General features: G+C 47.8%; 121 protein-coding genes (2 of these 121 only partly in view). 98 read left to right on the plus strand and 23 right to left on the minus strand.

Translation table 11 applies throughout. The features are described from left to right. A protein-coding gene (locus KNO96_RS06870) for a Na/Pi cotransporter family protein (RefSeq protein WP_214703133.1) crosses the window boundary here: on the plus strand, positions 1-273 show its end. Its footprint begins 1,314 nt before the window's first position; the window shows 273 of its 1,587 coding nt (coding positions 1,315-1,587); the start codon falls outside the window, past its left edge; the stop codon is at positions 271-273. Positions 274-312: 39 nt separating this feature from the next. Here KNO96_RS06870 and KNO96_RS06875 read toward each other — a convergent pair whose 3' ends face one another. Then, a complete protein-coding gene (locus tag KNO96_RS06875) occupies positions 313-501 on the minus strand; it encodes a 2-hydroxymuconate tautomerase (protein WP_012727443.1) in 189 nt (62 codons plus the stop codon). A 149-nt stretch (positions 502-650) separates the two neighbouring features. On the opposite strand from KNO96_RS06875, the gene ypfJ reads away from it, so the two are divergent. The 9 genes from ypfJ (at position 651) to KNO96_RS06920 (ending at position 8,995) form a co-directional block, all read left to right on the plus strand. Further along, positions 651-1,505: a KPN_02809 family neutral zinc metallopeptidase gene (gene ypfJ / locus KNO96_RS06880; RefSeq protein WP_214703134.1), complete on the plus strand. Its 855-nt coding sequence runs from the start codon at positions 651-653 to the stop codon at positions 1,503-1,505. Positions 1,506-1,599: 94 nt separating this feature from the next. Continuing rightward, positions 1,600-2,448 (plus strand): MurR/RpiR family transcriptional regulator, encoded by an 849-nt coding sequence (locus KNO96_RS06885; RefSeq protein WP_026825025.1) that lies wholly within the window; start codon positions 1,600-1,602, stop codon positions 2,446-2,448. Beyond that, a complete protein-coding gene (locus KNO96_RS06890; RefSeq protein ID WP_214703135.1) occupies positions 2,445-2,912 on the plus strand; it encodes a GNAT family N-acetyltransferase in 468 nt (155 codons plus the stop codon). The genes KNO96_RS06885 and KNO96_RS06890 overlap by 4 nt, the downstream gene beginning before the upstream one ends. A 101-nt stretch (positions 2,913-3,013) precedes the next feature. Further along, positions 3,014-3,907: an N-acetylmuramic acid 6-phosphate etherase gene (murQ, locus tag KNO96_RS06895; RefSeq protein ID WP_214703136.1), complete on the plus strand. Its 894-nt coding sequence runs from the start codon at positions 3,014-3,016 to the stop codon at positions 3,905-3,907. Between the two features lie 13 nt (positions 3,908-3,920). Then, positions 3,921-5,294 (plus strand): PTS transporter subunit EIIC, encoded by a 1,374-nt coding sequence (locus KNO96_RS06900; protein WP_214703137.1) that lies wholly within the window; start codon positions 3,921-3,923, stop codon positions 5,292-5,294. 62 nt (positions 5,295-5,356) lie between these two features. Then, the gene (locus KNO96_RS06905) at positions 5,357-6,406 is read left to right on the plus strand and encodes a DUF871 domain-containing protein (RefSeq protein WP_214703138.1); all 1,050 of its coding nucleotides are present in this window, start codon (positions 5,357-5,359) and stop codon (positions 6,404-6,406) included. A 55-nt stretch (positions 6,407-6,461) separates the two neighbouring features. Beyond that, on the plus strand, positions 6,462-6,965 hold the full coding sequence (locus KNO96_RS06910; protein WP_214700241.1) for a YwhD family protein: 504 nt from the start codon (positions 6,462-6,464) through the stop codon (positions 6,963-6,965). A gap of 155 nt (positions 6,966-7,120) precedes the next feature. Further along, positions 7,121-8,398 (plus strand): dicarboxylate/amino acid:cation symporter, encoded by a 1,278-nt coding sequence (locus KNO96_RS06915; protein WP_026825031.1) that lies wholly within the window; start codon positions 7,121-7,123, stop codon positions 8,396-8,398. Positions 8,399-8,461: 63 nt separating this feature from the next. Beyond that, entirely contained in the window at positions 8,462-8,995 is a 534-nt protein-coding gene (locus tag KNO96_RS06920; RefSeq protein WP_251125110.1) for a TVP38/TMEM64 family protein, read from the plus strand. On the opposite strand, the gene cls is transcribed toward KNO96_RS06920, so the two are convergent. From cls to KNO96_RS06940, 4 genes are all read right to left on the minus strand, one after another. After that, entirely contained in the window at positions 8,971-10,500 is a 1,530-nt protein-coding gene (gene cls / locus KNO96_RS06925; protein WP_353047593.1) for a cardiolipin synthase, read from the minus strand. The two genes, KNO96_RS06920 and cls, sit on opposite strands and share 25 nt — an antisense overlap. A gap of 46 nt (positions 10,501-10,546) precedes the next feature. Continuing rightward, the gene (locus KNO96_RS06930) at positions 10,547-10,897 is read right to left on the minus strand and encodes a hypothetical protein (protein WP_026825034.1); all 351 of its coding nucleotides are present in this window, start codon (positions 10,895-10,897) and stop codon (positions 10,547-10,549) included. 65 nt (positions 10,898-10,962) lie between these two features. Then, positions 10,963-12,147, minus strand: a complete 1,185-nt coding sequence (locus KNO96_RS06935; protein ID WP_214703140.1) for a chloride channel protein — start codon at positions 12,145-12,147, stop codon at positions 10,963-10,965. 195 nt (positions 12,148-12,342) lie between these two features. Then, positions 12,343-13,281, minus strand: a complete 939-nt coding sequence (locus KNO96_RS06940; RefSeq protein WP_214703141.1) for an EAL domain-containing protein — start codon at positions 13,279-13,281, stop codon at positions 12,343-12,345. Positions 13,282-13,482: 201 nt separating this feature from the next. Between KNO96_RS06940 and speE the strand changes: the two genes are divergently transcribed. The 4 genes from speE (at position 13,483) to KNO96_RS06960 (ending at position 16,734) form a co-directional block, all read left to right on the plus strand. Continuing rightward, positions 13,483-14,322, plus strand: coding sequence for a polyamine aminopropyltransferase (gene speE, locus KNO96_RS06945; protein ID WP_012727429.1), 840 nt, complete (start codon positions 13,483-13,485; stop codon positions 14,320-14,322). Next, positions 14,319-15,200 (plus strand): agmatinase, encoded by an 882-nt coding sequence (speB, locus tag KNO96_RS06950; protein ID WP_026825037.1) that lies wholly within the window; start codon positions 14,319-14,321, stop codon positions 15,198-15,200. Before speE ends, speB begins: the two co-directional genes overlap by 4 nt. Further along, positions 15,201-15,560: a Na-translocating system protein MpsC family protein gene (locus KNO96_RS06955; RefSeq protein WP_214703142.1), complete on the plus strand. Its 360-nt coding sequence runs from the start codon at positions 15,201-15,203 to the stop codon at positions 15,558-15,560. A gap of 217 nt (positions 15,561-15,777) precedes the next feature. Then, entirely contained in the window at positions 15,778-16,734 is a 957-nt protein-coding gene (locus KNO96_RS06960; RefSeq protein WP_214703143.1) for a sodium-dependent bicarbonate transport family permease, read from the plus strand. A gap of 47 nt (positions 16,735-16,781) precedes the next feature. Here the strand turns inward: KNO96_RS06960 and KNO96_RS06965 are convergent, their stop codons facing one another. Next, a complete protein-coding gene (locus KNO96_RS06965) occupies positions 16,782-17,534 on the minus strand; it encodes a homing endonuclease associated repeat-containing protein (RefSeq protein ID WP_214700229.1) in 753 nt (250 codons plus the stop codon). A 399-nt stretch (positions 17,535-17,933) separates the two neighbouring features. Here KNO96_RS06965 and KNO96_RS06970 point away from each other — a divergent pair, with 399 nt between their 5' ends. From KNO96_RS06970 to KNO96_RS06990, 5 genes are read left to right on the plus strand one after another with little or no spacing between them, the layout of a single operon-like run. After that, positions 17,934-19,850, plus strand: coding sequence for a polysaccharide biosynthesis protein (locus tag KNO96_RS06970; protein ID WP_026825041.1), 1,917 nt, complete (start codon positions 17,934-17,936; stop codon positions 19,848-19,850). A gap of 13 nt (positions 19,851-19,863) precedes the next feature. Further along, positions 19,864-20,715, plus strand: coding sequence for an NAD-dependent epimerase/dehydratase family protein (locus tag KNO96_RS06975; protein WP_214700225.1), 852 nt, complete (start codon positions 19,864-19,866; stop codon positions 20,713-20,715). Next, a complete protein-coding gene (locus tag KNO96_RS06980) occupies positions 20,712-21,854 on the plus strand; it encodes an aminotransferase class I/II-fold pyridoxal phosphate-dependent enzyme (RefSeq protein WP_214703144.1) in 1,143 nt (380 codons plus the stop codon). Before KNO96_RS06975 ends, KNO96_RS06980 begins: the two co-directional genes overlap by 4 nt. A gap of 12 nt (positions 21,855-21,866) precedes the next feature. Continuing rightward, complete coding sequence (locus KNO96_RS06985; protein WP_026825044.1) at positions 21,867-22,448, plus strand: hypothetical protein; 582 nt, start codon at positions 21,867-21,869, stop codon at positions 22,446-22,448. Positions 22,449-22,466: 18 nt separating this feature from the next. Continuing rightward, on the plus strand, positions 22,467-23,126 hold the full coding sequence (locus tag KNO96_RS06990) for a hypothetical protein (protein ID WP_214703145.1): 660 nt from the start codon (positions 22,467-22,469) through the stop codon (positions 23,124-23,126). A gap of 9 nt (positions 23,127-23,135) precedes the next feature. Here KNO96_RS06990 and KNO96_RS06995 read toward each other — a convergent pair whose 3' ends face one another. Further along, positions 23,136-23,900: a MerR family transcriptional regulator gene (locus KNO96_RS06995; RefSeq protein WP_026825046.1), complete on the minus strand. Its 765-nt coding sequence runs from the start codon at positions 23,898-23,900 to the stop codon at positions 23,136-23,138. A 47-nt stretch (positions 23,901-23,947) separates the two neighbouring features. After that, the gene (locus KNO96_RS07000; RefSeq protein WP_214703146.1) at positions 23,948-24,412 is read right to left on the minus strand and encodes a GNAT family N-acetyltransferase; all 465 of its coding nucleotides are present in this window, start codon (positions 24,410-24,412) and stop codon (positions 23,948-23,950) included. Between the two features lie 213 nt (positions 24,413-24,625). Between KNO96_RS07000 and KNO96_RS07005 the strand changes: the two genes are divergently transcribed. The 6 genes from KNO96_RS07005 to KNO96_RS07030 all read left to right on the plus strand — a co-directional run bounded on the left by KNO96_RS07005 (position 24,626) and on the right by KNO96_RS07030 (position 31,089). Continuing rightward, positions 24,626-26,335, plus strand: coding sequence for a glycoside hydrolase family 13 protein (locus KNO96_RS07005; RefSeq protein WP_214703147.1), 1,710 nt, complete (start codon positions 24,626-24,628; stop codon positions 26,333-26,335). Between the two features lie 279 nt (positions 26,336-26,614). Continuing rightward, positions 26,615-27,034, plus strand: a complete 420-nt coding sequence (locus KNO96_RS07010) for a YwiB family protein (protein ID WP_214703148.1) — start codon at positions 26,615-26,617, stop codon at positions 27,032-27,034. Beyond that, positions 27,031-27,459, plus strand: a complete 429-nt coding sequence (locus KNO96_RS07015) for a hypothetical protein (protein WP_214685432.1) — start codon at positions 27,031-27,033, stop codon at positions 27,457-27,459. Before KNO96_RS07010 ends, KNO96_RS07015 begins: the two co-directional genes overlap by 4 nt. A 168-nt stretch (positions 27,460-27,627) precedes the next feature. Beyond that, positions 27,628-28,146 (plus strand): GNAT family N-acetyltransferase, encoded by a 519-nt coding sequence (locus tag KNO96_RS07020; protein WP_214703149.1) that lies wholly within the window; start codon positions 27,628-27,630, stop codon positions 28,144-28,146. A 7-nt stretch (positions 28,147-28,153) separates the two neighbouring features. Further along, complete coding sequence (locus tag KNO96_RS07025; RefSeq protein WP_214703150.1) at positions 28,154-28,870, plus strand: hypothetical protein; 717 nt, start codon at positions 28,154-28,156, stop codon at positions 28,868-28,870. Between the two features lie 92 nt (positions 28,871-28,962). Then, a complete protein-coding gene (locus KNO96_RS07030) occupies positions 28,963-31,089 on the plus strand; it encodes a (Fe-S)-binding protein (protein ID WP_214703151.1) in 2,127 nt (708 codons plus the stop codon). 38 nt (positions 31,090-31,127) lie between these two features. Here the strand turns inward: KNO96_RS07030 and KNO96_RS07035 are convergent, their stop codons facing one another. Then, entirely contained in the window at positions 31,128-32,426 is a 1,299-nt protein-coding gene (locus KNO96_RS07035; RefSeq protein WP_214703152.1) for a globin-coupled sensor protein, read from the minus strand. A gap of 169 nt (positions 32,427-32,595) precedes the next feature. Here KNO96_RS07035 and KNO96_RS14415 point away from each other — a divergent pair, with 169 nt between their 5' ends. The 5 genes from KNO96_RS14415 to KNO96_RS07055 all read left to right on the plus strand — a co-directional run bounded on the left by KNO96_RS14415 (position 32,596) and on the right by KNO96_RS07055 (position 37,656). Beyond that, positions 32,596-32,730, plus strand: coding sequence for a hypothetical protein (locus tag KNO96_RS14415; protein WP_285800475.1), 135 nt, complete (start codon positions 32,596-32,598; stop codon positions 32,728-32,730). 130 nt (positions 32,731-32,860) lie between these two features. Then, positions 32,861-33,340 carry a DNA-directed RNA polymerase subunit delta gene (gene rpoE, locus KNO96_RS07040; protein ID WP_026825056.1) on the plus strand — a complete coding sequence of 160 codons (480 nt, stop codon included), beginning with the start codon at positions 32,861-32,863 and terminating at the stop codon, positions 33,338-33,340. 247 nt (positions 33,341-33,587) lie between these two features. Next, positions 33,588-35,183, plus strand: coding sequence for a CTP synthase (locus tag KNO96_RS07045; protein ID WP_214703153.1), 1,596 nt, complete (start codon positions 33,588-33,590; stop codon positions 35,181-35,183). Positions 35,184-35,321: 138 nt separating this feature from the next. After that, positions 35,322-36,164, plus strand: a complete 843-nt coding sequence (locus KNO96_RS07050; protein WP_026825058.1) for a TVP38/TMEM64 family protein — start codon at positions 35,322-35,324, stop codon at positions 36,162-36,164. A 160-nt stretch (positions 36,165-36,324) separates the two neighbouring features. Continuing rightward, positions 36,325-37,656, plus strand: coding sequence for a polysaccharide deacetylase family protein (locus tag KNO96_RS07055; protein WP_214703154.1), 1,332 nt, complete (start codon positions 36,325-36,327; stop codon positions 37,654-37,656). Positions 37,657-37,694: 38 nt separating this feature from the next. Here the strand turns inward: KNO96_RS07055 and KNO96_RS07060 are convergent, their stop codons facing one another. Continuing rightward, positions 37,695-38,810, minus strand: a complete 1,116-nt coding sequence (locus KNO96_RS07060; protein WP_214703155.1) for an NADH-dependent flavin oxidoreductase — start codon at positions 38,808-38,810, stop codon at positions 37,695-37,697. Positions 38,811-39,076: 266 nt separating this feature from the next. On the opposite strand from KNO96_RS07060, the gene KNO96_RS07065 reads away from it, so the two are divergent. The 10 genes from KNO96_RS07065 (at position 39,077) to KNO96_RS07110 (ending at position 48,035) form a co-directional block, all read left to right on the plus strand. Next, a complete protein-coding gene (locus KNO96_RS07065; protein ID WP_214703156.1) occupies positions 39,077-40,735 on the plus strand; it encodes a glycerol-3-phosphate dehydrogenase/oxidase in 1,659 nt (552 codons plus the stop codon). A gap of 129 nt (positions 40,736-40,864) precedes the next feature. After that, positions 40,865-41,224: a YxeA family protein gene (locus tag KNO96_RS07070; RefSeq protein ID WP_214703157.1), complete on the plus strand. Its 360-nt coding sequence runs from the start codon at positions 40,865-40,867 to the stop codon at positions 41,222-41,224. Between the two features lie 91 nt (positions 41,225-41,315). Beyond that, complete coding sequence (locus KNO96_RS07075; protein WP_026825063.1) at positions 41,316-41,675, plus strand: response regulator; 360 nt, start codon at positions 41,316-41,318, stop codon at positions 41,673-41,675. Between the two features lie 161 nt (positions 41,676-41,836). Further along, on the plus strand, positions 41,837-42,691 hold the full coding sequence (gene fba / locus KNO96_RS07080; protein ID WP_026825064.1) for a class II fructose-1,6-bisphosphate aldolase: 855 nt from the start codon (positions 41,837-41,839) through the stop codon (positions 42,689-42,691). Between the two features lie 151 nt (positions 42,692-42,842). After that, positions 42,843-43,493 (plus strand): fructose-6-phosphate aldolase, encoded by a 651-nt coding sequence (gene fsa / locus KNO96_RS07085; protein WP_214703158.1) that lies wholly within the window; start codon positions 42,843-42,845, stop codon positions 43,491-43,493. Positions 43,494-43,520: 27 nt separating this feature from the next. After that, on the plus strand, positions 43,521-44,777 hold the full coding sequence (murA, locus tag KNO96_RS07090; protein ID WP_026825066.1) for a UDP-N-acetylglucosamine 1-carboxyvinyltransferase: 1,257 nt from the start codon (positions 43,521-43,523) through the stop codon (positions 44,775-44,777). Between the two features lie 14 nt (positions 44,778-44,791). After that, entirely contained in the window at positions 44,792-45,763 is a 972-nt protein-coding gene (gene glpX / locus KNO96_RS07095) for a class II fructose-bisphosphatase (protein ID WP_026825067.1), read from the plus strand. Between the two features lie 87 nt (positions 45,764-45,850). Then, the gene (locus KNO96_RS07100; protein WP_214703159.1) at positions 45,851-46,777 is read left to right on the plus strand and encodes an ATP-binding cassette domain-containing protein; all 927 of its coding nucleotides are present in this window, start codon (positions 45,851-45,853) and stop codon (positions 46,775-46,777) included. Continuing rightward, complete coding sequence (locus tag KNO96_RS07105) at positions 46,767-47,537, plus strand: ABC transporter permease (protein WP_214700188.1); 771 nt, start codon at positions 46,767-46,769, stop codon at positions 47,535-47,537. Before KNO96_RS07100 ends, KNO96_RS07105 begins: the two co-directional genes overlap by 11 nt. 12 nt (positions 47,538-47,549) lie before the next feature. Then, complete coding sequence (locus KNO96_RS07110) at positions 47,550-48,035, plus strand: DUF421 domain-containing protein (RefSeq protein WP_214703160.1); 486 nt, start codon at positions 47,550-47,552, stop codon at positions 48,033-48,035. 43 nt (positions 48,036-48,078) lie between these two features. Here the strand turns inward: KNO96_RS07110 and KNO96_RS07115 are convergent, their stop codons facing one another. Then, positions 48,079-48,780 carry a C40 family peptidase gene (locus tag KNO96_RS07115; protein WP_026825071.1) on the minus strand — a complete coding sequence of 234 codons (702 nt, stop codon included), beginning with the start codon at positions 48,778-48,780 and terminating at the stop codon, positions 48,079-48,081. A 395-nt stretch (positions 48,781-49,175) separates the two neighbouring features. On the opposite strand from KNO96_RS07115, the gene rho reads away from it, so the two are divergent. The 10 genes from rho (at position 49,176) to KNO96_RS07165 (ending at position 57,386) form a co-directional block, all read left to right on the plus strand. Beyond that, positions 49,176-50,513: a transcription termination factor Rho gene (rho, locus tag KNO96_RS07120; protein ID WP_026825072.1), complete on the plus strand. Its 1,338-nt coding sequence runs from the start codon at positions 49,176-49,178 to the stop codon at positions 50,511-50,513. A gap of 82 nt (positions 50,514-50,595) precedes the next feature. After that, on the plus strand, positions 50,596-50,838 hold the full coding sequence (locus KNO96_RS07125) for a type B 50S ribosomal protein L31 (RefSeq protein ID WP_214703161.1): 243 nt from the start codon (positions 50,596-50,598) through the stop codon (positions 50,836-50,838). 99 nt (positions 50,839-50,937) lie between these two features. After that, the gene (locus tag KNO96_RS07130) at positions 50,938-52,161 is read left to right on the plus strand and encodes a cation:proton antiporter (RefSeq protein WP_034770839.1); all 1,224 of its coding nucleotides are present in this window, start codon (positions 50,938-50,940) and stop codon (positions 52,159-52,161) included. A 106-nt stretch (positions 52,162-52,267) separates the two neighbouring features. Further along, on the plus strand, positions 52,268-52,879 hold the full coding sequence (locus KNO96_RS07135) for a thymidine kinase (protein WP_026825073.1): 612 nt from the start codon (positions 52,268-52,270) through the stop codon (positions 52,877-52,879). Positions 52,880-52,961: 82 nt separating this feature from the next. After that, positions 52,962-54,032, plus strand: coding sequence for a peptide chain release factor 1 (gene prfA / locus KNO96_RS07140; protein WP_026825074.1), 1,071 nt, complete (start codon positions 52,962-52,964; stop codon positions 54,030-54,032). Continuing rightward, positions 54,032-54,889: a peptide chain release factor N(5)-glutamine methyltransferase gene (gene prmC, locus KNO96_RS07145; protein ID WP_214703505.1), complete on the plus strand. Its 858-nt coding sequence runs from the start codon at positions 54,032-54,034 to the stop codon at positions 54,887-54,889. Before prfA ends, prmC begins: the two co-directional genes overlap by 1 nt. After that, a complete protein-coding gene (locus KNO96_RS07150) occupies positions 54,870-55,880 on the plus strand; it encodes an L-threonylcarbamoyladenylate synthase (RefSeq protein WP_214703162.1) in 1,011 nt (336 codons plus the stop codon). Before prmC ends, KNO96_RS07150 begins: the two co-directional genes overlap by 20 nt. 21 nt (positions 55,881-55,901) lie before the next feature. After that, the gene (locus KNO96_RS07155) at positions 55,902-56,402 is read left to right on the plus strand and encodes a low molecular weight protein arginine phosphatase (RefSeq protein WP_034770840.1); all 501 of its coding nucleotides are present in this window, start codon (positions 55,902-55,904) and stop codon (positions 56,400-56,402) included. 4 nt (positions 56,403-56,406) lie between these two features. After that, a complete protein-coding gene (gene rpiB, locus KNO96_RS07160) occupies positions 56,407-56,847 on the plus strand; it encodes a ribose 5-phosphate isomerase B (protein WP_026825076.1) in 441 nt (146 codons plus the stop codon). Between the two features lie 5 nt (positions 56,848-56,852). Further along, on the plus strand, positions 56,853-57,386 hold the full coding sequence (locus tag KNO96_RS07165) for a TIGR01440 family protein (protein ID WP_214703163.1): 534 nt from the start codon (positions 56,853-56,855) through the stop codon (positions 57,384-57,386). 48 nt (positions 57,387-57,434) lie between these two features. On the opposite strand, the gene KNO96_RS07170 is transcribed toward KNO96_RS07165, so the two are convergent. Continuing rightward, complete coding sequence (locus KNO96_RS07170) at positions 57,435-58,220, minus strand: alpha/beta hydrolase (protein WP_026825078.1); 786 nt, start codon at positions 58,218-58,220, stop codon at positions 57,435-57,437. A 131-nt stretch (positions 58,221-58,351) separates the two neighbouring features. Between KNO96_RS07170 and glyA the strand changes: the two genes are divergently transcribed. The 23 genes from glyA (at position 58,352) to KNO96_RS07285 (ending at position 78,897) form a co-directional block, all read left to right on the plus strand. After that, positions 58,352-59,605, plus strand: coding sequence for a serine hydroxymethyltransferase (gene glyA, locus KNO96_RS07175; protein WP_214703164.1), 1,254 nt, complete (start codon positions 58,352-58,354; stop codon positions 59,603-59,605). Positions 59,606-59,609: 4 nt separating this feature from the next. Next, positions 59,610-60,557 (plus strand): hypothetical protein, encoded by a 948-nt coding sequence (locus KNO96_RS07180; RefSeq protein ID WP_214703165.1) that lies wholly within the window; start codon positions 59,610-59,612, stop codon positions 60,555-60,557. Positions 60,558-60,656: 99 nt separating this feature from the next. Beyond that, entirely contained in the window at positions 60,657-60,905 is a 249-nt protein-coding gene (locus KNO96_RS07185; RefSeq protein WP_214703166.1) for a hypothetical protein, read from the plus strand. Positions 60,906-60,971: 66 nt separating this feature from the next. After that, positions 60,972-61,649, plus strand: a complete 678-nt coding sequence (locus KNO96_RS07190; protein ID WP_026825082.1) for a response regulator transcription factor — start codon at positions 60,972-60,974, stop codon at positions 61,647-61,649. A 3-nt stretch (positions 61,650-61,652) separates the two neighbouring features. After that, positions 61,653-62,888: a sensor histidine kinase gene (locus KNO96_RS07195; RefSeq protein WP_214703167.1), complete on the plus strand. Its 1,236-nt coding sequence runs from the start codon at positions 61,653-61,655 to the stop codon at positions 62,886-62,888. A 110-nt stretch (positions 62,889-62,998) separates the two neighbouring features. Then, the gene (locus tag KNO96_RS07200) at positions 62,999-63,664 is read left to right on the plus strand and encodes a hypothetical protein (protein ID WP_214703168.1); all 666 of its coding nucleotides are present in this window, start codon (positions 62,999-63,001) and stop codon (positions 63,662-63,664) included. A 207-nt stretch (positions 63,665-63,871) separates the two neighbouring features. After that, positions 63,872-65,086, plus strand: coding sequence for a hypothetical protein (locus KNO96_RS07205; RefSeq protein WP_214703169.1), 1,215 nt, complete (start codon positions 63,872-63,874; stop codon positions 65,084-65,086). 97 nt (positions 65,087-65,183) lie between these two features. After that, positions 65,184-65,813: a uracil phosphoribosyltransferase gene (gene upp, locus KNO96_RS07210; RefSeq protein ID WP_026825086.1), complete on the plus strand. Its 630-nt coding sequence runs from the start codon at positions 65,184-65,186 to the stop codon at positions 65,811-65,813. Positions 65,814-66,472: 659 nt separating this feature from the next. After that, positions 66,473-66,700, plus strand: a complete 228-nt coding sequence (locus KNO96_RS07215; protein WP_026825087.1) for a hypothetical protein — start codon at positions 66,473-66,475, stop codon at positions 66,698-66,700. Beyond that, the gene (locus KNO96_RS07220; RefSeq protein ID WP_026825088.1) at positions 66,697-67,104 is read left to right on the plus strand and encodes an ATP synthase subunit I; all 408 of its coding nucleotides are present in this window, start codon (positions 66,697-66,699) and stop codon (positions 67,102-67,104) included. Before KNO96_RS07215 ends, KNO96_RS07220 begins: the two co-directional genes overlap by 4 nt. Continuing rightward, on the plus strand, positions 67,104-67,841 hold the full coding sequence (gene atpB, locus KNO96_RS07225) for a F0F1 ATP synthase subunit A (RefSeq protein ID WP_026825089.1): 738 nt from the start codon (positions 67,104-67,106) through the stop codon (positions 67,839-67,841). Before KNO96_RS07220 ends, atpB begins: the two co-directional genes overlap by 1 nt. Before the next feature lie 65 nt (positions 67,842-67,906). Next, entirely contained in the window at positions 67,907-68,128 is a 222-nt protein-coding gene (atpE, locus tag KNO96_RS07230) for a F0F1 ATP synthase subunit C (RefSeq protein ID WP_012727360.1), read from the plus strand. Positions 68,129-68,199: 71 nt separating this feature from the next. Beyond that, entirely contained in the window at positions 68,200-68,727 is a 528-nt protein-coding gene (gene atpF / locus KNO96_RS07235; protein ID WP_026825090.1) for a F0F1 ATP synthase subunit B, read from the plus strand. Beyond that, entirely contained in the window at positions 68,727-69,260 is a 534-nt protein-coding gene (locus KNO96_RS07240; protein WP_026825091.1) for a F0F1 ATP synthase subunit delta, read from the plus strand. Before atpF ends, KNO96_RS07240 begins: the two co-directional genes overlap by 1 nt. An 18-nt stretch (positions 69,261-69,278) precedes the next feature. Beyond that, on the plus strand, positions 69,279-70,787 hold the full coding sequence (atpA, locus tag KNO96_RS07245) for a F0F1 ATP synthase subunit alpha (protein ID WP_026825092.1): 1,509 nt from the start codon (positions 69,279-69,281) through the stop codon (positions 70,785-70,787). 36 nt (positions 70,788-70,823) lie between these two features. Continuing rightward, on the plus strand, positions 70,824-71,681 hold the full coding sequence (gene atpG / locus KNO96_RS07250) for an ATP synthase F1 subunit gamma (RefSeq protein ID WP_214703170.1): 858 nt from the start codon (positions 70,824-70,826) through the stop codon (positions 71,679-71,681). A 49-nt stretch (positions 71,682-71,730) separates the two neighbouring features. Further along, positions 71,731-73,134, plus strand: coding sequence for a F0F1 ATP synthase subunit beta (atpD, locus tag KNO96_RS07255; RefSeq protein WP_371742778.1), 1,404 nt, complete (start codon positions 71,731-71,733; stop codon positions 73,132-73,134). A gap of 28 nt (positions 73,135-73,162) precedes the next feature. Beyond that, positions 73,163-73,573: a F0F1 ATP synthase subunit epsilon gene (locus KNO96_RS07260; protein WP_026825095.1), complete on the plus strand. Its 411-nt coding sequence runs from the start codon at positions 73,163-73,165 to the stop codon at positions 73,571-73,573. Positions 73,574-73,721: 148 nt separating this feature from the next. Continuing rightward, positions 73,722-74,912: an EAL and HDOD domain-containing protein gene (locus KNO96_RS07265; RefSeq protein ID WP_214703171.1), complete on the plus strand. Its 1,191-nt coding sequence runs from the start codon at positions 73,722-73,724 to the stop codon at positions 74,910-74,912. A 200-nt stretch (positions 74,913-75,112) separates the two neighbouring features. Next, a complete protein-coding gene (locus tag KNO96_RS07270; protein WP_084483563.1) occupies positions 75,113-75,331 on the plus strand; it encodes a DUF1146 family protein in 219 nt (72 codons plus the stop codon). A 239-nt stretch (positions 75,332-75,570) separates the two neighbouring features. After that, entirely contained in the window at positions 75,571-76,872 is a 1,302-nt protein-coding gene (gene murA, locus KNO96_RS07275) for a UDP-N-acetylglucosamine 1-carboxyvinyltransferase (protein ID WP_214703172.1), read from the plus strand. An 81-nt stretch (positions 76,873-76,953) separates the two neighbouring features. Then, positions 76,954-77,940 (plus strand): rod shape-determining protein, encoded by a 987-nt coding sequence (gene mreB / locus KNO96_RS07280; RefSeq protein WP_214703173.1) that lies wholly within the window; start codon positions 76,954-76,956, stop codon positions 77,938-77,940. Between the two features lie 195 nt (positions 77,941-78,135). Continuing rightward, complete coding sequence (locus KNO96_RS07285) at positions 78,136-78,897, plus strand: SDR family oxidoreductase (RefSeq protein WP_214703174.1); 762 nt, start codon at positions 78,136-78,138, stop codon at positions 78,895-78,897. A gap of 38 nt (positions 78,898-78,935) precedes the next feature. Here KNO96_RS07285 and KNO96_RS07290 read toward each other — a convergent pair whose 3' ends face one another. Further along, entirely contained in the window at positions 78,936-79,715 is a 780-nt protein-coding gene (locus KNO96_RS07290) for a response regulator (protein ID WP_214703175.1), read from the minus strand. Further along, a complete protein-coding gene (locus tag KNO96_RS07295) occupies positions 79,696-81,477 on the minus strand; it encodes a sensor histidine kinase (protein WP_214703176.1) in 1,782 nt (593 codons plus the stop codon). Before KNO96_RS07295 ends, KNO96_RS07290 begins: the two co-directional genes overlap by 20 nt. A 186-nt stretch (positions 81,478-81,663) precedes the next feature. Between KNO96_RS07295 and KNO96_RS07300 the strand changes: the two genes are divergently transcribed. The 4 genes from KNO96_RS07300 to KNO96_RS07315 all read left to right on the plus strand — a co-directional run bounded on the left by KNO96_RS07300 (position 81,664) and on the right by KNO96_RS07315 (position 86,453). Continuing rightward, entirely contained in the window at positions 81,664-83,619 is a 1,956-nt protein-coding gene (locus KNO96_RS07300) for a HAMP domain-containing sensor histidine kinase (protein ID WP_214703177.1), read from the plus strand. A gap of 98 nt (positions 83,620-83,717) precedes the next feature. Further along, complete coding sequence (locus KNO96_RS07305) at positions 83,718-84,491, plus strand: flagellar hook-basal body protein (protein ID WP_214703178.1); 774 nt, start codon at positions 83,718-83,720, stop codon at positions 84,489-84,491. Between the two features lie 11 nt (positions 84,492-84,502). Continuing rightward, positions 84,503-85,285: a flagellar hook-basal body protein gene (locus KNO96_RS07310; RefSeq protein ID WP_026825104.1), complete on the plus strand. Its 783-nt coding sequence runs from the start codon at positions 84,503-84,505 to the stop codon at positions 85,283-85,285. Between the two features lie 64 nt (positions 85,286-85,349). Next, positions 85,350-86,453 carry a glycerate kinase family protein gene (locus KNO96_RS07315; RefSeq protein ID WP_214703179.1) on the plus strand — a complete coding sequence of 368 codons (1,104 nt, stop codon included), beginning with the start codon at positions 85,350-85,352 and terminating at the stop codon, positions 86,451-86,453. 17 nt (positions 86,454-86,470) lie between these two features. On the opposite strand, the gene mscL is transcribed toward KNO96_RS07315, so the two are convergent. Further along, entirely contained in the window at positions 86,471-86,851 is a 381-nt protein-coding gene (gene mscL, locus KNO96_RS07320) for a large conductance mechanosensitive channel protein MscL (RefSeq protein ID WP_026825106.1), read from the minus strand. A 194-nt stretch (positions 86,852-87,045) separates the two neighbouring features. Here mscL and KNO96_RS07325 point away from each other — a divergent pair, with 194 nt between their 5' ends. The 10 genes from KNO96_RS07325 to KNO96_RS07370 all read left to right on the plus strand — a co-directional run bounded on the left by KNO96_RS07325 (position 87,046) and on the right by KNO96_RS07370 (position 95,393). After that, on the plus strand, positions 87,046-87,306 hold the full coding sequence (locus KNO96_RS07325) for a DNA-directed RNA polymerase subunit beta (protein ID WP_026825107.1): 261 nt from the start codon (positions 87,046-87,048) through the stop codon (positions 87,304-87,306). A gap of 13 nt (positions 87,307-87,319) precedes the next feature. Continuing rightward, entirely contained in the window at positions 87,320-87,742 is a 423-nt protein-coding gene (gene fabZ / locus KNO96_RS07330; RefSeq protein ID WP_026825108.1) for a 3-hydroxyacyl-ACP dehydratase FabZ, read from the plus strand. 11 nt (positions 87,743-87,753) lie between these two features. Next, complete coding sequence (locus KNO96_RS07335) at positions 87,754-88,209, plus strand: hypothetical protein (protein WP_026825109.1); 456 nt, start codon at positions 87,754-87,756, stop codon at positions 88,207-88,209. Between the two features lie 95 nt (positions 88,210-88,304). Continuing rightward, the gene (locus tag KNO96_RS07340) at positions 88,305-90,041 is read left to right on the plus strand and encodes a methyl-accepting chemotaxis protein (protein ID WP_214703180.1); all 1,737 of its coding nucleotides are present in this window, start codon (positions 88,305-88,307) and stop codon (positions 90,039-90,041) included. Between the two features lie 63 nt (positions 90,042-90,104). Then, on the plus strand, positions 90,105-91,154 hold the full coding sequence (locus KNO96_RS07345) for a C45 family autoproteolytic acyltransferase/hydrolase (protein WP_214703181.1): 1,050 nt from the start codon (positions 90,105-90,107) through the stop codon (positions 91,152-91,154). 57 nt (positions 91,155-91,211) lie between these two features. After that, on the plus strand, positions 91,212-91,490 hold the full coding sequence (locus tag KNO96_RS07350; protein ID WP_012727334.1) for a hypothetical protein: 279 nt from the start codon (positions 91,212-91,214) through the stop codon (positions 91,488-91,490). A 117-nt stretch (positions 91,491-91,607) separates the two neighbouring features. Continuing rightward, on the plus strand, positions 91,608-93,146 hold the full coding sequence (locus KNO96_RS07355; protein ID WP_214703182.1) for a maltose/glucose-specific PTS transporter subunit IIC: 1,539 nt from the start codon (positions 91,608-91,610) through the stop codon (positions 93,144-93,146). Positions 93,147-93,169: 23 nt separating this feature from the next. Further along, positions 93,170-93,973: a MurR/RpiR family transcriptional regulator gene (locus tag KNO96_RS07360; RefSeq protein WP_214703183.1), complete on the plus strand. Its 804-nt coding sequence runs from the start codon at positions 93,170-93,172 to the stop codon at positions 93,971-93,973. Between the two features lie 5 nt (positions 93,974-93,978). Beyond that, positions 93,979-94,674 (plus strand): N-acetylmannosamine-6-phosphate 2-epimerase, encoded by a 696-nt coding sequence (locus KNO96_RS07365; protein WP_214703184.1) that lies wholly within the window; start codon positions 93,979-93,981, stop codon positions 94,672-94,674. A gap of 137 nt (positions 94,675-94,811) precedes the next feature. Next, the gene (locus tag KNO96_RS07370) at positions 94,812-95,393 is read left to right on the plus strand and encodes a GGDEF domain-containing protein (RefSeq protein ID WP_214703185.1); all 582 of its coding nucleotides are present in this window, start codon (positions 94,812-94,814) and stop codon (positions 95,391-95,393) included. A gap of 107 nt (positions 95,394-95,500) precedes the next feature. Here KNO96_RS07370 and KNO96_RS07375 read toward each other — a convergent pair whose 3' ends face one another. After that, positions 95,501-96,130: a class I SAM-dependent methyltransferase gene (locus KNO96_RS07375; protein ID WP_214703186.1), complete on the minus strand. Its 630-nt coding sequence runs from the start codon at positions 96,128-96,130 to the stop codon at positions 95,501-95,503. A 64-nt stretch (positions 96,131-96,194) separates the two neighbouring features. Between KNO96_RS07375 and KNO96_RS07380 the strand changes: the two genes are divergently transcribed. The 7 genes from KNO96_RS07380 (at position 96,195) to KNO96_RS07410 (ending at position 103,261) form a co-directional block, all read left to right on the plus strand. Continuing rightward, positions 96,195-97,676 (plus strand): cryptochrome/photolyase family protein, encoded by a 1,482-nt coding sequence (locus KNO96_RS07380; RefSeq protein WP_214703187.1) that lies wholly within the window; start codon positions 96,195-96,197, stop codon positions 97,674-97,676. Between the two features lie 192 nt (positions 97,677-97,868). Continuing rightward, entirely contained in the window at positions 97,869-98,465 is a 597-nt protein-coding gene (locus KNO96_RS07385; RefSeq protein WP_214703188.1) for a glycerol-3-phosphate responsive antiterminator, read from the plus strand. Next, complete coding sequence (locus tag KNO96_RS07390; protein WP_214703189.1) at positions 98,462-99,553, plus strand: ABC transporter ATP-binding protein; 1,092 nt, start codon at positions 98,462-98,464, stop codon at positions 99,551-99,553. Before KNO96_RS07385 ends, KNO96_RS07390 begins: the two co-directional genes overlap by 4 nt. Then, positions 99,550-100,455, plus strand: a complete 906-nt coding sequence (locus tag KNO96_RS07395; RefSeq protein WP_214703190.1) for a carbohydrate ABC transporter permease — start codon at positions 99,550-99,552, stop codon at positions 100,453-100,455. The genes KNO96_RS07390 and KNO96_RS07395 overlap by 4 nt, the downstream gene beginning before the upstream one ends. Beyond that, the gene (locus KNO96_RS07400) at positions 100,452-101,261 is read left to right on the plus strand and encodes a carbohydrate ABC transporter permease (RefSeq protein WP_214703191.1); all 810 of its coding nucleotides are present in this window, start codon (positions 100,452-100,454) and stop codon (positions 101,259-101,261) included. Before KNO96_RS07395 ends, KNO96_RS07400 begins: the two co-directional genes overlap by 4 nt. Positions 101,262-101,277: 16 nt before the next feature. Further along, positions 101,278-102,585: an ABC transporter substrate-binding protein gene (locus KNO96_RS07405; RefSeq protein WP_214703192.1), complete on the plus strand. Its 1,308-nt coding sequence runs from the start codon at positions 101,278-101,280 to the stop codon at positions 102,583-102,585. Next, a complete protein-coding gene (locus KNO96_RS07410) occupies positions 102,548-103,261 on the plus strand; it encodes a glycerophosphodiester phosphodiesterase (protein ID WP_214703193.1) in 714 nt (237 codons plus the stop codon). Before KNO96_RS07405 ends, KNO96_RS07410 begins: the two co-directional genes overlap by 38 nt. Before the next feature lie 44 nt (positions 103,262-103,305). Here the strand turns inward: KNO96_RS07410 and KNO96_RS07415 are convergent, their stop codons facing one another. Further along, the gene (locus KNO96_RS07415; RefSeq protein ID WP_214703194.1) at positions 103,306-104,391 is read right to left on the minus strand and encodes a GGDEF domain-containing protein; all 1,086 of its coding nucleotides are present in this window, start codon (positions 104,389-104,391) and stop codon (positions 103,306-103,308) included. 90 nt (positions 104,392-104,481) lie between these two features. After that, positions 104,482-104,625 carry a hypothetical protein gene (locus KNO96_RS07420; RefSeq protein ID WP_026825140.1) on the minus strand — a complete coding sequence of 48 codons (144 nt, stop codon included), beginning with the start codon at positions 104,623-104,625 and terminating at the stop codon, positions 104,482-104,484. Positions 104,626-104,864: 239 nt separating this feature from the next. Here KNO96_RS07420 and KNO96_RS07425 point away from each other — a divergent pair, with 239 nt between their 5' ends. Then, positions 104,865-106,307, plus strand: a complete 1,443-nt coding sequence (locus KNO96_RS07425; protein WP_214703195.1) for a carbon starvation CstA family protein — start codon at positions 104,865-104,867, stop codon at positions 106,305-106,307. Positions 106,308-106,331: 24 nt separating this feature from the next. Here the strand turns inward: KNO96_RS07425 and KNO96_RS07430 are convergent, their stop codons facing one another. Continuing rightward, positions 106,332-107,477, minus strand: a complete 1,146-nt coding sequence (locus tag KNO96_RS07430; RefSeq protein ID WP_214703196.1) for a sensor histidine kinase — start codon at positions 107,475-107,477, stop codon at positions 106,332-106,334. A gap of 158 nt (positions 107,478-107,635) precedes the next feature. Next, positions 107,636-109,156, minus strand: coding sequence for a multicopper oxidase family protein (locus KNO96_RS07435; protein WP_214703197.1), 1,521 nt, complete (start codon positions 109,154-109,156; stop codon positions 107,636-107,638). A 133-nt stretch (positions 109,157-109,289) separates the two neighbouring features. Here KNO96_RS07435 and KNO96_RS07440 point away from each other — a divergent pair, with 133 nt between their 5' ends. Both KNO96_RS07440 and KNO96_RS07445 read left to right on the plus strand, forming a co-directional pair. Next, positions 109,290-111,308 carry a heavy metal translocating P-type ATPase gene (locus KNO96_RS07440; RefSeq protein WP_214703198.1) on the plus strand — a complete coding sequence of 673 codons (2,019 nt, stop codon included), beginning with the start codon at positions 109,290-109,292 and terminating at the stop codon, positions 111,306-111,308. 58 nt (positions 111,309-111,366) lie between these two features. Continuing rightward, entirely contained in the window at positions 111,367-112,311 is a 945-nt protein-coding gene (locus tag KNO96_RS07445) for a F510_1955 family glycosylhydrolase (protein ID WP_214703199.1), read from the plus strand. Positions 112,312-112,329: 18 nt separating this feature from the next. Here KNO96_RS07445 and KNO96_RS07450 read toward each other — a convergent pair whose 3' ends face one another. The 3 genes from KNO96_RS07450 to KNO96_RS07460 are packed head-to-tail and all read right to left on the minus strand — an operon-like array spanning position 112,330 to position 114,774. Beyond that, positions 112,330-113,739, minus strand: coding sequence for a sensor histidine kinase (locus KNO96_RS07450; protein WP_214703200.1), 1,410 nt, complete (start codon positions 113,737-113,739; stop codon positions 112,330-112,332). Further along, a complete protein-coding gene (locus tag KNO96_RS07455; RefSeq protein WP_012727305.1) occupies positions 113,736-114,410 on the minus strand; it encodes a response regulator transcription factor in 675 nt (224 codons plus the stop codon). The genes KNO96_RS07450 and KNO96_RS07455 overlap by 4 nt, the downstream gene beginning before the upstream one ends. 25 nt (positions 114,411-114,435) lie before the next feature. Then, on the minus strand, positions 114,436-114,774 hold the full coding sequence (locus KNO96_RS07460; RefSeq protein WP_012727304.1) for a UDP-N-acetylmuramoylalanyl-D-glutamate--2, 6-diaminopimelate ligase: 339 nt from the start codon (positions 114,772-114,774) through the stop codon (positions 114,436-114,438). A 168-nt stretch (positions 114,775-114,942) separates the two neighbouring features. Between KNO96_RS07460 and KNO96_RS07465 the strand changes: the two genes are divergently transcribed. After that, a protein-coding gene (locus tag KNO96_RS07465) for a DUF305 domain-containing protein (RefSeq protein ID WP_214703201.1) crosses the window boundary here: on the plus strand, positions 114,943-115,343 show its 5' portion. The gene runs 76 nt beyond the window's last position; only the first 401 of its 477 coding nucleotides appear in the window; it begins with the start codon at positions 114,943-114,945; its stop codon lies beyond the right edge, outside the window.

Here is a 115,343-nt window from a genome sequence, read left to right on the forward strand (position 1 = left end):
GACCTTGTGAATCAACTGAATCATCATACGCCACCGGATGATTCAAAGCTGTGGAAACAGGCCTCGAAACAACTGGCGGAGTATCGGAAAGCACATCGTTCGGAACTGTTAGAAGAGACGGCAGCGAATCAACTGGAGATGGACCTGACGATACAAAAAGTGCAAGTATTGCTCTGGCTCGACCGTATCGGCTATCACATCTGGCGAGCGACACGTCACTTGATTAAGCCGACCGTACCGAGTGAACGGTTCGACGTGAACAGGGAAGATTAGAATAAAAAACGGACTCCATATTAGGGGTCCGTTCGTCGCTTATTTCTTATCTGCGTGCATCACACCGGCTTGACCGTAATGTGTTGCATCCATCTCTTCGATGAAGACGGTGATGTTTTCTTTTGGCGCGTTCGTCGTCTCGGAGACGGCATCCGTCACCTTTTCGATCAACGCACGTTTCTGTTCCACGGTACGGCCCGGAAGCATTTTTACCGTTACGTAAGGCATGGGTCATTCCTCCTTTGCTGAAGTCTCTTATATTGTAGTGAATCCCGTTCGCTGAGAAAAGAAAAATTCTCATCTACCTCAAAGCAGGCGCTCATTTTTTATATATTTCGGGTATGTAACAAGACAGAGCGAATGTAGGAGGAATGAAGATGAAGTGGAAAGGAAGACAACAGAGCCGTAACGTCGAGGACCGACGGGGACGGAGCATCGGAGGAAAAGGGATTGCCGGGGTCGGGGGTGGTCTCGGATTGATTCTCGTCATCGTCTTTACGTTATTGAACGGAGGCAGTCCGACGGATCTCGTCAACAACATCGGACTTGGGGAACCTCAATCGGAGGGAACGTATACGGGAACGGCTCGTGAAGAGGAGATGGCGGACTTCGTAGCGGTCGTTTTAAAAGATACGGAAGAAGTGTGGACAGACATATTCGCTAAAAATGGGATGACATATGAAGAGCCGACGCTCGTCCTATTTTCGGGACAAGTCGAATCCGCTTGTGGTATTGCCGGGTCGGCCGTTGGTCCGTTCTATTGTCCCGGCGACCAAAAACTATATATCGATTTGAGTTTTTATGATGAACTGAGCCAACGTTTCAATGCACCTGGTGACTTTGCGATGGCATACGTCGTCGCCCATGAGGTCGGGCATCATGTACAGACACTTCTCGGGGCGACAGGAGAAATCATGCCGCTTCGTAACGAGATGAGTGAAACGGAATTCAACCGTTATCTCGTTCGCTTTGAATTGCAGGCGGACTACTACGCAGGCGTATGGGCGCATCATGCGCAAGGTTTAGGGTATCTCGAAGCAGGAGACGTCGAAGAGGCGATGAATGCCGCGCATCAGATTGGGGATGACACGTTACAACGTCAGGCGCGTGGATACGTGACACCGGACTCGTTCACGCATGGTACTTCTGAACAACGGATGCGATGGTTCGAAAGAGGATTTGAGAACGGATCGATTCAAGGTGGGGACACGTTCAATACGAACAACTTATAGGCCGGTTGAACGCTCGACCTTCTTAGCCGATTGGAATATGAGGAAAGAATCCGCTATCATAAAAGAACAACAGTTGCAGGAAGGGGATGACCCGATGGAATCCTTACTTACGAAAATTGATTTAGCAAAAGACGATATGACAGCGGTTGAAAAGAAAATTGCGGACTACATTTTGTCGCATTCAACGCTCATTCCAAATATGACCACGAAAGAGCTTGCCCAAAAGACGGATGTGTCTGAGGCGAGTATCGTTCGCTTCGCTAGAGTGATTGGAATCGATAGTTTTAAAGCATTTAAACTCGCGCTCGTGAAAGACCTGGCCGTCACGGAGACGACATTGACAGATTTCAATGTCCTTCAGCAAAAAGATACCCCGTACGACTCGTTTCAAAAAGTCATTCACGTCAATAAAGCGGCGATTGAAGCATGCGCCGAAGCGATGGATAAACGAGAACTCGAACATGCGGTGGAGTTGTTCGCACGTGCAAACCGTGTCATTTTTTACGGGGTCGGCGGATCTTCGACGGCGGCGATTGATGCGCAATATAAGTTTACGAAATTGGGATATGCAGCCATGACATCTCCGGATTTTCATTATATGCTGTCGCTGATCCCGCATTTAGGAAAGTCTGACGTATTTGTCGCGATTAGTACGTCAGGACGAACGAAAGATGTGCTCGAGCTCGTCCGATTTGCGAAAAAGAAACGTGTTCCTGTCATTGCCATCACCAACCTCGACAAATCGCCACTTTACCGGGAAGCGGACGTTCGACTCTGTACGCCGAACGTCGAGAGTGACTTCCGAATCGCAAGTATCGCCTCACGGATGACGCAATTAACGATTGTCGATACGTTATATATGGGACTCCTTCACCGAAAAGGAGAAGGATTGATCGATCGTTACGCAGAAGCCCGAGATGAGATGGTGAAATTGCGCCGATGATTCGACCATATGCGGTAGAGGATCGACCGGAGTTGGAGAACTTCTTGATGCGGCAGCGCACGTTCGCTCGTATGAATGGACAATCCACTGAAACGTTTCGCGACGAGAACGTGGCGGATTTTGAAGCAGAAGGTACCGTTAGCCTGATTTTTCGCGAAGGAGAGCGAATCATAGCAATCGCAGACCTCTTAAAAAAACACCCGGTAGATGGCTCGCTTTGGCTCGGTTTGTTCGTCGTCGATGAGTCGCTTCACGGGACATGTCTGGCGCAAACGTTGTATGAACAGTTGGAAAATCAATATATGCGTCCATATCAAACAGAGTTTCGGTTAGGAGTGCTTCCTCATAATGAGAGAGCCCGCCGATTTTGGGAACGGAACGGCTATGAATACGAAAAGGATTCGGTCACGAATAAAGACGTGCGCGTTCACGTCCTGAAGAAACAACTCATTCGATTGGAGTGAGTTTTCTTTTGAATCTCATTTGAAATTAAATTTCATAAAAATTAAATTATAAATTGACTTTAAGTTTCAATATAGTACGATGAAATCATAGAGAAGAAAGGATGGTGGCGATGCTAGATAAATTGGCTACAGAAAGACGGAATGAACGAACGATGCAACTGGACGAGATGTCGATTGAGGAACGATTGACGATTATGAATGCAGAGGATCAAAAAGTCCCTCAAGTGATTCAAGAACAACTCCCGGTCATTGCGCAAGTTGTAGAGCAGGTCATCGCTTCCTTTCGTAAAGGCGGTCGCTTGATTTACATCGGAGCGGGTACGAGTGGGCGACTCGGTATTTTAGACGCTGCAGAGTGTGTGCCGACGTTCGGTGTGTCACCGAACCAAGTCATCGGACTGATTGCAGGTGGCGAACGTGCGCTCGTTAAAGCCGTCGAGGGAGCAGAAGACAGTAAAGAATTGGCGGTTCAAGATTTGAAAGCGCTTCAATTGTCAGCGGACGATACGGTCATTGGGATTGCGGCGAGTGGTCGGACACCATACGTGGTCGGGGGTCTCGACTACGCACGTGAAATCGGTGCGATAACGGCTGCGATTTCATGCAATCACGATGCCGTCATCAGCCGACATGCGAATTATCCGATTGAAGTGGAGACGGGACCGGAAGTGTTGACAGGTTCGACGAGATTGAAGGCAGGAACGGCTCAAAAACTTGTCCTCAACATGATATCGACGACGTCGATGATTGGAGTAGGGAAAGTGTATCAAAACTTGATGGTCGACGTGAAGCCGACGAATGAAAAGCTAGAAATGCGTGCCAAGAGGATGATCGCAGAAGCGACAGGGGTCGACCTGGAGACGGCCGCGCGTTATTTTGTGTCATCCAAGGGCCACGTCAAAACAGCAATCGTCATGATTTTAGCCGACGTCTCTTATGAAGAGGCTATCAAACGATTAGAGAGTGCGAACGGATTCGTCCGTGAGGCGCTATAAGGGGGAATTCAAGGTGAAGAAAGAAGAGGTTTTAGCACGGGACATCCTCGCACATGTCGGGGGGAAAGAGAATATTCGTCAACTCGCGCATTGCATGACACGTGTAAGGTTGACGTTGAAAGATGCGACGAAAGCAGATCTTGACGCATTGAAGAAGATTGACGGGGTCATGGGTGTCATCGATGACGAGACGCTGCAAATTGTCGTCGGTCCAGGTACCGTGAATCGGGTCGCGGACTATATGAGCCATGAAACGGGATTAGCGATTGGGGAAGAGTCGGTGGATGAGAACTTAACGTTAGAGGAACGTGCGGCTGTTGAACGCCAGAAGGTGAAAGAGAAGCAAAAGTCACCGTTCAAACGATTCCTTCGTCGCCTCGGAAACATCTTCATTCCGCTCATTCCTGGACTTGTCGCTTCGGGGATTATTAACGGTGCGGCGAACTTCGCTGTCAACGCCGGTGTCGACCGAACAGAGACGTGGATGCAAATTCTGCTCGTGCTCGGGAGTACAGTTTTTGCGTACTTGGCCATCCTTGTCGGGTGGAATACAGCAAAAGAGTTTGGGGGAACGCCGGTACTCGGGGCAATTGCCGGGGGAATTCTATTTAACCCGCTCCTCGCGGATATCGTTATTTATGGGGAACCGCTCGTTGTCGGGCGTGGAGGGCTGTTCGGTGTTATTTTTGCCGGTTGGCTCATGACGTATATCGAGAAGCACATTCGTCGCTTCATGCCGGTATCGATTGATATTATCTTTACACCACTCTTTACTGTCCTAATCGTTGGATTTACTGCCCTTTATGCCATCATGCCAGTCGCAGGATTATTATCAGACGGCATCATGCGAGGCATCAATGCGACGCTTGAAGTCGGGGGGCCGGTAGCGGGAGCAGTACTTGCCGGATTCTTCTTACCACTCGTCATGGTCGGGTTACACCACGGATTGACGCCGATTCATTTAGAACTGTTGAACACGGTCGGGACGACAGCACTCCTTCCGATATTGGCGATGGCCGGTGCGGGTCAAGTCGGTGCAGCACTTGCGATCTTTGTGAAGACACGCAACCCGCGCCTGCGTAATATTATCAAAGGAGCCATCCCGGTCGGGTTCCTCGGAATCGGCGAACCACTTCTTTACGGGGTCACGCTTCCACTCGGACGTCCGTTCTTGACGGCGTGTCTCGGAGCCGCGGTCGGTGGTGCCTTCCAAGCAACGATGAAGACGGCGGCGCTCGGAATCGGTGTATCCGGTCTATCGCTCACACCATTGATTGATAATGGCATGTATTTGACGTACATTGCAGGACTATTGATTTCATATACGGCAGGCTTTTTATTCACGTATTTCTTCGGCTTTAAAGAAGAGATGGCGGACGGGATCTAATAAACAAAGATGGCTCAGAAGCGAGTCATCTTTTTCTCTACTTTTGGTAAGGAGTGATAGGTATGAGAGGAATTTCAATTTACTTGAGCGAGGAACTGTCACCTGAATTAATTGATTGGATGGAACATATGCGAGAGGTAGGGTTTACGAGCATCTTCACGTCGCTTCATATTCCAGAAGACGACCCGACAACCTATACGGAACGACTCCAGCAGTTAGGTGCGTTGGCAAGACGCCTCGATATGGAACTCGTAGCAGATATTGCCCCGTCTTCTCTACAGGCGCTCGGCAAGGACTGGGACGATGCGCATACGCTTTTAGATTGGGGCATCACGGGATTACGAGTCGATTATGGCGTTACGCCGAAACAAGTCGCTGCTTTATCGAAACAGATGATGGTTGCATTGAATGCGAGTACGCTCACAGAAAAAGAACTCGAAGAGATGCTTCGGCACGGATTACAACGAGAACGCGTAGAAGCGTGGCATAATTTTTATCCTCGTCCGGAAACAGGGCTCGAGCGTACATGGTTTGATGAAAAAAACCTTTGGCACCGGTCACAAGGAATCAAGATACAAGCGTTCATCCCTGGAGAAGAGCGGTTGCGTGGTCCCCTTCATGAGACGTTACCGACACTCGAAGCGCATCGTCACAAGTCTCCTTTTTCGTGTTATGTCGATTTGCAAACGACAGTCGATCGTATCTTGATTGGCGACCCGTATGTATCAGATACGACGATGCGACAGTTTCAGGCGTACGATGAGGGAATCATCGTCCTTCGAGCGACTGCACGGGATCGTGATGATTCTCTTCCGACCCGTCACACGAATCGGATGGACTCTGCCCGTGATGTCCTTCGTTCCGTTGAGTCTCGTGCTTACGGTAGACCCGGAAATCAACGGATTCAACCGCAATACACAGAAGAAAGGCTGATTGGCAGTATCACGATCGACAATGAACGTTACGGTCGATATGCAGGAGAATTACAAGTGACGAAGCAGAATTTATCGGCAGATGAACGAGTCAATGTCATCGGAAGAGTCATCTTAGAAGACCGTTCACTGATTCAACAAATCGGTCCAGGCGGACGCTTTCAAATCGACTGGGTGTGACTCATGATTGCCACAATCCTATATCATTGTGTACAGTAGAGAGGGAGGGTGGAACATGAAAGACATTAATTTTAATATTATTTCAGACGATGCAACGGACGGGCATGGTGGTTTTGGTGTCGGTTCGCTTAGTTTAAATAACATGTCCCCGGTGATTATCGATGTCGAGACGGGCACAGCGACAATCGACATGGGCGCAATGCATGCGAAGTCTGCCATTGAGAAACGCATTAAGTTTTTGACGGACCGGGAGGCGGTACCGAACGGGAAACTGTACTGGATTGTGTGGGTCACAGTCGGTCGAAAACCAGAAGGCTTTTACTACGGTGGAATTGCGGCATGTGATATGTTGGTTGACTTAGAAGCGAGACGCGGCTATAAATTATTGCCATATCACGTCAATCAGATGGACAAGTCGTTGAAGGGTCGGATTTTAATCGAGATGATGGACGCTCCGTCCCGAGACGTATTAGCAAATTTCTTACAGGAACATCGCCCCGAGATTTGGGAACAGTCGACTGAACTTCATGCAGAGCTCGAGCGCTTAAGCGCTGAGTAAAAAGATTGGACGAATTTTCGTCTCCAATCTTTTTTGTTTCGACTTTTTGGTATTAAAAGGGAATTTTGTAACTGAAGAGATATTCATTTGTAATTGTATGAAAATTCAGTATTATGATATACTGACTACATTGTGAAAAAAGAAAGGGTGATACGATGAGCGAAACGAAAAAAATCTTAATCGGTCTCGCGCTAGGTGTTGTAGTTGGTCTAGGATTGGCGGGATTGCCGGATAATATTTATGAAACTGTGAATCCATATATTTTATCTCCGGTCGGAACGATTTTCTTGAATTTGATTAAAATGTTAGTCGTACCGATTGTCTTCTTCTCGATTATTTTAGGGGTCATGGGTCTCGGGGATCCAAAAGAGTTAGGCCGAGTCGGGACGAAATCGATTTTATTCTTTTTGACGACGACAGCACTCGCCATCATGTTAGCGATGGGTGTCGCATCTGTCTTACAGCCAGGGGAGCGTGGGGACTTCCAAACAACAGGTCTTGAATTTGAATCAACAGCGACCGAGGAATCGTCAAATATCGTACAGACATTCGTCAATATGATTCCGACAAATCCGATTACGGCACTCGCTGAAGGAAACATGCTTCAAATCATCGTCTTTGCGGCATTGATTGGATTTGCATTAATTGCTCTCGGGGATAAGGCGAAGACGTGGCGTCAATTCATCAAACAAGGTGATCGTATCATGATGTATTTGATTCATCTTGTCATGAAGCTCGCACCATACGGCGCTTTCGCATTGATTGCTTCTGCGATTGGAGGCATCGGTCTCGATGCGGTCGTTGCGATGGCATGGTATATGATTGCCGTCGTCTTGACGCTATTCTTACATGCAACCATTGTATACGGAGCAGCCGTTTACTTCATCGGGAAGATGAGTCCTGTATTCTTCTTCAAAAACTTCTATGAAGCGATGACGTTCGCCTTCTCGACGTCTTCATCAAACGCGACCCTTCCTGTTTCTATGGAAGTGGCACAAAGAAAACTTGGTGTCCCGCGTTCAATTTCTTCATTCGTGCAACCACTCGGGGCAACGGTCAACATGGACGGGACGGCAATCATGCAAGGGGTTGCGACGATTTTCATCGCACAAGTATTTGCTTCTGATTTAACGATGACTCAGTTGTTGACGGTCGTCATCACAGCGGTCCTCGCATCCATTGGGACAGCAGGTGTGCCAGGAGTCGGGCTCGTCATGCTTGCCCTCGTCCTTCAGTCGGTCAACTTACCGGTAGAGGGAATCGCCCTCATTATCGGGGTCGACCGTATTCTCGATATGCTTCGCACATCAGTCAACATCACGGGGGATGCGGCATGTGCGGTCGTCGTTTCGAAATTGGAAGAAAAACATTTACCACCAGTCGACGAAGACTCGTGGGATGAAGCAGGCGCAACGTCTTCTTCATCACTATGATATAGTGAAGGACCATGACGACATGTCATGGTCCTTATTTTGTGCATAGAAAGAGTGATCGTTATGGAATGGGAATTGCTCCCGCTCCCTTTATTTTTGATTATCAGTATTTTACTGAATAGTGTAATCGCGGTCGCCGGTGTCCTACCGAGTGCTTTTCTAACAGCCATCAATGTGAGCGTCCTCGGTCTCGTACCGGGCATACTCGTATCGATTATCGGGGAGGCAATCGGCGCCATCGTGAGCTTCATTCTTTACCGAAAAGCACTGCATCGCTATACGTCCCCGGACAGTGGCCGGTTTCAGCGACTTCGTGAGTCTGGAGGAGCCGAAGCATGGTTTCTCGTTCTCGGGATGCGTTTCATGCCGTTTGTCCCGTCTGGTCTCGTCACGTTATCGGCAGCGTTCAGTCGTATGACACTCACATCGTTCGCGGTCGCGAGTACGATTGGAAAAGTGCCCGCTTTGATCATCGAAGGACTTGCCGTGACAGCTGCCATGCAGTTGACAATCGAATGGCAATTGTTTCTCGTCGGACTCGTTGCCGTTTCATACCTCGTTTGGCGAATGCGTCAAAGTAGTGGCGAAAAGATATAGCAAAACGCCTCGACGAAACGTTTCCTCGTCGTCTTTTTTCGTAACATGGTCCAGTCAATCAAAATCGATTCTTCAAAATCCTTTAAAAAGGTGTCGTGAAGCTCTTGTATGGATGTCGTATCGAATTGGGCAATCGTCATCTCATGGTTTAGAAACATGCTTCGAAAATCAAAGTTGGCCGATCCGACAAGGGCAACCTTGCCATCAATCAGAAGCGTTTTCGCATGGATGAAATGTCGATTATATTTATAAATTTTAATGTTTCGCTTAATCAGCTGTTCGAAATAATATTCGGAAGCATGAAAACTGAACCATTCATCGCCTTTCCCCGGTACGACGATTCTTACATCAATCCCGCTGCGACCGGCGACCTCGAGAATCGCCAACAGTTCAGGTGGTGGAACGAGATAAGGGGTCGTGATCCAGATGGACTCTTTAGCCTCCATGAGCAAGCGCATGAGTCCATCACGAATCGTGACATCTTTCCCGGGTGACGTGACGAGAAGTTGCGTCGCGCCGTTTTGTCCTTTCGGTTCATTCACAAAATACCGAGATAGATGTTCTTCGTCTGCGAACAAGTCCCATGTCTCATCCATCGTACCTTGACCCGCATATAACCAATTCTCAACGAAGAGCTGTTGGAGTTCACGGACGAGTGGTCCCTCAAGGTGTAAATGGGTATCTCGCCAAAAGCCTAGCTTCTCATTTTTACCGAGATATTCGTCTCCTACGTTTAATCCACCGGTCAAAGCGATTTGACCGTCCACGACAATCAGTTTTTGGTGATTTCGGAAGTTCGCGTTGAAGACGAGATAGGGGTGCAAGACCGGGTCGAACGCCTGGACGTGAACGCGTGATTCACGTAACGGTTGAATGAAGTCTTCTCCGATTTCTTGACTACCGAGTCCGTCATACAAAAAACGAACGGTCACGTCTTCATTTGATTTTTGGATGAGTGCATCTCGGACTTTCAAAGAAATCTCATCCGTTCGAAATAGATAGTACTGAATATGAATATGATCTGTTGCATTGTTGAGGACTTCTAACAAAGCCTCAAATTTCGATTCACCATTGACGAGAAGCTTCGTCGAGGTATGTCCGTTCGCACCGGTCGCGCCTAACTTCTCGAGTGTTCGTGTCAACGGATAGGCGGACACGATCTCAGGTGAGGTCTCAATTTTTTCGCTCTCGATTGCTTGTCTTAGCATCCGAATTTCAGATGACGTCCGTTTAAAGCGTCGATGACGACGTGGAGTGCGTCCGAACATGACCCACGCCAACACACCGATGAACGGGATGAAGAACACGGTAAGTAACCAGGCGAGCTTTCCTTGGGGCTGTACTTGGTCGAATAGAATCTGCCAACCGACGACAAGCGGTGCGACGATGGCGATGCCGATTAAAACAGGTATAAGGATATCCAGCCAAAAAAAGAGACTGACTAGCAAAATGACACTGATGACCATAATCATCAATTGAATGACACGACGTTTCAAACGAAACACCACCTTTCCAGAAACGATGAAAACGAGGGGATGCATCCCCTCGTTTTTAGTACACGCTGTTCAGAACAGCGTTGATTTCATCCGCGTAACGGACAAAGAAGTACACATTCACTGCGAGAGAGAACAAGACGAGGAAGAGACCGAACTGTGCTTTTGTCCGATTCCGATTCCAGTAATAGAAGACGGACAATAACACGGCTAGTCCGACGAATAGAGCGATGACTTCAACGATTCCCCAGACGATATCTTTGGATAAAAACATGTCGACGATTGTCATGACGACATAAACGAAGACGACAATCCCCATAATCACGACTAAAATAGCTAGAATAATGCTAATCCAATCTGAGCTAACTGCGTCAATTAGGTTTTCAATGGCCATTTCGTATTCGCTCACAACCGTTCCTCCTTTCGAGAGACTGCATAACTATTCATCTATTTCCCTTTTTCCTATTTCTAAAATCAAGCTTTCACTGGAGAGTGGATAAATGACGGCAGTGGAATTTTGGAAACGATTGCTACGACCGCAAATATATAAAACCAACTATTCGGTGGAAAAAAGAGTACGAGTAGTACGATAATCGCCAACGGTTGTCGCATCGCTGTCGCAAGTAAGGCACTCGTCGTGAGGACGACTGAAAATGTCATATCAACCTCAAATAAGAGGCTGAAAAAATAGCCAAGAGTGAACGAAGAAAAAAGAAGTGGGTATATATGACCGCCACGCCAACCGGTAGCTAGGCAGAATGCCGTAAAGAGCAGTTTTAACACACTGTAAAGGAGAAGTGTGTATAGCGGGATGAGTTGCCACTCATCTACGTACTCAAGGATTGTTTCTTCACCAGAGAAGAGTAAGTCTGGATAGAGGAGAGCCATTCCCCCGATCCCGATGCCGCCAAGCGTAGTGAGCAATAAAATAGGAATGTTTGAAAAAAGTCGCATTAATGTATGTTCACTGACTAAGTAGAGCCATCCGAGAATCATACCGCCAAGGACAATCAATAAAATTGACCAATCGATTTGGACGCTTTCAATCGCTGGGAATTTAATGATAAACGGTGGGCGTTCGTCGAGTTGATTGAGTAGATAGAACGTTCCGATTCCGGCGAGTGTAGCAAGAAGGTTCAGCATCGGTTGTTTCTTTCGCTCAGTTTCCTCAGCCGCAATCGCGCCGAAGAGTGGCGCGTTGAAGACAATCCCGAGAACGACCGCATGACCGACTTCTTGTAATTCACCTAATTCTTGGCGCACGTAGCGGATGCGCTCTGAGAACCATGTCGTGAGCCCCCCGACGATGCCGACGAGTGCCGCTTCAGGTCCTAAACTTGCCCCTCCGATGAGGACGAGTAAAGCGGTCAATGTCGTGAACCCGATCAAGCGGTAGTCAATACGGCCGGTCCCTTTCCGTTCTTCTAGTACTTCTGGCATGAGGCGCGGCATCCGACCATAACGGTGTTGCAAAAGACCGATCAACACCCCGGCGAGGACCGGGACGAGGAATAGATACAACCGAACATCAAATTGTTCAGGGACCGTATGCCATACAAAATGAATCCCTTTATAGACGACGGATAAGAAGAGCCAACTCACTAAGCCGATGATAATTCCGAGTACAATCGCATAGCCACTGACAATCCATGATTTCATCTACATACTCACCTCTTTCGCCCGCATCAATCTTCTATAATTATGCTATCTCCTGAACACCTCTGACCGAAACCTAAAAAATAATGAAATAAAGAGGAAGGAATGGGCGGCAGACATTTACTCATCATAGAAAAACGAAAAAGAGTGCAGGGTTTCGACAAGGTCGATGCCTACACTCCTCGTTAAGAAGTTTACTTATGCAATTTCAAAGGTGTGCTTATTCGCAGGTGCCGGTTTTCCAAAGAAATACCCTTGTGCCAAATCGAATCCGAGCTCACGACAGACATCTTCCTCCTCTAGACGCTCTATGCCCTCGGCAAGAAGCGTGATTCCCATCGATTTGGTCAAAGTTCGTACTTTTTTGAGGAAGGACCGCTTCTCGGCATCTTCATCACAAAATGAAATATAAGAGCGGTCGATTTTGACATAGTCTGGTTCGAGTCGTTTCAACATATCGATGGTAGAGAAACCTGCACCGACATCATCTAATGCGACTTTCATCCCCCGTTGTTTATACGTTGAAAAAACGTGTTGAAGATGATCGACGTCATGTACTTTCTCCGTCTCTACGACTTCGAATATAAAGCGGTCTGGGCTGAGTCCATATCGATCGATGATATCGAACGTATGTTGTAAACAATAGTCCGGATTATAAATCGTCGATGGTAAAAAGTTGATAAACGTCTTTTGATGTGGAGCCACGGCTTCGAACGTCGCTTTAATCGCCTCGGCGCGAGCACGTTGATCGAGCTTCGAATGCAACCCAAACCGGTTGGCCGTTCGGAACAGATCACCGGGTGAAATAGAAGCACCACTACGGAGAAGTGCCTCATACCCGAACGTTTCCTTAGAATCGAGGAAGATAATCGGTTGAAGGTGACTCTCAAACGTTCCGTGCTGAATTTGATCAATGATATGACGATGCGCGAGTTGATCGCGTAACACCTCGACCTCGAGTGGAGGCGTTTGACTGTTCGATTGATTGTCGACACAGTATACGGTACCCTCAACGTGCATCAGAAGTGCATCTAATTCTTCAAATGATGTATAAGAATATTCTTTCGTTTTTGTGATGAGTTTTCCTTGAGAAATCAAAGGAACCGTTGTGTTACAGGAAGCACAGGGTGACCACATAGTATTCCACCTTTCCATTCAAAATTAGTTCATTCAGTATATCGGCTACGTCTCACAAAAAACTCACATTCAAGATACATTTCGCAAAAAAATCGTGCAAAATGGGTACAGGTTTTGTATACTTCCTATCGTATGAATAAGAAGCGCCTCAAAACGCCACTCGCATACGAACAACTTTTTGAACAGAAAGGGGTTCTATCGATGGACCAAAAATTAAAATTATGGTTTACGGAGCACCAAACAGAAGATTACGGAATCACGTTCCGTGTAAACCACGTTTATGAGAGCGAACAAACGGAGTTTCAACGACTAGAAATGGTCGAAACGGACGAGTTCGGAACGATGTTGTTACTTGACGGGATGGTCATGACGACGGATAAGGACGAATTCGTCTATCACGAGATGGTCGCACACGTCCCACTCTTTACACACCCGAATCCGAAACATGTACTGGTTGTCGGTGGGGGAGACGGCGGTGTTATTCGTGAAATTATGAAACACCCATCAGTGGAAAAAGCTGTTCTCGTTGATATCGACGGGAAAGTCATTGAATATTCGAAGAAATACTTACCAAATATCGCAGGTGAACTGGATAATCCTCGCGTGGAAGTCATCGTCGGTGACGGGTTCATGCATATCGCTAAGTCTGAAAACGAGTACGACGTCATCATGGTCGACTCGACAGAACCGGTCGGACCTGCAGCGAACCTCTTCACAAAAGGGTTCTATGCAGGGATTTCGAAGGCGCTCAAAGAGGATGGCATCTTTGTCGCACAAACGGATAACCCATGGTTCACACCAGAACTCATCCAAACGGTTCAACGTGATGTGAAGGAAATCTTCCCGATCACGAAATTGTACACGGCAAATGTTCCAACGTACCCGAGCGGCATGTGGACGTTCACAATCGGTTCGAAGAAGTACGACCCTGAACAAGTATCGGCCGAGCGTTTCCATGACATCGAAACAAAATACTATACACCGAAGCTTCATAATGCAGCATTCGTCCTTCCAAAATTCGTGGAGGATTTGACAAAATGATCAAACGTTTCGATGAAGCATACTCAGGTAAAGTGTTTATCGCCAGTCTCCCAGAGGTGACAGAGGCGAAGACCGTTCTTTACGGGATGCCGATGGACTGGACGGTTAGTTTCCGTCCGGGCTCGCGTTTCGGTCCGAACCGGATTCGTGAAGTGTCGATCGGCCTTGAAGAATACAGCCCATATTTAGACGGTGACTTGGCTGATGCTGCGGTGTACGACGCAGGAGACATCCCACTTCCGTTCGGGAACGCACCAAAGTCGCTCGACCTCATCGAAGCATTCGTCAAAGATGTCGTCAAGGCGGGCAAGTTCCCACTCGGAATGGGTGGCGAACACCTCGTCACATGGCCGATTATCAAAGCGATGCACGACGTATATGGTGACGACTTTGTCATCATCCACTTGGATGCGCATACGGACCTTCGGGATGAGTATGAAGGCGAGCCACTCTCGCACTCGACTCCACTTAAAAAGGCGGCAAACTTGATTGGACCATCGAACTGTTACTCGTTCGGGATTCGTTCAGGGATGAAAGAAGAGTTCGAATGGGCACGTGAAGTTGGCTACAATATGCACCAGTTTGAGGTGGTCGAGCCACTCAAGCGCGTCTTGCCGACACTCGCTGGGAAAAAAGTATATGTCACCATCGATATCGATGTCTTAGATCCATCGGCAGCACCAGGTACGGGCACACAAGAAATCGGTGGCATCTCGACGAAAGAATTGTTAGAAGCGGTACACGCCATCGCAAATGCGGACCTCGACATCATCGGAGCGGACCTTGTCGAAGTATCACCGGCATATGATCAGTCGGATATGACGGCCATCGCGGCGGCTAAGATTCTTCGCGAGATGATGATTGGATTCGTGAAGTAAATGCGGAAAAAAGGTCAGCTGGAAATGGAACTGAGCGCCCGCATCACCCAATGGGAGAAAGAATACCTGGGTCGCGGATCATTGACGTGTAAGGCAGACCTGCTTCGAGACCTCGCCATCGTCACACTCCAAGGGGTGTTGACGCCGGCCGAGTATGATTTGGCCACCAAGTCGTCAGGTCGCGAACAATTAAAGAAATACCGCAACAATCTTGTCGAAGCGGGACGCACTCAACTCGAGTCCATCGTCGAGCAAGTACTTGGTCGCTCGATCGTCTCTCTCCATACGGACATCAGTACGAAAACGGGAGAGCGTCTGATTGTGTTTCGTTTGGACGCGTCTTGGGATCAAACCGATTGACAACGGGAACATGACTTTTTAAAATGAGAGTCAGAGACGTATATAGGAGCGACTGGACGAGTCATCATGAAGCGTGCTGTTCGAAATCTTGTTACGGAGCTACTGACCAATTTAATAACCGACAGTTGTCGGCCTGACGGAGCGATTGTTCGAGCCGTCGGCATACAGCGCACGCCTATTTAGGTGTGCGCTTTTTTGTCGCCAAGGAGGAAGACGTATGGAATTGTTTTTATTTTTATTGACGAGCGCCCCGGTGCTTCTGTTTGTGACGGGGGTCATCGCCGCAGTTGGAAAATCAAATCTCAAGATTCCCGATTCGCTGAGCACGACGCTAAACATTTACTTACTACTCGCCATTGGGCTAAAGGGTGGCATGGGACTCGCCTCGGTATCTTTTGAGGAGATTGCGTTACCGCTGACCGTGACGCTTTTGATTGGAATTTCACTGCCGATTCTCGCGTTTTTCGTCGGAGGAATGCTCAACTTTTCATTCCATGAACGAATTGCGATGGCTGCGACGTTCGGTTCCGTTTCACTCGTGACATATGTGGCTGCATCGACGCAACTTGAGCGACTCGGGATTGGATATGAGCCGTTCATGACGACACTGGTCGTTGTCCTCGAAATCCCAGGTTTGATTGTGGCGTTACTGCTATATAATCAGACACAAGTTTTGGGCATCACGGCGACATCCAGCAAAACAAACTCATTGTCTGTGCTACGGGATAGCTTATTCTCAAAGAGTATTCTGTTGATGCTTGCAGGTCTTGTCGTAGGACTCGTGACACCAGACGCAACTCCGCTCAAGCCATTCTTTGTAGACTTGTTTCCAGGGGTGTTGCTCCTCTTTTTATTAGGGTTAGGCGTCAAAGTCGGACATCAGTTAAAGACGGTGTCGACGTACGGATTGAAGTTCGTCATCATGGGAACACTCTTCCCGTTGATTGGAGCACTTGTCGGCTTTGTCGCAGCAGGAGTCGCTGGTCTGTCCGATGGAGGGACGATTCTTCTGATGACACTTGCGGCGAGTGGGTCATACATTGCTGCTCCAGCGATGCTACAAGCCTCGGTCCCAGAAGCGAAACCATCCTTCTATTTGACCTTGTCTCTCGCAATCACCTTCCCGTTCAACTTATTAATCGGAATACCAATGTATATCGCAATCGTCACATGAAAAAGCGCCGACTTATTAGTCGGCGCTTTTTCATGTCTCATCTTAGATTATTGCGTAATCTTTTGTGTCTCCATGCATTTGAGAGCGGCAGTCCAGCTTCCGAATAGGACATTAATCGTAGACGTACTCGGCACGTTCCGTCCTTCAGCCCATTTTCGGTAATGGAGGATACTGAAGTGGGATAATTCTTTTTTCGCAAGACGCAACGCTTCAATGACATCCTCTTCATCCCATTTTCTTTTTGGTGGAGCGATGTCCAACACAAAAAGTGCATAGCTCCAAGAACCGTACTTCCGGGCAATTGTGGCGACTGTCGGATAGCCACGTTCTTGTGCCCACACTGCATAGTGTTGTGACGTTAAGCGTTCGAGCTCTTCAGACGCTTCAATCAAGGCTTGAATGATTCGTTCTTCACTATTTTTAGCGGCCGTCGTTTGAAGTTTGGCCTCTCGAAGTGCATTCGACCATGAACCAAAACGACTACTGATAAGTGTGAGGGAAGGAGAACGCGTCACTTTTGACCATTCTCGGTACGTTTGACTCGTGAATAGAGTGAGTTCTTCTGCAGCTTTGTTTAATGCGAGTAGAATATCTTCGTCTGAATAATAATGGAACGAGAGCTTAATTTGTGCGGCAACGAGGGCTTCACGCCACGATCCGAATTGGTGAATGACAGTAGAAAGGGAAGGAACATTTTTGTCATGTGACCAAACACTGTATTGTTTGGAATCGAGTTCTGAGTATTCTTGGGCAGCGAGTTGCAAAGCTTGTACGATTTGAGGTCGTGTCCATTTTTTCATCTTGGTGTCTCTCCTTTTGTAGGGACGCTAGCAGGCGTCTTAGAAGGTCTCTTGGTGTGAATGAACATGTATGTTGTCAGAACGGTCGTACAGAAGTGAATAGCGATGCGTTGCAGGTACCTCCTTTTCAATCAAAACACAGTTGTCAACAACACCCAATTTTATTTGGTTTATTCTTTCCATTCCCGTTAGGTGGGAAATTATTCATTATGTGAATGAAATAGTGAGAATAACTTTGTAAACTTATTTGTTACAGCGATTTCATTAATAACAAAAAGCTCGAATTATCCTTAAATTTGTTACAACGACTCGGGTAGTTTACTATCATCAACGTATTCTTCGCACAGTCCATGACCCAACAAGATCAAACAACTTAGACATTTGGAGGTGCAGTAAACGATGGCTACACTCGTTAGCGTATATCGGAGAAATCGTAGAAACTTACTATTTTTCTGTGTCGACATTGCAATCGTTTCAATCGTGTTATACATGACGTTTGATATTTTGTTCTCGAGAGTGATGCCTTATACGGCAACGAATTACGATTTGATGCTGATGGTATTCATCAAGATGATCAGTTTTATGTTCGTCGGAATGCTTTTGAAAATTCACCGAATCGATTGGCGTTACGCATCCATTCATGAAATGAAACAAGTGACGATTGCGTTGATTAGCAGTGACTTGATTTTATTCGCTTACAATCAAATTCAATTTGGGCGCGGACTTGGAGTAATGATTGCCGTTCAAGGCTTGCTTGCGTTTAACTTCATTCTGTTTACTCGTGTACTAGCACGAAACCATGTTCTGCATACGTTTAAACTACATGCTTCTCCCCAAGGTCGAAAAACACTCATCATCGGAGCCGGGAATTCAGGTCAACTCATCGTGCGTGAATTGAAGGAGTATCGAACAACAGTACTTCACGTAGTGGGCATACTCGATGACGATTCGATGCTTGAGTCGTTATACGTTCATGGTGTTCCGATTCTTGGAACGACGGATGAATTAGAACGAATCATCGAAGATCAAGGAATTGAAGTTGTGATTCTCTCGATTCCTAGCTTGTCGTACACAAGACGAATCGAGTTGTTAAAACGAATTGAGAAGACAGGCGTTGAATCCCACGCTTTACCGATGATATCGGAACTTGCGACTGGAAATGTTTCAATCAACGAAATCCGCGAAGTGAAGATTGAAGACTTGTTGGGACGTGAGCCCGTCCAACTCGATATTTCTGGTATCTCGAAACATGTAGAAGGCGCAACCGTTCTAGTGACTGGAGCTGGGGGGTCAATCGGCTCAGAACTTTGCCGTCAATTGATCAAGTTCAAACCAGCCGAGATGATTCTTCTCGGACATGGTGAAAACAGTATTTATTTAATCGAAAAAGAACTGAGCGGTCTTGGACTTGAGACGAAGCTTCATCCGGTCATCGGTGACGTGCAGGACATAGAGCGTCTCGAGTATGTTTTTCAGACGTATCGTCCTGAAATTGTGTACCATGCAGCGGCTCATAAACACGTCCCATTAATGCAAGACAATCCGTTAGAAGCCGTCAAAAACAACGTGTATGGAACGAAAAATATGGTTGATGTTGCCTCCAAATATCGAGTTGATCGATTCGTGATGGTTTCAACTGACAAGGCGGTGAATCCGACGAACGTCATGGGGTCGACAAAGCGGATCGCAGAAATGATTGTTCAAGAAAAATCACGATCGAGCGAGACGATCTTCGCGGTCGTTCGGTTTGGTAACGTACTCGGTAGTCGTGGGTCCGTCGTCCCACTTTTTAAAGAGCAAATTGTACGAGGCGGTCCTGTCACCGTAACCGACCCAGAGATGACACGTTACTTTATGACGATTCCTGAGGCGAGTCGACTCGTTATTCAAGCGAGTGTGTTGTCACGAGGCGGTGAAATTTTCGTGCTTGATATGGGCAATCCGGTAAAAATCATCGACTTGGCCAAGAAAATGATTGAACTCAGTGGATTTACCACCGATCAAATTCCGATTGAAGTGACGGGCATCCGTCCAGGCGAAAAATTATACGAAGAGTTACTGGCTACCAATGAACTGGACCCAGAGGCAAATATTTTCCCTAAAATCTTTGTCGGTTGCACGCGTCCATTCACATCAGCGACTCCTATTTTGCGGTTAGTCGAACACTTTAGAGACAATAGTGCAGCACTGACTGATGCCTTACTTTTTGTTGCTAACAGCGATGATATTGATGGAGATTTGCAACGAATCTTTGCAAGTGGATTCGAATTCATCCCAGCCCAGCAAGTGCGGATCCGCGTCGCCGATGGAAATTAAAGGGGGGAGTGCAATGAGTAATCGTGTCATGGTGGTCGGTGTGTCAACGTTTAAAGGATTTCATATTGCTCGACGTCTATTAAAAGAAGGTTACGAAGTAATCGGGATCGATGACGAAGGACAAGCGAAACATCAACTCTCAAAGCAACGACTCTACGTATTGTCTCACCCGATGTTTCATCTCATTCGAACAGATACCTCACACAGGCCGAATATGCGTCAAGTCATGACGATGTATGAGCCAAATCATGTCATCTTATGTGGAGGACCTTCAAGTGTTTATACAGGGAGGGAGATGGAGCGCTTTGAACAGGTGAAGCAATTGATCAGAAGTCAAAAAAATAGGGTGTCCGCCCCATCGTTCATCACTTTCGACCTTCCAATCGAAGATACACGACATTCCTCGTCGGCACTGCACCTCGTGACAGAAGATGTTTACGGCCCTTGGGACGATTCGACTACGTTGTTCTCAAAAGCAGTGCTCGCTATTGATCAAGGTCATCGTATGGTTGGTTACTATGCAACGGATATCGTGAAAGCTTCTTATATCGATGATGTGGTTGAAACAGTCGTTCGAGTTCTACGGCTCATTCAATCAGATTTGACACTCGTTGGGCAGTTTCGAATTAACGCTTCCGACTACGTCCATGTTCAAACGTTATTAACTGAAGTCGGATATTTGATGCATCATCCGGTAAACCTGACGCTTCCGGTTCGTGATCAAGTGTTTCATGAAGTAGATTTGCCTACGCTAGAAGCTATGACTGGTTTTAACCCTCAGACATCCTTATATGAAGGGTTGAAGGAATTGATTGAATGGTACGACACCTATCAAACGATGATGAAGGAGGACATGAGCACATGAATATTCTATTATCAAAGCCGCACATGTCCGGTCGAGAAATGATCTATGTAGAGGAGGCGTTCTCGAGTAATTGGATTGCCCCACTCGGTCCGAACGTCAACGCATTTGAAGACGAACTTGGAAAGTACACCGATCATGCGCATATGTTGGCAACTAGCTCCGGTACGGCGGCGCTCCATCTTGCCTTGATGACGCTCGGGATAGAGAAGAACGATCTCGTCTTTTGTCAGACACTCACTTTTGTCGCTTCGGTCAATCCAATCCTTTACGTCGGAGCAACACCGGTCTTCATTGACTCAGAAGATGAGACGTGGAACATGTCTCCGGAGGCTTTGCGGAAAGCACTCGTTCAAGCTGCTACGAAAGGGCGATTACCTAAAGCAGTCATCGTTGTTCATCTATATGGGGTGGTCGCGAAAATCGGTGAGATTCGTCAAATTTGCAAGGAATTTGAGGTCCCGTTGATTGAAGATGCCGCAGAGTCACTCGGTTCGACGTGGCAAGGTCTAATGACCGGTACGATTGGAGACATCGGTTTTTATTCATTCAATGGTAATAAAATCATCACAACATCAGGCGGAGGGATGCTACTGCTCGGCTCTGACAGTCAACGTCAACATGCGTTAAAACTCGCAACACAAGCAAGGGAGAATGAGTTGCACTATGAGCATGAGGAAGTAGGTTATAACTACCGTTTAAGTAATGTCTCGGCAGGTATCGGTCGTGGACAGTTAGAGGTCATCGAACAGCGGGTACGTGCGCGACGCAATGTCTTTAAACGATATGAACGCATGTTTTCAGAAATGGATGTCACGTACCAACAAGAGGTTCCGTATTCGCGTGCGAATCGTTGGCTGACTGCGATGCAACTTGGTCGAGACGTCGTCAGCCGTGATCAATTGATTCAACACTTAACAGGGGCTGGTATTGAATCACGACCTGTGTGGAAACCAATGCATTTACAGCCGCTCTACCGAGATGCTGAATATGTCACAGTCGATGGAGAAGATGTCAGCCGTCGATTATTTGAAAACGGGATTTGTTTACCGTCGAGCTCCAATATGACGATTGGAGAACAGCAAAAAGTGATTCAAACCGTGCTTGATACACGTTCTTTCATAAAAGAAAAAAGCGTGTAAGGAGGAACATATATGACGAAGGAAGCAGAGATCATTCAAGCGCTTCAAACTGCTGCATCTCTGACTCCCTCCCTCACGGTGACACAATATCAACGATGGAGCCAAAATCGAGACGCCCCCACGTTTCTAGACATTTTGAAAGTATACGGGACGTGGACAAGTGCCTTGAAAGCGTCAGGGTTGTTAGAACCAAGGCGTTATGAATCTCATGATTTTATACAAGCGCTTCGGCTCGCATCGATACAAGGAGGAAAGTTAACGAGCAGTCAATATCAACAATGGGCAGCTGGTCGGAACGTCCCTTCATTAGGTGATATTATTACCCACTTTGGGTCATGGAGTCTTGCTGTAAAAGCGGTCGAACATTTAGAAGAAGAACATTTCACGGTACAACCCGCGAAAGAGAAAGCGGAGATGGTGCAAGCGTTGTATGAGGCCTATCGGGTGTTAACCCCGTTCAATGCGATTACTTATCAAAAATGGGCGAAACAATTTCATAAACCGAGTGTGGCAAAAGTGTCAAGGCGTTTTGGCTCATGGAAGCGGGCTCTATATGAACTTGGGATTCAAGAAGTGACGGATCGAAAGCGATAAGTGTGGAGGGATGTGGAGATGACTAGACCCATTGTGCTCATGATTAGTGATCATCATACGTCAATTTTTGTATATCATGCTATCCGTAATTTGGGAGTAACACATGTCATTCAAGAAGATGAGCCAACCGAACATCGACCGCAGTCTCTCAAGGAATGGCTTATCCATCAATACATTCGGTGGGCGACACCGTTTATGCGTTGGACGAGTCAAAAGCGTATTCAAGAAGTGAGAAAACGGTATCCGCTAAATGATCTATCGATTCCACCCCACCATATCATTCATGTGTCATCATTGAACGATGATAAGACGATGATGTGGCTTGAAAAACTTGCCCCAGAGTTAATTGTTGTCCATGAAACAGGGCCGATTGAGCCGAGTCGATTGAATCAATTGCCGTGTCCGATTCTCACGATACGTCCATCAATGGCGGAAGGACAGCTACAAGCGTATTGGGCGATTCAACATCAGCCTTCGTTCTGTGAGACGACGCTTGAACAATGGACCACACAAGGATGGCGGGTTCTCGAGCGAGTGGTCATCTATAAAGGTGGGACCGACAATTTTGCCACATATCCTTACCTACAATTGACAACGGTCTTACCGATGTTACGTCGACACATCGAAACGATGGATAGTATGAAAACAGACCACCGACAAATCAAAGTCCAAGCCTGAGGCTTGGACTTAACTGTTGACGATACAATAATATTGGATGGCTTCGTTGTAATAGGCAGCAAGACCTGGCTCGAAGCGGTCATAAAATTCGGTGAATCGTTCATCCGCCACATACATCTGTCCGAGTCCACTGAACATGTCGAGCGAACAATCGTAAAAGTGTGTGTCGATGAACAAATGATTGTCTCTGACAATCGATTGAACCCGTTCATCCTCGATTGCGACTTGTGAGCGGAACAGGTCGACGAGTGGCGCAATCAAATCGAGGTGCATCTGATTCATGCGCTCCCAGTCCGTTTTCGAGCGCTTCGCCGCCCGTTCTTGTGTGGTTTTGTAAGCTGAACTGTCCCCCCACCGCTCCTTTACCTCATCTTGATGCTTTGCCTCATGTGCTTGAATCTCTTCATAAGACAATCCGTTGAACAATGATTTGTCTTCCATCGGGATCCCTCCTTTTAGTGAGGTGAGGGTCGCTTCAGCGGTCTCCGCCAACTTCGCAAAATAAGCCGCTTTCTGTCGTAACGCCTCGATATGCTCACTCAACACCTCGACTCGGTCGAACGTCGTCGAATCAAGCAATTGTCTGATTTGATCGAGGGGGACATCGAGTGTTCGGTAGAATAAGATAAGTTGCAACCGTTCTGCGTCGCTCGACATGTAACGCCGGTAACCGTTATCATCGCGAGCGGGAACGAGAAGACCAATCGCGTCATAGTGTCGAAGCGTTCGTGTCGTCGTCCCTGCGAGTGCCGCGAGTTGTTGGATGGTGTACATCCCTTCACCTCCTTAGCTTCAGCGTAAACGTTGACGTCACGTCAAGGTCAAGCCCGTTTTTCAAATAACGAAAATCCGTTCCGTTCCCCGATGTAACGGAAACCGAACTGAGGATAGTACCCATTCAAGAAGGTGTTGTCGGCAACACAGTCTAACCGAATCGTTGATGGTGAATGGGAGAGCGCATATTCCATTAATTTCTCTCCAATCCGCTCACCCTTTAAACTTGAGTCCGTGACGAGTCGATGCAAGTAAACGGCATCGTCCGGTTTTTCCCATAGGTTATGGTCCCAATCGGTCGGTGGGATGAGACTGACCGAACCGACCACTTGCGCGTCACGTTCATATACAAACACGGACCCTTTCGTTAAATCGTGTCGTACATAATCCGAGCGGCTCGGCTCTAAATACTTGACCCATTGTGACTTCCCGGCGACTTGAAACTCTTTCGCTTTCTTCAGAATTAAGTGATCGATTGCTGAAAAATCCCGAAGTGTAGCAGGTCGAAACATGATAAAACACCTCGCTTTCATTTCTTTACAAAATCGTGTAGGGTACACGTTAAGTATGCTGATGAAACATCTTTGTATCATTGAATGTTTTTTGGTAAGATAAATTTATTGCAACGTGCAAACGATTGCGCTAATGATATAAAGTTCACAGCACGGATAAGATGATTATATATGAAGAGCAGTGAGTTTTGGGATAAGGAGTATCTAGATCACATGCAACTTTTACAACGAGAACAACAAACACAAACAAAGACGCTTAAACGCAACTGGTGGAAAGAAGCCGTCGCCTATCAGATTTATCCGCGCAGTTTTTACGACGCGAACGGAGACGGAATCGGAGACATCCAAGGAATCATTGATAAGCTCGACTATTTGAAAGACCTCGGCATTGACGTCATCTGGATTTGTCCGATGTATAAGTCACCAAACGATGACAACGGCTATGACATTAGTGACTACCAAGACATCATGGACGAATTCGGCACGATGGAAGACTTTGACCGCTTGTTGGACGAAGTGCATCAGCGCGATATGAAACTGTTGCTCGACCTCGTCGTCAATCATACGTCCGATGAGCACCCGTGGTTCGTTGAATCGAAGAGCTCAAAAGACAATCCGAAGCGAGATTGGTACATTTGGCGCGATGGGAAGCTGGATGGATCGAAGCCGAACAACTGGGAATCGATTTTCGGCGGGTCGGCTTGGGAATTCGATGAGACGACGGAGCAATACTACTTGCATGTCTTCTCGAAGAAACAGCCGGACCTCAACTGGGAAAACGCTGAGATGCGTACAGCCGTGTACGATATGATCAACTGGTGGCTCGAAAAAGGAATCGACGGGTTCCGTGTCGATGCGATCAGCCACATTCGCAAGAATCCGACGTTCGCCGACTTACCGAACCCGAACGACCTCGATTTCGTGCCGTCGTTTGAGATGCATATGAACGTGGACGGGATTCACGACTATTTAGAAGAACTACGTGACGAGACGTTCAATAAACATGACATCATGACAGTCGGTGAAGCGAACGGTGTATCCCCTGACGATGCGCACCTTTGGGTCGGTGAAAAAGAAGGGAAGATGAACATGGTCTTCCAATTCGAACACATGGACCTATGGAGTGAAAATGCCGATTCGAAACTCGATGTCGTCCACTTGAAGAACGTGTTGACGAAATGGCAAAAAGGGCTTGAAGCCGACGGATGGAACGCGCTTTACGTCGAAAACCATGACCAAACACGTACCGTCTCAAAATGGGGAGATGATGAGCGTTACTGGAAAGAGAGTGCGAAATCGATTGCGATGATGTACTTCCTCATGCAAGGGACGCCGTTTATCTATCAAGGTCAAGAAATCGGGATGACGAACGTCAAATTTGATTCGATTGACCAATATGATGACATCGCGACACGCAATCGCTACTATATCGGCGTCGAACAAGGGAAGAGTCATGACGAAATGATGCGCATCACGTGGAACTCGTCACGCGACAACACGCGTACACCGATGCAGTGGAGTGATGCTCCGAATGCCGGGTTCACGTTCGCGGAGAAGCCATGGTTCGGGATCAATCCGAACTATACAGCCATCAACGTCGAATCGCAGCTTGAAGACGAGGACTCGATCTTCAACTTCTATAAAGAGATGATTCAACTTCGCAAAGGTGATGAGACGTTTGTATACGGTTCGTATGACGTCGTCTTACCGGATCATTCGGAAGTGTATGCTTATACGCGTACGCTCGGGGAGACGCAATACCTCGTCGTCACGAACTTGACGGCGAAAGAGACGATGTTTGACATGGATCAAACACTTCGTGCGAAAGATGTCGTCTTGAGCAATATGCCGATTGAAGGCGATGTTGAATCAACACTCCTTCATTTGAAACCATTCGAAGGCCGTGTGTATAAAGTACGCTAACCTTTTCACTTTTCATAGGGAGACCGCGGGCACATCATTGCCTGCGGTCTTTTTCTGGAGTTGTCTTTCAAGCGTATCGAGACACATATCAATCTTGACAATGAAGCATCCGTCCGTTTCACAGAGCGTGTCGGAATGTCGTACGAGTGCACAAGAGAAGGATTCATCTATGAAAACGATGAGTGGATGAATCACTTTGTCTACGTGAAGACGAAGCAATGTCAATAGAACGATATGTGGAAGATGTGGTACGATGAGTTGACGGAAAGGGGGATGAGCATGGCGATTGAACCACTTCGCGTGCGTGTCCAGCAAACAACACGGATGAGTGATATTCCAGAAGCGATTGAGTTAACGATGGATGGATTATACTATCCATTGAAGACTGGATTTATTCTCATGTTTGACCAGCAACAAGAGGACGGACCAGTCCCGACGACAATCAAGTACACACCAGAACGGTTGGCGCTCATCTGCAAAGGACCGATCGAGATGAACCATTCCTTCATCGAAGGTCGCTTCACGCAAAGCTTATATAAGAATGCCTATATGTCGATGACGATGGCCACGACGACATCGCGACTCGATGTGTCTGAAGAGTCATGTACGTTCGTATATGAATTATCCATGAATGAAGAAAACGTGGGTATATACGAAGTACATGTCACATGGACGTTTGAAGGAGGAGAGAGCGTATGAACTTCACAGAACGCGTAAATAAGATTGAAGAGATGTTGAACGAAGACTGGTTCGAGATGCTCGAAACGAATGAAGAAGAGTATGAAGAGTGGCGCGGTCGCCTTGAAGACCATGCTGAGCAAGTCATCATGCATTATGACCAAGAAAACGGAGTCGATGTCGATTCAATCGATAAATTGCTTCAACTGAACGATGAGTTCCCGCTCCTATACGGGGAAGACACCGTTCGCCTGTACATCGCACTTATTGAGGCGCGGTCAGAAGACAAAGCGGTCTACGATCGGTACGTCGATTATTTGGCAGCCATCAGTGATGCATCGCATGAACAGTTTTTACATTTCCATACGCTCGTCGAAGCAGGTCGGTTGGAAGAAGCGAGACAACTCGCGCCACATATGCCACAACGGCTCGGACTCGAAGAGTGAGTCTACGAAAAGTGTCATCTGAACAAGATGGCGCTTTTTTTCATGCCTAAAAGGGGGACAATATCCAATCAGAACGTCCATTTTATTTCGAGTGAGCATTCTCTAAGATAAAGGAACAAGGAAATCAAATAGAGAACGTGAATGGAAATGGATAAAGGGGGAATTGTGATGTTAAGACTAATCAAAACATCTGTCGAACAAAAAGAACAGATTCTCGCATTTTTACAGGAATGGTATGAGCGCGATGAACGAATCGTCCCGACCTCAGTCGACCGTGAGACGATGGACTTCGAGGCATACGTCAACACGTTACGCCAGAAAGAGTTGCGTGAACATATTGAGGAAGGCTGGGTCCCGAGTACGACGTATTGGCTCACGGATGGGGAAGAACTTCTCGGCGCGGCGAACATTCGTCACGAGTTGAACGAGTCGCTTTTGAAGATTGGTGGCCATGTCGGGTACGGGGTGAAACCGAGCGCGCGTGGGCGTGGACTCGCCACACGTCAACTGCAACTTGCGCTTGAAAAAGTGAAAGAGCTCGGCATCGAGCGTGCACTCATCACGTGCAACCGAACGAATATTGCTTCACGTCAAGTCATTTTAAACAATGGTGGCGTTGCGGATACACCATACACGGAAGAAGATGGGACGATTGTCGAGCGGTTTTGGATTGACTTGAAAGGGTGAAGACGAGATGGCGAACTGGATCATCATCTATTTGACGTTGATTAATTTCTTCGGCATCTATTTGTTCCGGGAAGAGACCGTTCCTTCTAAGAAATGGTTCTCATTCTCGAGTGGGGTCGCCATCACGTACTTCTTCATGTATCTCTTGCCGTCGCTGAACAAACGCCAAGACACGCTTCGCGTCGATTGGTTGAATCTAGCTTTACCATCAGAGATTTATATCGTCAGTCTAATCGGCTTCACACTGTTCTATGGCACCATGCGGTTCGTTCGGACCCCTCACTTTCAAGATGAGGCGGTCGATCGGGCCGTTTCGTATTGGCTACAGGTGACACTACTCACGACATATATGACCTTCTCAGCGTATGTCGTGACGGCCGACTCTGTGACGTTCGTTGCGAGAAGCTTCTATGCGACGGCTCTCGGGGTCCACTTCTTGGCGCTCGGTCATGACTTGAACCGCCATTACGGGGAACGCTATATGCGACAAGGACGCTACTTGTTGAGCGGTGGGATTTTACTCGGAGGTTTCGTTTCACGATGGATTGACTTGGCCGCGCACGTCGAAGCGCTCTGTTTTGCGTTTGTGGCCGGGGCGATGATTCTCAACATCGTGAAATTTGAACTCCCTTCCGACCGGAATTTACACTTTCGCACGTTCGTTTTGGCCGTGTTCAGTTATGGCGGCTTACTCCTTATTTTGAAACATCTTCTAAACTTCTGATGAGAACTTCGCAAAAATGAATGACTGTTCATTCATCATTTGATATACTGAATTCAAGATTGAATCCGTTTTCATAAGGGGGAGTTTTGGGGATGTCTACATTTTTAATCGTCAACTGGATTCTATTCTTGCTCGTCTTCGGCTATGGTGTGTATTTATTTGCTACGCTGGTTCACCAGCGCTATACGTTCATCAAGCTCGGGAAGAAGGCAGAATGGAACCAAACGAACAAAGAACGACTCGAACAGGTCATGATCAACGTGTTCGGTCAAAAGAAATTGTTAAAAGATAAGAAGAGTGGCGCAATTCACGTCATGATGTTTTATGGCTTCATCCTCGTCCAATTTGGGGCGGTTGATTTTATTTGGAAAGGACTAGCGGTCGGAACACGTTTCCCACACATCCCGCTCGGTCCGCTCTATCCAATCTTTACGTTCATGCAAGAAATCGTCATGCTCATGATTCTCGTCGCGGTCGTTTGGGGGTTCTACCGTCGTTACGTCGAGAAGCTTGTACGCTTGAAACGGAATTTTTTAGCGGGTCTCGCCCTCATCTTCATTGGCGGGCTGATGGTTTCCGTCTTGTTCGGGAACGGGTTTTACCTCGTCTATAAAGAAGAGCTTCCGATGTGGGGCGAACCGGTCGCGACACTGATCGGTTCAGCGTTTGCTTGGGTACCAGGATCAGTCGCATTCGCGTTGTTCGTCGTCTTTTGGTGGATGCACCTGTTGTTCTTACTCAGCTTCATGGTCTACATCCCGCAAGGCAAACACGCTCACTTGATTGCCGGGACGCTCAACGTCTGGCTCGGTCGTACCCATAAAGTCGGACGCTTAGCGCCCGTTGATTTTTCGGCGATGGAAGAAGCAGAAGAGTCAGATGAAGAGATTGTGTTCGGGGTTAATAAAATCGAAGACTTTAACCAAAAACAACTCGTCGACTTGTACGCTTGCGTCGAGTGTGGACGCTGTACGAATGTGTGTCCGGCAACAGGAACTGGGAAGATGTTGTCGCCGATGGACTTGATTGTCAAACTTCGCGACCATATGAATATGAAAGGTGCAGCGGTCACGAGAAAATCACCTTGGGCACCGGCACTCATGTTCCAAAACACGCAAGGTGCTGAAATCGCAGCAGCGGCGCAAGACGGACATATGCTCGTCGCAGACGAATTGATTGGGAACGTCATCACGGAAGAAGAAATCTGGGCGTGTACGACATGCCGGAACTGTGAAGACCAATGTCCGGTCATGAACGAGCACGTCGATAAAATCATCGACCTTCGTCGCTACCTCGTCATGATGGAAGGAAAGATGGATCCGGAGGCACAGCGCACGGTCGCAAACATCGAGCGTCAAGGAAACCCATGGGGAATGAACCGAAAAGAACGCGAGAACTGGCGCAAGGATACAGAGCTCGTCATCCCGACGGCGAAAGAGAAGAAAAAAGCAGGTGAAGAATTCGAATACCTCTTCTGGGTCGGCGCGATGGGTTCTTACGATAGCCGTAGCCAAAAAGTCGCGCAAAGCTTTGCGAGCGTCTTGAACAAGGCCGGCGTCTCATTCGCGATTCTCGGAAATGAAGAGAAAAACTCAGGGGATACACCACGTCGAATCGGGAATGAGTTACTCTTCCAAGAACTCGCTGAAGCGAACATTAAACTGTTTGAGAAGTATGGGGTGACGAAAATCGTCACGGTCGACCCACACGCCTACAACACATTCAAAAATGAGTATCCAGACTTCGGTTTGACTGATGTGAAAGTGTATCACCATACCGAGTTGCTCGCCGAGTTGCTCGATACGGGTCGCATCCAACCGGATCTTCAAGTGAATGAGCGTGTCGTCTATCACGATTCTTGCTATCTCGGTCGTTACAACGGCATTTATGACGCACCGCGATTCGTCCTCGAACGCATACCGGGTGTCGAACTCGTCGAAGCGACGCGTAACCGTGAAAACGGTATGTGCTGTGGAGCGGGTGGTGGTCTCATGTGGCAAGAAGAAAAAGTCGGGACACGTGTCAACGTGGCTCGCACGGAACAGTTGCTTGAGACGAAACCGACCGTCATCGGTTCGGCGTGTCCGTACTGCTTGACGATGTTGTCAGATGGAACGAAAGCGAAGGAAGTCGATGAGACGGTCAGCACGTTCGACGTCGTCGAATTGCTCGATCGTTCGCTGAAAGCCATCGAGATCCCAGAACCGATTGTCCAATAATACAGGAAGGCACGGTCCGCGGACCGTGCCTTATTTGTTTACTGTATTTCGGAAGTAGATAAAAGAGAGGAGGTCAAGTGGGATAACCCTTGTGTCGTCTCGTTGATGGACGAAATGGTTTCGACCATCTGTCCGAGGTCTTGTTTGTTTCGTTCGAAAGAAAGGACGTATTGTCCCATCTCTTCTTGGACGGTCGAAAACCCAACTTTGACGGCGTTTAGTTGACGCATCGCTTCATCGTTCGTCCGATGCATGTGACCCATTTGATCGAGGAGAGCCGCGATGTTCGTCTCATTCTCATGAATGAGCGCATTGATTTGACTGCTCAGCTGTTTCGCATTCTCCGCGAGTGTGCGTACTTCGGTGGCGACGACGGCGAACCCTTTGCCGTGTTCACCTGCACGGGCCGCTTCAATCGAAGCGTTCAAGGCGAGTAAGTTGGTTTGATTGGCAATTTGTTCGATGCTTCGCGTCATGCTGACGATATCTTGAGAACCGTCCTTTAAAGCTGTTATTCGATCGAGTGAGGTATCGACATAGGTAGCCGACTGTTTGAATTCAGCTTCCATCTGTTCGATTTGTTCTCCATTTGTATGAGTCAACGTCATCAAGTGGCGACTCATCTTTTCTGTTTGTTCCGTCTCTGCCAAGACTTGATGAGCGCGATTGCTTGTATCGGACATAGCTTGCCCTGTATGCTCCATTGTCGTCGCCACTTCTGTACTGACGCGTGACACGTCACTTAATAGAGCGGCACGGGATTGGTTCGCAGACTCAAGCTCATCGAGACGGGCGTTCACATATTGTTCGGTAACGATTTGAGCGTCCAAGTTCATCGCGTGTGACAGAGCCAAAAGGGATTCGGTCAGAATGGCCGGATCGTGTTGATACGTTTCGACCACTTTCGGGATGAGCAAGGTGTTAAACGCCGAGTATGTTGCCAAGAACCAGACGACGGGGACTGAAAAATGGTGATGGGTTTGTCCCATTCGCTTCCGCATTGCTAAAAATTTATCATCGATGTTCCCGGTTAACAGACTACGGAAATAAGCAGCAAATACATTTTTTAAACGTTCTCGTGTCGACGAGCCATTCGCAATTTGAACCATCTCTGGTTGAAGCATTAAGTGGTCGAGTACATTTTCGAGTACCTCGTCTAGGACGGACTCGACTAGTGGAGCCATGTCTTGTAGCCGTTTCACTTGAGATGATGTATATCCCATATAGTGTGCGCGCCCGTTTAAGCTCGAGTCGGCTGGTTTAGCGATTGTGTGAATCTCAGGAAATCCTTCGGAAGCGACGAAATCTTTTGAAGTTGTCTTACGAAAAAATGCCATATTTTTATTCTCCTTCTATTTCATATCTAAAGTGGCGTTCTCTTCTATATCGGCAGAAATATGAAGAAGCTAAGAAGTCAATGTGTTGCAAAACAGGTTCATCGACAAATAGAACTGGAAAAGGAAAAATGAGGAGTAGAATATTCCAGTTTCAGTGATGGGTGGACTTATGAAAAACATAGTGATCCTGTTGACGATTGTAAGTGCCCTAAGTAGTCAAATTCTTCCACAGATTTTGTTCTTATCCATCATGGCGGTCGAAGAAGGTGTCGGACGTCTCATTCCATTTTTAATATCGGATTGATTAGTCTGTACTGGTTCCGAATCAAAGCCAAGACATCACACGAATCATAATTTACTCTAGCTTTTTCATATCGCTTTTGTTTATAATGAGGAGTGATGTTTAACTAGTGACGGAAAAGGAGTGTCCTTTAATGAATAAATCGTTGATTGATTTCGTTTATGAACTTCTCCAAGAAACTGGCGAGCAGCCTGTTTCTTTTGATGAGATTCGCGAAAAAATCAAGCAAAATTATACGTTTGCGAGTGAAGAGGAAGAACTCGAGAAAATCGCACAACTTTACACCGATTTGAACATCGACGGGTTGTTCGTCAACTTAGGTGCAAACCGCTGGGCGCTTCGCGTATGGTATCCATTCGACAAGTCGGATGAAGATCTCGTCATCGAAGCACGTCAACGTGGTGAACTTGACGAATTCGAAGAAGAGTTCGAAGAGGCAGACGAAGGTATCGTCGACATCGAAGATGACTTGGATGTATTCGCAAAAGTTGAAGATTACGATTCAACTGAATTTGACGATGCGGGCGAACAAGAAAAAGTTGATGGCCTAGATGACTTCAAGGATGATGATTTGGACGACGACCTCGATCTCGAAGACGAGGATGATTTATAAGAGACCGCAAAAAGCCGGGCATTGGGCCCGGCTAGGCGTGTCTCTTTTTCTTTTTTAATGATTTTGAACAACATGAAAAAAAGAAAAAATAATATCTTGACGACTGTATCGTCTCTGGCGTAAATTAGTCATGGGCTAGTTTAGCACGTAACGATGCAGCAAAAGTGTCCTCCATTCACGGGGGCACTTTTGCTTTTTTTGTTTTTTCGTTTCCCGACGGTTGGTATTTAAGAGAGGAGAAAGAAACATGACAAAGTACATTTTCGTAACAGGCGGGGTAGTTTCTTCGCTCGGTAAAGGGATCACGGCAGCTTCACTCGCACGTCTACTCAAAAATCGTGGACTCAACGTGACGATTCAAAAGTTTGACCCATATATCAACATCGACCCAGGTACGATGAGCCCGTATCAACACGGAGAAGTATTCGTCACAGATGATGGCGCGGAGACTGACCTTGACCTCGGACACTATGAGCGTTTCATCGACATCAACTTGTCGCAAAACGCGAACGTCACATCAGGGCGCATTTATTCGACTGTCTTGAAGAAAGAGCGTCGTGGAGACTATAACGGCGGAACGGTTCAAGTCATTCCGCATATCACGAACGAAATCAAAGACCGTGTCTTCCGTGCGGGACGCGAAACGAACGCCGATGTCGTCATCACAGAAATCGGTGGAACAGTGGGGGATATCGAATCCCTTCCGTTCATCGAAGCGATTCGCCAAGTGAAAAATGATATCGGAAAAGAGAACGTCATGTACGTCCACTGTACACTCGTTCCTTACCTCCGCGCGGCAGGCGAAATGAAAACAAAACCGACACAACATAGCGTCAAAGAACTTCGCAGCTACGGGATTCAGCCAGACATCATCGTCCTCCGCACGGAGCATGATATTCCGGAAGACATGCGTGAGAAAATTGCGCTCTTCTGTGATACGCGTAAAGAAGCAGTCATCGAGGCGCAAGACGCATCGACGCTTTATGAAGTACCACTCAACCTTCAAAAACAAGGGATGGACCAACTCGTCAACGATTACTTCGGCTTCAACACACCGGCTGCGGATATGACGGCATGGAAAGAACTCGTTCACACGGTCACGCATCTTGAGAAGAAAGTGAAAATCGCACTCGTCGGAAAATATGTCGAATTGCGTGATGCCTATATCTCGGTCGCAGAATCGCTCAAGCATGCGGGTTATGCGTTCAATGCAGATATCGACATTGACTGGGTCAACGCAGAGGACGTGACGGCTGAAAACGTCTCGGACATCCTTGGTGATGCAGACGGTATCCTCGTCCCAGGTGGATTTGGTGAGCGTGGAATCGAAGGGAAAATCGAAGCGACACGTTTCGCACGTGAAAACAACGTTCCATTCTTCGGGATTTGTCTCGGGATGCAACTTGCGACGGTCGAGTTTGCCCGTAACGTCTTGAAGTTGGACGGTGCACATACGGCTGAAATCGACCCATCGACACCGTATCCGATTATCGACCTTCTTCCAGAGCAAAAAGACATCGAAGACCTTGGAGGTACACTCCGTCTCGGACTGTACCCATGTAAACTTGAAACAGGGACGAAAGCACACGCGGCATACGACCAAGAACTCGTATACGAACGTCACCGTCACCGTTATGAGTTCAATAACGAATACCGTGAAGCATTCGAAGCGGAAGGATTCAAGTTCTCAGGTACGAGCCCAGACGGTCGTCTCGTGGAAATCATTGAGATTCCAGAACACAAGTGGTTCGTGGCATCACAGTTCCACCCAGAGCTCATCTCACGTCCGGAACGCCCACAACGTCTATTCCATGATTTCATCCAAGCATCACTTGGAGAATAAGTGAATGAAAGCCACGATTCGAAATGAATCGTGGTCTTTTCTACATCAAAAGCATGAGGTGCAAGACGTCCTTGGCAGGATACATCACCTTCACTTTCTGGGTACACTAGAAGTAGAACGGGGAGAGGGTGATGGCTCATGAAAGAACGACATTCGATTTATCTTGGATATGGATTTGGACTTGTCGCGCTCAGTCTGTTGCCATTCGTCGTCTTACCTTCCCTCTTATTGCCGTACCAACTAGGGTGGACGGGCGTTGTCTTGCTCGCGCTCTCGGTCGGGCTACTTCGAGCGATACGCGACGGCTCGAACGTTATCTTGAAGCAGATGTGGAAAATCACATTTTCTCTTTTTTTAATCTTCGTGTTCGTCTATTACGTATCATTTGGACTCGTCTTATACGATACGTATGGACTGGATCGTCTATTAGAACAGTACGAGCGTCAGGCGGTTTGGGTGTTCGCGGCATTCAGCTTTCTACAGCCAATCGCCTTACCGGTCCCAGAAGCGGTCAGTGTGCCGATTGGGAGTGTCGCCCTCGGTCCATTTCGTGCCGCTCTGGTTGGGAGTATTGCGACCACGCTTGGTATCTTCGTCATGTATGGATTGGCACGATTCGGCCGAGAGCGAATCATCCGCTGGGTCGATGAGGAGAAGTTGAAGACGTACGATCGATATGTCGAGAAGTATGGCCTTGGCATCTTGCTCGTCTTGTTCATTATTCCGATTTTACCGGACGAGGTCATTTGTCTCGCCGCCGGGTTTAGCCGCGTGCCGTTCCCGCGTTTCGCGGGCATCGCGTTCGGCGCGAAACTCGTCACATCGTTCGGGCTTGCCTACTCTGTCTCCATCGGACAATTGTTTATGACTGATTCGAGTCCAATCGCCATCGCTTCCGTCATGGCGAGTTTGATCGTCTTAATCCTCGCGTTCATTTGGCGCAAACGAAAAAAAGGGGATTCGAACGGGACACACGAATAAGGTGAGGACTTTCATATGGATGAAAACAGGTACGAAGTCTATTTAAAGACTTCGTACCTGTTTTGTATGATTTTGTATATATTTGTCACCATATTGACGATTTCATTCGTAATGAGTTTGCTACAATCGAATCGATGAAATTAAATAGGAGAGAGCAAGAATGAAACGACACATGTTAGTTATTTTGATGTTATTGATTGGAATGGGTACATGGTATTACATCACCGGATCCGCCCCGACGATTAAAAAAGTTCCGACACCATCCTTTACTGGACAATACCCCGGGTTACATTTAACGGTAGAAAGTGAACAAGCAAAAGCATATACGACAGCAATCTCTCTTCCAAGAACAGATTATGAAGTGCTAAACGATGAGCTTGATGCGTTCATTTTAGAAAAGAAAGAAGCGTTTCAACACAACTTAACCCCTAATCACGGTCAAAAGGGTCACTTAAATATCCAGACCGATACATATCAAACGAATCAGACTGAATACACGCTAGTCGCCCATACTTATGCATTCACCGGTGGAGCGAATGGTCAAACTAACGTCGACGTATTTCGGTTGAACCTTTCGGACGGTACATTCATTGAATGGGATGATGTCTTACGTGATGATCAACATGCTTTAGAATGGTTTCAGAGTAGCGTCATCACACAATTGCAAAATCAAGAATACGTATTTGAAGATCAGTTACGTGAAGCGATTAAACACCCTAAATCGACGAAGTGGATACTGACATCCTCTGGTCTAGTTGTCATGTTTGATGAGTATGAAGTGGCAGCGGGAGCGGCGGGTGTGGTAGAAGTTCATATCCCGATGAAGGAAGTTGAGCCGTTTTTGTTATCCAAATTAAATGCGTCCGCTGCACAAGAAGAGGATTCTCCAATCATGAGTCCCTCAAATAAGCCGCTTGAACCCAATGGGAAATATGTTGCTCTGACGTTCGATGATGGACCACATCCGGTAGTCACACCTAACATTCTTGAGGCACTTGAGAAATACCAAGCGCGTGCTACGTTCTTTATGTTAGGGAGTCAGATGGAATTCTATCCTGATGTGGCGAAGCAAGTAGCGTTGTCAGGACATGAGCTAGCAAACCATACTGAACATCACCCGGATTTGACACAATTGTCTGAGAAGGGAATTGAAGTTGAACTCAAACAGGTTGATGAACGAATTGAGAGGCTGACAGGAGGACGTTCAGCATTAGTTCGTCCACCATACGGAGCAAAAAATGAAATGATTGAGCAAATTCTTAAGACAAGGGAGCAGACCCTTGCGTTGTGGACAGTCGATTCTCTTGATTGGAGTCATCGTAATGCCGATCAAATGTATCGCTTGATTATGGATAATGTCCATCCAAATGCTGTTGTACTGATGCACGATATTCATGAGTCTACAGCCGAGGGATTGCCGAAAGTTCTCGATGCGCTGAAACGTGAAGGATACACATTTGTGACGATGAGTGAGCTCTTGACTTTGGAATAGTAATTGAACCCACCGTGATAAACGGCGGGTTCATTTCTTTACTTCACTTTTTGATCTTTAATCGGGAACCACCCGGCACGAGTCGTGATCGCATTCCAAAGTGGAGCCGGGACAGCAAGTTCGGCTTGTTTATCCAAGTCGAGTTCTGTCTCGATGTCATCTTCACGGTCCGTCTTCACTTTTTCGAGCCATTCAGGGTCGATGATAAGTTCACGACCGAGCGCGGCGAAATCGACAACGTCGAGTGCATCTTCGACTTGAGCAGGACGTTGGAGTTGTCCGACTCCGATGAGTGGGATGGCACCATTGATGCGTTTGGCGATGCGGTCAATCGAACGTTCCATGACGTTTTCGTCACGCATAGAGGCTGTATTGAAGTTCCAAAGAGAAGCGTGAATATAATCCACACCTTCTTCTAAAATCATATCGAGCAACACATCCGTGTCGTCAAGTGTGATTCCTGGTTCTTCGATTTCTTCTGGTGAGAAGCGATAACCGACTAAGAAGTTCTCTGCATCTGCAGCCGCCTCTTTGACACGACGAATGACTTCGCGTGGGAACGTCAAACGTCCATGAACATCACCACCGAAGCGATCTTCACGGCGATTCGAATGCGGTGAGAAGAATTGTTGAATCAAGTATGTGTTCGCCCCATGAATCTCGACTCCGTCAAACCCAGCTTCGATGGCACGACGTGTCGCTTCGCCGAACGCCTCGATAATAGCTTCGACTTCTGATGTTTCGAGAGCGCGCGGTGTGACAGCGCCTTCTCGAACAGGTGCGACGGCACTTGCACTCACAGGTTGTTCGTTCGGGACGAGTTCAGGTGGTGACATACGCCCGGCGTGGAAAATTTGAAGGATGGCTTTTGCGCCTTCTGCTTTTAAACTTTCTGCCAATTGGCGGAGACCTGGGATGAATTTGTCGTCATTGGCCCCGAATGCGTTCGGGAACCCTTTCCCGTCTTCTGTTACGTAAGCACAAGCCGTGATGGCAAGCCCGACGCTTTGCGCCCGCTTCCGATAGTAAGCGAGCTCGTGCTCGGAAACTTCCCCGGTTGGTTCTGACGAATAATGTGTCATCGGAGCCAACACGAGGCGGTTCGGTAGTTCGACGCCATTTTTAAACTGAAAAGGTTGTAACATACGTTTCATCTGAAATCCTCCTTCAACATGGTACCTTGAAGTCTAAGCTTCTCAACTAAAAAATGCGAGTCGGATGCTTGTGAATCAACACATTACAGATTGATTAAGCGCAAGAGATGATTGAACTGAAAAGAATAGGGTATAATACAGGAGAAAAGTTGATATTCGGTTCGAGACAATAGAGAGACCATAACAGAAGGGGGAAGCCTTGTTTTTGTTGTGGTCTCTTTTTCTAGTCATCTCAATGAGCCGTATTTACTATAGGAGGGAATAAGATGGAAATCAAAAATTTCTCAGCGAAAGAACGATCAAAACGATATGAGCAACTGACAAATGAGCGTCATGATGTTCTTGTTGTCGGAGGCGGCATCACAGGTGCTGGGATTGCGCTTGATGCATCGTCACGTGGGATGAAGACGGCTGTGCTCGAAATGCAAGACTTTGCGGCGGGGACGTCAAGTCGTTCGACGAAACTTGTTCATGGGGGACTCCGCTATTTGAAACAATTTGAAGTGGCGCTTGTCGCAGAAGTCGGGAAAGAACGGGCCATCGTATATGAGAACGGCCCACACGTCACGACACCGGAGCAAATGCTCTTACCGATGCACAAGGGAGGCACGTTCGGTCCGTTCTCGACAGCAATTGGACTTATGGTGTATGACTTCCTCGCAGGAGTGAAGCGTGCAGAGCGTCGCATGATGCTTAAGCCAGATGAGGTCATCAAAAAAGCACCACTCGTGAAAAAAGATGATTTGGTCGGAGGCGGCTATTACGTAGAGTATCGGACGGATGATGCTCGAATGACAATTGAAGTGGCAAAAGAAGCGGCGAATCACGGTGCGCTTCTTATGAACTATGCAAAAGTAACTGGATTGATCTATGAGAACGGTAAAGTGGCCGGTGTACACGTCGAGGACCAGATTGACGGGTCGACGTATGACGTATATGCGAAGAAAGTCATCAATGCGACGGGCCCGTGGGTCGATGAATTACGAGAAGAGGATAACTCGAAGAAAGGGAAACAACTTCGCCTCACAAAAGGGATTCACTTGGTCATCGATCAATCGAAATTCCCGCTCAAACAAGCGATTTATTTCGATACACCAGACGGGCGGATGGTCTTCGCGATTCCGCGCGGAAATAAAGCATACGTCGGAACAACAGATACGTTCTTCGATAAAAACAAAGCGCATCCACGCATGACGACGGAAGACCGTGATTATATTTTAGAAGCCATTCACTATATGTTCCCTGACGTCAATGTCACGGCGGATGATGTAGAGTCGAGCTGGGCAGGTATTCGTCCGTTGATTTATGAGGAAGGAAAAGACCCTTCTGAAATTTCACGTAAAGATGAAATTTGGCAGTCAGACAGTGGCTTAATCACGATTGCCGGCGGTAAATTGACAGGGTATCGGAAGATGTCAGAAACGGTCGTCGACCTCGTCGCTAAATTATTGAAAGAAGAGGACGGTGTCGTCTATTTGGCGAGTCGGACGAAGCATATGCCAATGTCAGGTGGTCATGTCGGCGGGTCGAAAGGCTTCAACGATTTCCTCGAGAAGAAAACAAAGGAACTTCAAAATCATGGCTTAGACGCGACTCACGCGGAAGAACTCGTTCGTCTATACGGTTCGAATATTGACCGCGTTATTGAACGGATGGACTCCAATGCGTATGATCTTCCGGAAATTGTCTACGCGCAGTTAGTCTACGGGGTTGAAGAAGAGTCGGTCGTTCGGGCCATCGATTTCTTGATTCGCCGGACTGGGGCGATGTTCTTTGATATCGACTTTGTCCGTCAGTATAAAGACGGTGTGCTTCGATGCATGGCTGACGTCTTCAAATGGTCAGACGAACGCTTGAAAGAGGAACGTGAAGAGGTCGAGAAGGAGATTGAAATCGCAGTCGTTCCGGTGACAGTCGAATCCTAAAGTTTAACGTAGCGCCCGAGAGGTTCATTCTAAACAGGATGAACCTCTTTTTGTGGAATGGTTTCATGACTTCGGAATAACGGTATACCTACATAAGTAGTGATTCTTATATCGAAGGAGAATTTTTTTATGAAGCGAAATCTCATCGCCGTATTGTTGATCGGCGTTTTATTAGTGATTGGTTGGCGCTATGTCGACCCGAATCGTCTACTGGCGGACGTTTATTATGTCAAAGTACCTAATGCTGAAGTGGCGACAAAAGTCTCTGATGGTTATCGCTATGACCTGATTGGATACGATGTGGATGGGAAAAAGCGACCGTTAGCCATTACAAGCTCTTCACTACTCGCGGAAGGTGACTATCTGAAAGTGTTTGTGAAAGAAGAAGATGCGGAAGTGACCGATTATGAGCGGGTCAATCAGTTAGATGTGCCTGAGCAATTGAAAGAAGAACAGGAAGTGGACAGTTCCGAACCAGCGTTCCCTTGATTTCAAAAGATAGGCATCGCGAAAAAAAGATGAGTTTGGTATGGTTAAATTGTTTGATTATGGAAAACGATGAATGAAAGAAGGGACATGCATGTCACGGATGTTGATTGCGGATGACCAGGATGGTATTCGTACGATGCTCGCACAAGTGTTCACAAACATGGGTGTAGATGTGGACTCGGCACAAGACGGCATCAGCGCATGGGAATTTTTAGAGCGGGAACGATACGACCTAGTCTTGCTTGATATGAACATGCCTCGAATGCTTGGGCATGAAGTGTTGCGACGAATGCGCGAAGAGAAGTTGGAAACGCCTGTAATGATTATGACGGCGTTTGGAGAAGAAGCGGTGATTGAAGAAGTACGTCGACTTGGAATAATCGCGCAGTTCGAAAAACCGTTTGATATATACGGGATGATTGAAAAAGTGAAGGAAGTCTTGAAAATCTGACATTTCGTCACGAAGATGACATATGTAAACGCTTGCGCTGAGTCATTTCTATGCCCGAATAGCATAGGCACATGTTTTACGGTGTGTTATAATGGGAACGAATTGCACGGGGGTACTTTCCCTAAACGTGTATAATAGCGAACAGACAGGAGGATGTCATTATGCCATTAGTATCAATGACAGAAATGCTTAACAAAGCATTCGAAGGCAAGTATGCAGTCGGCCAATTCAACATTAACAACCTCGAGTGGACGCAAGCGATTCTTCGCGCTGCGGAAGACGAGAAATCACCAGTAATCCTCGGTGTATCAGAAGGTGCAGCGAAATACATGGGTGGCTTCACTACAGTTGTCAAAATGGTTGAAGGTCTCATGCACGACTACAGCATCACTGTTCCAGTTGCAATCCACCTTGACCACGGTTCTTCATTCGATAAGTGTAAAGCAGCGATCGACGCTGGCTTCACATCAGTCATGATCGACGGTTCACACCATCCGATCGACGAAAACGTCGAAATGACGAAGCAAGTTGTCGAGTACGCGCACGCTAAAGGTGCTTCTGTTGAGGCAGAAGTCGGTACAGTTGGCGGCGAAGAAGATGGCGTAGTCGGTGGTGTACAATACGCTGATCTTGATGAGTGCGTACGTGTCGTCAAAGAAGCGAAAGTGGATGCACTTGCTGCAGCACTCGGTTCTGTACACGGAGAATACGCAGGCGAGCCAAACCTCGGCTTCAAAGAGATGGAAGAAATCGCAGAAGCGACTCAAACTCCACTCGTTCTTCACGGTGGATCAGGAATTCCTGAGCACCAAATCAAAAAAGCAATCGAGCTCGGACACAGCAAGATTAACGTTAACACAGAGTGCCAACAAGAGTGGACTCGTGCCGTACGTGAGAAAGTTGCTGCTGATGCAAAAGTATATGACCCACGTAAAATCATCGGACCTGGTATTGAAGCGATCTACAACGTCGTTACTGGTAAGATGCGTGAGTTTGGTTCAAGCAACCAAGCATAATCCTGTTTGATCAAGTCGGTTCTCTATGAGGACCGACTTTTTATATTCTCTCTGTCGTCTCGTTCCGAATCTAACAAAGGGTGTAGTAATTCGCCAAGTCTTTCCTCATAATAGAGATTGTAAGCGATCACAACTTGAGGAGGACACACATATGCGTTTTTTTATTGACACAGCGAATGTGGAAGACATTAAAAAGGCCCATCAGATGGGCGTCATCGGAGGCGTGACGACGAATCCATCGCTCGTTGCCAAAGAAGGTGTCGATTTCCATACAAGACTTCGTGAAATCTGTGAGATCGTCGGGGATCTCTCGGTCAGCGCTGAAGTTATTGCACTCGATGCATCGGGTATGGTGGAAGAAGGAAAGGAACTTGCCGCTATTGCGCCGAATATTACAGTAAAAGTACCGATGACTTCAGCGGGAATGGAAGCAGTGAAACAGTTCAAAGAGCTCGGGATCAAAACGAACGTCACGCTCATCTTTAATGCGAATCAGGCGTTACTCGCAGCGCGTGCCGGAGCTTCGTATGTTTCTCCATTCATCGGACGATTAGATGATATCGGACAGGATGGACTCGATTTAGTCGAGACGATTGCGAACATCTTTGCGATTCATGGCATCGAGACAGAGATTATCGCGGCATCTGTACGTCACCCGATTCACGTGACGAAAGCCGCACTCCTTGGGGCTGACATTGCGACAGTACCATACAAAATCATCGAACAGATGATGAATCATCCGCTCACAGACAAAGGTATTGAGCAGTTCTTAGCGGATTGGAACAACGCTCAAGCCAAATAAGTCCGTCGTAGAAAGGTTTTGATCAGCGTGGAAATTCTCCATATCGTTGGGCAGCAAAAACTAGAAGGAACCGTCGAGATTAGCGGAGCGAAACAGAGCGCTCTTCCTTGCCTTGTGGCTGCACTTCTCACGGAAGAGTCGGTGACGATTGAAAACGTCCCGATGATTGAAGATGTAGAAGTGATGGTCAATCTGTTGACAGAGCTAGGAGTTCGAGTGGAGCGCGATGGCGAGCAGGTGACCATTCATTCGAATGAAGCGGTTGCGATGCCCCTTCTCGGTTCCGAGACGAGGAAAGTTCGTGCCGCTGTCTATTTACTTGGTGTCTTCGCCGCTCGTTTCGGAAAAGGAGCAGTTGGGCTACCTGGAGGATACGCGATTGGTCCACGACCGATTGATTTGCATGTGAAAGCACTAGAACGGCTCGGAATACACGTTGAGAATGAATCTGGTTTGTATCATGTCCGAGTCGAGGAACTCGTCGGGAATCGAATTTATTTGGATTTACGGTCATTTGGGGCAACTGTAAGCGCGATGCTTGCTGCGGTCTTAGCGAAAGGGACAACGGTCATTGAAAATGCAGCCTGTGACCCTGAAGTCGTTGATTTAGCGACGATGTTGACATCGATGGGGGCACATGTGAGCGGAGCAGGGACAGATGAGATTCGCATCAAAGGGGTTGAACGGCTACACGGATGTACACATACATTGATTCCAGATCGCCTCGAGGCAGGAACATTCATGATGTTCGGTGCCGTATCTGGTAGTGTGACCGTACAATCAATCATTCCAACACATCTTGAGGGTGTCATACAAAAACTATTGGATTTTGGTGCAAATGTGGAAGTCGGTGAGGAGTCAATCACCGTTACCGCCAATGAATTTGTGCCGACGGATATTCGTGTGTTTCATTATGCGGGGTATCCGAGTGATTTGCAGCCAATCATGTCAGCGGCTTTGTTGAAAGCGGACGGCACGAGCATTGTCACAGATAAATTGTATGCCCAGCGCTTCCGACATATTGCGGAGATGCGTCGAATGAATGCACAAATCACACTTGAAGACGCGTCGGCTGTGATTCGTGGGGGAAACCAACTTGCGAACGCAGAGATGGAGTGTACAGACGCAAGGAGTGCTGCGGCACTTGTCTTATCGGCACTTCAAGCATCAGGAGAATCCACATTACTGCATGCAGAACGATTAAATGATTCATATGTCGACTTCGTCGGCAAATTAAAACAACTCGGTGCGCTCGTTTGGCTAGAAGAACACACTGAGGCATAAAGGGGAGATTTCGGGTGGAAAGAAGTTTATCGATGGAACTGGTTCGGGTGACAGAAGCAGCGGCACTTGCTTCAGCCCGTTGGATGGGACGAGGTTTGAAGGTCGAGGCAGATGATGCAGCGACAACAGCCATGCGAGATGTCTTTGATACGATTCCGATGAAGGGGATTGTCGTCATCGGGGAAGGTGAAATGGACGAAGCGCCGATGCTCTATATCGGAGAAAAGGTCGGGAATGGTTATGGTTCGCGTCTTGATGTCGCAGTCGATCCTTTAGAAGGCACGAACATCGTCTCCACAGGGACGTGGGGGGCGCTCGCAGTCCTCGCGGTTGCGGATGCGGGAGATCTACTTCATGCACCGGACATGTATATGGATAAAATCGCGGTTGGACCGGAAGCTGCAGGTCTCGTCAGCCTCGACAACTCGATTGAAGAAAATATTGAGATTGTGGCAAAAGCGAAGAAGAAAAACGTGGAAGATGTCGTCGTGACGATTTTGCATCGGGATCGACACGAAGAAATCATCCAACGCGTTCGGACGACTGGGGCGCGAATTAAACTGATTCCAGACGGGGATGTCGCCGCAGCCATCAATACGGCTTTCGCGAAAACAGGTGTCGACTTGTTACTTGGTTCAGGTGGGGCACCGGAAGGCGTCATTGCAGCGGTCGCGATGAAATGTTTAGGAGGAGACTTCCAAGGACGTTTGCTTCCAGAAGACGAAGCTCAAAAACAGCGTTGTCATGACATGGGCATCGAAGACACGGATCGAATCCTACTCCTAAATGATTTAGTGAAAGGTGAAGATTGTATCTTTGCGGCGACTGGTGTCACGGACGGTGAATTGTTGCGTGGGGTACAATTCACATCACAAGGTGGACAGACACATTCAGTTGTTATGCGTGCGAAGTCTGGTACGGTGCGTTTTGTTGAAGGGAACCACTCTCTCAAGAAAAAACCAAAAATGGTCATGAAGCCAGAATAACGCGAAGTCGTGGACGTGCAAACGTCCGCGGCTTTTTTTGTGATGAAACATCTAAAAACGGGAATGGATAGTGAGGAGGTGGGTGTGGTGATTGAAGTAGAAGGGCTCGTGAAAACATATAAAGATGTTCCCGCAGTAGATCATGTTTCATTTTCTGTAAACGAAGGAGAAATCTTTGCGTTCTTAGGGCCGAACGGTGCCGGAAAGTCGACGATGGTGCAGATGTTGACGACGCTTGTTCGTCCAACGTCAGGATCTGCTCGGGTCAATGGATTTGATATCGTCAAACAAGAAAAAGATGTTCGACTTTCCATAGGAGTCGCTTTACAGGAGACAGGCATTGACAAAGTGTTGACCGGGCGTGAACTGCTCGTCTTACAAGGTCGTTTATTCAATATGTCGAATGAAGAGGCACGACGTCGTGCAGATGAGTTGTTAAAAGTCGTGTCTTTGACGGATGCCGCAGATCGACGAAGTGGTACGTATTCCGGAGGGATGCGGCGACGTCTCGATTTGGCACTCACGCTCGTTCATCGACCGACGGTGTTGTTTTTAGATGAACCGACGACAGGTCTCGACCCGGCAAGTCGAATCGAGATATGGAACGAAGTAAGACGATTGAACCAAGAGTTTGGAACGACAATATTTTTAACGACTCAGTACTTAGAGGAAGCCGATGAATTGGCTGACCGAATCGCCATCATCAATCACGGTCAAATCGTCAGTGAAGGGACGGCTGATGAGTTGAAGCAACTTGTCGGTGATGAGACAATCGCAATGGACTTTTCAAGCGAATCGGATGCAGCAGCAGCTGCGACGTTATTTGATACAACTGCGGATGGGGCACATGTGTCTTTCGAGTTGCGCGACGTCACGTTGACTGAGATTGTTCGTGCGTTAGATGAACAGCGACTTCAACCTGAACGTCTGACCGTGAAACAACCGTCGCTCGATGACGTCTTTTTAAAGGTAACGGGAGAGTCGTATGAAGGGGGCGAGATTCATGTGGACTGAGACATGGTTATTCACAAAGCGGAGTTTATTGACGACGATTCGAAATCCGTTTTCATTTATTCCGAACTTGATTATTTCTGTATTTTTTTTACTCGTCTATACGAGTGGTTTATCGAGTGTGGCCTCTCTTCCACAATTCGAGGGAAGTGATTATTTGAACTTCATCTTGCCGGTATCGATTGTTTCGGGTGCAGTCGGTGGGGCAGGCGGGACGGGGCAAGCGCTCGTTCGTGATATCGAAAGCGGTTATTTCGCAAGGCTACTGTTAACGCCTGCGACTCGGACGGCCATCGTGCTCGGACCAATGATTGCTGGCATGTTGCAACTGTTCGTCCAAACATTACTTATCTTTGCTGTCGCTTTTCTACTTGGTCTCACGATTCCTGTCGGGGCAGTTGGATTCTTTTTCACGGTACTACTCGCCATTGGGTTTGGACTTGGGTTCGCCGGGTATTCTGTCGGTGTTGCACTGAAGACGAGGAATGCGCAAGCAGCACAGGCCGGTACACTTTTGTTCTTCCCACTCATCTTCTTATCGACCACGTTCGTTCCGAAAGAGTTGATTGAAGCGGAATGGCTGAAAGTGGCCGCCACATTCAATCCAACGACGTATATTTTCGAAGGGATGCGGGCGGTTCTGACTCAACCTGAGATTGATTGGGGTGCCTTGTCAGCAGGACTTGCGGTCGCTGGCACGATGAGTGTACTCATGATTGTCTTTGCAGCAACAAATGCGAGAGGGGCGCTGAAACAAAAATAAGGGAGGAGTTAGATGGAACAGCTATCGACAATCATCCGTATTGTTTTGACTGGGGTTGGGGCGTATATCTCAATCATTCTGATGTTGCGTGTTTCCGGAAAAAGAACGTTGGCAAAAATGAATGCGTTCGATTTTATCGTGACGGTTGCATTAGGATCAATCTTAGCGACGACCTTGACGAGTCAACAAACTTCTTTAATCGCTGGGTTGACCGCGTTTGGCACACTGGTCGCCTTACAATATATATTGGCGAAATTGTCGAAGCGTTATTCAACAGTGAACAAAATGATTAAATCAGAGCCGACTTTACTGTTCTATAGAGGGGACTATCTACACGAGTATTTAAAAAGGGAGCGAATATTAGAAATGGAAGTCGTTCAGGCGATTCGTGCAAGTGGGACTCCTGTTGATCAAGTCGAAGCGGTCGTATTAGAGACGGATGGGACGTTCTCAGTGCTGAAAGATTCGCAATATTTGATGGAACATGTGAAAATATAAAAAACGACTCGGTTCCGATGAACCGAGTCGTGTTACTGTTGTATTAGAGATATGATCCAGCGCCAACGTAACGCGGTGCCCAATATCCAGAAGTGAAGCTCGCGTACTTGACGCCACCTGTTTCTGAGTTGATCATTTTTGTTTTGCTAAGAGCCATTCCAACGTGATGGATCGTACCGCCTGAATGAGAGAAGAAGACGAGATCTCCTGCTTGAATCGATGACTTCGAAATTTTCTTCGCGCTTGAGTATTGCTGACGTGAAGAACGTGGAAGTGTTTTCCCGATTGCTTTTTTGTAAACATATCCTGTGTAACCAGAGCAGTCAAATCCAGAAGTTGATGTTCCACCGTAACGGTAAGGTTTACCTAAATATTTTTTTGACTCAGCGACGAGTTTTGAACGTTTGCTAGATGATGATGTTGAAACCGTTTTTGAAGTTGATGTCGATGTTCTAGGTTTCAAGTAAGAATATTTTGAAGAGGCTGAGATATAACGATGTTTGCCTTTATAATTGATTTTATAGAACGAACCGGATTTACCAAGGTATGTATAGCGTTGACCTTTATCCATTTTCGCAACAACTTTCGATGACGTAAGTGACGGGGCAGTACGGATGTTCAAACCGTTAACTTTCGAGTAGGCAAAAGTTCCTGTAGCGGCTTCTGCTTGTTCTCCTGTTGAGAACATGAGACCCGAGAAAGCAACAGTGGCAGCGACGACGATAGATGCAATACGCTTTAACATTGTATAAATCCCTCCGTTTTTTAAAATCAATATGTGGCTATATGACAGAATCGAGTAATATTATTAGGTAGAGCACAAGTTGCGAGATATACCCGGTTTCCTGTGCAAATAAACTATATCATGCGCAAGACCGATAGCATTTTTCAATCACAAGTCAAAAAAGCGTTTTCTTGTAATGGAAATGAAACAATATGTGGATATAGCACTTATTTTGTTACAAAACTATCATTTACTGTGTAAGGATTTGTACAAGAGGGAAACGGTTGAACAAAAGGTGATTTTTGCACAGTGACGGCACGGACAAAATATGGTTAGATGATGGCAGAACATAAATGAAAAGTTTGCATAAACTCGAATACTTCTTGTAATGAAATGTAGAAAGATAGGTGACTTGAATGAGTCAACAGACAGAACCGGCAAAGAATTATACGCTTCGTGAACTAGAAACGAAGACGTTAAAAGAACTATATGAGATCGCCAAAGAAGTGAAAGTACCAAATTTTCGAGAAGCACGGAAACGTGAACTCACGTTTCGTATCTTGAAGTCACAGGCAGAATCAAAAGATTTGTATTTCCTCGAAGGTATTTTAGAAATCATACCACCGAACCCACAGTCCCAAAATGACGGCGGTTTCGGATTCCTCCGACCAATCAATTACTCCCAATCTTCCGAAGACATTTACATCGCCGCCTCACAAATCCGTCGCTTTAATCTTCGAAACGGAGATCTTGTCACGGGGAAAGTCCGTAAGCCGAAAGAGAATGAACGCTTTCAAGGGTTGTTGAGTGTAGAAGCGGTCAATGGTGAGTCGACGGACTCGACACGTTCGCGTGATTATTTCCCGGCGCTGACACCGATTTATCCTGAACAGCAAATGGCGCTCGAGACGGAACCGAAGCATCTTTCCGTTCGCGTCATGGATATGATTGCACCAGTTGGGTTCGGACAACGTGGTTTGATTGTGGCGCCACCAAAAGCCGGTAAAACCTCACTCTTAAAGGAAATTGCGAATTCAATCACGACGAACCATCCGAACGTCGAACTGATTATTCTCTTGATTGATGAACGACCAGAGGAAGTGACTGACATCCAACGGTCGGTACCGGGTGCGGACGTAGCGTTCTCGACATTTGATGAGACACCGGAAAACCATGCACGAATCTCGGAACTCGTACTTGAACGGGCGATGCGTCTCGTTGAACATAAGAAAAACGTGGTCATTTTACTCGACTCCATCACTCGTCTCACTCGTGCGTATAACCTTTCTGTCCCGCCGAGTGGGCGGACACTATCTGGGGGGATTGATCCGGCGGCTTTCCATAAACCGAAAAAATTCTTCGGCGCAGCTCGAAATATCGAAGATGGAGGAAGTTTGACGATTCTTGCCACGGCACTCGTTGAGACCGGTTCACGAATGGATGACGTCATCTATGAAGAATTCAAAGGGACTGGGAACATGGAACTTCATCTAGACCGGAAACTAGCTGAACGTCGCATCTTCCCGGCGATTGATATTCGTCGATCGGGTACACGGAAAGAAGAGTTGTTGCTTGGGAAGGACGAACTTGATTCACTATGGACGATTCGTCGCACGATGAACGAGTCTCCAGACTTCGTTGAACAGTTCTTACGTCGCGTTCGTGAGACAAAAACGAACCTCGATTTTTTCGCTGCGCTTGAGGCAGATAAGAAAAAAAGACGACCAGTGAAAAAAACGAAATCAGACTTGTAAATCCTATAGTTGGGTGATATTATATTCTAGTGAACTTTCTCTAGGTTGAAAGAATACTTAGGGCCGAAGGAGTTGAAAAGCAATGAAACAAGGAATCCACCCAGAATACCGTAAAGTCGTATTCATGGACTCGACGACAGAATTCAAATTCATCACTGGTTCAACTCGTTACTCTAACGAGACAATCACGATGGAAAATGGAAACGAGTACCCACTCATCCGTGTCGATGTATCTTCTGATTCGCACCCGTTCTACACAGGTCGCCAGAAATTCGCATCTGCAGATGGTCGTATCGAGCGCTTCAACAAGAAATACCAACGTTAATCGTAAAGTTGTATGCTCACCGCCTAGGGATTGCCCTTGGCGGTTTTTTGTTACAATAACGCGGGTAAAGAGACGAAAGAATGTCATGAGGGGGCCTTTATGGAATTTATACTCATCAGTATCAGCTTGTTAATCGGAGTCGGTATCATGTCACAATGGTTGGCATGGCGCTATCAAATCCCAGCAATCATCATTATGACACTCGCCGGAGTATTGGCAGGTCCGATTCTTGGCCTGTTCGACCCACGTGAATTATTAGGGGATCTATATAGTCCTATCATATCGTTTGCGGTTGCCATTATCTTATTTGAAGGAAGTCTCGGGCTTCATTTCAGCGAAATCAATCAGTTCCGTCGGTCGATTGTGCGAATCGTTACAGTCGGGGTTGCCTTGTCGTTTGTCGGGTCGTCGCTACTCATCCAATATGTCGGTGGGTTGCATTGGGTGGTCGCGTGGACGATGGGTGCGCTCTTCGTCGTGACGGGACCGACCGTCGTTATTCCGTTATTGCGCCAAGCGCATTTGAAAGATCGGGTCGGTGCGATTCTGAAGTGGGAAGGAATTATCGTGGATCCTGTCGGTGCGCTACTTGGTCTCTTCGTCGTACGACTTGGCTACATCGTATATGAAGGAATGGATTTATGGATGCAACTCCTCTTTGCAGGTGCTTGTATCGTAGGGATTGGACTCGGTTACTTGTTTGGTCATCTCTTGATGGGGTGGTTTGTCGCTGAAAAAGTGCCGCGTTACCTTCGTGCCTCGGTCACATTGACGGCCGTCCTCGTCTTATTCTCACTGAGTGAGCTTATGATGCACGAAGTCGGGCTTCTTGCCGTGACGGCAATGGGGATGACGATGGCCAACACGAAGCATCGGGATGAAGAAATTATTGAAGAACTGCAATCATTTAAAGAAGATATTTCGATCTTGCTCATCTCATCTGTATTCATTTTATTGACGGCATCGCTGTCCCGAGAGGAACTATTGAATATTTTCCAATGGCCACTTCTATTGACGATTGCCGGCATCCTTTTCTTAGTACGTCCGGTAGCAATTTATTTTTCCACGATCGGTGGGGGCTTACCGCTTGCGGAACGAGGGTTTATCGGTTGGATTGCACCACGTGGTATCGTGGCGATGACGGTTGCTGGATTCTTTGCCGAAGAGGTCGCGCATCTTGGGATTGAAGATGCGAAGCAAATGTTACCGCTCACCCTCGGACTCGTCTTCATTTCCGTAACGTTGCACGGTCTCACGATTCGACCGCTCGCACGCAAATTGAAATTAATTGATGAGCAAAAAGAAGCGAATGCCGACGAATAAAGGACTTGTCCACGGCTAATGGGAATTGAGAGAAGTCAACCCTTTTCCTCAACTCGAAAGATAGGTATAATCGGAAAGCGATTATCGATGGAGAGGGCGAAGAATAATGATGCATGTGACGAACCGATATGGTTGGATTGAAGTGATTTGTGGGAGTATGTTTTCAGGGAAGTCGGAGGAATTGATTCGCCGTGTCCGCCGCGCTCACTATGGAAAGATTCCGGTCCAAGTGTTCAAACCAGCAATCGACGACCGGTATCATGAAGAGAACGTCGTCTCACACATGGGCAACTCGGTCGTGGCAGTACCTGTCGCATCGAGCCAGGACTTATACGATGCCGTACGTGAAGAAACACAAGTCATCGCGATTGATGAGGTGCAATTCTTTGATGAAGGCATCGTTGATGTCATCGAACAGCTCGCGAACGAGGACAAACGCGTTATTTGTGCAGGGCTCGATATGGACTTTCGTGGTGAACCGTTCACGATGATGCCTGAACTGTTGTCCCGTGCCGAGTTTGTGACGAAACTGCAGGCGATCTGCCTGTCTTGCGGGGCACCTGCTTCGCGGACACAGCGTTTGATTGACGGGAAACCGGCTCGTTATGAAGATCCGGTCATCTTAGTCGGAGCTTCAGAATCGTATGAGCCGAGGTGCCGTCATTGTCATGATGTGCCGAATAAACCACGTCCGGTCCGCCATACGGTGGTAGACTGATGAATCGACGGACCGCCCTCGGCGGTCCGTTTTTTTGCTATAATAGATAGAGTTTGATTTGACGGAGAAAGGACGGATCATCATGTTTGACCGTTTAAGTGTATTAGAAGATCGTTATATGCAATTGAATGAGATGCTCGCCGACCCTGAGGTGCTCAGTGATTCGACAAAGTTGAGACAATATTCGAAAGAGCAAGCACAGTTAGAAGAGACGGTACAGATGTATCGGCAGTATAAGGGTAAGAGTGAGGCCTTCAAGGAAGCGAAGTCGATGCTCGAAGACCGGACGCTCGATGCCGAGATGCGTGAACTTGCAAAAGAAGAGATGCAGCTTTTAGAACCGGAAGTAAAAGAGTTAGAAGCGAAGTTACGGATTTTGTTACTTCCAAAAGACCCGAACGATGACAAAAACGTTATCGTCGAAGTCCGAGGTGCGGCAGGTGGAGACGAAGCGGCCCTTTTCGCAGGAGATCTTTATAAGATGTACACACGATTCGCTGAACGTCAAAATTGGAAAGTTGAATTGATCGATGCAAACTATACCGAACTCGGCGGATTTAAAGAAGTCACGTTCATGATCAATGGGGCTGGTGCCTACTCAAAACTTAAGTTTGAGAATGGGGCACATCGTGTGCAACGGGTCCCGTCTACGGAATCGGGTGGACGAATCCATACGTCTACGGCAACGGTCGCTGTCTTACCTGAAGCGGAAGATGTCGAGGTCCATATCGATATGAAAGATGTGCGTGTCGATACGTTCACCTCGTCCGGTCCAGGTGGACAGTCAGTCAACACGACACAGTCTGCCGTTCGTTTGACACACATCCCATCAGGCCTCGTCGTGTCTTGTCAGGATGAGAAGTCGCAACATAAAAATAAAGACAAGGCGATGAAGGTCCTTCGGGCACGCCTGTATGACAAGATGCAGAGCGAGCATATGGAAGAACTGTCGGCACAGCGGAAATCCGCTGTCGGGACAGGTGACCGCTCAGAGCGGATTCGCACATATAACTTCCCGCAAAGTCGTGTCACAGACCATCGCATCGGTTTAACGCTCCAAAAGTTAGACCGTGTGTTAGCGGGTGAACTAGAAGACATCATCGACGCACTCATCATGGATGAACAGGCACGTCTCATGGAGGATGCAGAATGATGCGTGTCGCCGCGCTACTCAAACAGACAGAAAAACGGCTTTCAGAAGCCGGGCGCGACCGCGCGGCTGCCGAGTGGTGGCTCATGCACGTGCTTCGCGTTGATCGGACTGGTCTCCTCGTCCGCTTGTCGGATGAACTGTCGGAAGATGAGGCGACACGATTTGAGGAAGGCGTTGAGCGTATGTTGACCGGGGAACCGGTGCAACATGTGATTGGACGAGCGCCATTTTACGGGCGTTCTTTCGAAGTGAATCGCGACGTCTTGATTCCGAGACCGGAAACAGAAGAATTGATTGACTGGGTGCTCGGTCAAATTCGTCACGTAACGGACGATGAAATCGTGGATGTCGGGACGGGGAGTGGAGCGATTGCGATCACGCTTAGTTTAGAACTCGGTATCCGGGTACACACGGTCGATATTTCTCCGGAAGCGATAGTGGTCGCGAAACGAAATGCGGAAGCGCTCGGTGCGAATGTTCGTTTTTATGAAGGAGACGGGCTCGCTCCAATCGCCGATCGGTCAATTCGTATTCTCGTCTCGAATCCGCCTTATATCGAAGCGGAAGTGCTGTTAGATGAGACCGTTGTCGCCTACGAGCCGCATCTAGCCCTCTTTGGAGGCGCGGACGGACTTGATATGTATCGTCAACTCATTTCGGAATCAGTGCGCGTCTTACGTGCCGATTGGCAATTGATTGCGTTTGAAATCGGGTATAACCAAGGACAAGATGTGAAATCATTGTTGTCTGAACGTTATCCTGAAGCAGAAACGGGTATTTTAAAAGATATAAACGGTAAGGACCGTATCGTCTATGCCGTAAGGGAAGGGATTGCGTATGGAAACGAAATGGATTAAATCGAATGAGGTTGAAGAGGGGGTACGTCTTCTTCAAGCGGGTGAAATCATCGCCATGCCGACAGAAACCGTTTATGGTCTCGCGGGGGACGCCATGAATGATATGGCGATTCGCAAGATTTTTGAGGCGAAAGGTCGTCCGTCGGATAACCCACTCATCGTCCATATTGCTTCAATCGAACAAGCGAAAATGTTCGTCGATTCGATCCCTCCCGTTGCCAAACGCTTAATGGATGTGTTTTGGCCAGGCGCTTTGACAATCATCTTGCCTTCAAACGGCCGAGCCTCTTCGCTCGTGACCGCGGGCCTCGATTCCATCGGATTACGGATGCCGAACCATTCGGCAGCACTTGAATTGATTCGTGAGTCGGGTTTAGGACTTGCGGCTCCAAGTGCGAATCGTTCTGGGCGCCCCTCGCCGACCACCGCTCAACATGTGGCTGATGATTTGGCCGGGCGAATCGCAGGGATTGTTGATGGGGGTTCAACTGGAATCGGTGTCGAGTCAACCGTCATCGATTGTACGGGTGACATGGTGACGATTTTACGACCTGGTGGTGTGACGCGAGAAGAAATCGAAGCCGTCATTGGATCGGTCGCTTTAGATGCCAACTTAAGTGACGAAGAAGCCGCACCAAAGTCACCGGGAATGAAATATACGCATTATGCCCCGACAGCGCCCGTCTTTTTGGTCGATGGCACACGTGAAGATTTAGAGCGTGTCATCGAAGAGCGTCAGCGAGTGGGGCGGCGTATCGGTGCACTCGTATTTGATGAAGAGCCGACATTGGCAGAAGTTACCTTTTCTCTCGGTACCTCGATGGAAGTGGCGGCGCAACGTTTATACGATGCCCTTCGTCGATTTGATGAGACAGATGTCGAAGAGATTTATGTGAACAAGATTGAACCGGTCGGGGTCGCGTTAGCCGTCTATAACCGCTTATACAAAGCGTCCGGAGGGAAGGTCGTGCAACCGACGAAAGATGCCTAAAGACATAGAGGAGGACACGCGATGTCAATGAAACGCGTATTATTCATATGTAGTGGCAACACGTGCCGAAGCCCGATGGCGATGGCCTTGCTCCGTTCGAAAATGACAGGAGATGAATTTGATATTCGTTCTGCCGGTCTACGGACGATGCAAGGATTCGATGCTTCTGAAAATGCACTGCAAGTTCTCAGAGAACGTGGGATTGAACTCGATCATGTCACGCAAACGTTTGATGAGGTGTTAGGAAACTGGGCGGACATCATCTTGACGATGACGCGTGCACACCGTGAACAAATCCGGGATACATACCCGGATTTAGGGGAGCGGACGTACACTCTCTATGAATTCGTAACAGGACTTGAACGAGACATCAACGACCCGTTCGGCGGCTCGATGAATGTCTATCGCCAAGTGCGAAATGAACTTGAGCCACTCGTGAATCGACTTGTGTTAAAATTAACGAATGATGGGTCAAAGGTGACGAAACCACCGAGACGCCTACCAAAGAAGACGGGGGAATGAACGAATGAAAATTGCAATTGGCGCCGATCACGGCGGATTCAACTTAAAAAAAGAAATTGTAGCCTTGCTTGAAGAGCTTGGACATGAGTATAAAGATTTCGGGACCCACTCAGCTGAATCGATTGACTACCCAGACGTAGCCATCCCGGTCGCTGAAGCTGTCGCGGCTGGTGAGTTCGATCGTGGAATTTTGATTTGTGGTACGGGAATCGGAATCGGGATTGCGGCGAACAAAGTCAAAGGGATTCGTGCGGCACTCGTCCATGATTCATTCAGCGCGAAAGCGACACGTCAGCATAACGACTCGAACATCATGACGATGGGCGAGCGTGTCATCGGACCTGGTCTTGCACTCGACTTGGTGACGACGTGGCTCGATACGAACTTTGAAGGTGGTCGCCATTCAAATCGTGTCGGCAAGATGAGCGCTTACGAATCGAAGTGAGCCTGATGAAGACGGAACTTCTCGGATTATTAACGGAGCTAAACGGACGGTTTCCGTTACATGATGAGCGTATTCTCGTCATCGGATGCTCCACAAGTGAAGTCCTTGGCAAAAAGATCGGCAAGGCGGGGTCCATCGACGTCGCAAGTGAGTTGATGGAAGCCTTCCTTGAATTTAGAGAAAAGACGGGTGTCCATCTGGCGTTTCAAGGGTGCGAGCACATCAATCGTGCCCTCACCGTTGAGCGCCGGACACTTAAACAGTTCGGCCTCACTGAAGTGACAGTCGTCCCGGTCCGCGCGGCCGGCGGAGCGATGTCAGAGAAAGCTTATGCAATCTTCGATGAGCCGTGTGTCGTCGAATCGATTCAAGCAGATGCTGGAATTGATATCGGCTCGACATTGATTGGGATGCATTTGAAGCCGGTCGCCATTCCGGTCCGACTATCATCGAAGCATCTCGGGGAGGCGTACGTCACGTTCGCGATTACGAGACCGAAACTGATTGGTGGGCCACGGGCTCAATATCCAAACAAATGAAAAGCATCGCATTCGGTTTTTTCGACCGGATGCGATGCTTTTTTGTGATTATAATTCTTCACCGAATAAATACGACACGACCATCGGGAAGCGCTCGCGCCAGGCAAGTTCGTTATGGACGCCTTCTTCAATCACTTCGAAACGGATGTGTTCGACCTTGTCCTTTAACAAGTTATACACGCGTTCGCTCGATTCGCGATACATCTCGTTCGTCGGACCGTTCTCCATCGGTTCCTCAACTTCTTTGGCGCCGACGTCTAAGTAAAGACGCTCGACGCCCTTCACGTCGCTCGCTTCAATCAATTGTTCCAGCTCCGTTTGGTTGAACCAAAACGCGGACGACAGGGAAGCGACCCGCTTGAAGATGTCTGGATATACACACGCTGCGTACACGGAGATAAGCCCACCCATCGAACTGCCCATCATCGCCGTTTCTTCCGGGATGGTCCGATAGTCGGCATCGATTTGAGGTTTCAATTCCTGAGCGATGTATTCGATATAGGCTGAACCTTGCCCTCCGAGTACGATGTCTCGTCCGAGCAAACTTTCCCCGATGAAGGGATTTTCCCATGGTCCATACTCATCAAGTCGTTGTTCGCCTGGCGCACTATCAATCGCAACGACAATTAAGTCGCGCTTCGAGTCGTTCAGATATTCACTTACGCGCCAGCTCATCTTGTAGCTCGCGTCCTCGTCATTAAAGCAGTTCTGTCCGTCATGCATGTAGAGGACCGGATACTGTTTTTCCGATGTCTCATAGTCAGCAGGCGTGTAAATTCGGACTGTTCGTTTACGTTCGAACGGTGTAATCGTCATTTCTTTTGTCTCAATCATAAGTGACCTCCTCACAGTTGCATTCTTTCTAATGATACCCAACTTTCCGTCAGATTATAGCGATACCCAAAAAAACAAGCATATGGTACGATGGGGATGTTGATTTTTAGACATTTAGAGGGGGTCTTCACATGGTAAACACGACGAAGTTAAAAGTGCAGGATGCGGAATTGTTTGAGGCAATGCAACACGAGCTCGGTCGTCAACGCGACAACATCGAACTCATCGCCTCAGAAAACTTTGTTTCAGAAGCGGTCATGGAAGCGCAAGGAGGCGTATTGACGAACAAATATGCCGAAGGATATCCGGGACGCCGTTACTATGGCGGCTGTGAATTTGTCGACGTTGCGGAAAACTTGGCGCGCGACCGTGCGAAAGCATTGTTCGGTGCAGAACATGCGAACGTACAACCACACTCTGGTGCGCAAGCGAATATGGCGGTTTATTTTACGGTGCTTGAAGCAGGAGACACGGTGCTCGGGATGAACCTTTCTCATGGCGGTCATTTGACGCACGGTAGCCCGGTCAACTTCTCGGGTATCCAATACAACTTCGTCGAATACGGTGTAGACAAAGAGACAGAACACATTGACTATGACGTTGTCGCGGCGCTCGCGAAAGAACACAAGCCAAAATTGATTGTGGCAGGGGCTTCGGCTTATCCACGCACAATCGATTTTGCGAAGTTCCGCGAGATCGCGAATAGTGTGGATGCGTACCTCATGGTCGATATGGCCCACATCGCCGGGCTCGTGGCGGCGGGTCTGCACCCGAACCCAGTCGAGCATGCGCATTTCGTCACGACGACGACACACAAGACGCTTCGTGGACCACGGGGCGGGATGATTCTTTGTAAAGAAGAGTTCGCCAAAGCAATCGACAAGTCAATCTTCCCAGGTATTCAAGGCGGACCCCTCATGCACGTCATCGCAGCGAAAGCGGTCGCATTCGGTGAAGCACTCCAACCGGAATTCAAGGATTACCAGCGTCAAGTCATCGCCAATGCGCAAGCCCTTGCGGCAGGTCTTGAAGAAGAGGGACTCCGAATCGTATCGGGCGGAACGGACAACCATCTCTTACTCGTCGACCTTCGCGGCATCGACATCACGGGAAAAGCAGCGGAGCACGCACTTGATGCAGCGGGGATCACGGTTAATAAAAACACGATTCCGTTCGACCCGGCATCACCATTCGTCACAAGCGGTGTTCGTCTTGGAACGGCGGCGATGACGACACGCGGTTTCAAACAAGAGGATATGAAAGAAGTGGCACGCTTAATTGGTCGTGTGCTCAAACATCATGAAGACGAGTCGGTACTCGCAGAAGCACTTCAAGACGTGCGAACGTTAACTGCGAAGTTCCCACTCTATCCTGAACGAGGCTGAGTCAATGGATATCCGGACACTAGCAGAACGAGAGCTATCCGAACTTCCATTGTTCGATATGACGGAATGGTTGGCTCGTAAAGGGGAATACGACCCTTCTTTCCGTCTTGTCGCCAGTGAGTTTGAGGTCATCACGACGCTCCTCGACCATGGCTATTATGAAGAAGCGAGCGAACGAATCGTGCCGCTCCTCGGGATGAAAGTGCCTGCTGCTTTCCATCGACTAGGTCTTGCGCTAGAAGTGAAGGCGAACGGGAAAAAAGCGGCCAAGCGCCGCTTTCGTTCGTTCTCGTCGGCTGTCATCCAACATTCGGATTTAGCCGAATGGCGACAAGTGTTCAAGTTTGATAAGAAATGGCTGGGGCTTCCACTAGTCGTCGGTCTCGCGGCGGGCGTGCTCGCGTTTTGGCCAAATGCTGAACCTCCAGTCGTTACACCGGACGAATCGGACCAAGTCGTCATGGAGACGGTGACCGAGGAGGAGGCGCTCGCGGAACGCCTTGAGGAGTTAGAAGCGGAAGTCGCGCGACTCGAAGAAGAGAATGAGAAACTTCAAGATTCGGACGATCAGAAACCGACTGAGTCAACAGAAGAAGCACCGGCCGTTTCAACGAATATTGTCCCGCTGACCGAAGTTGAAGCGCTCGTTCAAGACAAGCAGTACGAAAAAGCTGATCGACTATTGGGTGGTAAAGCGAAAGCTGGTCAAGAACAAGCAGTCGGATTTTATCGACTTCTCGTCGACAATAAGTTAGGACAAGCAGAAATTAATGATTATGCAAATTATGTCGATTCTTATCCGGAATCCGGTTATAAAGCGGATGTTTTATGGATGAAAGGGATTGCCGAGAAAAAGGCAAATGATCCCGCTTATCGCGATACGTTGACGACCGTTTCAGAAATGGAAGGGACATATTGGGCACCGATTGCGAAGTCTGTGCTCGAAGAGTAAGGTGCTGCGTGAGCGGCGCCTTTTCTCATAGAATTCTAATGAAGGCCACCACGATTTCTCGTTTTCTTGTCGTATGATTTGAGTAGGAGGGATGCGTGTATGAAACGTGTAATGAAAACTATTGGAACAACGCTTTTCGCAATCGGACTTATAGGAATCGGACTTGCCGGATTCTTATTCTTCACTCCCCCCGGCCAATCTAGCTTGACTCAACTATCCCTGGCGGCGATGGAAGTCGAACAGCAGATCGATCAAGTCGATACGACGTGGGATGAATGGGAAGATGAGTTAGAAAGACGGGTCGAGCAAGCGATTCCAGAAGGAGTTCGTCTGTTTTTTGCTGATTGATTTCGGGAAATGAATAATAATACGTCGAGCGAGTTGCTCGGCGTTTTTTTCAAAGGAGTGAGCGGGATGCAGACGATTCTCGTCGTAGAAGATGATTTGAAGATTGCACGATTGTTAGAGTTGGAGTTGAAGCATGCGGGATATGCCGTCGTCGTGGCCACGGACGGTCGTGGTGGTTTGGAGAGGGCACTTGCCGATGACATCGACCTCGTCTTACTCGATATTATGTTGCCTCAGATGAGTGGACTTGAGGTGGTTCGTCGTCTGAAAGAAGAGCGACCTCTGCTGCCGGTTCTGATGGTGACAGCTCGAGGAGATCGCTACGATAAAGTGAGCGGTCTCGACCTCGGTGCAGACGACTACATCACGAAACCGTTTGAAATAGAAGAAGTGCTTGCCCGGATTCGAGCTTTTTTGCGCATGCGTCAGCTCGTTCATCAAGACCATTCTGAATTAGTGTTAACATATGAGACATTAACGATCGATGTGAATCGGCATGAAGTATATTGTGAAGGAAATAAAGTCGATTTGACACGTCGCGAATTTGATCTATTGGTTTTCTTTTTAGAACATCCTGAGCGTGTGCTGACACGTGATCAACTCGTCGAACAAGTATGGGGATTTGATTATTTCGGTGATACGAACGTCGTGGATGTATATGTCCGCTATGTTCGAAAAAAATTGACAGGTTCCTGGATTCAAACGGTCCGCGGTGTCGGCTATATGTTGAAGCGTGGTGAGTGACCGATGTTACGAACAAAAATCGCATGGGCGATGACAGGATTCATGTTGATTCTCCTTTTCATCTCGTTTGGTGTGACATGGTTCGTTGCCCGTCAAGAGATTGTGGATTCGCGCTTTGACGTGTTACTGCAAGCACTGAATATTTTAGAAGAAGATGTCCGGAATAGTGATGCCGTATTATCGCTCCATAAGGATAGTGTCGTATTGGAACGCCAAGAAAGCGGAGAGTGGGGAATCATCGGTGGAGAGGTACCGAATGGGACGACATTCCCCATCAATTATGGCGAGCCGGCACTTATTGATGACTGGTTTGTGGTCGCAACGACCGACGGCTTAGCGTTCGGCTTTCAAGATCGGGCCGTGAGCAACACGATTCAAGCACTCGCAACCATATTTCTTGTCATGTTTTTCCTTGCAGTTATATCGACATTCTTTGGAACGTGGTGGATTTTACGTCAAGGCTTGTCACCGTTACGACGATTGACAGACACGATGGAACGCATCACCAAATCCGGGAAGTTAGAGACGATCGAAGTGGATGACAGAAAGGATGAAGTGACGACACTCTCGCACGGATTCAATCATATGATCGAGCGGGTCGAAGGAACGATGGAGCAACAACGCCGTTTCGTCGCCGATGTTTCACATGAACTTAAGACACCGTTGACCGTCATCGAAGGCTATGCGAAGTTATTACAACGATGGGGACAAGAAGATGAGGGTGTGCGCAACGAAGCGATTGATCATATTTTGACGGAGTCGCGACAAATGCGAAATGACTTGATTGAACCCATGCTCGAATTGAATCGATTCACGGCACTCGATCAGGTCGACCGAGAAGAAATCGATTTAGCTGAACTCGGGGAATCGTTAACGGAACGTTTTTTACGGTCGCACGGCGTCCACCTCCCCATCGAAGCGACGGGCAGTTGGTTTGGTCATCGTGAGTCGTTACAACGGATTCTTGTCATTTTGATTGATAATAGTTTGAAGTATGCAGAGGAGACGACTCTTCATTTGAAGAGTGATCGGATTGAAGTACGTGATCGAGGACCAATCCTTTCAGATGAAATAAGAAATCGTCTGTTCGACCGATTTTATCGATTGGATGAAGCACGAGATCGAAGTGGAAGCGGTCTCGGTCTTGCGATTGCGAAAGAAGTGGCGGACTTGAATGAATGGACGATTGGAAGTATATCGAATGATCCCGATGGTAGTGTATTTTTCCTGACTCGATGATGAATGTTCCTTATTTTCTCATCAAATTTTAATGAAGCCTTAAATGCTCTCTCACGCACAAAGCTTATGATGAAAATAAGAAGAACGGAACACAACGAGGAGGAAATAACATGAAACGCATCGGCTGGATCATCGGAGCTTTACTTGGCGTCATGGCAATTGTAGGGATTGGATTTTATGTTAGTGGTAATCAGACGGACACGGTTATCGAGCCACAAGCAATCAACCAAACGAGCGGCAATCCATCAGCGGACAACTCAAGTGATTCCGCTACACCGGATGACTCGAGTAACGCATCAGATGATTCATCATCACAAGTGGAGGATGGGGACGACTATGCACTGTACGGTACACTCGTGAAGTTGTCGAAAGAGGATGTCACCATTAGCTTCAATGGAAAAGAATCCACATACCGTTTAGCAACCACACATGAAATCGACGATGACACGCCGCGAGTTGGGGACCGGGTCAAGCTCGAATTGAATCGAAATGATGAAGTGAAAGAAGTGGACCGTGAGAGTGGCGACGATGATGGGTACGTTTACGGCACACTCGTCAAACTCACGAGTCAAGAAGTTACGATTAATATCGATGGAACCGATAAAGCGTATCCACTAGCTGCACGTGCTGAAATTGATGACGACACACCGCGAGTCGGAGACTTCGTCAAACTTGAATTGAATCGAGATGAAGCAGTCATTGAAGTAGATTGTGAATCAGAGGACGACCAGTATGAGCAAGATGATTCATCTAAAGATGAGCGAGAAAACGACTGATGGAATGACTGAAAAGAACTAATCTCTTTTGATTGATTAGTTCTTTTTTGGTTGCTAGACGTTAAGTCAGAAAAAGGATGGAATTGCTTTAGGGGCATCATCAGGAACGTAATAATTCTGAAATCATCACAAAAATAGGTTATATGTTATGATGTACAAGAAAAATTTAGGTTTTTTTCACCTAATTGGGAATGGGATGGGACATCAATGCGAGTGTGTTGGGGAATCTTTCTCAGTTGTATCTTGTTGAGTGGATGTGGTGCCGAGACGTTGAATGCGATTGAACTACGTCCTCTGTCTTCCTATCGAGTTGAGCAAGAACCTGAGATGTCATTATCAGAACAAACAAAAAAACAAATTCTTACATATTGCGAGCGTCAACCGACCGATGTCTTACCGAAGCGAAGAGCTAAGGTGGCAGAAGTAACATTCCATCACCCTTTATATGAAGTACTCGGATCTAAAACCGTAAAGTACTTTGCGATAGGGAATAAGCGATATATCACTTGTTCGAACAGCAATCAACTGATGGAGCGAACTTTTTCCGTAAAACCGATTCAAGAATTTGAAGCGCTCGACGAAGACTACTTTCGAGAGTCAGACGTGGTTTCGACGATTGAATTCGAACGCGTCGACGACATCAAACAAATCGTTAATGTATTCAACCTGAATGACAGTCATGAAGAGGTTATTTCGAATTCGGCTTTTCGCTACACGACACCAGATACGGGAGCGATTTATGTGACGTTCGAGACCGTCAGGAATGGACGCACACTCGACCCGATTATCGAGCCGAAACTCTTCCCGTTTAAAAGTGGAGAAAATGAAGGGTATGTCTTTTTGACGAGGCGAGCCGATAATCGTGTCGCACTTCGATTTGGAGAAGAGTCATCGCCAAGACAACTCGTTCTTTCGAGTATGTATGAGGCTCCTTATATGAAAATTGATACAAAAGAAGAAGGGCTTTCTCTCGAAGGGGATCATCGTGAACTGATGAAGCGAATTATTTTATCAGATCAACCGATTGAGGGAGATGTGGCGAAACAGACTTCATTGGCACTGTCGAAAACATACGGCACTGTCCTTGAGATCTGGGGTCATGTCCGTCGCCCGGTGACAAATAAAATGTCGTCACGCCCGGCCGACGGAGAGACAAGGTTGGCCGTTTTCGAATCGGACGAAAATACCATTTGGTTAGACGGACCGAAGACCCAAGAATTGTTTGACGAGCTGTTTCACGTAAAGATGCGAGAGATGCCGACTACAGCCGTTCAGACCGGACAGTTACACATGTATGAAGAATTGACGGAACAGTCATTTGACGTGTGGAAAACGGAAGCGGAACTTTACTTGGTCGACGAAAAAACGTCCAGGTCATATGAATTACCTTCGAATGACTATTTCAAAGTCAATCAACCGTGAGGGTGTCTGACCTTTGACAAAATAGAAGTTGACTCTACCCATCTCTAGAGAGTTAGGGTACAATGCTCGAGAGAGAATGAGAGAGGAGTGAAGCAAGATGGGAAAAGTACATGTTTATGACCATCCTTTGATTCAGCACAAAATGACGATTATGCGTAAAGTCGAGACGGGGACGAAGCAGTTCCGTGAACTCGTTGACGAAGTTTCTTCACTTATGGCATACGAAATCACGCGTAGCCTACCCCTGACAGACGTAGAAATCGAGACACCGGTCTCTGTTTCGACTCAAAAAATGATTGCCGGCAAGAAATTGGGAATCGTCCCAATTTTACGTGCAGGACTTGGTATGGTGGATGGGTTCCTCAAAATGATGCCGAACGTAAAAGTCGGTCACATCGGTCTCTATCGCGATCCAGAAACACTTGAGCCACATGAATACTACTTGAAACTTCCGACAGACGTGACGGAACGCGACTTCATCGTCGTCGATCCGATGCTCGCAACAGGCGGTTCGGCTGCCGATGCTATCGCTTCACTTAAAAAGCACGGAGCGAAGTCCATCAAGTTGGCTTGTCTTTGTGCAGCACCGGAAGGCGTAGAACGTGTGCAAGCAGAACATCCGGATGTGGAGATTTATCTCGCGGCACTCGATGAAAAGTTAAATGATCACGGTTATATCGTTCCTGGACTTGGAGATGCGGGTGACCGTTTGTTTGGTACAAAATAAAAATGAAGCGAGAGTCGCCTGTGCGATTTTCGCTTTTTTCATGAGTGCTATAAAGGGTTACTTATCATCTGTCGTTGTCACGAAATAGACACAAAATAAGATGGTGAGAATCATCATATGAGATAGTAACATGCTGTTCCTTCATATTTAAAAGTATACCACTAGTTTGGTTCTGGAAACGCGGGAAACATGTCCATGCTGAGAACAATGAGATTCCTCACAAAAAAATGGGTAAAATCGCTCGACACGGGAAAAACTTCCTCGGTATACTGATACAGGACGTTGAAAACGATTTCAAAATAAAAATGCCAGTCGTTTCGTAACTCTTTGTGAACGTAAACGCTTACGGATTGAATTTTCCAAAACGTGGGGGTATAACTGAACTATTCTTCATCTGATTCCTTTTGTGAAATGTTATAAAGTCAACATTTTTATTTCAACGTTTCTTCACACTTTCTTAAAAAAGAGCAGTAGTCATTAAGTTTATGAAGTGCGTAAAACTATTGATATGACTTGATTTAAAGCGCTTTTATAATTGTGAAATCCATTGACTTCTTATGCCATTTCTATTACTCTGAACTTGTGTGACTTTTGATGGTCACGCGAGTGTGAATTAGTGAAGAACAGAGGATCACGTAATGCTCGAAAGGAGGATTCTGATGGCGAAAAAAGACAATCGTTATCTATCCTACGCCTCGCTCGCTTCACAAATCTCGACAGCACTTGCCGGACCGATCGTCATTGGTTATCTCGTCGGACAGTACGGCGAAAGACGTGAATTTTGGGGCACGTTTGGTTGGAATGTGTCGATTATCCTCGGACTCGTGTTCGGGATTACGGCGCTAGTTCTCACCCTTCGGAGTTTATTGACAGGAGAGGACGAATGAATACGATTCAAGCAGACAGAAAAGCGCAGAAAGAATTGATGAAGCGTTATACGAAATGGTTTACCGTCTGGTTTGCGATTTTGTTGATTGGCGCCCTCATCATCCCGATGTATAAAGCCGTATTTCTCGGGTTGTTCATCGGCGGGGTCGGAAGTCTCATTATTCTACATATGCAGAATCGAAGCGTCATTCGCATGTATGACGTCATCGAGCATGGACGACGACCAAAGTCGCATGGGACCGTTTCAAGAATGGCGGTCGGTGCGTTAGCAGTGATAGTCGGTCTTCTCTACGAGGATCGGGTGTCCGTCATAGCGGTGGTAACTGGTCTAATCGCCGGCCACATCATACAATTTGGCGAGTTTACACTTGCCCAGCTCAGCAGGAAAAGAGGTGAATATTAATGGGTCATGAGTTTCCCACATATTCTCTGCACTTTGGGGACTATACGTTATACGGGAGCTGGACGAACGTCATTACAGTGCTAATAGCAGCTTTACTCGTCTTCGCATTCGCCATCTGGGGGACAAGACGTTTGGCTATGAAGCCGACTGGCAAACAAAACTTCATGGAATTCTTCGCAGAGTTCGTACGTGGAATCATCGCAAGTGCGATGGACTGGAAGACAGGTGGCCGCTTTATCGGATTTGGGATGACGTTGATTTTGTTCATTCTCTTCTCAAACTTGATGGGTCTACCGTTTAACGTCATTTCCGGACACTATCTGTGGTTCAACTCACCGACGGCCGATCCTTACGTAACCTTGGCGTTGTCGACACTCGTCGTTGCAATGTCGCACTATTATGGGGTGAAGCTACACGGGTTGAAACACTATTCGGCGGAGTTCGTGAAACCAGTCTGGTTCTTGCTTCCGATCAAATTGATTGAGGAGTTTGCAAACACGTTGACGCTCGGTTTGCGTCTATACGGTAACATCTTTGCCGGTGAAATCATGATTACCATCATCTTGGGACTCGCGATTACAGCCGAAGGAGCACTTAACCCACTCGGCGCAATCTTTGCGGTCTTCCCAATGATTCTATGGCAAGGTTTTTCAATCTTTATCGGGGTTATCCAATCCTACATTTTCCTGACGCTTGCAATGGTGTACATCGGGCACAAAGCTTCGGCCGAACATTAATTCGGACATCTCGCCAAAGCGTTACAATCAAATTATTTACTTAACTTTTAGGAGGAATATACACAATGGAACAACTCAATCTTCTCGCAACAGCACTTGTTATCGGACTTGGAGCACTCGCAGCTGGTATCGGTAACGGTTTGATCGTATACGGAACAGTACAAGGACAAGCACGTCAACCAGAACTCAAAAACGAACTTCGTCAAACGATGTTCATCGGTATCGGTTTGGTTGAGGCCCTCCCGATCATCGGTGTGGCTGTCGGTTTCCTTCTCCTCAACTCTTGATTTCGAGTTAACGAGAATAGCATAAGAGGGAGCACGTCTCCCTCACTTATTTAGTCAAGAGGAGGGTATGCATGGATACGATGATGATTGCAGCTGGTGCTGGCGGCGAAGGCCTCCGCATTCTGGATATGATCTTTACAATTTTCACATTCCTCGTACTCTTGGCCCTGTTGAAGAAATTTGCTTGGGGACCACTCCTTGGAATGATGAGACAGCGTGAAGAGTATGTAGCGAACGAAATTGAACTCGCTGAAAAGAGCCGCAAAGATGCGGAAAACTATGTCGTCGAACAACGTGATGCACTTAGTGCGGCACGTACAGAGTCGAAAGAAATGCTCGATGCAAGCCGTCGACAAGCAGAAGCGGAACAAGCACGCTTGGTGGAGCAGGCGCGTTTGGAATCCGAACAAATTAAAATCGAGGCAGAGAAAGCGATTGAGCGCGAGCGTGAGCTTGCGAAACAATCCCTTCAAACCGAAGTCGTCACACAGGCGCTCTCGGCAGCACGCCACGTCCTTCAATCAGACCTTAAAGGCGATGAAGCGAAACAACGTGCCCTCGTCACAGACTTCCTGTCTAAAGCGAAAGGTGCGAACTGATGAACGCATCATTAGCAAAACGCTATGCCAAAGCGCTCTTCGACTTAGCGCGGGAACAAGGCACGCTCGACCAAGTCGAAGCGGAAGTGCGTCTGCTCGATGAAGTGCTCCACGCGACTCCTGAACTCATGGATCTCTTAACAAATCCGGCAGTCAGTGACAGCGAGCTTGCACAACTTTTAAAAGACAGCTTTGGTGATATGACGGCGATTGTCGTGAACACACTTCTCGTCATGGTCGAGAACGACCGTGCGGCAGAGGTTCGCGCATTGCCACGTTACGTCCGCGATTTCATCAACGACTACCGTGGGATTGCAGAGGGTATTGTCACAAGCGCCTTCCCGTTGTCGGCAACAGACTTGAAAGACGTTGAACTCGTCTTTGGAGAGAAGCTTGGGAAGACGCTCCAATTGAAGAACGTCGTCGATGAAGAAGTCATCGGTGGACTCCGTGTCCAGGTCGGATACACGACGTACGATGATACGATCGAAACGAAACTTACACGCCTTGAGCGTGAATTGTTGAATGCGTAAGAAATAGGGGTGAATTCAATGACAATCAAAGCTGAAGAAATCAGCGCCCTGCTAAAAGAACGAATCGCTTCGTACGGTTCTGAAATCGAAGTCAGTGAGACAGGTACAGTCATTCAAGTAGGTGACGGTATCGCTCGTGCACACGGACTCGATAACGTTATGGCGGGGGAACTCGTAGAGTTCTCTAACGGCGTAATGGGCTTGGCGCAAAATTTAGAAGAAGGTAACGTCGGGATTATCATCCTTGGCGATTACAAAGGCATCAAAGAAGGCGACTCTGTCAAACGTACAGGTCGCATCATGGAAGTTCCAGTTGGTGAAGCACTCCTCGGACGTGTCGTGAACCCGCTCGGACAACCAATCGATGGTCAAGGACCAATCGTGACCGACAACTATAACCCGATTGAGCGTAAAGCTTATGGCGTTATGGCACGTAAATCAGTTCACGAACCACTTCAAACAGGAATTAAGGCGATTGACGCCCTCGTTCCAATCGGTCGTGGTCAGCGTGAGCTCATCATCGGTGACCGTCAAACAGGTAAAACATCGGTTGCGATCGATACAATCATCAACCAAAAAGAAGAAAATATGATTTGTATTTACGTTGCTATCGGTCAGAAAGAATCGACTGTACGTGGCGTAGTAGAGACGCTTCGTCAAAACGGCGCGCTCGACTATACAATCGTTGTTTCGGCATCGGCATCACAGCCGGCACCACTTCTTTACCTCGCACCATTCGCAGGGGTATCGATGGGTGAGTACTTCATGGACCGTGGACAACACGTCCTCGTCGTATATGATGATCTCTCGAAACAAGCGGCAGCTTACCGTGAGCTCTCGCTTCTTCTCCGCCGTCCTCCAGGCCGCGAAGCCTACCCAGGGGATGTCTTCTACCTCCACTCACGCCTTCTTGAGCGTGCGGCGAAGTTGAACGACGAACTCGGCGGTGGTTCATTGACAGCACTTCCGTTCATCGAGACACAAGCATCGGATATCTCAGCATATATTCCGACAAACGTTATTTCGATCACGGATGGTCAGATTTTCCTTCAGTCGGACCTCTTCTTCTCTGGGGTACGTCCAGCGATTAACGCCGGTCTTTCAGTATCACGTGTTGGTGGTTCGGCTCAGGTGAAGGCGATGAAGAAAGTTGCTGGTACACTTCGTCTTGACCTCGCATCATACCGTGAGCTTGAAGCGTTCGCACAGTTCGGGTCAGATCTCGATAAAGCGACGCAAGCAAAGTTGAACCGTGGTCAGCGTACGGTTGAAGTCTTGAAACAAGACTTGAACGAACCGCTTTCAGTAGACAAGCAAGTTATCATCATCTACGCACTCACGAAAGGTCATCTCGATGACATCCCAGTCGAAGACATTCGTCGTTTTGAAACAGAAATGAACGCATGGCTCGACCAAAACCGTAAAGACCTCTGCCGTGAAATCCGTCAGACAGGAAACCTTCCTTCAGACGAGGCAATGGTCGATGCAATTACGGAATTCAAAAAGACGTTCTCGCCATCGGTTTAATCCGGTGACGAGCGTCTATTAAGGTGGTGAATCGAAATGGCATCATTACGTGAGATCCAGATGCGGATCACCTCGACCCAAAGCACGAAGCAAATCACGAAAGCGATGAACATGGTGTCGGCGTCGAAGTTGAACCGGGCCCAAGGGAACAACGCCAACTTCAAACCGTACATGGAAAAGTTGGAAGAAGTCATCTCGTCGATCGCCAGTGGTACATCAGGCGCGACACACCCGATGCTTCAAGTACGTCCCGTCAAACGGACTGGTTATATCGTCATCACGTCAGACCGTGGACTCGCAGGCGGATATAACGCCAGTGTCTTGCGTGACGTGTACCGTGAACTGAAAGACAAGCACGCATCAACAGATGAGTATCGTCTTTATGTAATCGGAAAAGTCGGTGTCCAGTTCTTCAAGTCACGCAACATTCCGGTGTATAGCGCGATGACAGGGCTAAACGACCAACCAACTTTTGTTGAAGTCACAGAGATCGTCAAGCAGACGGTTGGTGCCTTCAGCGAGAGCGAGATTGATGAATTGAAGCTCTGCTTCAACTCATTCATCTCGGTCATCAGCCAAGAAGTGAAGATTCAACAATTGCTCCCGCTCGGGGATATCGAACAGTCCGCATCCAATGTGATGTATGAATACGAACCAGAAGAAGAAACGATCTTAGCGGCGCTCCTCCCACGTTATGCGGAAGGACTCATCTACGGCGCATTGCTCGATGCGAAAGTATCAGAGCACGCAGCCCGGATGACGGCGATGTCGAATGCGACGGACAATGCGGATGAGCTCATTCGCGGACTCAAACTCAAATTCAACCGCGCGCGTCAAGCAGCGATCACACAAGAAATCACAGAGATTGTCGGAGGTGCGGCGGCGCTGGAATAAGCGCGCGCCCTCTAGATTGTAGGAGGCTAACACGATGAACGAATACGGCATGAAAGGCCGCGTAGTCGCAGTCATGGGCCCAGTTATCGACGTGAAGTTCGACAACCACTTACCGAACATCTACAATGCTCTCAAAGTCACTCACGTGGCAGCGACGGCAGAAGATGTTAGTGTCGACTTGACGCTCGAAGTAGCTGTTCACCTTGGTGACGACACGGTCCGTACGATTGCGATGGACTCAACTGACGGCGTTCGCCGCGGTATGGAAGTACTTGACTTAGGCTCACCGATTTCGGTACCGGTTGGAGAAATGACACTTGGACGTGTCTTCAACGTTCTTGGTAACCCAATCGATGATAAAGAAGTGGCAGCTGACGTGCTTCGTGCACCGATTCACCGTCAAGCGCCAACATTCGACGAATTGTCAACGAAAGTTGAAATCCTTGAAACAGGGATCAAAGTCGTCGACCTTCTCGCACCTTATATCAAAGGTGGTAAAATCGGACTCTTCGGTGGTGCCGGTGTAGGGAAGACCGTTCTTATCCAGGAACTCATCAACAACATCGCGCAAGAGCACAGCGGGATTTCTGTATTCGCAGGAGTCGGTGAGCGTACACGTGAAGGAAATGACTTGTTCCACGAGATGACGGACTCAGGAGTTATCAAGCAAACAGCGATGGTATTCGGACAGATGAACGAACCACCAGGCGCACGTCTTCGTGTTGCCTTGACTGGTTTGACAATGGCGGAATACTTCCGTGACGAGCAGGGACAAGACGTTCTTCTCTTCGTCGATAACATTTTCCGTTTCACACAAGCAGGTTCGGAAGTTTCGGCCCTTCTCGGACGTATGCCATCAGCGGTAGGTTACCAGCCGACACTTGCTACTGAAATGGGTATGCTTCAAGAGCGGATTACATCGACTGCCAAAGGATCAGTTACATCGATTCAAGCGGTATATGTACCGGCCGATGACTATACGGACCCGGCTCCAGCGACAACGTTCGCTCACCTTGATGCAACAACGAACCTTGAGCGTCGTCTTTCAGAGATGGGGATTTACCCAGCCGTTGACCCACTCGCTTCAACATCACGTGCCCTTTCACCTGACATCGTCGGAAAAGAGCATTATGCGGTAGCACGTGACGTGCAGCAGACGCTTCAACGCTATAAAGAACTTCAAGACATCATCGCTATCCTTGGGATGGACGAGTTGTCTGAAGACGACAAACTCACGGTTCACCGTGCACGTCGTATTCAGTTCTTCTTATCACAAAACTTCCACGTGGCTGAGCAGTTTACAGGCCAAAAAGGTTCGTACGTACCAGTCAAAGAGACAGTTCGTGGCTTCAAAGAGATCCTCGAAGGTAAACACGATGATCTCCCTGAAGATGCATTCCGTCTCGTCGGTCCAATCGAAGACGTCATCGAAAAAGCGAAGACGTTGGTCTAAGACCTACGCGGAAGGGGGAAACTAGACGATGAATACTGTTCACGTCAACGTCGTCACCCCAGATGGTGCAGCCTTTGAAGGGGACGCACGAATGGTCATCGCCAAATCGGTCACTGGTGAGCTTGGTATTTTACCGAAGCACATCCCGATGGTGACACCACTCGACGTCTCAGTCCTCAAACTGCGCCACGAAGATGGTGGACGCACGCTGATCGCAATCAGCGGTGGTTTCATGGAAGTTCGTCCCGATACGGTGACGATCTTAGCTGAAACAGCCGAAATGGCGGATAAGATTGACTATGACCGCGCTTCTGCGGCGAAAGTTCGGGCCGAGCGTCGTCTTCAAGACTCAAAGCTCTCAGAACTCGAATTCCGTCGTGCGGAGCTTGCGCTTAAAAAAGCGATCAACCGCTTGAGCATTCGCGATATCAATGAATAATCATGACTCTCACACGAAAGTGTGGGAGTTTTTTTGGTTCGTGTAAAAGATGGGCCTTTTGTCGCGCTTCTAAATGACATGACTAGTATAAAATATATGGAAGAAGACCGATAATAAGAGTGGGAATGATTGCAAAGGAGATTAAAGGATGAAAGTTTACGTTGCGCGACAACCGATTTTTGATCAACAATTACGTGTTTGCGGCTATGAATTGTTATATCGCCGCAGCGAAAATAATATCTTTGAAAATGTCGATGATTCGTTAGCGACGGCCGATGTCATCCATAACGCATATCTCGTCTTTAATTTTCGGGAGTTGACGGAGGGGACACGTGCATTTATCAACTTTCCTCAAACGCTGATTGAAGGAGAAGTGCCGTCACTGCTACCTCGTCAATCGCTCGTCATTGAAGTGCTCGAACATGTCGAACCGACTGAAAAAGTTTTACATGCTCTTCGTTCATTGAGACGTCAAGGGTATACGATTGCACTTGATGATTTCGTGTTTGAGGAGAAGTATCGGCCATTGATCGGATTAGCCGACATCATCAAAATCGATTATCAAGCGACACCAGTGGATCAACAACAAAAATTGATTGATGCACTTGGACATCGGGTTGAATTTTTAGCGGAAAAAATCGAGACACCGGCAGAGTACGAGATTGCGAAACGATTAGGTTATAAAATGTTTCAAGGCTACTTCTTCAGTCGTCCGATTGTTGTTCACGGGGCTGAAGTTCATCCGTTACGTCATACGCTCATTGAAATGTTAAAAGAGCTCGATCGTCCGGAACCGAGTTTCCAGCGCATTTCAGCGCAAATCGAGCGAAGTGTCGACTTATCCTATAAGATGCTCCGTACGGTCAATACGGTGTATCAAAAAGGTCGTCGCACGATTCAATCGATCGAACAAGCCGTCGCGCGAATCGGATTGGATGAGTTGAAGCGGTGGTCGTATTTGATGTTACTTCGGGAGATGCAAACGTCTGAGTCAAAAGAATTAATTAAACAGAGCGTTATTCGTGGCAAGATGATGGAATTGATTGCAGAGGATACGTTAGATGATGTATCACCGTTTGATGCGTTTATTACCGGGATTTTCTCATCACTCGATGTCATTTTGGATGAGTCGATGCAAGCGCTGATTGTGGAGTTGCCGGTAGCGCCTTTTGTGAAGGCAGCGCTCCTTGGGGAACAGAATGGGTTACGAGTGTTACTCGAAGAAGTCATCGCTTATGAAAAGTTGACAATTCCTATTCATAACACAAATTCAGATTGGTCTCAATATTATGTCGAAGCAATTCGTTGGTCACGTAGCCTTGACGAATCCGATGAATGATGTTTGAAATATGTGAGGGGCGTCAATTAATGTAGTAAGACCTTACTGCTGATGACGTCCTTTTTGGTGTGCTTGTAGAGAAAGTGAGTTGGTCGAATGGTTCAAACCGCTCGAAGCTTGAGACACTGAGTCTTTTTTTCTCTAACATGACATGATATGATTAAAAATGGTACGAATTTTAGAAAAGAGGGGAATCGTCGATGATCAATACCGTATTTTCGCTAGCGATTTACGTTATAGCGATTTACGTCGCTTGGTGGGCGCTCTTACCCGTCAAATGGGATAAGTTGCTCAATCAAGTGAAGAGTCCGCAAGCAGCAGTTTTGCGTGTTCTCGTAGCTGTCGTCTTCGGTTCACTGATTGCCCAGTTCTTTTTGGAGTATATCCGATTGGCGCAGGCGCTCGCACCTATACAGTAGTCGCAGAATATTTAACAAACTGTAATCCTGCTGTAACGACTCCTATATGATTATCATGTAGGATAAATTCGTCTGACATGATGCGTTTTCATTTCGTTTGCATTTATTTATTTCATTTTTTGTGAAATGAAAAACCATCACGTTTTACAAACCATTCTAATAATCGACATCATCACATCCGGAAACGGATCACGACGCATTATATAAAAAAACAACGAAGTTGGAGGACAAAGAGAGATATGAAGGATTTGATTGTAGTCCGTGGAGGACGTAAACTGTCAGGTACTGTACGCGTTGAGGGAGCAAAAAACGCCGTACTTAAAACATTGGTTGCCACTCTATTAGCTAGCGAAGGAAAGTCAATCTTACAAAATGTACCACGTCTTGCTGACGTGTACACGATTAATAAAGTACTTCGTCACCTCGGTGCAGAGGTATCGTTCAATGAAGAAAAGAATGAAGTAACTGTCGATGCGTCGGGCAACATCAAAGATGAAGCACCGCTTGAGTACGTCCGTAAGATGCGTGCTTCAATCCTCGTCATGGGACCTCTTCTCGCTCGTCTTGGTCATGCTCGTGTAGCGATGCCAGGCGGATGCTCGATCGGCTCACGTCCAATTGACCTCCATTTAAAAGGATTCGAAGCGATGGGTGCGAAGACGGTCATCGGGAACGGATTCGTAGAAGCCTCTGTAGAAGGTCGCCTTCAGGGTGCTAAGATTTACTTGGACTTCCCATCTGTTGGTGCGACTGAGAACATCATGATGGCTGCTGTGCTCGCAGAGGGTACGACCATCATCGAAAACGTTGCAAAAGAACCTGAAATCGTAGACCTTGCGAACTTTTTGAACGGAATGGGCGCACACGTACGCGGTGCAGGTACAGAAACGATTCGCATCGAAGGTGTGGAAGCACTCCTCGGCGCAGAGCACTCAATCATTCCTGATCGCATCGAAGCAGGTACATTCCTCGTCGCCGGCGCGATTACAGGAAGTGACATCGAAGTCATCGGCGCAGAACGTGAACATCTTCGTCCACTCATTTCAAAAATGGAAGAGATGGGTGTTCGTTTCGAGGATACTGCTGAAGGCATGCGTGTCTCAGCACCGGATGAGTTGAAGCCGGTTGATGTGAAGACAATGCCACACCCTGGATTCCCGACAGACATGCAATCGCAAATGATGGCACTCGTCTTGAAAGCAGGTGGCACATCTGTCATTACGGAAACGGTGTTCGAGAATCGTTTCATGCACGTGGAAGAGTTCCGTCGCATGAATGCGGATATTAAGATTGAAGGACGTTCAGCAATCGTCAAAGGAGGCGTAGGCCTTCAAGGAGCAGAGGTCGTTGCAACTGACCTTCGTGCTGGAGCATCACTTATTCTCGCAGGTCTCATCGCAGAAAAAGAGACACGCGTTGGTGATTTATATCATATCGACCGTGGATACGTCGACTTCCACAAGAAACTTCAAGCACTCGGTGCCGACATCGAGCGTATTGAAGGGACTGTCGAAGTTGCTGAAGAAATGGTTCAGAACTAAGAGACGAACACGAAATAGAGGGCGAGGAGAGACTCTTCTCGCTCTTTTCAATGAAGAAACGAACGGAGGAACCCACACATCATGTTTTCAAAAGATATCGGGATTGATTTAGGGACAGCAAATGTTGTCATTCACGTCAAAGGGAAAGGAATCGTCTTAGACGAGCCTTCAGTCGTTGCGATGAAACGTTCTACAGGGAAAGTACTAGCAGTCGGTTCAGAAGCGTATGAGATGGTTGGTCGTACACCTGGTGATATCGTAGCGATTCGTCCTCTCCGTGATGGAGTCATCGCCGATTTCGCCACTACAGAAGAAATGCTCCGTCACTTCATCGAAAAAATTCAAGTCCGAGGCTTCTTCGGAGGCATTCGTATGTTGATTTGTACACCTGCGAACGTCACACCGGTCGAAGCAAAAGCGATTCGCGAAGCAGCTGAGAAAGCAGGAGCGAAAGAGGTCTTCCTCGAAGTCGAACCGAAAGCGGCAGCCGTCGGTTCAGGCATGGATATTTGGAAACCAGTCGGTCACATGATCATCGATATCGGTGGTGGGACGACAGACGTCGCCATTCTCTCGATGGGAGACATCGTCTGCGGTGAAACAATCAAGATTGCCGGGGACCGTTTCGATACGGACATCCTTCGCGCCATCAAAGAAAAGCATAAGCTCATCATCGGGGAGCGTACAGCCGAGCAAATAAAGAAAGAAATTGCAACCGTATTCCCAGGTGGGCGCAATGAAACGATGGATATTCGTGGACGTGACATGGTACGTGGATTGCCACGTACGGTGACCATCACGTCGGAGGAACTTCGCGAAGCAATGGCTGAATCAGCCAATGAAATCGTCGAAGCGACGAAGCGGGTGTTAGAACAGACACCACCAGAACTCGCAGCTGATATTATTGACCGTGGCATCATCATGACAGGTGGAGGATCACTCCTTCACGGCCTTGACCAACTCGTAGCAGAGCGAGTGATGCTTCCAGTCATGATGGCCGAGGAGCCGACACTCAGTGTCGCGCACGGGACAGGCATTATGCTCGAGAACTTAGATCGATTGAAGTAAACAAACAAGCGACCGCGCTAGCGGTCGCTTGTTTTGTATAGGTAGACGAGTTTTTCGTTCATGAAATGTTTCTTCACTGCCTATACCTGGATAAAATTGTATATAATGAAATCAACAATTCAAGAGAGGGGAATCATGATGGCACCGATTTACTAAAGAACTGAACGGAATAAACCAATAGAAACGGAGGACATCATGAACAAACCACTTACGCTTATCACGGGAGTCAGCCGTAATCAAGGGATCGGAGCTGCGATTGCGCGAAAACTTGCCTCTGAAGGACATGACTTGTACTTGACACACTGGAGTTTGTTTGACGCTTCAGAAGGTATCGGAGAAGAAAGAGGTTTTATCGAACGATTGGTTCAAGAATTGACCGAGAGAGGTGCCCGTGTCGAGCACGAGGCTTACGATTTGGCTTCAGGAGACGAACTCGGTCTACTCGATCGAATCGAGGCTAAACTTGGTGTACCGAGCAGATTGATTCATAACGCCACATATGAGCGTCACGTCAATGTCGAGAACTTTGAGACTGCGGTCTTGAGAAAGCATTACATAGTGAATAACGAAGGGGCACTTGGGCTCACATTTGCGTTTATTGAACGCTATAAACAAGCGGGACATCAAGATGGTCGAATCCTGTTTTTTGTATCGGGAGGGGCGGATGCAAACAACCTAGCCTACATTGCAACGAAAGGCGCTTTGATTGCCATCACACCTGCGTTGGCGAACGGATTAGGAGAGTACGGCATTTCGGTGAATGCGCTCGATCCGGGTCCGACAGATACGGGGTGGATTAACGACGAACTTCGCGAACACCTGCTGCCATTGTTTCCGTACAAGCGAGTGGGAACGCCTGAAGATACAGCTCTTTTTGTTTCTTTCTTGATGGGGAGAGACGGGGCATGGGTGAACGGACAACATCTTCATGTGGATGGTGGTTTCACGGGACGCTAATACAAAAAGGCATCTTGCTTTTTGCGAGATGCCTTTTCTTAGTGCCACGTATAGTCTTTGTCGACAAACAAGCGATTTTTCAAGTCCGTTTTTGAAATCGTAGATTCAGTCGCATCAAGCCAATCATAATAATCACATGCACAGGTATCACCAAGTTCGATGGAATAGCCATTATTTATCGTATTGACAATAATATCGAGTTCATGTTCAGCTAACGTCTTCTTCAATCGATAAATGGTGTTGTATACGTTGTGTAAGGCGCGTTGTGGTTCATCGATGTCCGGATAAAGTGTTTCAGCAAGCACCCATTTATTAACGACCTGTTTACGATGATAGACCAAATAAGCGAATAACTCCTCCGTTTTTTGCGTTGGCCACTTCACAAGGTTGCCATCTTGTGTTCGTACCGAAAAACGATCCAAGAATTGTATGCGACAAGATTGATGGAGGTTCTTTTGTTGAATTGTCTCATAGCGCTGGATGATACGTGGAATGACATTATGAATCATCTGCTCAGTGATTGGCTTCAACAAGTAATGTGTCGCATGAAGATTGAATGCTTCGACTGCATATTGTTGATGGGCCGTTGTAAAGACGATCTGCGTCCGTTCAGGCAAATAGGTGGCAAGCTCAAGCCCGGTCATTTCAGGCAACTCGATATCTAAAAAGACAAGGTCTACCGGGTGCTTTTGAATAAAAGTGAGAGCTTGAACCGGACTTTGGAACGAACCAATCCACTCAAGAGACGGCTCCTCTTTTATAATCCGCTCCATCATCCCTAAAATATGATGTTCATCTTCAATTAAAATCGTACGCATCTAAGTGATTCGTCCTTTCCTGTTTTAGTAATCGCAAATGGATAGTAGTTCCTTTTCTTAAAACGGAATTTAAGTCGAATGTCGCACCCTGGAGATGTTCAATCCGATTTTTAATATTACATATTCCGATACCAGATGTTTCTTTTGATAAATCTGGATCAAAACCACTCCCTGTATCTTGAACATAAATCTCAATCATTCCGTTTCGTTCTTGGATGGAAAGTGTGAGTCGTTTTTGTCCAGGGTGTCGATAGAGTCCATGTCGAACGGCGTTTTCAACAAGTGGTTGAATCAACAAGGGCGGGATCGAACAGTCCAAAAGAGATTCATCAATTTCTTTCTCGATCTCGAACGAATCACGAAACCGTGTCTGTTCAATGGCGAGATAAGAGTCAATCATATCGACTTCTTGGCGAATAGAAATCTCATTTTCGGTACGACCATTTTCAAAAATAAAGCGGACGTAAGTGCTCAAATGACTGAGTAGACGAGCTGCATCGGGTGGAGACGTATAACAGAGAGCGATCACGTTTCCAAACGTATTGTAGAGGAAGTGTGGTTTGATTTGAGCGTTGAAGAATGACATTTCGTGTTGCGAGGCCAACGCTTCAACTTGTTGTTTCTTATTCTTATCCGTGGACATATGAATCGGTAGCAATAAAAACATCAACAGGAAATAAATGATAGTAAATGTATTGGCATACAACTGCTGATCGGGCGAAACGATGAACGTCGATGTCGTGATTCCGATATACCCGACGAGTTGGGCGAGCGTGAAGGTTAATAATTCGAGCGGGTTACCTGACTTGTATTTTTCAAGAAGCCATCCAATATTCAATCCGACCCAGAAGAACGTGATAAATAAAACGATCATCCATACAAAGTATTCATACACCTCGTAAACGGAAGAGGGCAGGAAGATGGCTAGTACAGTCAATCCATACAGTGGATATCTCGAAATGGCCAAAAACCGGTCAAATGACACCCGTTCCAAACATCGCGAAAACTCAATTAGCATGATGATGCTCAGTAAGGCTAAACTTAACGTCAACTTATCACTGCCCGAGATCCACATGCCGTTTCGGGACATGATTGAAAAACTCGTCAACAAAAAGAAGGCTGTCCCGAAACCATACAACCGTTCATTTCGGTGAAAGAGATAGACGATGGCATAGAACATGGCAATCAAAAGTGAAATGAGCAACATGAAAAATTCGTAGCCGGCATAAGCATTTTGAGTAGTCATGATGGAATGTAACGGTCCGACCAATATACTTTCTTCGATGGGTGCGGAATTACCTGCCTGTCGTTCATGTTGAATCGTCAGTCGGAATTGTTTTGTCTCATCATCGATCAGGAGGAGAGACGGCTGCTCGACGAGACGATTGTTTCCAATTTGTATCGTTTCAACCATTTTCCCATCAATCAAAAGCTTAGAGGATGATAGGGACTTTGGAATGAGCAAGGCATACGTACCGGTTGGCAACGCGATATCGAGTTCATAGGTAGATTCACGATAAGGGGTTGTAAAAGGAATGGTTCGATAGGATCGACGATCAACTTGGCTGACAATTCCTGACTCATAACGCCATGAGCCGTCTAGTCTCAAGATTTCTTCGTCAACAGTAGAAGAGAGAAGAGAAGCTTCGCCCTTATTAACGGTGACGGTTGGATTAATCGACTGATGTCGAGTCAATAAAGTGAGACTGACGCCAATCAACATCACAAGGATGAAGATAAACGTCATTCGATTACGCGTCATGTGCACATTCCCTTCAATCTTTGTGAGTTTCTTGTGAGGTCCTTCCGTTATTCTTCCTGTTAGGTGAATGGATTTTTGAAGTGACTCTCCGTCTCATCATCGTACCCGAACTTTTTTTGTTTGAACAGAAAAAGTCATTCACCGCACGAGGTGAGGCATTCTAAGAGTGAAGGAAGAAGGCATTCCATGAAACGTTGGATTGAACAACGCATTAGTCGACAAGTTATGACAATTTTCTATATATTGATTGCCTTAGTGACGCTCACGTCGATTGGAACCTATTTTTATACACAGCAATCGATTCAAGAGACGACCGTAAAATTAGAAAGAATCAGTGAGCAACGTGCACAGGCGACAGACCTATTTGAAACGTGGCAATCGATGCAATACGAGTTAAGAGGTCACGTGCTTCTTGGAGAAAGTGCTCTATTAGAAGAAGTACGAACAGCTCAGAGGAATATCAATGAGCAAACAATCTGGTTCGAGACACAAGCAAAAAATGAAGAAGAAGTACAGTTTGCTGAAGATGCGCGCCTCCTCTTTTCTATCTATACGACGCGCGTCATGCCGGCACTAGAGCAATATGTGGTTGCGAAGCAGGCAGGAGAAATTGATGAATCGTTCCTGCAGATGCGCACCGTAGGACAATTCATGCCGAAAAATGAAACGTCCACGCAAACAAGATTTAAGCTGAACTCAAGTAGTGCGGCCGATATGAGTGCGAGCATCGTCGATATGGAATCGGTCTTTACCGATTATCGACAAAATCTTGATCTTCAAGAAAGTGAATTACGAGACTCGCTGTCGAAACAGTTAGTGAAAGCACAATGGATGTGGCTCTTGATTTTACTCGGGGCACTCTTCTTGTTATTCGTCGGCTTACAACCGTATATTTTAAGACTGACAAATCAATTGCAAACGCTGATGGTCAACAGTGAACGACTCTCGAATAATCCGAATGCGACCCTTATTCCAATCAAACCGTTGAAAAACGAAGTCGGACAGTTATCGAAGGCATTTAATGAAATGGCGACCTCCCTTCGGAGCCAACAAGATCAAGTGGATCTCGAACGAGAGAAGACCGCTCGAATTTTGCACACGATGCGCGATTCCATCGTCTACACGGAACTCAAAACGAATGAACGCTTTGGGAACAGTGCGCTCTTTGATTTATATGACCATCCGATTCCGACAACAGAACGGGGCAGTCTATACCCGATTGCGATGTATTACCCGATGTTCATGAATCAAATTGATGATCAAGAGGGACTGAATCGTTTCACGGAGCGGGCTAAAGAAGAGGGCATGTTCGATGAAGCGTTCACGTATACGATGCAGGAAGGTCAGAAAACGATTCGCATGTACGCCGAACCGATTGATCTGCAAAATGAACGCGTGGGTGTCATCTTCGTGTCACGAGATATTACCCAGGAAACAGAAATCAATCGCTTGAAGACTGAGCTTGTGGCGACAGTATCTCATGAACTGCGGACGCCTCTTACCTCGATTCTCGGGTTTTCAGAACTACTCAAAAGTCGTCAATTGGAAAACGCGAAACGAGAACGCTATTTAGACATGATTGCGAGTGAGACGAAGCGACTCGAGCGGCTCGTGAGTGACTTGTTAGATGTTCAAAAAATGGAGGCGGGTATGAGCGTACCAGACTTTAAAGTAGAGAGTCTCTATGATTTATTATCAGATTTACTCGAAATTCACGCAGGGTCGACGGAACATCATTTCTTCCATTTTGATTGTGACGAATCGTTATTCGTCGCAGGAGATCCGGCCCAACTGCGTCAAGTCTTCTCGAACATTCTGAACAATGCCATCAAATATTCACCGAACGGTGGGAATGTGACGATTGATGTCATGTGTGAAGGTGATGTGATTCGAGTCGGAATCAAGGACGAAGGATTAGGTCTTTCGGAAAAAGATGCAGCGCGAATCTTTGATAAATTTTATCGTTCGGCCTCGGAAGAAAGTAAACGGATTGGTGGAACCGGATTAGGTCTATCCATTTGTAAAGAAATCGTTCAACTGCACGGTGGTACCATCTCTGTTCAATCTCAACTTGGCGAAGGAACGACGATGATTGTCGAGTTACCGATGGTCGAGCATGTCAACGAAGAAAGTTCATCCTAATTTTGGGGATGAACTTTTTTTGAAAAAACGGTGAATGTCACGCTCGTTTGGTACGATATAAAGAGTGAATCATGTTATAGGAAGAAAGGAAGACGATTATGCTACGCGGATTATATACAGCAGCGGGTGCGATGAATGCCCTGCAACGCCAACAAGAGATTTTGAGCAACAACCTTGGTAATGTGAGAACACCAGGCTTCAAAGCATCTGACGGCGTGGTCCGATCGTTTCCGGAGATGTTACTCGCGCAAGTCAGTAACCCAGATAACGGGAAGTCGCGTGTGAAAGGAGAGGTAGGGACTCTTTCGATGGGTGTCTATCTTCAAGAAACGATGCCCCGTTTCTCAGCTGGGAGTATCACAGAATCCGGTAGCCCGACAGACCTTTATTTAAAAGCACCTACTGATTTTACGGGAGCCCCGATGTTTGCAGTCGAACAGGGCGGCGAGACGTTATATACGACAAATGGACGTTTCTCGATTGATGAGGCGCTCTTCCTTCGTTCTGCGGACGGCGGATATATCCTTTCTGATGAAGGAGAACGGATCCAACTGCCATCGAGTGAGTTTCAAGTAGGAAAAGATGGGGTCATCACCTCTCTTGGACAAAATGTGGGGACACTTGGTGCTTATCAAATCGATGATTTGACAACACTGGAGCAAGTCGGAAATGACTGGCGTGTGACGGGTGATGCGCCTGCTCCTGCACAAGTAGAGGTATTGCAAGGATTTATTGAAGAAGCGAACGTCAATCTCGATCAGACGATGGCAGATCTTATGATGACGTATCGTCAGTTCGAGGCGAATCAAAAAGTCGTCCAAGCGTATGATAAAAGTGCCGAGCGGGCAATCGAAATCGCTCGTATTCGTTAAGGAGGAGCACCATGCAGTCTATTTATAATTCGGTTAACTCCCTGTCCCAACTACAACGTCAATTGGATGTGACAGGTCATAACATTGCGAACGTCGATACGGTCGGGTTCAAGCGGCAGCAGGGACAGTTTGCTTCCTTGTTGTCACAGGCATACAATAACCAACCGCGTCCGGAATTTGAAATTGGCCGTGATACGCCGAATGGGATTCGAATTGGCGTTGGTGGACATGTCGCCGACATCACACAACAATTCAATATCGGACAAGTACGTACGACAGATCGCGGTTTGGACGTCTTCTTAAAGGCGAGCCGTCAATTTTTCGTTGTGGACACACCGAATGGCGTCGGTGTGACACGCAGTGGGAATATGCAACTGTCAGTTGGTGACGAGACGACACTTGTCGATGTGAACGGAAACCCGCTTCTTGGAGATGACGGCAATCCGATTACGATGCCGAACGATGCGACGAATCAGCGTATTCGCCAAGATGGCGTAGTCGTCGCAAGCATGAACGGAGTGGAACAAGAATTTGGACGTCTCGACATCGTGGAAGTCCGCAATACATCGGAATTAAGACCGCTTGGGGATAACGTGTTCGCAGCGGATTTGGAGACCGAAGTCGATCGTCCGCTCGGAAATCTATTGATTGAAGGGACACTCGAGTCATCGAACGTTGATTTGACGAAAGAGATGACCGACATGACCATTACACAACGTGCGTACCAAATGAACTCACGGGCCATGTCGATGAGTGATCAAATGATGGGACTTGTCACAGCATTGCGTCCATAACGCATACCGCTTCTCATACCGAGGAGCGGTTTTTATATAACTGAAAGAACAGGAGGATCAACAGATGCGAATCGTGGTTGCGATGGACTCATTCAAAGGCTCACTTTCGAGTATGGAAGCCAATCAAGCCGTCATGCATGCACTCGATGGGCATGAAGTGATCGCTATTCCGATTTCGGACGGAGGTGAGGGGTTTCTTGATGCCTGGTTCAAGACGCACGAAGATGCGACGGTCGTGGAAGAGGTCGTCACATGTCTGGATGGAGTAGAACGTACCGCTCAATTTGGTTTCGAACCGTCGACGAAACATGCGGTCATCGAAGTGGCAGAAACGACAGGTTTGACACTCCTCTCGCATGTCGACCCGTGGCGCTACAGTTCAATTGGAGTTGGACATCAGATTGTTCAAGCACTAGACTGTGGAGCAAGCGTGATCACCGTTGGGCTTGGCGGGAGCGGAACGATTGATGGTGGGAAAGGATTGCTTGAGGCGCTGGGTGTTCGCTTTTTTGATACGTTCGGGTCAGTGTTATCTACTATCCCGCATCAGATTCATGAGGTAGCATCGATAGATTGGTCAGGGGTCGATCCGAGAGTACGCAACGTCGAGTGGCGAATCGCCTCCGATGTGCGTAATCCGCTGATTGGAGAGAACGGGGCAGCGCATGTGTTCGGTCCTCAGAAAGGATTGGCAGCAGATGAAGTAATCCGATATGACGAAATCCTTGAAAGCTATGCGAATTGTTTTGAACAGGATATGAGAATATGGCAGGGAGGAGGGGCAGCTGGAGGCATCGGGTTTGCGTTCTTACAGCTCGGTGCAACATACATGAAAGGCATCGAAGAAATAGTCAAGTGGTCTAAGATGGAAGAACTGTTGAAAGAGGCAGATTGGCTCATCACAGGAGAAGGAAAGTTTGATGCGCAAAGTCTTGAAGGAAAGGCACCTTACGGATTGGCCCGTCTCGCACATACGTATGGGGTACCGACACTCGTCTTCACAGGACAATCCGATTATACCTCTCATGTGGAATCCGGCATCGTTGCGATTTTTCCGATCGTGTCACGGGTTATGACGTTAGAAGAAGCGATATGGGAAGCGGCCCCGCTGCTAACAAATGCAGTTCGACGTGTACGTCACGTCATTGAAAAAGCGCCTCGACAATAGTCAAGGCGCTTTCGTGTTCACTGGGAACGTTCTTTCAAAAGATCACGAATTTCTGTCAACAATTGTTCTTCTTTCGTAGGAATCGGGGCAGCGGCCTCTTCGACTTCCTTCTCACGTTGCAGACGGTTGATGACTTTTACGATCAAGAAGAGTGCGATGGCAATCAAGACGAAAGATACAATTTGTTGAATGAAGTTCCCGTATAGGACGTCGACGCCAAGTACGCTTACTTTTAAACTAGAAAAATCAATTCCTCCAATAATGATTCCGAGAAGCGGCATAAAAATATCGTTGACGAGCGAGTTCACGATGGCTGTGAATGCTGCACCTAATACGACAGCGATCGCCAAATCGATGACATTTCCTCGCATCGCAAATTTTTTAAATTCTTTCCACATAGACAGTCCTCCTAATATTGAATAGCATAAGCGTAGCATATTTTTAAGAAAAGGAAATAATCGTTCACCTTCTGTCAGGGAAGGATGCTTGTTCGACATTTGTGCATAGGGTACACTAAAAAGGTAGCAATTTATGCATTTTAATACCAGGTACTAATATGATATAATCATTTTAGCTGAAAGGATGGTTGGACGTGGCGAACGATGAACAAACGAGTTCGGAAGAACAAAAAGGTTCACCGGAACAAGAGACAGAGCAGAAAAAGCGATCACGATTGTCGAATCATCGTCGATTCCCGATTTTACTGCGTGTACTCGTTGTTTTAGTGCTGGCAATCGCGATGCTCGCACTCGGAGCGATCATTGGATATAGCGTCATTGGCGGAGGCGATTGGAAAGATGTATTTGACATCGAAACATGGCGCCATATCACCGACTTTTGGCTAACCTCTTAAAGGCGGTGGATGGATGTATACAGTTGAGCAAATCAAAGAAGTAATTCCACACAGATACCCGTTTCTGTTAATTGATCGAATTTTAGAAGTCGAGGAAAAGAAGCGTGCTGTCGGATTAAAAAATGTCACGGCGAACGAAGAGTTCTTTAACGGGCATTTCCCAGACTATAACGTCATGCCAGGCGTCTTGATTGTTGAGGCACTCGCACAGGTCGGTGCTTTCGCGATGTTGAAAGACGAATCAAATCGAGGCAAGCTCGCCTTTTTTGCAGGGATTGACAACTGTCGTTTCAAACGTCAAGTCGTTCCGGGCGATCAGCTGCGTCTTGAGGTGGAAATCATGAAAATACGTGGCCCAATCGGTAAAGGACGTGCCGTGGCTACGGTAGATGGAGAAGTTGCTTGTGAAGCAGAACTCACTTTCGCCTTGAAGTAAGGAGAAATGGGATGCGTGCTTTAGTAATTGTGTTACTAGTTGGCTTAATGACGATTGTGGGCTGTCAGCAACTACAGACGGAAGAGTCGAAAGAAGAAAATGTCGTCTATGAACAAAATGTGGATGAGACGATGATTGAGAAGCGTGCCGGACAATCCGATGCGATTGCCGTTTCGCTCGAACGTACGAATAGTACAACGATGCTCTTTACGATTCGGATGCTTGAAAATCGTCGCCTCGACCCGACGACTGTCATGAGTTATGAGGTCGATGGAGAACGGATTGCGATTCCGTTTGGTGAATTGATTGCAGAACGGGAAGAAGACATTCGAACGTATGAATATCAGACAGACGTAGACCCTGAACTTTTCGTATCGGAAACACTTCCGCTCTTCCATCTCGTAGAGGAAGGCGAATCAGAAGTCACGATTCCGCTCGAAATTGTCAATTCGACAAATATTGAATAGAAACAGACGATTTTGTCGAAAATCGTCTGTTTTTTTGTGGAGATTGATGCGTTCTATCCGATACAAAGAGTAAGGACAGAATGGAGGAGATCGAGATGAAACAGAAATCACAATCCTTACAGACACGCATTTTAGCAGCGATGTTAGTCTTCGTCACGTTGCTCATCGTCACGTTCGGGGTCGTTCAGTATTTTAGTACGAAACATTCCGTACTCAGCACGCTTCATGCGACGATGATTGAGGACGGAGAACGAATTAATGAGGAGTTCGATGCAGATGCATATACATCCTTTTTGGGGAATCCGTCAAAAAATGAACAATATGAACAGTTTCGTGAATATCTAGATACATATCGCCAACAAATCGGAGCTATGTATGTGTATACGATTGCCACTGAGGATGAAGACGTTCAAATCATCGTGGATGGCTTGAATTCGGCAGATGCAGCGGACATCGGGACGTCGACCACAGCGCTGACGTATGAAAGAGTAGAGGCAGCATTTCAAGGAAAGACCGTCACGACCGATATCATCGATGATCCGGAGTACGGGGAGTATGTCACGGTACTCGTCCCAATCAAACGCGGTAGCGAGGTCGTTGGTGTACTCGGCATCGATAAAGCTGCAACCGAAGTCGCAGCGATTACGGGAGAAGTATTGAAAGAGAGTTTACTCCCAATCCTCATCGGCCTCATCATCTTACTTGTGGTGTCAGCCGTCGTTATTTGGCGTTATCTTGGATGGAAGTTGCGACCGCTCCAATCGCTAGAGCGCGTGGCGACCTCAATTGCGGAAGGCGATTTGGCGACAGCAACGAATGAGGTCGAGAAAATTCATCTGAAATCGGACGATGAAATTAAGCGTCTCACGGCATCGATGGACAAAATGACCCATATGTTGAAAGATTTGATTTCCGGTATTCAAACGTCGGCACAGACGGTACGTGACGAGAGCGGCAACGTCTCAGGCATCTCAGAAGAAGTGAATGATGCCTCTCGACAAATTGCCTATACGATGGAAGAAATCGCGAGTGGTGTCGAAAACCAAAGTGTGTTGACGATGCGTCTATATGGACATATGAATGAATTTTCGACGCTTGTCGAGCAAACGACATCTGATGGAGAGCAAGTGAGCGAACAGGCAGAGGTCGTCAGTCGGGTGACGATGGACGGTCTGAGTTATATGGAAAGTGCTGTCGACAAAATGACACATATCCATAAGCAGGTGAAGACGTCACAAGGACAAGTTCGAGACTTTGAACAACAAGCCGACGAGGTGACTGAACTCGTGACGATGATTCGACAAATCTCGCAACAGACGAACTTACTCGCACTGAACGCGGCGATTGAAGCGGCACGTGCCGGTGAGCACGGAAAAGGATTTGCGGTCGTCGCTTCAGAGATTCGTAAACTGTCCGACAGTGTTGCTGATTCCGTCAGTGAGATTTCGGAGATTGTCGGAAGCGTCAAACAAAACTCGATTGCGCTCGGGGAAACGTTTACAGAAAGCATGACAGCGGCTGAGGAAGGTAAAGCGACACTCGAATCGACGAAGCATGCTTTCACTGAAATCGAACAGAGTGTCCGTCATATGCAACAGTTGACTGGATCGATGCGTGGTCAACTCGATCGAGTGAAGACGAACCAGGATCACATTCAACATGGACTGTCTGAAATTGCTTCGATCTCGGAAGAAAGTACGGCCGGAAATGAGGAAGTGGCCGCTTCCACGGAACAGATGTCGGCGACGAGTGAGACGATGAATCGTCTCGTCAAAGATTTGTCGAGCACGGCAGAGGATATGCAACGAATGAGTCAACAGTTCAAGTTGTAAACAGTCTCACTTCAGACAGACCTCTCATGCGTCCGCTATAATGGGCGCAAGGGAGGTTTTTTCATGCAACAATTCTCTAGTGAACTGACACAATTTCGGGGGAGTCATTATGACTTCGGACGATTTCAAGGAAAATATATTAAGCGCAGTCAACTGCTCGAGAATCGAACGGACCAATGGAAACTACGCGTCCCACGATTTGAGATTGATGCGACTGAGGCGAAGGCTGCTTTTGAGGAGTTCGCTCCAAAGATTTGGGAAGAGTTGATTGGCCTCCAAGATGAGCTAAAATTATCACTCAATGATACACTGCTTCATTTCGGGCATTTCCGCGTCAATAATCCAATCAGCGGATGTTCGATTCTGACAGGGGACAATTTCCTTGTGAGAAATTACGACTATCATCCGATGACGTACGACGGGCGTTACAATGTCTTTCAACCGGATGATGGATATGCAGTCATCGGACCGGTCTCTCGTGTCACGGGCCGCATGGACGGGATGAATGAAAAAGGACTCGCCATGGGGTACAACTTTATCAATCGTCGTCGACCGGGTGACGGATTTGTCTGCCAGATGATCGGTCGCATCATTCTTGAGACGTGCGCGACCGTGGAGGAAGCGGTCGACTTATTAAAAGAGATTCCGCATCGTGGTTCCTTCACGTACGTCGTCCATGACAAGTCGTCGAAGACACGCGTAATCGAGGCGACACCGCGGGATATTCAAGTGCGGGAATCCAATATATGTACGAATCATTTCGAGTTACTGCAACACGAGAATCGCTACCACCTGGACGATTCCACGCGTCGCATGATGGAAATTAAAGTGGTGCAGCACTTGATTCAAGATGCGGAAAGCGCATTTCGTCTCATGAACGACTCCGATAAAGGAGTCTTCTCTGAACTTTATAAAAGTTGGGCCGGGACGATTCACACGGCTGCCTATTTCCCGGAAACACTCGAAACATGGTTTGCGCTCGGCGGGGACCGCGACCCGGTCATCTTCGACTTCCAAAAGTGGCTCGACGGGGAAGACTTCGATATTCATGCGCTGGACGGTGAACTCTCGACCGATATTGAGTTTGCGAACACGGTTCAACTTTGGCGCTGATGTTTGTCAGTGCTTTTTTTCGAGAAACGGGAATACACATAACAGGAGGGATAAACGATGAAACGATTTGGTATCATACTCATTATGTTGACGCTCGTCACATTGCTTGGAGGCTGTGTACCGGGTGATGGAACGTACACGACAGACCCGGCAGGTTTTTTCTGGGGCATTTGGCATGGATGGATTGCACCGATCTCACTTATCTTAGGGCTATTCAATGATACGTACCGTGTTTATGAAGTGAATAACACGGGCTGGTTTTACGATTTAGGATTTTACATCGCCGTGATTAGTGGATTTGGTGGATTGACGTTGACGCGGAAGAGTCGGGGATAATCTTGAGTGGCCCAAAGTGGTCACTCTTTTTAAAAATCTTTTTTACCGTAAACGCTTGCATTAAAATATTTTTCATATTATGATTCAGGTGAAAATGATTTTAAGGAGGAATTATTCATGTCACGTCTCTTTGAACGAGCGCAACAATTCGGGAAATCGTTCATGTTGCCGATTGCTGTCTTACCGGCAGCAGGACTATTGTTAGGGATTGGGGGCGCATTGTCTAACCCAAATACGGTACAAGCATATCCGTTTCTTGACATCGACTGGTTGCAACATCTGTTCACGATTATGGCAGCCGCAGGTTCGATTGTATTTGCGAACTTGGCTGTATTATTTGCTATCGGTGTCGCTGTTGGACTTGCGAAGTCTGATAAAGGAACGGCCGGTTTGGCGGCAATGCTTGGTTATTTGATTATGAATGCGACCATCAGCGCTATGCTTCAGATTACAGGAGAGTTGATGGAAACGAACTTAGCAAGTGCCGGTCAAGGAATGGCACTTGGAATCCAAACACTCGAAACCGGTGTGTTTGGCGGGATATTGATTGGGATTGTCACGGCACTCTTGCATAACCGCTATAACAAGCAAGTACTTCCACAGTTTCTTGGCTTTTTCAGCGGATCACGCTTTGTGCCGATTATTACATCATTCGTGGCGATTGGTGTTGGGATTGGACTCTATTTCATTTGGCCGACGGTACAGAATGGGATTTTCTCACTAGGTGGTATCGTTGAGAAAACAGGTTATATTGGAACGTTCATCTATGGGTTCGTCCTAAGGATGCTTGGGCCATTCGGGTTGCACCATATTTTCTACATTCCGTTTTGGACTACTGGACTCGGGGGCTCAATGGTCATCGACGGTACATTGATTGAAGGAACACAAAAGATTTTCTTCGCACAATTGGCTGATCCAAATACGACACAGTTCTATGAGGGGACAGCGCGTTTCATGTCTGGACGATTCATCACGATGATGTTTGGTCTTCTCGGTGCAGCGCTTGCGATGTATCACTGTGCCAAACCAGAGCAAAAGAAAGTCGTATTCGGTCTCTTGTTTTCTGCCGCACTCACATCGTTCTTGACGGGAATCACGGAACCCCTCGAATTCGCGTTCTTATTCGTGGCACCAGTCCTCTATTTGGTCCATGCCATCTTTGATGGACTTGCCTTTATGATGGCCCACATCTTTGAGATTACAATTGGTCAAACGTTTTCCGGAGGATTCATCGACTTTATTTTATTCGGGGTTTTACAAGGGAATGACAAGACGAACTGGATGCTCGTACCGGTCATCGGTGCCTTCTGGTTCTTGCTCTACTACGTTACGTTCCGCTTCCTAATCACGAAGTTCAACTTCATGACACCAGGACGCTCGGATGAGGTAGCGAAGACGGCAGACATCGCAGCATCAGGTCGTACAACAGCCATCATTGCGGCACTAGGTGGCGATGATAATATTGAGACGGTCGATTGCTGCGCGACACGCCTCCGCGTTACCGTTAACGACAATCAACATGTCCGTGAAGACTTGTTGAAAGATACAGGCGCGCATGGGGTAGTTCAAAAAGGGAATGGGATTCAGGTAATCTACGGTCCTTCTGTTACAATTATTAAGAATGAAGTCCAAGAGGCGTTAGGCCGGGGCGAATAACAAATGTGTTGGAGGGAAGAACCGTGTGGGAGCAAATGAAGCACGTGTATTCAGAAATGACAGACAGTGAGAAAAAGATTGCGGATTATCTGATGGCAAACATGAATGAGGCAATCGAAATGAACATTACCGATTTAGCAAATGCGATTACGACTTCTCCAGGAACCATCACGCGGTTTTGCAAAAAAATCGGAGTGGGAAGTTATAGTTCACTGAAGCTCATGATGCAAAAGACGTTGACGGAAACGAATTTGCCCCAAACAACTTCGCTCGAACCGATGCAGCGATCATATATTGAATTGATTCAGAAAACCGCTCATTTGATTGATCAAGACGAGTTGCTCGCTATTTGTAAGGAAATTACTTCGAGCCGTTCCATCCATTTGTATGGATTGGGCAACGCTGGACTGGTTGCTCAAGAGATGGAATACAGGTTGAGACGGATGGGACTGTTGGCAACTACGGCTTTTGATAGTCATAGCATGGTCATGGACGCGTCGATTGTCACTGCAGAAGATTTGGTCATTGCTTTCTCAAACAGTGGAGAAAGTCGAGAAGTCGTCCAAGCCGTTCAACTCGCAAAAGAATCGGGCTGTACGACAGTCGCGTTCGTCGGATATCAGCATTCGCCACTTGCCGAGCTTGCCGACTATCGTTTGTTGACCGCCGGTGCATCAGGAGAGGCATTCTTGATTAATACCCAACTCCCGCTTCTCTTTACGGCAGATGCGGTGACGAAAACATTGATGGAGACGAATGAAGCATTAAAAGCGCACTACATGCGAACGCTTAAAGCGCTTGATCGTTTAAAAGAAAGAAGTGAATAATCAGTATGACAACATTACCGACTGGATTGATTGTTTCGTGCCAGGCTTTAGAAAATGAACCGCTCCATAGTGAGTTCATTATGGGACGGATGGCCATCGCGGCCGTTCAAGGTGGCGCCAAAGGAATTCGGGCCAATTCAGCGAAAGATATTCAAGAAATTAAAAAACAGGTCGCTGTTCCGATTATCGGCATCGTCAAACGTGACTATGAAGACAGTGACGTTTTTATCACGGCAACGATGAAAGAGGTCGAAGAGTTGATTGAAGTCGGCGTGGACGTAATCGCCCTCGATGCGACACAACGCCTCCGACCGAACGGGGTGACGCTTCAAGAGTTGGTGCATGCCATTCGTTCGATTTATCCGAAACAGGCAATCATGGCGGATTGTGCAACACTCAACGATTGTATCGAAGCGGATCGTCTTGGTTTTGACTATATTTCGACAACGCTACATGGATATACAAAAGAGACAAACGGATCTCTCCTCTACCATGATGATTTCAAGTTTCTAAAAGATGTGTTAGACCACGTGTCTCGACCGGTTATCGCAGAAGGGAATATTTTGACACCTGAGATGGCGAAGCGTTGTATGAATTTAGGAACATATGCTGTCGTCGTAGGTGGAGCGATTACTCGCCCGCATCAAATTACCGCACGGTTTGATGAGGCACTCGCTTCCAGTTTGAAGAGTCCGCTGTAAGAATGAATCAATCAGGACGCTATTCAATACCTCACGACGCGATGGACGTCGTGAGGTATTTTTTATATATCGGTACAGGGAAAGACCAAACTGTTCGATATAATGAGTGTGGATGATTTTTAGCGTGGAGGTGCCATATGCACTCATATGAGTTTCAAATGTATCGGAATTTCGATAAACTAGCGATTGACTTGATTGAGTTAGCAGTGGTTCGGATGTTCAGTTACTATTTAGAACTCGAACGTCGTGCCTCACGGGACGAATTGACGGATCTTTATAACAGACATTACTTGTATAACTATTTTGAGACGAATCCGAATCTAGGTGGGGCACTGTTCTTGATTGATTTAGATGGGTTCAAGTGTGTGAATGATACATTCGGTCATGATGAGGGGGACCTTGTCTTGAAAGAAGTGGCGCTTCGCCTGAGACGTTTGATAGAGCCGATTCCTGATTCAAAAGTGTATCGCTTAGGCGGGGATGAATTTCTAGTTAAAATCGCACACGCGTTATCAAAAGAGACTGTCATCGGGTATGCTGAACAGATCTTGTCTGTATTGAAAGAATGGGACGACCATCTCCCGTTGTCAGCGAGCATCGGCATCGCTCAATATGATTCCGACGAACAGGCGGATCTCAGTCGATTGTTGAAAGAGGCAGACGTTGCACTGTACCAATCTAAATCGAGCGGGAAGAATACCTATCATTTTGATCAATAATACCAATAGGCTAAACCGATGGATTCTCATTGGTTTAGCCTCTGTTTTTGCATTCAGCAACAAGAAACCGATTGTCGTGAAGGAATCGAATGAAAAACGGGTACTGATTAGAGCATCGGTTTTTGCCCGATTACGGCGACCGTATGATAGTCACGGGAGTCCGGTCCACGTTGTACCGATACATCCTTGAATCCGAGGTTCACCGCCGCGGGGATGAATTGATTCCGAACCATCTCGGAGATGTCGTTCCATTCGATCTCACCTTTCCCGTCACAGTAGGTGATGACAAATGTGCCATTCGGTTTCAAGACGCGTTCGATTTCAGACAGAACGGTCGTGACATCTCTCCAGAAATATAGTGTGTGAATGCTGAACACGTGATTGATGGATGCGTCCGTCACCTCAAGTTGATGCAAATCTCCTTGGATCAAGTTGGCCCGTTTTGTATGAATCGAAGCCTGATTGCGCTGTCTTGCTGAATCGATGATTGTTTTAGATCGGTCGAGACCCATGACATGTACGTCAGGATGTCGTTGAAGGATGGTTGCCATCGCATCACCAGCCCCGCACCCGAGCTCTAAAATCGATGTACCGGATTGAATATGTAACTGTTCAATCGTCCATTTGACTTCAATTCGGTGTTGGCGCACCATCTTTTCCCCGATATATTTTCCGACAGGGCCGCGTGGATTTTCATACTGACTGTCCACCCAGTTTTTGAACACTTGTGGGAGCATACTGTCACCTCACTTTGAAAGTAGCTCGATTGTAGCATATTGATGAGACAAAGGAGTCAACAACATGCGTTCATTTTGGATACTCGGCAACCAACTCTCGCACGAGCTTGCGATGCTGAAGGATGTAAAAAAAGATGACGTTATCGTCATGATCGAGGCGACGTCGCGCGCGACGTGGCGTCCGTACCATAAACAAAAGCTCGTCCTCATCTTCTCTGCGATGCGACACTTTGCGGAAGAATTGCGCGATAAAGGATACACCGTGGATTATCACGAGGCGGATTCGTTCCAAGAGGCATGGGACAATCATGTGAAACAGTACAGTCCGGACGAAATTCATGTCACCGCCGTCACGGACGAACCGATGGCGAAAAAACTGAAACAATTCGCGAAGAAGCATAAACTGGTCGAACATACGGATGTTCCGCTCTTCTACTTATCAAAAGAGGAAGCGACCGAGACGCTCGGGAATGAGCCGTGGCGAATGGATCGTTTTTATCGCCACATGCGGAAGCGATTCGATGTCTTGCTCGAAGAGGGGAAGCCACGTGGTGGGAAATGGTCGTTTGATGCGGATAACCGAAAACCGCCGAAAGAAGGACTATCGTTCCCATCGGCCGTTCATTTTCGTCCGGATTCAATCACGAAAGACGTTATCGAAAAAGTCGAGTCGACGTTCTCGGAACATCCGGGGGAGGTGACCCCGTTCCATTGGCCGGTCACACATACCGAGGCGAGACGTGCGCTAAAACGGTTCGTAGAAGAACGACTTGAAACGTTCGGTCCGTATCAAGATGCGATGATGACGGATGAACCGGAGATGTCGCACAGTCTATTGTCGGCTGCCATCAATATCGGTCTACTGACACCGCGAGAAGTCGTTAATGCGGCATGTCAGGCGGATGCACCGCTATCGTCGATTGAAGGATTCGTCCGGCAAATCCTCGGTTGGCGGGAATATATGCGCGCCGTCTATCTTTCTGTCATGCCCGGTTATGAAGACGTGAACACGTTCAAGCATGAACGCGACTTACCGTCCTTCTTCTGGGATGCGAAGACGGAGTTGAACTGTCTGCATCAAAGTTTGAAACCGGTCGTCGCACATGCCCACAATCATCATATCCAACGACTGATGGTGCTCGGAAACTATGCGACATTGTTTGAAATCAATCCGAAGCAGACGAGCGACTGGTTCAACGAGATGTATATCGATGCCTATGACTGGGTCGTCTTACCGAACGTACTCGGGATGGCCCTTCATGCGGACGGTGGAAAGCTCGCCACAAAACCGTATGTCGCTTCCGGAAAATATATCGACCGGATGAGTGACTACTGTCGGGATTGCCCATACAACCCAAAACATACGACAGAAGACGACGCCTGTCCGTTCAACGCCCTCTATTGGCAGTTCATCGATCGTCACGAAGAACGATTCTCGAAAAACCAGCGGATGAAGATGATGGTCCGTAATTGGCAGGGACGGGATGATGACGTGAAAGCCGACATCTTAGCGAAAGCCGAACAGACATTGACCGATTCCCCGTGAATCGGTTTTTTTACGTTCTCTTCATGAAACTTTGCGATTCCTTTATCGTGTCTTTACAATCGTTCGTTACGATAGGAGCTGTGAGACCCCCTCACTCCAAGTGAATAGTTACCGGTAGAACCTTTGAGAGACCAACAGAAGCCCGTACGTCGATGACGTGTCGTTTCTGTTGGTCCTTTTTTTCAAGAAAGGATGATTCAAGTGAATGAAGCGATTGCACGAATCGGACAAGAACGGATGATTGCCTCCATCAAAAGTCCAAAACAAATCGAGGCGTTTTTGCAGACGGATGTGACGACGACGTTTCTCATGATGGGAACGCTTAGTACACTCGACCGCTATGTGGCGCACTTGAAGCGAGAGAATCGAACGGTCTTCCTCCACGCCGAGCGAATCAATGGGATCAGCCTCGACCGGGACGGCATCGATTACCTCGCCAAACGTGTCGGCGCCGATGGGATTGTCACCACGAAAGCGTCGGTCCTTCAGCATGCGAAGCGAGCGGGGCTCTTGACGGTCCAACGACTCTTTCTCGTCGACTCCGATGCTGTCACGAGCGGGCTCAAGCTCGCCGAGGCGCAACAACCGGATGCGATCGAACTGATGCCCGGTTTGATTCCGAGCGTCGTCGAGAAGATTTCCCGGGAAGTCTCCTTTCCGATTGTGACGGGTGGCATGATTCGTCAACCGATTGACGTGCACCGCGCCCTCGATCACGGGGCATTCGCCGTATCGACTGGGGATGAACGACTTTGGCACGTACAAAGTCAGAAGGAGGAATTAGCATGAAATCGATACAACTACAACAACTGGCGAAATCATTCGGGGAAACGGAAGTCATTCGAGGGATTGACGTGACGATTGAAGCAGGAGAGTTTTTCGCACTCGTCGGTCCGTCCGGTTGCGGGAAGAGTACGATGCTTCGGATGATTGCCGGACTCGAATCCATCACAAGCGGAACGCTTCGCATCGACGGTGTGGCGGCGAACGGGATGAAGCCGAGTGAGCGTCACTTGTCGATGGTGTTCCAAAACTACGCCCTTTACCCACATATGACGGTTGAGAAAAATATCACGTTCGGTCTACATACGAAAGGACTGACGAAGCTTGAACAGCGGGAGCGTTGCCTACAGGCGGCGGAAACACTCGGGCTCACCGATTACTTGAAACGGAAACCGCGTGAGCTATCTGGAGGTCAGCGACAGCGTGTCGCCTTGGCACGTGCCATCGTGACCGAGGCACCCATTTGTCTGATGGATGAGCCGCTTTCGAACTTGGACGCGAAACTACGGGCAAAGATGCGTTCAGAGATTCGCCAGTTACAGCGAAAACTCGGACTGACGATGATTTATGTCACCCACGACCAAGTCGAGGCGATGACAATGGCGGACCGCATCATGCTCCTCAATGAGGGAGAAGTGCAACAAGTCGGAAAGCCGCTCGACTTATATAACAAACCGGCGAATACGTTCGTCGCCTCGTTTATCGGATCGCCCCCGATGAACTTAGTAGAGGTCACCCGACAAGAGAGAGGGTGGATGGCAGCGGACGGACGTCTGTTCCATCCGAACGCATTGACAGAAATGTCAGAGGCGACGCTCGGCGTACGTCCGGAACAAATTAAACCGGCAGACGAAGACGTGACGTTTTATGCAGAGTTGAAAAACATCGAAGTACTCGGGACCGAGACGATTCTCGCCTTCGATGTCGGTGGTAATGAATGGTTGGCGAAATGGCCAGGACAATGGCCGCTCACCGTCGGAGAAAAAGTGGCGTGTTATGTGGACCCGAAACAGATGTCGCTATTTGATACGAACGGGCAGCGCATTGAGCCACGACAACCGAAACTGTTTGAGGCGTTGGAGGTGTTCCAATGACGGTCGCCTTACCGAGAGAGAAAGTCCACACGCGACTGTCGGACGCAGCGAGCGGATTGTTGTACTTGTCTCCGTCTATCGTCTTGTTTGGTGTCTTCCTTGTCTACCCGCTTCTGCGAACGATTTATTTAAGTTTTTTCCGAACCGACACACAAGGGACACCACTCGAATTTGTCGGAGTGGGGCACTACAGCAACCTGTTCACGAGTGCGGCATTTTGGCAAAGCATTCAGGCGACGGTTGGATTCGTTCTCTTGACGGTCCCGCTCACGATTCTCGTTGCGCTCGGTCTCTCACTCCTCGCCAATGAGAAGTTGAAAGGAATCGGCATCTTCCGAACGGCTTTTTCGGCGACGATGGGGATGAGCGTCGCGGCGTCATCGGTCATTTGGATGTTCATGTATAATCCGTCGATCGGTATCTTCAACCGGTTTCTCGAGGCAGTGGGGGCAAGTGGCGTCCAGTGGCTCCTTGATCCACAATATGCGCTCCTTTCCGTGTCGCTCGCGACCGTCTGGATGAATATCGGCTTCACCTTCTTGATTCTGCTCGGTGGTCTGCAAAACATCGACCGAACGCTATACGAGAGTGCGGACATCGCCGGGACAAGTTACTGGACACAACTTCGCGCCATCACGATCCCAATGTTGTCGCCGACACTCTTCTTCGTCGGCATCATCTCACTCATCAACGCCTTCCAGACGTTCGGGCAGATTGATTTGTTGACGAAAGGCGGACCGACGAATGCGACGAACGTCATCGTCTATGCTATCTATAAAGATGCGTTCATCAACTACAACGTCGGGAGTGCCAGTTCCCAGGCCGTGCTCTTGTTTATTGCCGTCCTTCTGTTGACATGGCTCCAGTTCAAACTGGTCGAAAGGAAGGTGCATTACCAATGAGATTACGGAATGTAGGCGTATATATCTTACTCATCTTGAGTGCCGCCGTCATGCTGTTTCCAATCGGGTACGCATTCTCGATCAGTCTGATGGACGGAAAGGAAGTGCTCCAAGGGCATCTGCTTCCACGTGAGCCTTCATTTGAAAACTATGTGGCCGCGTTCGAGCGCATCCCGATGATGACATACCTGCTCAACAGTTTGATCGTCGCGCTCCTCGTGATGGTCGGACAGGTCGTCTTGTCGAGTCTAGCGGCGTTCGCCTTTGTTTTCATCGACTTTAAAGGAAAAGGGCTCATCTTCATGCTCTTCCTGGCGACGATGATGGTGCCGTGGGAAGCGACGATGGTGCCAAACTTTTTGACAATCCAGTCGCTCGGCTGGCTGAATAGCGTCTGGGGACTGTCTGTGCCGTTCTTCGCACTCGCATTCGGGACGTTCTTACTTCGGCAACAGTTTAAAACGATTCCGTATGAGATGTACGAGGCGTCCCAAATTGCTGGAATCAGTCGCTTCCGTTTCTTTTGGAACGTCGTCTTGCCGGTCTCGAAGACACCGCTCGTCACATTGTCAGTGTATAGCTTTTTAACGACTTGGAATATGTACTTATGGCCGCTTCTCGTCACGAACACGGAACAGGCGAGGACGGTCCAAATCGGAATCAAGCAGATGCAGTCGAACGAGGTCGCCTCGGACTGGGGCGTCGTCATGGCGGCGGTCATCTTGATTATCATTCCGACACTTTTATTGTTATTCGCAGGACAAAAGCACTTGCAAGAAGGGTTGACGCAAGGCGCAATCAAATAATAGGGGGACATGACAAATGAAAAAGCTTGGATTATTCGCAGGGTTGGCAAGTTCGGTGTTACTACTCGGGGCATGTGGAAGTGAAGAAGCGGCGCCGGTCGCGGCGACGACGGAAGAAGGAAAGACAGAGGTCGTCTTTTGGCACGCGATGAGCGGTGACTTGGAGACAGCATTAAACAGTCAGGTCGATGCGTTCAATGCTTCGCAAGACGACTATGAAGTGAAGCCAATCTTTCAAGGAACGTACGAGGAAGCGCTGACGAAGTTCAATGCGGTCGCCGGCTCGGAAGACGCGCCTGCCATCATGCAGACGTTTGAGGTCGGGACGAAATACATGATTGACTCGAACAAGATTACACCAGTTCAGGAGTTCATCGACAAAGAGGACTTTGACACGAGTGTGTGGGAAGAGAATATCTTGAGTTACTATCAGGTCGATGGCAAACAATACTCGATGCCGTTCAACTCATCGACACCGGTCCTCATCTATAACAAGGAGGCGTTTGAAAAAGCAGGGTTCGACCCGGAGAAGGCGCCACGGACGTATGACGAGTTGAAAGAGGCGGCGAAGAAGTTGACGACGGACGGTCAGACCGGCTTCACGATGCTCAACTATGGTTGGTTCTTTGAACAGCTCGTGGCTGCACAAGGTGGGCTGTACGTCGACAACGATAACGGACGAAGCGATGAGCCGACGAAGGCGGTGTTCGATGGGGAAGAAGGTCAGAATGCGTTCAACCTCATCAAAGAGATGTACGATGAGGAGACGTTCCTAAACGTCGGTCAGAACTGGGACGATATGCGTGCGGCATTCCAATCTGGAAAAGTCGCCATGTATCTTGATTCGTCAGCAGGAATCCGGACCGTTGCGGACAACGCAGACTTTGAAATCGGCGCATCGTATTTACCAGTACCGAATGAAGCAGATCGTCAAGGTGTCGTCATTGGAGGGGCTTCACTCTGGATGGGTGACGGGATTGCTGACGAAACGAAAGAAGGTGCATGGGAGTTCATGAAGCATGTGTCATCAACGGAAGCACAAGCGCAGTGGCATGTCGATACAGGATACTTCGCCATCAATCCTGAAGCGTACAACGAACCAGTCGTGAAAGAGATGTGGGCGAAATATCCACAGCTCAAAGTGACGGTCGACCAACTCAGTGAGACGAAGGCGTCACCGGCGACACAAGGTGCGCTCATCTCGACATTCCCGCAATCACGTCAAAGCGTCGTCAACGCGATGGAAAGTTTGTATCAAGGCGTGTCGGTCGAAGAGGCATTGAAGCGTGCGGCTGACGAGACGACTTCCACCTTGGGGCAATGAGATGTTGATTTACGCACATCGTGGCTATAGCGCCAATTACCCGGAAAATACACTGTCGGCGTTCGAGGCGTCTCTCCCGTACGTGGACGGAATCGAGCTGGACGTACAGTTATCAAAGGACGGTCGCCTCGTCGTCATTCATGATGAGACCGTCGACCGGACGACAGACGGGACCGGATGGGTGAAAGACATGACACTCCAAGAGCTACGTCAGTTGAAGATTGACGGGTACGAACACATTCCGACGCTAGAAGAAGTGCTCGGATTGATTGAACGGAGTGACGTCACGCTGAACGTCGAATTGAAGACGGACCAATACGCGTATCCGGGCATCGAACGCCTCGCTTGGCTCGCCGTCAACGAGTTTCAGCTGACTAATCGAGTTGTCTTCTCCTCATTCAATCGGGAGACGCTCGTCCGAATGCGGGATGTGGCGCCCCACGCACGTCTTGCGGTCTTGACGCTCACGGGCGAGTCGGACATCGTCTCTTTTGCTGAGACGATTCGGGCCGAGGCGATTCATGCTCAGGTTGAATTTATCGGTTCAACTGCATGGGAAGACATGAGGCGCACGTCACTTGAGGCACGTCTCTACACAATTAACAACGTGAAGGACCTACCTCCGTTTCCAGTTTCAGCCATCATGACGGATGAAGTCGAACGGTTCGTGAAATAAGCAAACGAAAACCCAGCTCCTTCAATAGAGGGAGCTGGGTTCATTCATGTCATGATTGGTTCTGATGTTTCATAAGTCGAGACGACGACTTGGTTGCGTCCTTCGTTCTTCGCTTGATAGAGCGCTGAATCCGCAAGGTCGACCATACGCTTGATGGAAAGGGCGGTACCATGGGCGACACCTACAGATGTAGTGATTTGAATCGGAGGAAAGTTATTTAAATAAAATACTTCAGTGGCAATTCGTTCCCGAATGCGATTGGCCACTTTATCCACTTTTTTTGGGGTCAAGTCGTACATCAAGATGACGAATTCTTCTCCGCCGATGCGAGCGACCGTATCGTGGGCACGTGTCTCCACCTTAAGGATGTCAGCAAACTGTTGCAAGACGAGATCACCATTACCGTGACCATATGTATCGTTCACTTGTTTGAAATGATCGATGTCGAGAGCGAGGACGTTGTAGGTACGATTTTCTTCTCCAAGTGTGGCGGTATAACGATCCCAGACTCGACGATTGAACAATCCGGTCAAGTGGTCTCGTTCGGAAGATTGCTTATACTCGAGCGCGCGTCGAGTCGTCTTCTCTAAATCAATCGTGAGCGTACTCGAGAGCAGCCCGACGAGCATGCCGACCATCCAAATGGTCAAAACGAGTGACACATACGCCGCACTCCATCCCATATTGATATAGACAGCGATTGAGATGACGAGCAGCGCCCATACGTTCAAAAAGATACTTTGAAAGAAGAAACGTTCTAACAAAAGTCGGTGAATCCAAAGCATGCCGATGCTGACGATGAACGTCGCGATAAAGGCAATCACAGCCTGCTCGGTCACCCCAAACAAGAAACGCGTACTCGCGATAACAAGTGTGGCAATTAACAATGGAGACCGGGCTCCGTAAAAAGCGAGTAAGACGAGTGGTAGGTGACGTAAATCTACACGAACTGTGTCATTGGCTTCAACGGCGTTATACATTAAAAAAAGACCTAGCGCACCTGCCATCAAACCGATGATGAAGCCACGGAGACGCTGTGAATTAAATAGAGAAGAGTGATAAATTTTTGAAATCACATAAAACCCGGTGAATGCGACACAGGCATTGAGCAATAGAACAGTGAGCGTCATTCTTTCACGACCTTTTTCATAGACTATACGTTAACCGTAGCAGTCTGCAAAATAATGTCAATCGTAAGATGTGCAAAAATCATATAGTCTTCACGCTTTTTTCTTCGTACCTCGAAACGCGAAGAACATGGCGATGCCAATCCCAATCCCGAGCCACCAGTTGTCGAGCGTGAGACCGAATACGACAGCGAACACAACAGCGACCGGAATCGATAAGTATCCACGTTGTTTCATGATTTGTCACCCTTTCTTTGTCCTGCCATCCTTATTCCCGCAAATGCAATCCTTCATGCAATTCCGAGAACGCTTTCATGAAAATGGCTCAACCATGAGGTTTGTCCAAATAATGAACAGATAAATAAACATGTGAAAAAATGAACAATCTGTCTATTCAAAGGGAAAAACTCTTGCTATATTGTTTATGTGATATTTTTCACAATAAATCAATTCAATCTTTAATGGAGGCATCCTACATGATTACATTTTTCATCGCTTTAGGAATATTATTACTTGGTTATCTCGTATACGGTCGTTACGTCGAGAAGACGTTCGGCATCAAGGAGGAGCGGACGACGCCCGCCTACGCTTCCCGGGACGGCATCGACTACGTGCCGATGGGCAAGAAACGGAACTCGATGATTCAATTACTGAACATCGCCGGCGTCGGACCAATCTTTGGGCCGATCATGGGAGCGCTCTACGGACCGGTCGCCTTCCTTTGGATCGTGTTCGGGTCCATCTTTGCCGGGGCGGTGCATGACTATTTGACCGGGATGATCTCCCTGCGGAATAACGGGGCACACTTGCCACAACTGGCAGAGAAGTTCCTCGGGCGCTCGCTCCGCCATGTCGTCAACGGGTTCGCACTTTTACTTCTCTTACTCGTCGGGACGGTGTTCGTCACGTCTCCGAGTAACATGATCAACAACTTGTTCGACGGGGACGCCTCGACGCTCATGTTCGTCATCTTCGCCGTATTCGCTTACTACATCTTGGCGACGCTCCTGCCGGTCGATAAGATCATCGGACGCATCTACCCGTTCTTCGGGGCATTACTTGTCATCAGTGCCATCGGGATCGCGGTCAGCTTGTTCGCCCAAGGATACAAGATTCCAGAGATGACATTGACGAACATGCATCCGGACGGCCTGCCGGTCTGGCCGCTCCTGTTCTTCACGATCTCATGTGGGGCGCTCTCCGGTTTCCATGCGACACAGTCGCCGATCATCTCGCGGACGACGATGAACGAGAGCAACGGCCGCTCCATCTTCTACGGCATGATGATCGCCGAGGCGGTCATCGCGATGGTCTGGGCCGGGGCGGCGATGGCCATCTTCGAGCCGGGTGAATTGCTCGGGCTCATCAACTCAGGGACGCCGGCACTCGTCGTCCAAGAAGTGGCGACACTCATGCTCGGTAGCATCGGCGGGACGCTCGCGATCCTTGGGGTCATCGTCTTGCCGATCACATCAGGCGACACGGCGTTCCGTAGCGCCCGGATGATCATCGCGGACTACTTGTCGGTCGCACAGAAGAAGTTCTCGTCACGCCTCTGGATCGCGCTCCCACTCTTCGCGATCTCATACGTGCTCACGAACATGGACTTCCAGATGCTCTGGCAGTACTTCAACTGGGCGAACCAGACGACAGCGGTCATCGCGCTCTTCGTCGGGGCGATGTACCTGTACATCAAGGGGAAGAACCATTACATCGCGCTCCTTCCGGGGACGTTCATGTTGTATGCGGTCTGGTTCTACATCTTGACGGCGCCGATCGGCTTCAAGCTTGATGGGGTCCTGCCGTACGTCATCTCGACACTCGGGACGCTCGTGCTGCTCTTCTTGTTCCATAAGCGGGCACGCGCGATGCGGGCGGCACAGATGGAGTGTGACATTCCAGTGAAAGAAGTCGCATGAAAAAGGTTCGGCTGATCAAAAGTATCAGTCGAACCTTTTCACGTATGGTGGCGTACGAACATAAGAAGATGCGTGACGTGCATGCAATTCAATCGTGAATGTCGTACCTTCTTCATAAACGGAGTCCGCATGGATTCCCCAACCATGGGCCTCGGCAATTCGCTTACAAATACGTAGACCGAGCCCTGTTCCTTTAATGGTGTGATGGGCTTTCGAATCGACACGATAGTATTCATCAAAGACATATGGGAGTGCATCCGCTGGAATTCCGATTCCTGTGTCAGAGACGGATAAGGTGACGGTACCTGCCTGATTCTCGACCTGTGTGTGCACAGTTCCTCCTTCAGGGGAGTATTTAATCGCATTTCCAATCAGATTATGGAGCATTTGTTTCAGTTTTTCTTCGTCTGCTTGAATATGGATGGGAGGAGCAGCGTAAGTCACTTCATGATTTGGTGACATGGCCTGATAACTCTCCGTGATGTCTTTAAGCAAAGGAAGAAGAGGAAAGGTTGTGACGGCCAGTTGTTCTGCCGAATAATCAATTTTTTGATAATCGAGGAAGTTATCGACGAGTCGATCTAACCGCTCTGCCTCTTCTTTGACATGCCGCAACATTTTGGACGTTTTTTCATTACCATCATGATTGTTCATCAACAATTCAGTATAGCCATGAATGGCAGTCAGAGGAGTACGGAAGTCATGGGACAGTTCAGCGATAAACGCGTTTCTTCGTTCTTCAAAGCGAACGGTCTCGGTTTGGTCACGCCACATGATGAAGACGCCTCTTGGTGTTCGGGTGAAGTTGAAGATCAGGTGTAGCGTCCGGTCATCAAACCGAACGCGTCGTGACGTCATGCTTGGCCATGTCTCGGTCTCGCACTCGAGCAATTCTTGAATCATGTGCGCAACTTGCGCCATATCTGCTCCATGCTCTTCAAAAATTGTATAGAGGAAACGAGTTAACGTTTCCATGGAAGTGAACGATTGTGTCATCATCGAAGGGCACCAGTGACGAAGCAGGTGATTCGTATAAAGACGGTGTTTCGAAAAATCGATATAACATATCGCATCCTGCACTTCTTCCACAACGGAAGCGATGGAGAACGTGTGACGTTCCTGTTTTTGACGAGCGGATCGCTTTTGTACTACCCTACGAAATCGGCGCATCAACCTACCTCCTCGCAATCATTTGTACAGTCGTTCACAACTAGTATACGACATTCGAGCGGGAATCCCTATACAGGCGATAGTCCTAACAGAAACGTACCGAAATTGGGACGGACATGCAAAACACCTCTCCGTTGAGTGAACGGAGAGGTGTTGGGTCATTCGGTCACATTTAATTGTCCCATCATCCCGTTCTCTTCATGCTCGAGGATGTGGCAATGATACATGAACGTGCCGGTTTCGGTGAAGGTAAGTTCAATTTTTACCCGTTCATCAGGAGCGACGGCTACCGTGTCTTTCCAACCTTTCTCATAATCGGCTGGTGGGTTGCCATCTCGACTGATGATTCGGAACTGGACACCGTGAATGTGGAAGGGATGCGTCATCCCGCCCATCATGTCTGGTTTGTTCTCGATTTCCCATATCTCTGTGTCCCCTTGTTTCACTTTTATATCGATTCGGTCTGGATCATACGTATCGCCGTTGATGGACACCATGTTCCCCATCCCGAACAAGGTGAGCTGACGGTCTGTTTTCGTATTCACTGGAGTCGGTGTTTTCTTGCTCGTTGGTATATCGATGGACGCTTTGTCGAGTTCACCAACACGAAACGTAGTGAAAGATACTCCATCAGCCTCTAAGGCGACATCATCTTCTATTTCTGAAAAATCAATTAACACTTCGGCCCGTTCACCTGGTGTCAACGAGATGGTCTTCAAAGAAACCGGTTGTTCCAACAGCCCGCCGTCTGCCGCGATTTGCGTCATGTTTTCCCCATTCGATAGTGTAAAGTCAAAATCGCGCGCGTTCGAACCATTGACAAGGCGGACTCGGAGCGTTTCGGTTTGGACATCAAACGTTGTATTAATGGCTCCGTTCGCAAGAATCGTATCGCCCGTCGTCCCGTCGACGTTCATATGAGCATCGTAGTCAAGTTCACCATCTTTTGTGAAGAGCCGATCCTGTACGATAAGCGGGATGTCGTCGACACCATAGTCATTCGGGAGACCACTCTGTGCATCGTCGGTCACATAAAGAAGACCGGCGAGCCCTTTGTAAACTTGTTCAGCTGTTGCGCCCATCGGATGGGGGTGAAACCAAAGCGTACTCGGCTCTTGGTCGATATCGAGTCGAACTTGTGCACGGTCGCCCGCTGCTATAGCTTGATGCGGCCCTCCGTCCATTTCGGCAGGGATGACAAGACCGTGCCAGTGGAACGTTGTCGGTTCATCCAATCGGTTGATTGTATCAATCACGACTGTCTTTCCTTTTGGGAGCTCGAGCATCGGTCCGAGTAAGTTTCCGTTATATCCAAGCGTTTCTGTCGATTTTCCATTTTGAAAGAACTGTGACGTTCCTTCATCTGCTACTACCGTATAATAGACGGTACTGTCCGTGACGCGGTTTGGTTTCAAGGGGGAGGGAATCGGAAGCGATTGTTCCGGTTCATCAGATGCCTCGATTGCTTGCGTCGTTCCGTGTCCCATCGGTCCGCCATTTCCTGTCATTCCATCGTTGCCCATCATATAATCATCCATCTGTTCAAACGTTGAATTGTTGTCCCACATATGATTCATATTGTTCATGTTCCATCTTCCATTGAATAAGACGAACAGTAGAACTAGAATGATCCCGATCAATATCCCCGTTAATAGGAACCATATTCCTTTTGATTTCATCATTTAACACTCCTTTATCTATCAGTCCTTACTTTGTTTTACCACTTAATTGTGAAAGAAACATGAAAGCCTAAATTCGTTTATCAATATACCGCACAGGGGTATATCATCCGTATAAAGGAGAGGATGAATAATGGAGCATGAACATCACGAACATCACGAACATCATGAACACCATGAAGAGAGTCATGATTCTCATCACGGAGGACATGGACATGAACATATGATTGAAGACTTTAAACGGCGCTTTTTTGTTTCGCTCGGTTTGATGATTCCGATCCTCCTGTTGTCGGATATGATTCAAGAATGGCTTCGATTTGAACTTGATTTTCCATTTGAAAAAACAATCTTGTTTGTCTTAGCGACGATTGTGTATGTATACGGTGGATGGCCATTCTTAAAAGGGAGTGTGGATGAGCTGCGGGATCGTAGCCCGGGTATGATGATGCTGATCGGCTTGGCAATCAGTGTCGCTTACTTCTATAGTGCCGCTGTCGTCTTTGGATACGGAAGTGGACATGACTTCTTTTGGGAACTCGCTTCACTGATTGTGATCATGCTACTCGGTCACTGGATTGAAATGCGTTCGGTCATGGGGGCGTCAAATGCGTTGGAGCAACTCGTCCAACTGTTACCGAACGAGGCGCATCGCATCAACGGGGAAGAGACGGAGGACGTCCCGATCTCTGAGCTTAAAGAAGGAGATCGGATTCTCGTCAAACCAGGGGAACAGGTTCCGGTAGACGGGAAGATTATCAAAGGGCAGACGACAATCGATGAGTCGATGTTGACAGGTGAATCGGTCCCGGTCGAAAAGTCCGAAGGTGAGGACGTCATCGCAGGTTCCATCAACCAAGAAGGGAGTTTGACGATTGAAACGATCGGTACGGGAGAAACTACGTATTTGTCAAAAGTCATCGAGTTGGTGAGCGAAGCCCAAAAATCGAAGTCACGGGCTCAAAACTTGGCAAACCGTGCGGCGAAATATTTGTTCTACATCGCGATTGCTGCTGGAGTCATCACGTTCACCATCTGGTTCATGCTCGGCTACTCGGTAGGGACGGCGGTCGAACGGATGGTGACGGTCATGGTCATCTCGTGTCCGCATGCACTCGGACTGGCGACACCGCTCGTCGTCGCAGTTTCGACAGCGCTATCGGCGAAACAAGGTCTTCTCATCCGTAATCGGACCCAATTTGAAGAAGCACGTCGACTCGATGCCGTCATCTTTGATAAGACCGGTACGTTGACGGAAGGGAATTTCGGCGTCACGGACGTACAGGCGAGCTCATCTTATACGGAAGAAGACGTGTTACAACTTGCAGGATCGGTTGAGCGTGAGTCGCAACATCCACTCGCACAAGGAGTATTGAGAGAAATAGAAAAACGGGAGTTGAAGCTCTCCGCTGTCGATCATTTTGGCTCCATCACAGGTGTCGGTTTAGAAGGAACGGTTGACGGTGCGCACATACAAGTCGTCAGTCCACGTCATATCCGTGATCAACACATTCAAATCGATGAAGAAACGTTCACGCGATTATCGGAAGAAGGCAAAACCGTCGTCTTTGTCCTGAAGGACGGTGAATGGGTCGGTATGATTGCGATGGCCGATCTAGTACGGGAAGAGGCGAGGGAGACCGTCGAGGCCCTTCGTGAAAAAGGCATCCGCTCCATCATGTTGACGGGGGACAACGAGAAGGTCGCGCATTGGGTCGCGGGTCAGCTCGGTATCGATGACGTGTATGCCGAAGTATTGCCAGACGACAAGGCGAACCAGGTAAAAAACGTCCAGAAAGATGGCAGCAAAGTAGCGATGGTCGGAGATGGGATCAATGATGCCCCGGCCTTAGCGCAAGCTGATGTCGGAATCGCAATCGGGAGCGGGACAGACGTTGCCGTCGAGACGGCAGACATCGTCCTCGTCCGCAGTAATCCGAAAGATGTCCTATCGATTTTGGAACTTTCACAAAACACGTATCGTAAGATGATTCAAAATCTATGGTGGGCCGCTGGTTACAACATCGTCGCCATCCCACTCGCTGCGGGCGTGTTGGCACCAATTGGCATTATCCTATCACCAGCCATCGGTGCCGTTTTGATGAGTCTAAGTACAATCATTGTCGCCATCAACGCCCGACTTTTGAAGATTTAACAAGTTTTTCATCTTTAGCACGTATGCTAGATGGGATGCTAATGATGGAGGGATTGAGATGAAACGAACGTTTATGCTATCACTATTACTGACTCCCCTGCTCTTGTCGGCGTGTGGAGCAGAAGAGGAACCATCGGATACAAATCAATCAGAAAACGAAACGACAGCGACACAGGACATGTGGCAACGCGTGGGAGCGGATGAAATGGTCTCCCACATCCACGGGGCAGGATTTTGGCAAGACGACGAACGTCCTGTCATCGCAACTCATGCCGGGTTGATGGAATATCGAGAAGACGGTTGGTATACGCTTCCGACAAATCGCCATGACTATATGGGGTTTGAAGTCGTCGAGGATGGATTTTATGCGAGCGGTCACCCCGATCGTCGGACAGATTTCAAAAATCCACTTGGGGTCATGCATGGAAAAAATCATGGGGTGGTACTCGAGAGTCGGTCGCTTGAAGGAGAGGCAGATTTTCACTATATGAGCGCCGGTTATGCCACAGGTACACTCTACGTTTATCTGGAAGAAGCGACCTCGGAGCTAGAACCGGGATTTTATCGTTCCATCGATGGTGGGAGCTCATTTGAACCGATGCAGGTGCAAGGAATAGAGGAAGCGCAAGTGGCAGGTATCGTCGCCGATGCGACGGATGCGGAGCGCGTCTTCTTGTACGGGCCGTCCGGCATCCTCGTTTCGAATGACTCTGGAGATTCGTTCGAGCCACTTGTTGAAGCAGAACAAGTTGTCACGGTCGGAGCGGATGAGGGACAGTTGGCCTACGTACGACAGACAGATGGTTCTTTCGAAGGGGTTCGTTTCAACTTAGACGATGAGTCGACAGAGACGTTCAACCTTCCAGAGCTTCAAGCGGATGCTGTGCCAATCAAATTGGCAGTCAAAGAGGAGCACATGTTGCTCGTCACATCGGATAACAGCGTATATGAGTTTACAGACGGGGAATGGGAGATGCGCCTCGACAAAGGTGAGCTCAACTGATCAAAAGACGCCTTTCCATTAAAGGATAGGCGTCTTTTTGTCGAGTGGAAGCATGATGGTGAAAGAAGTGCCCGATGCGTCAGACGTGACTGTCAATTCTCCGCCGTGACGGTTGACGATTTGGTCAGCGATGGCGAGTCCGAGTCCACTGCCACCGGTCTGTCGGGACCGTGATTTTTCCACACGATACAGGCGGTCAAAAATGTGAGGTAAATCTTTTTCAGGAATGCCTTTCCCATTGTCTGTAATGGTCAGGATCAGGTGAGTGTCCGTGACGTTTGAGCGTAGGGAGACATGAGAGGCCTCACTATGTTCAATCGCATTATGGGCGATGGAGCGGAAGACTTGGAGCATCCGGTGCCGATCCAATGTAAGAGCGATGTCTTGTTGTCCCGTGTTCGGTGCAGCATCGAAGTGAATCGTCGTCATCCGGAACATCGTATCGAGCATTCGACGTAAGTCCGCACAAAACGTCGTGACGGTCACTTCTTCTCGGTGCAACAAGAATGTGTTTTCATCGAGCTGTGCCAATTGAAACGCATTTTCGACGAGCTCTGTGAGCGACCGGCTCTCATCTAAAATCGTTTGAATCGACTGTTTGCGTAATGATTCGGGCGTGCCTTCTTTCGAAGCGATTTCGGCGTAACCCCTCAAGTAAGTGAGAGGGGTCTTGATTTCATGCGATAGGTCGGATAAAAACTGACGACGTTCCCGCCGTAGTCTTGATAGTTCCACTGACATCGATTCGATGGCACGCGCTAATTCACCGATTTCGTCGACACGATTCGTCGGTAACCGTAAATCGTCTGGGTTTGTCAATACGTTCTCCGTTGCTTGTTTCAATGATTGAATTGGTTTTGAAATCAATCGACTCAAGAGGATGAACGTCAAGACGGTCGTTACGAGCGCGATCGCCGTGATATATAGGAATCGCCACTGGAGCCGATGGCTAATTCCATGAATGATTTCGGTCGGTAAAAACATATAGACGTATCCATACCGTCTGTCGGTATCATCTGTGATTGGCGTACGAACGCTCAAATACGGTTCGTTTTCCCAGTCGTCCTCTAGGACAGTCGTGTCGTCGAAGGGGCCAGTTTGTTTTTTAGAATCGACTGTATCGGCAAGGACTTGGGGAAAGAAGCGTGAAGTCTGAAGAAGATGATGCGTGGGATCAGTGATGGCGACTTTCGTATCGGTCTCACTTTCCATGGTCGCTACATGATCAATCGTCTCTTCGGAAAAATTCATTGCTAATACGCTCGCATGGCTCTCGGCCCGAGATTCGAGGCGATTGATTTCTTCTACAACGCGTTCGCCGAGAAGCGTGTGATAGAGGAGAAGAAACAACACACCTTCAATCAATAGGGTTGATAGGAGAAAGATGAGGCTGATGCGAAACGGTAGACTGTTACGACTTCGCTTCATCCGGAACGCTCCTCGGTCCATCGATATCCACGTCCCCATACCGTCTTTAAATAATCATCAATCGGAAATCCTGCATCTCCTAACTTTTCTCGAATCATACGAATATGCGCATCAACTGTGCGAGGGTCGGATTCTGCAGAGTAGGGCCAGACGAGATCAAATAAATCTAGGCGATTGAAGAGTCGATTCGGGTGCTGAAGGAACAGTTTCAAGATGGCCGTCGCTTTCGGTGTGAGGACAATCTCTTGTTCTTCATACAAAACGCGTCCGCTCTCCTCATCGTAACGTAGTGGTCCGTATTGGATGTTGACGACACGGGTCCGGCGCAAGACGGCACGAATACGAGCGAGGAGCACGTTACCATCGAACGGTTTGGTGACGTAATCATCCGCTCCAGCATCTAATCCTTGGATGGTCGTCTCATTGTCTGAACGTGCCGTCAACAAGACGACAGGTAATGCAGGATCCATCGTCTTTAACTGACGACAAAGTGAGATCCCATCTACTTCTGGCATCATAATATCTAAAAGGACGAGATCCGGTCGCTCTTCGATTTTGTCGAGTGCGGAACGGGCATCGCTCGCCTCGATGCAAAAGTAGCCGTCACTTTCAAGAAACAAACGAATCAAATGTCTCATTTTTTCTTCATCGTCTACGATGAGAATCTTCATCTTGCATTCCTCCTTCCTCTTATTATTATCGTTCCGTGTGCTTTGCGTGATTTCCTTCCATGGCGAAAAGAGTCTGTAGTTGTTCACGTGCGCGTTCGACGTCTCGACAGTAAATGACGGGTACTCTCGCGTCAATCGGTCGATCCGTGACGATGGCTACTGCACCATTTCGGATGGCGGCCCTCACTAAATCGACGCCACGTTCATTGATTGGGCGCTTGCATATATATAAAAACATTTTATTTATTTTTTCTGGTGTCGTTCCGATTCCGCGAATTGTCATTTCTTCCGGGTGATCGAGATAGGACCAAGATAAAACAGAATCAAGTGTTGCTAGTACGTCACGCAATGTCCGCTCTTGCATCATCGTTCTCCTTCCTTGCATGAACTCAATTTCACTAGTGTACCCGATGTTTGTGAAAAAGAAGTGAAAAGCGTTAAGAGTACGATTAGACGGAGAAATAGGCGGGTTTGAGTATAGAACAAGTAGGAAAAAGAGTTTTTATACGCACAATAAGAAAGGATGAATAAGATGAAACAGTACGGTAAATTTGGAATCATGATTGCGGTCTCGACATTCCTGATGTATTGGCTCATGTATTTGAACGTGTTTCAGTTCAATCATATCTTCTTTAGTCAGACGAGGTTGTACATGGCACTCATCATGGGATCGGTCATGGCGTTCGTCATGCTTCTCTTCATGTGGGGGATGTATAAGAACAAAACAGTTAACTTTATCATCCTAGGGGTCAGTGCTCTCGTCTTCAGTGCCTCACTCTGGCTCGTTAGGAGCCAGACGACCGTCGATGATGTCAGTTGGATGAAAGCGATGATCCCTCACCACTCGATTGCCATTTTGACAAGTGAACGCGCTGAAATTGAAGACCCACGCGTGAAAGAATTGTCTGAAGAAATCATCAAGGCACAGCGCCG

Origin of the sequence: Exiguobacterium sp. s89 (assembly GCF_018617735.1) — a bacterium.
GTDB classification, from domain to species: Bacteria; Bacillota; Bacilli; order Exiguobacteriales; family Exiguobacteriaceae; genus Exiguobacterium; species Exiguobacterium marinum.

Bases quoted from the DNA above. Each gene is read 5' to 3' on its own strand.
- KNO96_RS07415 (WP_214703194.1), bottom strand. From the start codon at position 104,391: ATGACGCTCACTGTTCTATTGCTCAATGCCTGTGTCGCATTCACCGGG.
- KNO96_RS07170 (WP_026825078.1), bottom strand. From the start codon at position 58,220: ATGATTGAGACAAAAGAAATGACGATTACACCGTTCGAACGTAAACGA.
- KNO96_RS07340 (WP_214703180.1), top strand. From the start codon at position 88,305: ATGAAACAGAAATCACAATCCTTACAGACACGCATTTTAGCAGCGATG.
- KNO96_RS06885 (WP_026825025.1), top strand. From the start codon at position 1,600: ATGGAATCCTTACTTACGAAAATTGATTTAGCAAAAGACGATATGACA.
- KNO96_RS07375 (WP_214703186.1), bottom strand. From the start codon at position 96,130: ATGCTCCCACAAGTGTTCAAAAACTGGGTGGACAGTCAGTATGAAAAT.
- KNO96_RS07425 (WP_214703195.1), top strand. From the start codon at position 104,865: ATGATTACATTTTTCATCGCTTTAGGAATATTATTACTTGGTTATCTC.
- KNO96_RS07025 (WP_214703150.1), top strand. From the start codon at position 28,154: ATGGCGAACTGGATCATCATCTATTTGACGTTGATTAATTTCTTCGGC.
- KNO96_RS07380 (WP_214703187.1), top strand. From the start codon at position 96,195: ATGCGTTCATTTTGGATACTCGGCAACCAACTCTCGCACGAGCTTGCG.
- KNO96_RS06875 (WP_012727443.1), bottom strand. From the start codon at position 501: ATGCCTTACGTAACGGTAAAAATGCTTCCGGGCCGTACCGTGGAACAG.
- KNO96_RS06905 (WP_214703138.1), top strand. From the start codon at position 5,357: ATGAGAGGAATTTCAATTTACTTGAGCGAGGAACTGTCACCTGAATTA.
- KNO96_RS06915 (WP_026825031.1), top strand. From the start codon at position 7,121: ATGAGCGAAACGAAAAAAATCTTAATCGGTCTCGCGCTAGGTGTTGTA.
- KNO96_RS07240 (WP_026825091.1), top strand. From the start codon at position 68,727: ATGAACGCATCATTAGCAAAACGCTATGCCAAAGCGCTCTTCGACTTA.
- KNO96_RS07290 (WP_214703175.1), bottom strand. From the start codon at position 79,715: ATGCGTACGATTTTAATTGAAGATGAACATCATATTTTAGGGATGATG.
- KNO96_RS06935 (WP_214703140.1), bottom strand. From the start codon at position 12,147: ATGAAATCATGGATTGTCAGTGGCTATGCGATTGTACTCGGAATTATC.
- KNO96_RS07155 (WP_034770840.1), top strand. From the start codon at position 55,902: ATGTCAATGAAACGCGTATTATTCATATGTAGTGGCAACACGTGCCGA.
- KNO96_RS06990 (WP_214703145.1), top strand. From the start codon at position 22,467: ATGACTAGACCCATTGTGCTCATGATTAGTGATCATCATACGTCAATT.
- KNO96_RS07335 (WP_026825109.1), top strand. From the start codon at position 87,754: ATGCGTGCTTTAGTAATTGTGTTACTAGTTGGCTTAATGACGATTGTG.
- KNO96_RS07350 (WP_012727334.1), top strand. From the start codon at position 91,212: ATGAAACGATTTGGTATCATACTCATTATGTTGACGCTCGTCACATTG.
- KNO96_RS07020 (WP_214703149.1), top strand. From the start codon at position 27,628: ATGTTAAGACTAATCAAAACATCTGTCGAACAAAAAGAACAGATTCTC.
- KNO96_RS07205 (WP_214703169.1), top strand. From the start codon at position 63,872: ATGCGAGTGTGTTGGGGAATCTTTCTCAGTTGTATCTTGTTGAGTGGA.
- KNO96_RS07345 (WP_214703181.1), top strand. From the start codon at position 90,105: ATGCAACAATTCTCTAGTGAACTGACACAATTTCGGGGGAGTCATTAT.
- KNO96_RS07135 (WP_026825073.1), top strand. From the start codon at position 52,268: ATGATGCATGTGACGAACCGATATGGTTGGATTGAAGTGATTTGTGGG.
- KNO96_RS07075 (WP_026825063.1), top strand. From the start codon at position 41,316: ATGTCACGGATGTTGATTGCGGATGACCAGGATGGTATTCGTACGATG.
- KNO96_RS07440 (WP_214703198.1), top strand. From the start codon at position 109,290: ATGGAGCATGAACATCACGAACATCACGAACATCATGAACACCATGAA.
- KNO96_RS07030 (WP_214703151.1), top strand. From the start codon at position 28,963: ATGTCTACATTTTTAATCGTCAACTGGATTCTATTCTTGCTCGTCTTC.
- KNO96_RS07215 (WP_026825087.1), top strand. From the start codon at position 66,473: ATGGCGAAAAAAGACAATCGTTATCTATCCTACGCCTCGCTCGCTTCA.
- KNO96_RS06980 (WP_214703144.1), top strand. From the start codon at position 20,712: ATGAATATTCTATTATCAAAGCCGCACATGTCCGGTCGAGAAATGATC.
- speE (WP_012727429.1), top strand. From the start codon at position 13,483: ATGGACCAAAAATTAAAATTATGGTTTACGGAGCACCAAACAGAAGAT.
- prfA (WP_026825074.1), top strand. From the start codon at position 52,962: ATGTTTGACCGTTTAAGTGTATTAGAAGATCGTTATATGCAATTGAAT.
- fba (WP_026825064.1), top strand. From the start codon at position 41,837: ATGCCATTAGTATCAATGACAGAAATGCTTAACAAAGCATTCGAAGGC.
- KNO96_RS07150 (WP_214703162.1), top strand. From the start codon at position 54,870: ATGGAAACGAAATGGATTAAATCGAATGAGGTTGAAGAGGGGGTACGT.
- KNO96_RS07050 (WP_026825058.1), top strand. From the start codon at position 35,322: ATGAAAGAACGACATTCGATTTATCTTGGATATGGATTTGGACTTGTC.
- KNO96_RS07045 (WP_214703153.1), top strand. From the start codon at position 33,588: ATGACAAAGTACATTTTCGTAACAGGCGGGGTAGTTTCTTCGCTCGGT.
- KNO96_RS06965 (WP_214700229.1), bottom strand. From the start codon at position 17,534: ATGAAAAAATGGACACGACCTCAAATCGTACAAGCTTTGCAACTCGCT.
- KNO96_RS07305 (WP_214703178.1), top strand. From the start codon at position 83,718: ATGCTACGCGGATTATATACAGCAGCGGGTGCGATGAATGCCCTGCAA.
- KNO96_RS06910 (WP_214700241.1), top strand. From the start codon at position 6,462: ATGAAAGACATTAATTTTAATATTATTTCAGACGATGCAACGGACGGG.
- KNO96_RS07180 (WP_214703165.1), top strand. From the start codon at position 59,610: ATGGATATCCGGACACTAGCAGAACGAGAGCTATCCGAACTTCCATTG.
- KNO96_RS06920 (WP_251125110.1), top strand. From the start codon at position 8,462: ATGGAATGGGAATTGCTCCCGCTCCCTTTATTTTTGATTATCAGTATT.
- KNO96_RS07200 (WP_214703168.1), top strand. From the start codon at position 62,999: ATGAAACGCATCGGCTGGATCATCGGAGCTTTACTTGGCGTCATGGCA.
- KNO96_RS07310 (WP_026825104.1), top strand. From the start codon at position 84,503: ATGCAGTCTATTTATAATTCGGTTAACTCCCTGTCCCAACTACAACGT.
- atpB (WP_026825089.1), top strand. From the start codon at position 67,104: ATGGGTCATGAGTTTCCCACATATTCTCTGCACTTTGGGGACTATACG.
- KNO96_RS07060 (WP_214703155.1), bottom strand. From the start codon at position 38,810: ATGAAACGTATGTTACAACCTTTTCAGTTTAAAAATGGCGTCGAACTA.
- KNO96_RS07455 (WP_012727305.1), bottom strand. From the start codon at position 114,410: ATGAAGATTCTCATCGTAGACGATGAAGAAAAAATGAGACATTTGATT.
- KNO96_RS07165 (WP_214703163.1), top strand. From the start codon at position 56,853: ATGAAGACGGAACTTCTCGGATTATTAACGGAGCTAAACGGACGGTTT.
- KNO96_RS07130 (WP_034770839.1), top strand. From the start codon at position 50,938: ATGGAATTTATACTCATCAGTATCAGCTTGTTAATCGGAGTCGGTATC.
- KNO96_RS07450 (WP_214703200.1), bottom strand. From the start codon at position 113,739: ATGAAGCGAAGTCGTAACAGTCTACCGTTTCGCATCAGCCTCATCTTT.
- KNO96_RS07295 (WP_214703176.1), bottom strand. From the start codon at position 81,477: ATGACGCGTAATCGAATGACGTTTATCTTCATCCTTGTGATGTTGATT.
- KNO96_RS07430 (WP_214703196.1), bottom strand. From the start codon at position 107,477: ATGCGCCGATTTCGTAGGGTAGTACAAAAGCGATCCGCTCGTCAAAAA.
- KNO96_RS07370 (WP_214703185.1), top strand. From the start codon at position 94,812: ATGCACTCATATGAGTTTCAAATGTATCGGAATTTCGATAAACTAGCG.
- KNO96_RS07065 (WP_214703156.1), top strand. From the start codon at position 39,077: ATGGAAATCAAAAATTTCTCAGCGAAAGAACGATCAAAACGATATGAG.
- KNO96_RS07070 (WP_214703157.1), top strand. From the start codon at position 40,865: ATGAAGCGAAATCTCATCGCCGTATTGTTGATCGGCGTTTTATTAGTG.
- KNO96_RS07445 (WP_214703199.1), top strand. From the start codon at position 111,367: ATGAAACGAACGTTTATGCTATCACTATTACTGACTCCCCTGCTCTTG.
- fabZ (WP_026825108.1), top strand. From the start codon at position 87,320: ATGTATACAGTTGAGCAAATCAAAGAAGTAATTCCACACAGATACCCG.
- fsa (WP_214703158.1), top strand. From the start codon at position 42,843: ATGCGTTTTTTTATTGACACAGCGAATGTGGAAGACATTAAAAAGGCC.
- KNO96_RS07015 (WP_214685432.1), top strand. From the start codon at position 27,031: ATGAACTTCACAGAACGCGTAAATAAGATTGAAGAGATGTTGAACGAA.
- KNO96_RS06970 (WP_026825041.1), top strand. From the start codon at position 17,934: ATGGCTACACTCGTTAGCGTATATCGGAGAAATCGTAGAAACTTACTA.
- KNO96_RS07270 (WP_084483563.1), top strand. From the start codon at position 75,113: ATGATCAATACCGTATTTTCGCTAGCGATTTACGTTATAGCGATTTAC.
- KNO96_RS06890 (WP_214703135.1), top strand. From the start codon at position 2,445: ATGATTCGACCATATGCGGTAGAGGATCGACCGGAGTTGGAGAACTTC.
- rho (WP_026825072.1), top strand. From the start codon at position 49,176: ATGAGTCAACAGACAGAACCGGCAAAGAATTATACGCTTCGTGAACTA.
- KNO96_RS07220 (WP_026825088.1), top strand. From the start codon at position 66,697: ATGAATACGATTCAAGCAGACAGAAAAGCGCAGAAAGAATTGATGAAG.
- KNO96_RS06940 (WP_214703141.1), bottom strand. From the start codon at position 13,281: ATGTGGTCACCCTGTGCTTCCTGTAACACAACGGTTCCTTTGATTTCT.
- atpF (WP_026825090.1), top strand. From the start codon at position 68,200: ATGGATACGATGATGATTGCAGCTGGTGCTGGCGGCGAAGGCCTCCGC.
- KNO96_RS06975 (WP_214700225.1), top strand. From the start codon at position 19,864: ATGAGTAATCGTGTCATGGTGGTCGGTGTGTCAACGTTTAAAGGATTT.
- glyA (WP_214703164.1), top strand. From the start codon at position 58,352: ATGGTAAACACGACGAAGTTAAAAGTGCAGGATGCGGAATTGTTTGAG.
- KNO96_RS06960 (WP_214703143.1), top strand. From the start codon at position 15,778: ATGGAATTGTTTTTATTTTTATTGACGAGCGCCCCGGTGCTTCTGTTT.
- KNO96_RS07285 (WP_214703174.1), top strand. From the start codon at position 78,136: ATGAACAAACCACTTACGCTTATCACGGGAGTCAGCCGTAATCAAGGG.
- KNO96_RS07300 (WP_214703177.1), top strand. From the start codon at position 81,664: ATGAAACGTTGGATTGAACAACGCATTAGTCGACAAGTTATGACAATT.
- KNO96_RS07105 (WP_214700188.1), top strand. From the start codon at position 46,767: ATGTGGACTGAGACATGGTTATTCACAAAGCGGAGTTTATTGACGACG.
- KNO96_RS07195 (WP_214703167.1), top strand. From the start codon at position 61,653: ATGTTACGAACAAAAATCGCATGGGCGATGACAGGATTCATGTTGATT.
- KNO96_RS07395 (WP_214703190.1), top strand. From the start codon at position 99,550: ATGACGGTCGCCTTACCGAGAGAGAAAGTCCACACGCGACTGTCGGAC.
- KNO96_RS07365 (WP_214703184.1), top strand. From the start codon at position 93,979: ATGACAACATTACCGACTGGATTGATTGTTTCGTGCCAGGCTTTAGAA.
- KNO96_RS06985 (WP_026825044.1), top strand. From the start codon at position 21,867: ATGACGAAGGAAGCAGAGATCATTCAAGCGCTTCAAACTGCTGCATCT.
- KNO96_RS07010 (WP_214703148.1), top strand. From the start codon at position 26,615: ATGGCGATTGAACCACTTCGCGTGCGTGTCCAGCAAACAACACGGATG.
- KNO96_RS07055 (WP_214703154.1), top strand. From the start codon at position 36,325: ATGAAACGACACATGTTAGTTATTTTGATGTTATTGATTGGAATGGGT.
- KNO96_RS07000 (WP_214703146.1), bottom strand. From the start codon at position 24,412: ATGTTTCGACCTGCTACACTTCGGGATTTTTCAGCAATCGATCACTTA.
- ypfJ (WP_214703134.1), top strand. From the start codon at position 651: ATGAAGTGGAAAGGAAGACAACAGAGCCGTAACGTCGAGGACCGACGG.
- KNO96_RS07385 (WP_214703188.1), top strand. From the start codon at position 97,869: ATGATTCAAGTGAATGAAGCGATTGCACGAATCGGACAAGAACGGATG.
- rpiB (WP_026825076.1), top strand. From the start codon at position 56,407: ATGAAAATTGCAATTGGCGCCGATCACGGCGGATTCAACTTAAAAAAA.
- KNO96_RS07315 (WP_214703179.1), top strand. From the start codon at position 85,350: ATGCGAATCGTGGTTGCGATGGACTCATTCAAAGGCTCACTTTCGAGT.
- atpE (WP_012727360.1), top strand. From the start codon at position 67,907: ATGGAACAACTCAATCTTCTCGCAACAGCACTTGTTATCGGACTTGGA.
- KNO96_RS07400 (WP_214703191.1), top strand. From the start codon at position 100,452: ATGAGATTACGGAATGTAGGCGTATATATCTTACTCATCTTGAGTGCC.
- atpD (WP_371742778.1), top strand. From the start codon at position 71,731: ATGAAAGGCCGCGTAGTCGCAGTCATGGGCCCAGTTATCGACGTGAAG.
- KNO96_RS07260 (WP_026825095.1), top strand. From the start codon at position 73,163: ATGAATACTGTTCACGTCAACGTCGTCACCCCAGATGGTGCAGCCTTT.
- KNO96_RS07035 (WP_214703152.1), bottom strand. From the start codon at position 32,426: ATGGCATTTTTTCGTAAGACAACTTCAAAAGATTTCGTCGCTTCCGAA.
- prmC (WP_214703505.1), top strand. From the start codon at position 54,032: ATGCGTGTCGCCGCGCTACTCAAACAGACAGAAAAACGGCTTTCAGAA.
- KNO96_RS07435 (WP_214703197.1), bottom strand. From the start codon at position 109,156: ATGAAATCAAAAGGAATATGGTTCCTATTAACGGGGATATTGATCGGG.
- atpG (WP_214703170.1), top strand. From the start codon at position 70,824: ATGGCATCATTACGTGAGATCCAGATGCGGATCACCTCGACCCAAAGC.
- upp (WP_026825086.1), top strand. From the start codon at position 65,184: ATGGGAAAAGTACATGTTTATGACCATCCTTTGATTCAGCACAAAATG.
- KNO96_RS07460 (WP_012727304.1), bottom strand. From the start codon at position 114,774: ATGCAAGAGCGGACATTGCGTGACGTACTAGCAACACTTGATTCTGTT.
- murQ (WP_214703136.1), top strand. From the start codon at position 3,014: ATGGTGGCGATGCTAGATAAATTGGCTACAGAAAGACGGAATGAACGA.
- murA (WP_214703172.1), top strand. From the start codon at position 75,571: ATGAAGGATTTGATTGTAGTCCGTGGAGGACGTAAACTGTCAGGTACT.
- KNO96_RS07265 (WP_214703171.1), top strand. From the start codon at position 73,722: ATGAAAGTTTACGTTGCGCGACAACCGATTTTTGATCAACAATTACGT.
- KNO96_RS07420 (WP_026825140.1), bottom strand. From the start codon at position 104,625: ATGAAACAACGTGGATACTTATCGATTCCGGTCGCTGTTGTGTTCGCT.
- KNO96_RS14415 (WP_285800475.1), top strand. From the start codon at position 32,596: ATGAAAAACATAGTGATCCTGTTGACGATTGTAAGTGCCCTAAGTAGT.
- KNO96_RS07405 (WP_214703192.1), top strand. From the start codon at position 101,278: ATGAAAAAGCTTGGATTATTCGCAGGGTTGGCAAGTTCGGTGTTACTA.
- mscL (WP_026825106.1), bottom strand. From the start codon at position 86,851: ATGTGGAAAGAATTTAAAAAATTTGCGATGCGAGGAAATGTCATCGAT.
- atpA (WP_026825092.1), top strand. From the start codon at position 69,279: ATGACAATCAAAGCTGAAGAAATCAGCGCCCTGCTAAAAGAACGAATC.
- KNO96_RS07125 (WP_214703161.1), top strand. From the start codon at position 50,596: ATGAAACAAGGAATCCACCCAGAATACCGTAAAGTCGTATTCATGGAC.
- KNO96_RS07005 (WP_214703147.1), top strand. From the start codon at position 24,626: ATGCAACTTTTACAACGAGAACAACAAACACAAACAAAGACGCTTAAA.
- speB (WP_026825037.1), top strand. From the start codon at position 14,319: ATGATCAAACGTTTCGATGAAGCATACTCAGGTAAAGTGTTTATCGCC.
- KNO96_RS07190 (WP_026825082.1), top strand. From the start codon at position 60,972: ATGCAGACGATTCTCGTCGTAGAAGATGATTTGAAGATTGCACGATTG.
- mreB (WP_214703173.1), top strand. From the start codon at position 76,954: ATGTTTTCAAAAGATATCGGGATTGATTTAGGGACAGCAAATGTTGTC.
- KNO96_RS07355 (WP_214703182.1), top strand. From the start codon at position 91,608: ATGTCACGTCTCTTTGAACGAGCGCAACAATTCGGGAAATCGTTCATG.
- KNO96_RS06995 (WP_026825046.1), bottom strand. From the start codon at position 23,900: ATGTACACCATCCAACAACTCGCGGCACTCGCAGGGACGACGACACGA.
- KNO96_RS07185 (WP_214703166.1), top strand. From the start codon at position 60,657: ATGAAACGTGTAATGAAAACTATTGGAACAACGCTTTTCGCAATCGGA.
- KNO96_RS07110 (WP_214703160.1), top strand. From the start codon at position 47,550: ATGGAACAGCTATCGACAATCATCCGTATTGTTTTGACTGGGGTTGGG.
- rpoE (WP_026825056.1), top strand. From the start codon at position 32,861: ATGAATAAATCGTTGATTGATTTCGTTTATGAACTTCTCCAAGAAACT.
- KNO96_RS07115 (WP_026825071.1), bottom strand. From the start codon at position 48,780: ATGTTAAAGCGTATTGCATCTATCGTCGTCGCTGCCACTGTTGCTTTC.
- KNO96_RS06955 (WP_214703142.1), top strand. From the start codon at position 15,201: ATGCGGAAAAAAGGTCAGCTGGAAATGGAACTGAGCGCCCGCATCACC.
- KNO96_RS07390 (WP_214703189.1), top strand. From the start codon at position 98,462: ATGAAATCGATACAACTACAACAACTGGCGAAATCATTCGGGGAAACG.